The following is a 115,343-nucleotide window of genomic DNA, read 5'->3' on the forward strand; positions in this document are numbered from 1 at the left end:
ACAGGCAGGTTGGGAATCTTACTAAGCTGGTCACGGACTTGTTAGATCTTTCAAAAATAAAAAGCAATGATCTCTATATATTAAAAGATAATTTTGATATAAGTGAAATGGTTCAGGAGATCATTGAAAATACTCAGCAAATAAACCCCGCTTATAGTATTACATTTTCAAGATCGGTGAAAGTCATAGTACATGGCGACAGAGACCGCTTAGGACAGGTATTGATAAATTTTCTTACAAATGCAATTAAATACTCTCCTTCTTCCAAAATTATAAATGTAGAAATTGGATTGCTTGGATCCAATGTTGTTGTTTCCGTACAGGATTCGGGAATCGGGATAAATCAGAAAGACCAGGAAAAAATATTCGAGCGTTTTTACAGGGTAGAAGGTAAAAATGAAAAAACCTTTCCCGGCTTTGGGATTGGCTTATTTATAGCCGCGGAAATTATAAAGAAACATAACGGCACTATTGGCGTTACCAGCGAGATCAATAAAGGATCTACTTTTTATTTTTTACTTCCAACGATAAGCGGATAATGATAAAATAGGGTTGGCATTATGGAAATGTTTTCTGCCAAATCATAAAGAGTAGTAATTTGTACAAAATTGCTATCATGAACAGACGATTGCTTTTGCTTACTGCCTTTATTTTATTGTTTACTACTGTCTTTTCTCAATCTAAAAAGATAACCGTTAACTCCGGAACATGGACATTAACCCAGTATGCCTCCAACATTATTAAAGTAAGCTTTCTGCCTAAAGGATATATTACGAACGAAAACATAAGCGATGCTGTTATCAAAAAACCACAGGCAGCCATTACCATTCCTTATAAAGTGCAGAGAGATGGCGCTTTTGTAGGGAATGAATATTTCATTAAAATAGCTGCCCCTGAAAAGGATAATGAATTTTACAGCTTTGCCTTCAGGTTGCACGATTCAGAAAAAATATTCGGTGGGGGTGAACGTGCTTTGCCGCTGAACAGAAGAGGCTATCAATTTAATTTATACAATGGCCCGCATTATGGTTATGGTGAAGGTGCAGATAATTTGAATTACTCTGTTCCGTTCTTTACTTCATCGATGGGGTATGGTTTGTTCTTTGATAATCCATCAAAAGGATATGTAGATATAGGAAAGACAGATGCCAATATATTTAAAGCAGGATTTGTAAGTGGTGAATTAAATGTGTATGTGATATTGGGAAATGATTATAAAGCCATTCTTTCTTCCTATTATCAACTAACCGGTACACAACCGTTGCCGCCGCGTTGGGCTTTCGGTAATTTAATGAGTCGCTTTGGTTATACAAGTGAAGCGCAGGTAAAAAGTATTATCGATAGTATGCATCAGCAAGATATTCCTGTGGATGCCGTGATCTTCGACCTATTTTGGTTTGGAGATAGTATCAAGCAAACCATGGGCAATCTTGCCTGGGTTAATAAAGATAAATGGCCCAACCCAACACAAATGCTGAAAGATTTCAGGAAACAAAACATCAATCCTATATTAATTACAGAGCCGTATGTTGTAAAGTCGTCTTTAAATTATGATGCATCTAAACAATATCATGCGGTAGACAGTGCCGGCAATCCTTTTGTATTAACTGATTTTTATTTTGGCAATGGCGGCTTGATAGATATTTTCCGCAAAGATGCCCGTGCATGGTTCTGGAGCAAATACAAAGAGCAAATGAATAATGGCGTAGAAGCATGGTGGGGAGATTTGGGAGAACCTGAACGGCATCCGCAACAGGTATATCATAATTTAAAAGATCTTGGCTTTAACAGGTTATTTAAAGCAGATGAAGTGCATAACGCTTACGGCAATCAATGGACGAAAATGTTGTACGAGTATTATGCAAAAGAATATCCTGCCAAAAGATTGTTTAGCTTAAACCGCAGTGGCTTTGCGGGTACGCAACGTTATGGCATCTTTCCATGGACGGGTGATGTAAGCCGTAGCTGGAGCGGATTAAGAGCGCAACTACCGGTGCTCTTAGGCATGAGCATGAGCGGCGTTCCTTATGTGCACAGTGATGCCGGCGGTTTTGCAGGCGGCGAAGGCGATAATGAATTGTATGTTCGCTGGTTGCAGTTTGCTGCGTTCACACCGATCTTTCGCCCGCATGGTACAGACCTTGGAGATATAGATAAAAACTCTTTTAGTTTTCCAAGCGAAGCAGCGTTGATTGCAGAGCCTTACCGGATGTACGCTTCGTTTGCTATCAACCTGCGTTATTCATTGTTGCCATACAATTATACATTAGCGTACAGTCAGGCAAAATATGGCGAGCCGCTGATGGCACCTTTGTATTATTATTTCCCGAAAGACACGACAGCTACAACTATTGCAGATGAATTTATGTGGGGTAAAAGTATTTTAGTAGCGCCGGTATTGCATAAAGGTGATGCTGTAAGAAATATTTATTTGCCTGAAGGTAAATGGTATCGTTTTAATGATACAGGTATTGTAGAAGGTAATAAATGGACAACGGAATCTTTATCAATGGATAAAATTCCTGTATATGCAAAAGAAGGTAGTATTATTCCAATGTGGGCATCAAAAAATATAATTCAATCAACGCATGATTATGATTCCAAAAAAGACATCAAGATATTTTATTATCCTTCTCAAAAAAAATCATCAGCAATCTTATACGATGATGATGGCACAACAAAAAATGTAACAGGAGAAGTTATTTCTTTTAACGCTGTAACAACAGGAAATAAATTAAGCTTTACAATTACTACTAATAAAAAAAGTGTCTATCAAAAAGGGCTGGTACGAAAGTTCAGAATTAGTGTGCCCTGCAGCTTTGCATATCCTATGAATGTTTCTGTTAACGGAGTAAAATTGAATGAGCAATCCTGGATAAAAACTGCTTATCAATTCAATCAACATACCATGTTCAACTCTATTGAAGTGCAATTTAAAGGTGATGCAGTAACAATGCAGGCAGAAATAGATGTAAAATAAAACCTCCTCGATTTTTAATAGTATGAAGCGTATCCTGTTATATGTGGTTTTAATTTTTTGGCAGTATTCCTGTTCTCCATTTATAAAACTGGAAGGAAGGTATTTTTCAGATCGGTTGGATGGCATTGAAATAATTCCTGTCGAAAAACGGAAAATAGAGATTGGTCGTATTGATTTTCAAAAAGCGGGTCTTATAATTGAAGCAAATTATATTAAGCAAACAAGGCATAAATTAAAGATCAGACAGATCAGGCATTCAGGTAATTTACGGCCGCCATATAAAAAATTTGTTGACAAGTATGATTTCAGGTTTATCTATACTACAGATGATAGCTTTATGGTTTCGCCGATCAGCAAACAATCCAAAGCTTATCTAGATAACAGAGACTCTATTGTATTCAAAACAAAATATTTAACACCTGATAGAGCAATTGACCTGCAAAAAATAATTTACCATTCGGGCTTCTGCGGTAACGGATATTGTGATGCATACGATATGCAGGTAGATAAAAATGGAGAAGTAAAAGTTACTGTTCATCATAATCGTCCCAATACTTCCATAACTACTGAAAGCTTTAAAGGAAAAATGACTGTAGATGATTCTGACAAATTACAGCGTGCTTTACGATATGCTCAATTAAATATATTGGCTTGGCCTCCAAGAATGTGTTGTGATCTACCAATGCAAACAATTATTATTTATTATAACAATCAATGTCTTTATTTAAAAGCCATGTATTTGCCAATGGTTAGTGAGGAATTGGACGGTGTTTTAGGTAGAATCGCAGCTGGTTATGGAAATTATAAAAAAGTAGATGAAATATTTGAATTTGAAGAGTAGGTTTGTATCGCTTCATTTTGCTGCCTGTTGACTAACAACAGTATTAATTACATAAGATAATTTTCTGCTGTAAATTAGCTCTTAAATTTACCCCTTGAGTTATTCCATTTCACAGATAGCTACTATTATAAAAGCAAAGCAGTTGCAACAACAGCAGGATGCAACGGTTGAACATATATTATTAGACAGCCGTAAGCTTTTATTTCCATCCGGCACTTTATTCTTCGCATTAGCCGGACCAAGACGCACGGGCAATACCTTTATCACAGAATTGTACGGAAAAGGAGTTCGCAATTTTGTAGTAGATGAAAGTTTTTCAATAGAAGCTATTGCGCAATATCCCGAAGCAACTATTTTACAGGTTGTCAATACGCTTACAGCGTTGCAATCATTGGTAGCATATCATCGGCATCAATTTAAATATCCTGTTATAGGCATTACCGGCAGTAATGGCAAAACCATTGTAAAAGATTGGTTGTATCAATTATTGCAGGATGATTATAATGTAGTACGAAATCCAAAAAGTTATAACTCTCAAATTGGTGTACCGTTAAGCGTATGGCAAATGAATGAGCAACATACACTTGGTATTTTTGAAGCAGGTATATCGCAGCCGGATGAAATGCAACGGTTGGAAAAAATGATCCAGCCAACCATCGGTGCGTTTACCAATATTGGTGAAGCGCATAGCGAGGGGTTCTTAAATATCCGCCAGAAGATAAATGAAAAGTTGAAGCTTTTTGTTCATTGTCCGCAATTGGTATATAATGTAGATGATGCCGATATGAATGAAGCGGTAGCAGCATTTGCATCTACTGTAAAACAAAATAATCCTATCCAGCTTTTTTCGTGGAGTAAAAGAGTCGTAGCAACTTTACAAATAATCAATATTGAAAGCAATGCGAACGCTACTATCATTATTGCATTATATAAAGAAGATAAAATAAAAATCACCATACCATTTACCGATGCGGCTTCTATTGATAATGCAACTACCTGTTGGTGTGTATTGTTGCAGTTAGGCATTAAGCAGGAATTGATTGCAGAAAAAATGTTGCGCTTGCGTGCAGTGGAAATGCGGCTGGAATTAAAAGAAGGCATCAACAATTGTTCCATCATCAATGACAGTTATAGCGCCGATATCAATTCATTAACCATTGCATTGGATTTTTTACAACAGCAACAGCAGCATCCCAAACGTACGTTGATATTGAGTGATATTTTGCAATCAGGAAAAAGCAGTGCAGAGTTGTATCCTGCTATCGCGGCTATCTTGCAACAGAAAAAGATCAACCGCTTTATTGGAATTGGACTGGATATATCCAAACAAAAAGAAGCGTTCAGCAATATTCCCGAAACAAATTTCTTTACATCAACCGAAGCATTTCGACAGCAGTTTCATTCGCTCCATTTTTATAATGAGACCATCTTATTAAAAGGTGCAAGAGCTTTTGAATTTGAACAGATCAGTCATTTGCTCGAACAGCAGATTCATCAAACGGTATTGGAAATAGATCTATCTGCTATCACACATAACTTAAAACAATACCAGCAATTATTAAATCCCGGTGTTAAGCTAATGGCAATGGTAAAAGCATTTAGCTATGGCAGCGGAAGCTTTGAGATCGCTAATTTGTTGCAGTTTCATAAAGTAGATTATCTCGCAGTTGCATATGCAGATGAAGGAGTGGAGTTGCGTAAATCGGGGATTACACTGCCTATAATGGTGATGAATGCAGAAGAAACAACTTTTGATGTATTACTTCAATATAATCTGGAACCGGAATTGTATTCCTTCAATATCTTATATGCGTTTCAAAATTATTTGCAGCAATCCGGTATCAATAGTTACCCGGTGCATTTAAAGTTAGATACAGGCATGCATCGCCTTGGTTTTGAACCACAGGATATTGACACATTAGCTGAAGTATTACAATCATCAACTGTGTTTAAAGTGCAATCCGTATTTAGTCATTTAGCTGCCAGCGATGCTGCAGAACATGATGGTTTTACAGAAGCACAATCCATATCATTTTTAAAGAGTTCTAAAATTTTGCAGGATAAGCTGAGTTATACATTTATCCGCCACATCGGTAATACGTCTGCTATTCATCGCCATAAAAATTTACAGTTGGATATGGTGCGTCTCGGAATCGGCTTATACGGAGTTGACAGTACGCCATCGATGCAGCAACATTTAAAGAATGTCACCACATTAAAAACTACCATCTCTCAAATCAAAAAAGTAAAGAAGGGTGAAAGTGTGGGTTATAGCCGAAAAGGAATTGCAACAAAAGATTCTGTTATTGCAACGGTGCGTATTGGTTACGCCGATGGCTACCCGAGGATTTTGAGTAATGGTACAGGTAAAATGTGGGTGAAGGGAAAACTGGCGCCCATCATTGGGAATGTTTGCATGGATATGATCATGTTGGACATTACCGGCATTGATGCCAACGAAGGCGACGAAGTAATTGTTTTTGGAAAAGAGCTACCTGTTAGTGATGTGGCCGCTTGGGCGCAAACGATTGCGTACGAAATCCTCACAGGAATTTCTCAGCGGGTAAAGCGTATTTATTACGAAGAATAGTGTTTATCAATACTTTCATTCAATTTAAGCCACATTATTTTATAACAAATTTCTGAAATCCGACTTCCGAACTCTCAACTAAGAACATATCTTTGCGGCTCTTATGAAGGGTAGAAATATTGCATTCATTATTGTACTTATCGTGCTGGCAGACCAGGCACTGAAGTTTTACATTAAAACGCATTTTGTTTTAAATGAATTTCACAATGTTGCGGGCAATTGGTTCAAGCTATTGTTTATAGAAAACGAAGGCATGGCGTATGGCTGGAAATTCGGCGGTGGCTGGGGTAAAATGATCTTAACATTATTTCGCTTGTTTGCCGTAATATTTGGCGTATGGTATATTAAAGACATCATTAAAAAGAAACAACATCCCGGCTTTATAATTTGTGTAGGGTTGATCTTTGCCGGCGCTTTAGGCAATCTTATTGATAGTATGTTCTACGGATTGATCTTTGAAGAAAGTTCTCCGCTTCACGTGGCAGCGCTTTTTCCCAAAGAAGGTTATGCTGGTTTTATGCATGGCAGGGTGGTGGATATGCTTTATTTTCCGATCATAAGGACACACTTACCAACCTGGGTGCCAATTTGGGGCGATACCGACTTTGAATTTTTTCAACCAATATTTAACCTGGCAGACGCCTCCATTTCAACCGGCGTAATTGCATTGTTAGTTTTTCAAAAGAAATTTTTCAGGCAGCAAAATCCGGTTCAAAACCATCCTACGGAAGAATCCCCAATACCTGCCGGAGAAAATCAACCTATTATATAAAAATATATCTTTACACGCCTTACAAAAAAATAAAATCTGTTTATGAAGTTTTTAAAATTTTTATTGGTTGCATGTTGTATTGCAACGGTTTTTTATTCATGCAGTAAAACAGATGGTACTACTCCGCCCTCTATTGGAACCTTAAGCGCCAGTGATACAACCGGCGATTGTTTCCCGGTTACTGTACATGGAAAATATGTAGCAGGTATCCCTCTTACCGATGATAACTATTTTGACCTTGAAGTAAACATTACAGCAGTTGGAACATTTACTATGAGCACCGACAGTGTGAATGGTATGTATTTTAGTTCAATGGGAGAGCAACGTTTTGGATATACAGGAAAAAATACGGTTCATTTATATGGTCATGGTAAACCAATCTCATCAGGCGTAACAACTTTTACGGTATCGTATAACGGCACTACCTGTACCATTTCATTAATAGTAGATGCGCATGCTGCAGGTTCCTATGTATTTGATACAACGGGTCATGTCATTACAGCTGCAGTAAGCGGTTCATATACTACAGGAGTTCCGTTAACCAATTCAGATTCTGTATTGGTGACGTTATCGGTTCTTCACCCGGGTTCTTTACATCTTACTTCTGATACAGTAAATGGAATGTTCTTTAGCGGCACTTCTATATTTAATGATAGCGGTATTCATATCTTAACATTATACGGAAACGGCGTTCCGCAAACTTCGGGTAAATACACGTTTGCATTGCTTGATTCTTTAGGGGATAGTTGCAAATTTGAGATCCCGGTAGCTCCTTACGGAGGCGTATCTTCTTCTTTTAAACTGGCAGGAGATGGCGGCACTTGCTTTGGTTACAGTACATATGGCACTTACATAGCTGGTGTTAAGCTTATGGTAGGCGATTCAGTGGTTACACAAGTAACAGCAGCAAAAGCAGGACCTTATTCTATTGTAACAGAACCTATAAATGGTGTGACCTTTAGCGGTACGGGAAATTTCGATTCTGCAGGAATCTATAATATTGCATTGCATGGATATGGAACACCTGTATCACCGGGAACGTATAATTATACTGCTAAATCGGATTCAAGCAGCTGTACGTTCAGCGTAAGCTATGGACAAGGGAATGCTATTTATACCTTAGGCGGAGAACCAAATGGTTGTACAGGTTTTGTTTTAACAGGCGATTATAAAACAGATGTTCCTTTAACTTTTAGCAACACGGTTTCGTTTGATGTGAATGTAACCACTACCGGCACATATAATTTTTCTGTTCCAACTACCAACGGCATTACTTTTTCAGGAAGCGGAACATTTGTAACTCCGGGACCACAACAGGTTACCCTGATCGCATCGGGAACACCTCAAACACCGGGTATTACTAATTTCACTATTCCTTCCCGTGCAGGTAATTGCAAGTTTACTATTAATGTAATATCATCTGTCGCTGTATATGAGGTTTCTGCATCCGGCTACGGACTATGTGTAGGATTTAAATTGAACGGCGCTTATAAAGCAGGCACAGCACTTACTCCAAGCAATACATTGGTAACACAGGTAAATGTTAAATACCCCGGACCATATTCTATTTCTACTGATTCTATCGATGGGTTTATATTTAGCGCAGAAGATACTTTTCATGCAGCAGGAATACAAACGGTTACATTAAGAGGTTCAGGTACTCCTAAAGCTAATGGCACATTTAGCGGTGTAGTGGCTGATCTTCCCAATGCTTGTACGTTTAACATAAATGTTACAGGCACAGGTTCATCAGGGGGGTCTGCAGCATTTACATTAGGTGGCGCTCCAAGTTCTTGTACAGGTTTTGTGTTAGGAGGCACCTATACTGCAGGTACAGCCTTAAGCGGCTCCAATACAGTTAAATTGAATGTGAACGTAACTACGGCGGGGACCTATACAGTCAGTACGCCTTCTGTTGATGGAATGGTATTTAGCGCTTCGGGAACTTTTGGTTCAACCGGTGCTCAAACTATAACTCTAACAGGAACGGGTACCCCAACAGCAGGAGGAACCTTTACGATCAATCCTGTTGCGGGAGCAAGCACTTGTAGCTTTAGTGTAAATGTAACCGGCGGAGTTGCGGCACCGGGTAGCATAACTGCCAGTGTAAACGGTACTCCTAAAACATTCAATACAGGTGTAACAGGGCAGAATACAGGCACGGCTATACAAATTGACGGCGCCAGCAGTGGGGGAGAAACTATGGGGATTGTTTTAGCAAGTAGTAACCTTCAACCCGGTACTTATACACAAACCTCTGTTGATCCGGCTATAACAGCTATGTACACCAGTGGTTCAACGGTATATAATGCCGGCTATCAATTCAGTAATATAACAGTGGTGGTAACAAATGTTTCAGCGGATCGTGTTACGGGTACTTTCTCAGGAACCTTTAAGGAAACAATAGGCTCCGGCAGCGTAACAATAACCAACGGTACTTTTGATGTACCTATTCAATAATTGAGATAAGTTCTTAAAATAAAAATGTTCCTGTTTTTGCAGGAACATTTTTATTTATACTAAGCCGTTAGTTAATCAACTTTAATTAATTTCTTTTGTGCTGTTTGATGATCGTATTCTACCAATAAAGTATAAATACCTTTACTTAAATTATCAAGATTGCCGATCGTAGCAGTGTTTAAGCCACGGAACATCTTTTGCTGTTTCTTTTGTATCAGTCTTCCATAAGTATCGTGCAAATACAATGTAACTTCTCCGTCGGCCGGCATGATCACATCTGCCGATATCAGATCTTTAAAAGGATTTTTTAATGAGCGCACTTCAAAATTTAAGAACTTGCTTACGATAATTATGTTGCTGTATTTATACAATCCTTTAGTATCAACTATTTTAAGGCGATAATAGATATTTCCGTTTACAGGTTCTTCGTCATTAAAAGAATAGGCTGTTAGTTTGTTGGAATTATAAGAAGACACTTCTCCTATTTTCACAAATGTTCTGCCATCACCGCTTCTTTCAATTTCGTATTTGCTTAAATTATCTTCCGAAGTAACATTCCAGTTAAGTGTTGTTCTATTATCCGAATTTAATTGTCCTTTAAATGATAGCAGATCTGATTTAACGATACCGCCGCAGTCAATTATTTTAAGCATGATGGTATTGCCATCGGTAAACGAACACGAATTGCTGAGAAGATTACTATCGCTGCTTGCTACTAATACCCTGTAGTAAGTTCCGCTATCTGCACCATACGCCATAAAAGAAGGATAGTTGGTTGTATATTGATAATAGCCACTTGACATGGTAGGGGTCATAGTACCCTTGGTAGCAGTGTTTGTCCAGGTAGTACCCCCATTGGTACTTTTCTGCCAAACGTAATAAGAGTAATTGGGATTGTAGGTGTATTTTATTGTAGCACTTAAATTGGCCAATGTACCGCTGCTGCAACCTAATAAGAAAGGAGTATAATTCATTGTAGCGGTAGGTCCGCAGGTACCAATAGAAATGTCATCCAATACCCAGTCGTTACCACCGCCGCCGGAAGCATTGTTTCTTATAGAAATAACGGCAGATGTTTGTGAAGCACTTGTTTGAAATACAAATCCTTTTTTCTGCCAGCCAATAGTATCCAATTGCCCTGATGCATAAATATCAATACCATTGATGCTAAAAGAAAGATTTGGTAAAACACCGGGCTTATATGTTTGATTACTGGCAGAATCAATACCACAATATTTACATACATTTCTTACCCATCCGGAGAACTCATAATAAGTACTTGGGCATAAACCGGTAACAGTTTGGTTATATGCCTCACTTGTAACTACATCGGAATTTACAGAAAGCATATAGCCTCCCTTTGTACCGGAAGCAACCGGGCCATTGCCTATTGAATTATTGGTTCCTGTATGATCTCCGATAATGTCCCAAAAACCTGTAAACATTCTATTGCTGCAACTTAAACCTGCCGGGGCTCCGGAACAACTGGTAGGACTTGTTGCATATCTTGAATTGGTTGCCGTACTTGCGATTGGACTTAAATTATTTACGATAGCATAGCTACCATCTCCCGTAGAAACAGAAGCACTCGGAAATACATAACTATAATTTGGGATGGAAAAACTTAATCCATACGACCTGTTTGTTACAGTGCCGCTGTCAAAAGTTCCTTTCTTTTCTGCCGCCAGGTTATTACTTAATGCATTGCCGCAAAGTGTAGAAGCTGTAGTGCCACTGATCAATATTTTATAAGGCGTAGCATTTATAGTAGTATCTGAACCGCTTGAAGTTTTCTTGTAAAGAAGCTTACCTATTCCTAAAACAATCGTGTCGCCAGGACTGCCGGTAACTACTACTTTAAAAGAGGTAGTTATCAATAAACCACTAAAAAGGCGAGGATAGGTAGTTCCGATCTTTGCTGTTCTTGAACCAATAGTATCTGTAAGACTTCCGGGAGACGTGGATTTTAATGCATTTGTTCCCATGTTGATCCTGATCTGGTATTGTCCTGCACCGGGAGATGCGGTATATGTTCCTGCATCATCACCGCCTGCATAAGTATATCTCCGGGAGGTTAAACCTTCATTGGTGATCAAGCGCAATGAATCGTTGGTGAGAATAGTTGTTTTTAACGGAATACTGTCATAATATCTTATGTTATAAAGATTGCCTGAATTACCACTGTTATAAGAAGAACCGAAAAAGTAATTGGTTCTTATCTCCAATGTATCGCCTACCTGTATAAAGCCACCGGTTGTTTTTTTGCTGAGATTAACATAACTATTGCCTGAACCAATTAAGGGATTGTGCTGTGCATATGCACAAGCAAAAGCGAAGTGAAAAAATAGAAAGAAGAAAACAACTTTCGTAATAAGCCGCAGGCGTTTCTTCATAACAGGTGTTTTACAGGTATTGGTTAAGGTTTAAAAAGACACTATTTCTCTATAATTATAAACGCTGATTGTTAGGAATTATTTTGTTATTTATAACACCAAATAAATAATTTTGAAGGAGTTTCTTCGTTTAAGTGTATTTTCACCGTAACTATAGAAGATTACCTACGTAGTCCTACCTTATATTTTCAACCATTATTCCCCATACTAATGAGAAAAATTTTATACTTCTTTTTAATAATCTGTCTTTTTGATAATTGTCAAGTCTTCGCACAGGGAGAAATATTTTCGACAAAAACATTGATTAATGCAAATACTTCTTCAGGGCGTTTTCGCCATCCGTTTGCAATGGTAATGGGACCTGATGATTCGCTGTGGGTAACAGAAAAAAGAGGATATGTGATCCGGATAAACAGGACCAATGGAGGCAAAACCGAATTACTGGATATTCATAGTAAAGTAAGATTTACTACCACCGTTTCAGGGGGAAAGGTTACTGGCATCGGGCAGGATGGTTTGCTGGGAATTGCACTACATCCCGAATTAAATAAAGGCACCGGAAATGATTACGTTTATCTTTCTTATTGTTATGATTCATCAGGGATACGAAGAATGAAAATTGTTCGATATACGTACAATCGCTCGGTACCGTCATTAACCAACGAATTAACTTTATTAAAAGGGCTTCCGGGAAGTAATGATCATAACTCCGGAAGATTGGTAATTGGAAACGTGGGTACTTATGGAACTCCCGATTATAAATTATTTTATACAATAGGCGATCAAGGTGCCAATCAATTTGATAACTCTTGTGATACTATCAAAGCACAATACACACCAACTGCATTGCAATTATCTTCGGGTGACCTTTCCCGTTATGTTGGTAAAGTTTTAAGAATGAATTTAGACGGCTCTATACCGGCTGATAATCCCGTGTTTAACGGAGTACGTTCTCATATCTATACAATAGGTCATCGAAACCCACAAGGGCTGGCCTTTGAAAAAGACATCACAGGACAATTAGTGCCGCAAGGAAAACTGTATGGTTCAGAACAAGGTCCTGCGACCGACGATGAAATTAATTTGATCGAAAGCGGTAAAAATTATGGCTGGCCAAGAGTTGCAGGAAAGCTGGATAACGGATGGTATCGTTATTTCAGCTGGGGCGCTTCTGGTAGTTGCAATTCTTATAGTGGCGAATGTTCCAGCCAGCAAGTTACAACGGGAATACAGGAGTCAACGTTTTCTGACCCTAATTATAAAGACCCCATCTTTGATATGTACCCTAATACACCTGCGGGAGGTGTTAATTGTAATTGGTTAGCGAATCCTACGGTAGCACCAAGCAGCATTGCGTATTATTATTTTCCTAATAAAATTCCTAACTGGGGCAACAGCTTACTTATTCCTACTTTAAAAACAAGTGCTTTATTACGATTGAAGTTGGATGCAGCCGGAACGGGTATTGTTACAGGAACGGATACGATAGAGTATTTTAAAAATTCATCTGCATTAAACCGCTTAAGAGATATTGTTATTGCCAATGACGGTATTACGTTTTATTTACTGACGGATAGTGTTGGTTCTACATCCGGTCCCAGCAGTGGTTCGGACGGTGGTGTTACCGATAGAGGAGGAATTATTATGTACAAATATACCGGTACTGTATTGGCATTGAATAATGATGTTCCCGAGTATGTTCGGGAAGCTCGTTTGAATTTTAAATTTTACCCGATACCAACTTCTAAAATTTTAAATGTAGAATGTAAGCAAAACACTGCTAAGCCGCTTCGTTACAACATTTATGATGCAGCGGGTAAATTGGTATTACAAGGAACCAATACACACGATAAGTTTGAAATAAATGTAGAAGGATTGTTTAAAGGTATTTATATCATTAAGCTATTTGATGGATATAACAGGAATGTTATTACCGATAAGATCGTAGTGAATTAGAAATATAAAATTGACTAAGTCTATTTAATAGCTTTTTCACAAAAGGTCGCTAAGGAACAAGGATGCAAAGTTTCTTAGCGACTTATTTATTTTGTATCTCTGCATGAAACAAAATAATACAACATAAAATTCAGTGCATAAAACTACTTGCTTACAACCTTCAATGTTCTTTTAATAAGATTGGCTTTATGTATCAGCTCTTGTTTTTCGTTGCTTAAAATGGTGACATGTCCCATCTTTCTTCCGGGCTTGGTAGTTCGTTTGCCGTAAAGATGTACAAACACATTGTCCATTTTTAAAACTTCAGGTAAGCCTTCATAATAAGCATTTCCGCTCTGTCCGTCGGAGCCTACAATATTTACAATGGCAGCCGGTAAAATATGTTTTGTATTTCCTAAAGGATAATCCAGCATTACCCGCCACAACATATCAAACTGTGATGAATAATTAGCCTCAATGCTATGATGCCCGCTATTATGAACTCTTGGAGCTGTTTCATTCACCAATACTTCATCATTTATGTCAATAAACAATTCTACGGCAAACAAGCCGGCGCTTTGTAATCCTTTTACAACTTTCAACGCAATAGCCTCAGCTTTCCACAGCGTTTTTTCAGGGATATCGGCAGGACTGATCTGGTAATCCAATAAGTTCAGCATCGGATCAAATACCATATCAACCGGGGGATATAAAACAGTTTGTCCGCTATTACTAACGGCAACGATGATAGCAATTTCTTTTTTTATGCTCACCATTTTTTCCAATACACCCGGCGCATCAAACCCTTTTTCAATATCTGCTGATGTTTTTATTACCTGTACGCCTTTTCCGTCATAACCACCCATACCTATTTTGTTTACAGCAGGAAGGAAAGATGCATTGGAGCGAATGTCTTCTATATTTTGTGTAACAATAAAATTGCTGGTAGGGATCCCGTTCTCTTTATAAAATTGTTTCTGAAGAATTTTATTTTTAATAACACGCAAAGCACCCGGACTTGGATAAACTTTTATGCCTTCCTTCTCCAGTTTTTCCAATGCCTCTTCATTTACACTTTCAATTTCAATAGTCAATACATCCAGGTCTTTACCAAAATTATAAACGTCATCAAAATTGCTAATATCCCCTTTGGTAAAATGATGACATAAATGCGCTGCAGGGCATTGTGCATCATTTTCCATTACAAAAGTTTCAACGGGATAATTGGCTGCAGCTTGTAATAACATTCTGCCTAATTGACCACCACCAAGGATGCCTGCTTTTTTCATGCTGCAAATATAAATGCTGCTGCATGTATGGAGTAGTATTTCTATTGAAATGTAAAATTTTCCCCAAATTCACATAATTAGTAAATTGACTTAATTATTTATTGTACTTTGCAGTATCAAGTGCTGTAACCCCCATTTATTTTTTGATGAAAAAACTGTTGGCAAGATTTATCTTTCTTTTTATTGTTGCTATTGCAACAACTCGTCTTGCTGCATCTGCACAAAACGCTGTAACAGCCATCAGCGCCCCGTCTTTTAGTAGCGACAATAATCTCGACCGCATCCAGGACACTTTAAAAAAACAATTTGAAACAAAGAAACTGGCGTTTCCTCCAAAAGAAATATATGTTCGCTCTTTCAAGTACGACAAGACATTGGAGATCTGGGTAAAGAGTGATCTGAAAGAAAATTTTAAGTTATTTAAGACCTACCATGTTTGCATGCAAAGCGGTACCATGGGACCAAAACGTATGGAAGGAGATTTCCAGGTGCCGGAAGGATTTTATTATATTAATGAGTTCAATCCAAACAGCAATTATCATTTGGCTTTGGGGTTAAATTATCCGAATGCTTCCGACAGAATTTTAAGTGATTCTATGCACTTGCGCCCGGGTGGCGGCATTTATATTCATGGAAATTGTGTTTCTACCGGTTGTATCGCTATTTCGGATGCACCTGTAGAAGAGGTTTATTTGCTGGCAACATATGCAAAAGCGCAGGGACAGGATTTTATTCCTGTGCATGTTTTTCCTGTTAAGTATAATGTAAAAAAATCGATGGAGTACCTGGCTCAAACTACTAAAGACAATCAGCCCTTACAACATTTTGCTGTTACTCTTAAAGAAGCATTTGACTATTTTGAAGAAAAGAAAGAATTGCCGATCATTATGATCGATAAGAAAGGTGATTACGTTATCCAGTAATAATTTATTTTCTGTACAAGCTATCTGCGTTTACTCGTCATTGTTGCGTCACTCACTTATACAGCATATCATCATTGAACATTTTCTCCAAACGAATGAGCTGCTCACTCTAATAAGCATTTAACAATTCAACTTATTTCTCGATCTTTCCTTGTGCTTCCAACATCCGCATTTCCTTGGCATCCTGCAAAAATTCTGAAGCAAAAATAAATTCGTTAAGGCGTTGATTTTTTGAGAAGATGATCTCTTTATTGGTACCGCTCCATTCTTTTTGCCCCTGGTACATGTACAAAATATTTTCCCCAATTTCCATTACGCTGTTCATATCATGCGTGTTAATAATGGTGGTCATGTTAAACTCTTTTGTAATTGCATGGATCAGCTTATCAATCACCATGGATGTTTGAGGATCAAGCCCCGAATTGGGTTCATCGCAAAACAAATATTTTGGATTTAGTACGATAGCTCTTGCAATACCCACTCTTTTTTTCATGCCGCCACTTACTTCTGCAGGATATTTTTTATTGGCATCTTTCAGGTTCACTCTTTCCAAAACCTCATTTACTCGTTTTATCTTTTCGGAAGAGTTTAATTTAGAGAACATATCTAAAGGAAACATTACATTCTGTTCTACCGTCATGCTATCAAACAAGGCAGAGCCCTGGAACAGCATCCCGATTTGCTGACGTAATTCTTTACGTTGCTCGGATTCCATATGAGTAAAGCTCACCCCATCGTAAATAATTTCACCATGATCCGGCTCAAACAACCCTACCAGGCATTTTTGTAAAACGGTTTTGCCGCTTCCACTGGTACCAATGATAAGATTGCATTTGCCTGTCTCCATCACATGACTTACATCATTGAGCACCACTTTTTCTCCGAAGCTTTTCTTTAAGTTTTTAAATTCGATCATAAACTGCTATAAAATTTCACACAAAGTGCGTAATGAAAACAAAGTAACAATCTATTTCTTAGTGTACTTCGTATTCTTAGTTTCGTTGTGTGAAATAGATTAAAAGAGATCTATAATAAAATTGCTGCCAACACATAATCGGCAAACAGTATCATAATACAGCTTACTACCACGCTCTTTGTACTGCTGCGACCAATTTCTAATGCACCGCCATTTACATTGTATCCAAAATAAGCAGGAATGCTGCTGATGATAAATGCAAACGTGTATGCTTTGATCAATGCAAACCAAATATTATAAGGAACAAAATTCTGTATCAACCCTTTGTCATAAGTATCGGTTGAAAGAATATGGGTTGCAGCACCGGCAAAACGGCCACCCCAAATTCCCAATACCATTGAAAGAACTACCAGCATTGGAATTGTAATGAGCGCAGCAATAATTTTAGGCATTATTAAATATGCTTTGGTATTAATGCCCATAATTTCCAAGGCATCTATTTGTTCGCTTACCCGCATGTTACCTAATTCGCTTGCAATTTTGCTGCCAACCACACCTGCCAGCACAATACAAACCAGCGTGGGCGAAAATTCCAATATAACAGTATCTCGTACAATCTGTGCAATAGTAGCAGCAGGTATAATAGGGCTTACCAATTGATATGCGGTTTGTAAAGTACTTACCGCACCCATAAAAATTGAAATAATAGAAACAATTCCTAATGAGCCAATACCGATCTCTGAACATTGATGCATGAACTCTTTCCAATACATTTTCATGTTTTCCGGCTTGGAAAACATTCCTCTTATCATCAGTATATATCTTCCAAAATGTGTAAAGAAATTCATTTTCTGTTTATTGATTTACTCGTTTATTAGTTTATGGTACAAATTAATCCAATTCCTGGTTATTAATCATCGTCTTATCATTTGCTCTTCCACCATCTGCTTTTCTTTACCTCTTCTTGCGCATTGTTCATGCATTTCATTTGTGCATCTACTACAGCAATTAAAGCCATATTGTAGATGGAACGAACGGAGCTGCCTAATTGCAATACATGCACGGGTTTCTTTAATCCTAATAAGATGGGACCAATACTATCAGCGCCTCCTAACTCCTGTAATAAATTATAAGCAATATTACCTGCAGCAAGATTAGGAAATATTAATGTATTTACTTCACCATTTAATATTTCTGCAAAGGGATAATTTTCTTTCAGAATATCTTTATTAAATGCAAAAATACCTTGCACCTCGCCATCGCAGATTAAATTAGGATCTTTTGCTTTCACTATTTCTCTTGCATTGCGAACTAAATTAGCTTCGGGAGAATTGCTGCTTCCAAAATTAGAGTATGACAGCATTGCAATACGTGGTGTAATGTTGAATTGTTTCACTTCCTTCGCTACTAATAAAGTTATCTCAGCTAACTCTTCCGCAGTTGGATTAAAATTAATGGTTGTATCAGCCAGGAACATTGGTCCACGTTTAGTGAACATGATGTACATACCTGCTATCTTTTTTACGCCTTCTTCCGTGCCGATGGTTTGTATGGCAGGACGAATAGTATCAGGATAATTTCTTGTTAATCCGCTGATCATACAATCGACTTCGCCTGTTTCAACCAGCATGCATCCAAAATAGTTGCGGTCTTTCATCAACTTATAAGCTTCGTGCCTGTTGATGCCTTTGCGCTGGCGGTTTTCAAAAAAACGGTCACCAAATTGTTGACGCATTTCTGTATGCGCCTCATCTTTTGGATTGATGATTGGAATACCATCCAAGTCAATTTTATTTTCAGCCGCAATCTTTTTAATGTTGAACTCGTCACCTAGCAGTACCGGGTATCCTACGCCTTCTTCCAATGTCATTTGCGCTGCACGTAATACACGTATGTTCTCTGCATCAGCAAAAACAATACGTTTAGGCGCTTGCCTGGCTTTATTTCCTATTGCACGGCTTAATTGGTTGTCTAATCCCAACCGTTTATTTAATTCTAATTCATACGTATCCCAATCGGCAATGGGCTGCTTGGCAACACCGCTTTCCATAGCTGCTTTTGCAACAGCAGGTGCCACCGCTGCTAATAAACGAGGATCAACAGGCTTTGGAATAATATAAGCAGGGCCAAAAGAAATATTTTTATCGTTATAGGCCAGGTTCACCAATTCGGGAACAGGAGATTTGGCTAGTTCTGCTAAAGCCTTTACTGCAGCCAATTTCATCGCTTCATTGATCGTAGTTGCCCTAACGTCTAAAGCACCCCGGAATATATATGGAAAGCCCAGTACATTGTTTACCTGGTTCGGATAGTCGCTTCTTCCGGTTGCCATGATAACGTCTTTGCGTGCAGCAACTGCAACATCATACATTATCTCAGGCTCAGGGTTTGCCATGGCAAAAACGATAGGGTTTTTTGCCATGCTTTTGATCATTTCTTCATTAATAATATTACCAACACTTAAGCCGATAAATACGTCTGCATCTTTTAATGCTTTTGCCAGATCGTAGTCTTTGTATTTTTCTTCGGTAGCATAATGTTGTTTTCTTTCATCAAGATCAATTCTTCCTTTATGAATAATTCCTTTTCTGTCAAACACCATAAAGTTACTGTGGTCGGCGCCCAACGATTCATACAGTTGCATGCAAGCGATTGCTGCAGCGCCGGCGCCATTTACTACAAAACGAACCTTATCTATTTTCTTTTTCTGAATTTCCAATGCATTTAATAATGCAGCAGATGAAATAATAGCGGTGCCATGCTGATCATCGTGCATAACGGGAATGCGTAACTGCTCTTTTAATTTTTGTTCGATATAAAAACATTCAGGCGCTTTAATGTCTTCTAAGTTGATGCCTCCAAACGTGGGCTCCAATGCTTTTACGATCTGAACAAACTTTTCGGGATCGGTTTCATTTATTTCAATATCAAATACATCGATATCTGCAAATATTTTAAATAATACACCTTTTCCTTCCATTACCGGTTTGCCTGCTTCCGGCCCAATATCGCCCAAACCTAATACTGCGGTACCATTGCTGATAACACCTACTAAGTTACCTTTTGCTGTGTATTTATAAACATCTTCCGGATGAGCTGCAATTTCCAGGCATGGTTCTGCCACACCGGGAGAATACGCTAATGATAGATCTCGCTGTGTTTTTGCTTCTTTGGTAGGAACAACTTCGATCTTTCCGGGCCTTCCTTTGGAATGATATTCCAATGCCTGTTGCTTTTTTGATTCTGTTGTCATAATTAATTTTCGTTACACGAACTTTAATTCACGAATATGGCTGTCAACTTTAATTATCCTTCTGCACCTAATAACGCCATCATTCCCATGCCAATTTCAATAGCGCTTTCATCTATATTAAAAGTAGGAGTGTGCACGCCACTTGTAATTCCTTTTGCTTTGTTGCCGGCGCCTAACCTGAAAAAACAACCGGGAATCTGGTGTGTATAATAAGCAAAATCTTCTGCACCCATCCGCAATTCTGTTTCTTCTACATTATTGCTGCCAACATAGGCTTCTGCTTTTTTTCTTGAAGCACTGCTAAGGGCTGCATCATTTAATACAAATGGATAACCTACATCAATAGTGATGTCAATCTCGCCACCCATACTCTGCACTAGTTCTGTAGCTTGTTTTGTAATAAGCTCATGCGCTTTAAAACGCCATTCTTCGTTCATTGCTCTGAAAGTCCCCATCAGCTTCACTTCTGAAGGAATTACATTGGTAGTAAAGCCTCCATTAACAGCGGTGATGGATAATACGGAAGGATTGAATGGGTTATTATTTCTACTTACAATTTGTTGTAATGCAATAATTAAATGTGATGCAATTAATATGGGATCAATGGCAGATTGTGGCGCAGCTGCATGTCCGCCTTTACCCTTTACCGTTATGTACAGTTCATCGGCACTTGCCATTACCATACCACCTCTGAAACTTAATTTACCTACTTCTAATGTTGGGTGAACATGTAGAGCGAAAATTCCCTGCGGAGCAGGATCTTTTAAAACATTTTCTTTAATAAGCAAGCTGGCACCTCCGGGATTTTTTTCTTCACCCGGCTGAAAAATTAATTTAACCGTTCCTTCCCAACTGTCTTTTAATTCATTTAAGATTTTTGCGGCGCCTAATAAGCAGGTAGTGTGTACATCATGCCCACATGCGTGCATGATGCCATTATTTACTGATTTGTAATCTATATTATTTTCTTCTGTGATCGGTAATGCATCCATATCTGCCCGTAGAGCCACAACGCGTTTGCTCGGGTTTTTACCTTTGATCAATCCGATTACACCTGTGGTTGCTTTTATTTCAAAAGGGATATTAAGCTCTTTTAATTTTTTTTGAATGAAAGCAGATGTTTCAAATTCTTTATAGCTTAATTCGGGATGCGCATGCAAATGATGACGAACAGCGATAAATTCTGCTGCATATTTTTTTGCAAGATCTTTTATTGATGCAAGTAATAAGTCGCTCACTAATTATTTATTGTGTGGTTGTTTCTTTTGAAGGTTTGTTTTCTACCAGTTCCGACACTACATAAATATTGCCGGTTATGATCTTTGAATCTTCCAGTTCACTTTTATATTTCTCGGCTTCATCCTTGTCTAAAAAATCTCCAAACTTTAGTTTAATATTTGGTGCCTGAAAGGTCATGTAAATTTTCTCATCAGGGAATGACTGCAATAGCTGTGCCCTTATTTTTAGAGCCTGCGCTCTATCTGTAGTATTTAATACTAATAGACGATAGCCCTTTGTATATTTTCCGGTTAATGCACCATCTGCTTCATTAAACTCTGCTTCTTTTTTTGCCAAAATATCAAGTCTTGAATCTTTTGTAACGAAAACATTTTTTGCAGCAGCAGAATCCTGCGCTAACAGCGAAGTGTAAACGAAACTGGTGATTGCTATTAAAACTATTTTCTTCATTAATATCCTCCGTTTGATTCTGCTGATTGAGTTACAATTGCTATACTGCTGCTGCATCCTAAACGGGTTGCGCCGGCGTCAATCAGTTCTTTAGCAAAATTATAGGTTTTTATGCCGCCGCTGGCTTTAATTTGAATACTGTCGGGCAAATGCTTACGCATTAAAGCTACTGCTTCTAGAGTTGCCCCTTTTTCGGCATACCCAGTAGATGTTTTCATAAAATCAACACCGGCTGCACCATAAATGTCGCAACATTTAATGATTTCATCGTTGGTCAGTATACCGCTTTCAATAATAACCTTGATGGTCTTGTTCTTGTTTTTAATGATAGGTATGATATTGTTTATCTCATTTGCTAAAAATTGCCAGTCATTATTTTTTATTGCAGATATATTGATGACAACATCTAATTCATCCACGCCGTCTACCATAGCTAAAATGATCTCTGCAATTTTTGCTTCCACTGCAGAATAGCCAAACGGAAAACCGATCACAGTTGCCGTTTTTACATTGCTGTCTTTTGTTAGCCCTTTAGCTTGCTTTATAAATAAAGGCGGAACGCAGACTGCAGCAAAACCGTATTCTTTTGCTTCGTTGCAAATGCGCTCAATATCACTTATTAAAGTGGTAGGCTTTAATATAGTATGATCTATATAAGGGGCTATATTCATTAAGTAAAATTACAAAAGCCAAACTGAATAAGTTTGGCTTTTGTAATAATGTTGAGTAATGATATTATTTCGATCAAATAAGGATTCTATGCTTCTTTACCGTGACAGTTCTTATACTTCTTACCACTGCCGCAAGGACAAAGGTCATTTCTTCCCGGAGTTTTTTCTACTCTTATCGGTTCTTGCTTGATAGGAGCAGATGGATCGATATAATCATTTTCCTGCGATAAATATTCAGGACCGCTACCGGATGCTGCACCTGCAAATTCTTCTTTACGTTGGCGCATTTTACTCATGTCGGTCTTTTGTTCTCTGCCTTCTTTTATTTGTGCAGGCTGGTTAGTTTCAACAGGAATGCTGCAATGACAAAGAAAGCTTACAATGTCTTTATTCACCTGGTCATTCATTTGTCGGAATGCTTCAAATGCTTCAATCTTATAAATAACCAAGGGGTCTTTTTGTTCGTAACCTGCCGTTTGTACACTGTGACGCAGGTCATCCATTGTACGTAAATGTTCTTTCCATGCGTCATCGATCAAAGCCAGTGTGATGCTGCGTTCCAATGCATTGCTTAGTTCAGCGCCTTCAGTAGCAATGGTTTTATCCAAATTAGCCAAAGCCTGGATTCCTTTTTTACCATCTGTAAAAGGAATGGCGACATTTTCAATATGCGCACCTTGCTCTTTGCGGATATTTTTAATTACAGGAAAAGTTTGTTCGCTTAATGCTTTTACTTTTCTATTGTAATTTGTTTTTGCTTCAACATATAATTTTTCAGCAATAGCATTCACATCAACTTTATCCAATTCCTCAGCGGTTACTGCGGTTTCAATTCCAAAGTTCATGATCACTGCCATTTTGAAACCTTCATGATCTCCTGTTTCTCTGAAAGAATTGATCAAGCTTTCTGCAACGGAGTAAAAAGCATTATCGAGATCCAATGCCAAACGTTCACCAAACAAGGCATGATTACGTTTTCCGTAAACAACATTCCGTTGCTTATTCATTACATCATCGTATTCGAGCAAACGCTTACGAATACCGAAGTTGTTTTCTTCTACTTTCTTTTGCGCACGCTCAATCGATTTTGAGATCATGCTGTGTTGAATTACTTCTCCTTCTTTATAACCCATTCTGTCCATCAAGGATGCAATACGTTCGCTACCGAACATACGCATCAAATCATCTTCCAATGAAACAAAAAATTGAGAAGTTCCGGGATCTCCTTGACGACCGGCACGACCACGCAACTGCCTGTCTACGCGACGGCTTTCGTGACGCTCGGTACCAACAATTGCTAAACCACCCGCTTCTTTTACACCCGGCCCTAATTTAATATCCGTACCACGACCAGCCATGTTAGTAGCGATGGTAACAGCACCGGCTAAGCCTGCTTCTGCAACTACCTGTGCTTCTTTAGCATGTTGTTTTGCGTTCAATACATTGTGTGGAATGCCTTTTTGTTTTAACATCCTGCTTAATAATTCACTTACTTCAACGGATGTTGTACCAACAAGGGAAGGTCTACCGGCAGTGCGTAAGCGCTCTACTTCATCAATAACTGCATTGAATTTTTCACGTCTTGTTTTATAAACCAGATCCTGTTCATCTTTACGCGTAACAGGAATATTTGTTGGGATGCTTACCACATCTAATTTATAGATATCCCATAATTCTGCTGCTTCTGTTTCTGCAGTACCCGTCATACCACACAATTTGTGATACATACGGAAATAATTTTGTAACGTAACAGTAGCATAGGTTTGCGTAGAAGCTTCAATCTTCACATTTTCTTTTGCTTCAATTGCCTGGTGCAAGCCATCGCTGTAACGGCGACCATCTAAAATACGCCCGGTTTGTTCATCCACGATCTTTACTTCACCTTCCATTACCACATACTCCACGTCTTTATCAAATAAGGTATATGCTTTTAATAGTTGATTAACGGTGTGTATGCGATCTGCTTTTACAGAATAATCATTGATCAGAATTTCTTTTTGATGCAGCTTCTCGTCGGCGGGTAGATCACTTTTATCCAGCTCACCCAATTTTGTAGCAATATCCGGTAAGATGAAGAATTCAGGATCTTCGCCGCTTCTTGTAATTAAGTTAATACCTTGGTCTGTTAGATCAACCTGGTTATTTTTTTCATCTATATGAAAAAATAATTCGGTATCAACCTTTGGCATTTCCTTTTGCTGATCGGCCAGATAATAGTTCTCGCTTTTTTGCAATTTTACTCTAATACCCGGCTCACTTAAAAACTTAATTAAAGCGCTGTTCTTTGGTAAGCCACGATGCGCTCTCATCAAGGCCAATCCACCATCTTTCGGATCATCGTTGCCTTCGGCGATCTTCTTTTTAGCTTCAATTAAAAACTGATTGACTGCTTTCTTTTGCGCTTCTACAATTTTTTCTATTCTTGGTTTAAGATCAAAGAATTGTTGCGTGTTATCACTGTGTCCAACCGGTCCGCTGATAATTAACGGCGTTCTTGCATCATCGATCAATACGCTATCCACCTCATCCACCATTGCAAAATGATGCTTGCGTTGCACCATTTCATCCGGGTTGTGCACCATGTTATCACGCAGGTAATCAAACCCGAATTCATTATTAGTTCCATAAGTGATATCTGCATTATATGCATTACGACGGGCATCACTGTTAGGTTGATGTTTATCGATGCAATCAACTATTAATCCTAACCATTCATAGATCGGTCCGTTCCATTCACTATCACGACGAGCGAGGTAATCATTCACCGTTACAATATGAACGCCTTCTCCGGCCAATGCATTTAAATATGCAGGCAATGTACTCACCAGCGTTTTACCTTCACCGGTAGCCATTTCGGCAATTTTACCGGAGTGTAAAACAGCGCCACCGATCAATTGAACATCGTAATGTACCATGTTCCAGGTTACCTTACCACCACCGGCCGTCCATGTATTATTAAAAACAGATTTATCACCGTTGATAGTGATATGCTCTTTTTTTGCAGCTAATGTTTTATCCAGTTCCGTAGCTGTACTTTCTAGAGTAGCATTCGTTGAAAAACGACGAGCTGTTTCTTTTACCACAGCAAATGCTTCGGGTAAAATTTCTTTTAATATTTCTTCGATCTGTTTATCACGATCCTTCTTCAGCTCATCTACCTCACGATACAATGCATCTTTTCCGGTAATATCATCTACAGACAAAGCTTCTGCTTCTTGTTTTTTGTTATCGATCTGCGCATCAATTTCAGCCAAATGCTCTTTAATGCGTTGGCGGAATTCAACAGTTTTATTTCTTAATTCATCATTGGAAAGAGATTGATAAGAAGCAAAAAATTGATTTATTTTTTCAACCTGCGGAGAAATTAGCTTGACGTCTTTTTCACTTTTATTGCCGCCAAAAATTTTTGATAAAAAACCTATCATATAATTGGGTATATCTTTAAAATTATAATTGTTGTCAAATTTGATGCTTAAAACCGGTTAAAGCCAAATTGACAGGCGGCAAAGGTAACGATTTTGAGAGTTTAACGACAGATAAACAGTACGGTTTAACAGGTTGTTGTTTTTAGCTGTAATAACAGCATGATTTTCTTCCCATAATTTTATTTTCTATTCAAAAATTAGGTAAGATTTTAAAAATCTTTGTTCAATATTTTCTACTTAATTTAGAATAACGATTGTATAATTAATAATTGCACATTCCCGATAAACCACATCTTGTCATAATAAACTTATAGAATGAAAATAGCATTTCACGGCGCAGCACGTACCGTAACAGGAAGCAAACACCTATTAACTTTGAAGAATGGACGCAAAATTTTATTGGATTGCGGAATGTACCAGGGACTTGGAGAAGAAACTGATATTTTAAACAGGGATTGGGGTTTTGATCCTTTGGAAATTAATTATCTTATTTTATCGCATGCCCACGTGGATCATTGCGGATTAATTCCCAAGCTGGTTAAAGAAGGATATCGGGGAAAGATATTTGCAACACCTGCAACAGCAGATCTGGCGGGTATTTTGATGGAAGATTCTGCCGATATACAAGAGAGCGGGTTGGAATTTGCCAACAAACAAAGAGCCAAGCAAGGCTTGCCTTATTTAGAGCCATTATATACGCTTGAAGATGCTAAAATGGCAAGAGACCTTTTTGTGAATGTGGATTATGATACCTGGTATAAGATTGAAGACGGCATTGAATTTTGTTATACAGATGCCGGGCATATTATCGGCAGTGCTGTTGTTAATTTAAAGATCACAGAAAATGGTAGTACCAAACGATTGACCTTTAGCGGTGACGTAGGACGCTACAGAGATGTTATTTTAAAATCGCCGAAGGTTTTTCCGCAGGCAGATTATATAATTATTGAATCCACTTATGGTAATAGCCTGCATGATGATGCAAATCCTACGCCTGACAGCCTTTTGCAATGGATAGAAAAAACCTGCCTGCAGAAAAAAGGCAAACTGATCATTCCTGCATTTAGCGTTGGTAGAACACAGGAACTGTTATATGCACTAAATCAACTGGAAATGGAAAACCGGTTGCCCAACCTTGACTATTTTGTAGATAGTCCTTTAAGTATGAAAGCCACTGCGATCGTAAAAAATTATCCGCAATACTTTAATGCTAAAATTCAAAAAGTATTACAAACCGACGATGATCCTTTTGATTTTAAACGCTTACGTTTTATTAAAAGCGTGGATGAATCCAAGGCTTTGAATTTTCATAAAGAACCATGTGTTATTATTTCAGCAAGTGGAATGGCAGAGGCAGGAAGAGTAAAGCACCATATCAGTAATAATATAGAAAACAGCCGCAATACTATTTTGCTTTGTGGTTATTGTGAGCCTCATTCCTTAGGTGGAAGGTTAAAGCTGCATCCAAAGGAAGTAAGCATCTTTGGGCAGGAGCACGAAGTAAATGCGGAGATAGGAGAGATAAGAAGTTTAAGTGCTCATGGAGATTACAATGACCTTAGCCAATTTTTGGCATGTCAAAATCCTGCAGAGGTAAAAAAACTTTTCCTGGTGCATGGAGAATATCCTGTACAACTGGAGTTTAAAAACCGGCTGGTTAAAAAAGGATTTACAGATGTGGAAATTCCTGAAAGACACTATGAGATTGGGTTGACATAAGTCTTTAAAATAAATTCGGGTAATCAGTTATAATACCATCTACGCCTAAATTTTTTAAGCGTTTTATTTCGTTCTTATCATTTACAGTCCAGGGAATTACTTTGATATTTTGCTGATGACATTGTTGTAGTAAATTCTCATTTACCAAGGAATAATCTGGGCTATAGATAGTGGGATTAAAACCTAACTGTTTCAATTGTTCATTTAAACTTCTTTTATCATAATCTTCAACAAGCAATGCTGTTTTTATTTTGGGATATTGTTGATGAATAAGTTGTATGGTTCTTGGATCGAAAGATTGAATGATCACATAGGGTTCGATTTTTTCAGCAATGATAACATTCATTAGTAAACGTACAAACACATCAGGTTTTGGATGGTAAATATTATCTGTCTCAGGTAAGCATTTTGTTTCAATATTTAAAAAAGGCAGCGCCCTATCATGCAATTGGCAATAGCGCTTTACACTATCAATCAACTCACCTAATAAAGGTTTATAAGCAGCTATCTTTTGTTGTTGCAAAAAACGGGGATGGGGTTTTAAACCCACATCAAATTTTTTTATTTCTGCATAGGGCATATTATAAAGTATATAGTTCTTTTCTTCTTCTTGTGTAAAATAAGTTCCATCGGGTTTTGTTGTGATTTCATGGTTAAAATACGCGTCATGTGAAAGAACAACCAAGCTGTCTTTAGTTATATGCGTATCCATTTCCAACGTGGTAACTCCCAGGTCGAGTGCTTTCAGCATTGCAGGGATGGTGTTTTCAGGCATTAACCCTCTGCAACCGCGATGACCTTCTTTATCAAAAATAGGTAACATTACAATGCTGTTTGTTTTTAAAGTTTTGCAAGATGATACTAATAGTAATAAAGAAATTATTTTTTTCATACGCCGACAAATTCAGAAAAAGATTTTGAATAAAGATCGTTGAATAAAGTTATGCCAAACTAAAACCTTTTTGAGCAAAAAGAAAGCGTCTCACGGATAAACGGGACGCTTTTGTTTAATGCTAACAATTATTAAAAATGATATCGGATACTTTGGGTGCGGCGTTAAGAATTTCTTCAGTTACGCCATCTGCATATTTTTTAAAGTTGTCGATAAATTGTTGTGCCAATTTTTTTGCTGCAGTAGTATAAGCTGTTTTATCTGCCCAGGTATTGATCGGATTTAAAATCTCAGATGGCACGCCTTCACATTGCGTTGGCATTAATATTTCAAATACAGGATGCTTTTCAAAATTAGCAGTGTTATTTAATTTATTAAGAAGTATAGCTTTTATTATAGCACGGGTATAGTGTAATGAAATTCGTTTACCCGTTCCGTAAGGTCCACCGCTCCAGCCGGTATTGATCAGCCAAACGTTTGCACTATGCTCACGAATTTTTTTACCCAACATAGCTGCATAAAAACCGGGGTGTAAAGGTATAAAAGGGGCTCCAAAACATGCGCTGAATGTAGCTTTTGGCTCTGTAATTCCTGTTTCGGTCCCTGCAATTTTTGCTGTATAGCCACTGATATATTGGTACATTGCCTGCGGAATGGTTAGCTTACTAACGGGAGGAAGTACTCCGGAAGCATCGCATGTAAGGAAAAAAATATCATCCGGATGATTTCCTAACGATGGGTAATTGCTATTGCTTATAAAATGCAGCGGGTAACTTACTCTTGTGTTTTCGGTAATTTTTCTGCTGTAAAAATCTATTGTATTGGTGCCTTCATAAAAGCTTACATTTTCTACCAATGCGCCAGTGCGAACTGCCCTGTATATATCGGGCTCTTTTTCTTCGTTTAAATCAATCGCCTTTGCATAACAACCTCCTTCAAAATTAAAAATGCCATGTTCATCCCAGCCATGTTCATCATCCCCAATTAATTGTCGTTCGGGGTCGGCGCTTAGTGTTGTTTTACCGGTGCCGCTTAATCCAAAAAAAATAGCGGTATCGCCATGCCGTCCCATGTTTGCAGCACAATGCATACTTAATACACCTTCATCATGCGGTAATAAATAATTTAAGATCGAAAAAATTCCTTTTTTGATCTCACCGGTATAAGCCGTACCGCCAATTAAGATCATTCGACGGGTAAAGTTCACAATTATAAAATGAGAATGATTGGTGCCGTCGGTAGCAGGATCAGCCTTAAATTCAGGAGCTTGTATAATATGCCAGTCTGCTTTAAAAAATTCCAGCTCATATTCATCGGGTCGTAGAAATAAATTATGCGCAAATAAATTACTGGCAGGCTCTTCATTAATAACGCGGATGCTTACCCTATAACTCGGATCGGCACAAGCATAGCAATCACGAACCCATATCTCACGTTCATTTAAATAATCGATCATTTTATTGTACAACCGTTCAAAGTAAACAGGATCAATTGGAATATTGAACTCATTCCAGTTGATGGTGTTTTCTGTAGTTGCATCTAAAACGGTAAATTTTTCTTTGGGAGAGCGTCCTGTAAATTCCCCGGTGTTGATCACCAAAGCGCCGGTATCGCTTAAAACTCCCGCATTCCTTTGTAATATCTCTTCTGTAAGTTCTTCGGGAGATAATTGGTAATGCACAGGTTCGGTCATTTCTAATCCTAATTCATAAATTGCCCGGCGAGGTATAGCGTGAATGGTTTGAAATAGCATAGTCAAGCGTTTCGTTATTAATAGCTCAAACAAAATTATAGCTGCCAATTTGATACCATTCTAAAAATGAGCGTAAAAAAATTCAATCTGTGAACTGTTTTCTAAGAAATGGTTCCAATAAATTAATTTTTGAGCTGTTTATCAATTTGTTTTATAATTTTTTTTCAAGAAGATTAAATACCGTGAATATTTTGAAACGGATAGTTGTTCATTACTGCCAGCATAAAAATTCTTAAATTGCTTATTCAACACCACAAGAGAATTATTAATTTTTAATTACTAATTATTATTGCATATGAAATACCTTCCACTTAATTCCGAAATATTTAGTCAGAACAGGAAACGTTTTATTGAAAAGCTGGATAAAAACTCCATAGCCATTTTTAACAGTAATGATGAATTTCCTTCTAACGGAGATGCTTTGTTAAAATTTAAACAAAATGCTGATCTGTTTTGGCTTACCGGTATTGAACAGGAAGACACCATGTTGATTTTATTCCCCGATAACCCCGATGAACGGTTAAGAGAAGTGTTGGTATTGGTTCGTCCAAACGAAATGAAGGAAAAATGGGATGGGCATCGGTTGCGGGTACACGAAGCAACAGCTATTTCAGGAATTACAACGATTGTATGGTTGGATACTTTAGACGCATTATTACAATCGTGGATAAATTTATCAGACACCATTTATTTGAACAGCAATGAAAATGATCGCAAAGCCAGTTCAATTGAAACAAGAGATTATCGGTTTGCAGAAAAAATGAGAAAGCATTATCCCTTGCATCACTATAAACGCAGCGCAAAAATTTTAAAAGAATTGCGGGCTATTAAAACGCCGTTAGAGGTAGAAGTGATTCAAAAAGCTATTGATATAACAGAGAATACATTTAGAAGGGTCTTAAAATTTATTAGGCCAGGTATAATGGAATATGAGATTGAAGCGGAGATACAACATTCTTTTTTATCGCAACGAGCAACGGGTCCGGCATACAGTTCTATTATTGCAAGCGGCGATAGGGCAAGGATATTACATTATGTAGATAATAGTAAAGAATGTACGGATGGAGAACTTATATTAATGGATTTTGGCGCTGAATATGGTTATTACAATGCAGATCTGACACGAACCATTCCTGTAAACGGAAAGTTTACCCGCAGGCAGAAAACGGTTTACAATGCATGTTTGCATTTGCATCAATATGCTGCAAGCATTTTAAAGCCGGGCATTACATTAATAGATTACACTGGTAAAGTAGGAGATGAGGCAACAATTATATTTCAAAAGATCGGGTTATTGAAAAAGAGTGATATTAAAAATGAAGATAGCAGGAACAGGGCATACCAAAAATATTTGTATCATGGGATATCTCATCATTTAGGAATTGATGTTCATGATCTGGGTTCAAGAACAGCGCCTGTAAAAGCAGGAAATGTATTCACTATTGAGCCCGGAATTTATATCGAAGAAGAAAAGATGGGGATAAGAATTGAGAATAATTATTTATTGACGCGTAATGGTAATAAAGATCTGATGAAAAATATTCCTATTACTGTAGAAGAGATTGAGGCATTAATGAAAAAATGATTTTATTCAAAATGAACTCTTACTGTTTGATAAAATAGCTGCTTGCTTTGATATTGATTTTGTTGCTGTTTTTCAGAAAAACCTTGTAGTCCAAAAAGTCCGGCAGCATTGCCTTTATTGATGGCAATTTCCAGGTAGCCTGCAGAATTAAATAATGCCAGCTTTTCTCCTTCAACCACATCGGCATAAGTGTCGCTTATTCTGTCAATCACTTCATCACGTTTAAAAACAATTTTAAAGCTTCTTCCTTTGCGTTGCTCTTCAAATTCTTCTTTGGTAATATTTACAATAACGTTTTCAAAATTATCAATAAAAATTATTTGACCTTCTATAGAGTTACTGCTAAGCAGTGGACGCAAATGATTTTTTACCTGTATCGAAACAGGCTCACCTATTGTTTCCAACGTTTTACCACCGGCATGCTCGGCAAATGCTTTTGCAAATACAGATGTGCAATACAATGTATTCTTAGGTTGATTTCTTTCTAATGATAGTGCAACAACTTTTTGCGGCATTCCTTCCAGCATCATGGTAAGCAGCCCATTGTCGGCACAACCAATAATTTGTCCATTATGTTCAGCTAATAAAAGATGCTCAGGCTTTCGGTCAAATAAGTTCACCAATATCAAATGATAAGAGCCAGGAGGGAAATTATTAATGGCATTGCGACAAACATAAGCCGCCTGCGGGTAATTAAAAGGAGAAAGCTGATGCGCTATATCAATAATAGTAAAATCTTTTGCAGATTGCAGTATTTTTCCTTTAACTGCACCGGCAATGAAATCCTGCTGACCAATATCTGATGTGAACGTTAGTAAAGGCATTGGGTTAATTGATAATTAAGAATCAGTAATTATTAAATTTTCTTATTATCATTTAATCAGTTCGTTATTTTTATAAAAGAAATTTCGTACAAGCTTGTCCGTTAGCGAAGGAAATAGCTTATTAAGCCACACAGTTCGTTTATCAGCAATTGTATATATTAATGTTCGCTTACGTTTTTCAATAGCTTTTAATGTAATAGCGGCACATTCTTCAGCAGTCATTAAAGAATGTTCATCCAAAGGAGTTTGGCCTTGTTGGGAGCCGTCTTTGGTGAGTGCTGCATTGCGGATGTTTGATGCAGTAAAACCCGGGCAAACCCACATTACATTTACTCCTGTATCTAATAATTCTGTTCTTAGCGATTCTAAAAAACCGTTTACAGCAAATTTGGATGCTGAGTATCCTGTTCTTCCCGGTAAACCTCTGTAGCCCGCAATAGAGGAAACGCCAACAATGGTGCCTTTACGTTCTATAATTGAATGGAGTGCCAACTTGGTACAGTAAACAGTGCCATTAAAGTTAATATCCATTACTTTGGTGATTACACTTGCATCAGCATCCTTTAATAAAGCCCTCATCGAAATGCCGGCGTTGTTAATTAGTACGTCAATGCCACCAAATTTTTGCAAAGTGGAATTGATGAAATTTTTACAATCATCAAAGTTGCTAATGTCTGCGATAAAAGTATGCAGGTTATTTGTGTTGACTTCTTGCTGAAGCGATTGCAACTTGTCGGCATTTCGTCCGCAGGTAGAAATTTTTGCTCCTAATGGTAATAAAGCTTTGATCAAAGCTTTGCCAATTCCCTCGCTTCCCCCGGTAATAACTACTACTTTATTAGAAAAAAAATTGCTCATAATTAGTGTTTGCAAAAGTAAAGTAGTTAAACGGCTGTTTATCAACAAAGTTTTAAATAATATGTGTAAAGGAAAACTTTGATAAAAAGTTTGGCTCAATATGTTTTTACCTTATTTTTGCACTCCCATTTAAAAACGGTGGAACGATTTCGTAGCTCAGTTGGTAGAGCAATACACTTTTAATGTATGGGTCCTGGGTTCGAGTCCCAGCGAGATCACAAAAGGAGTTCATATTGAACTCCTTTTTGTTTTTATAAGCATTATATTAATTTATGCTCATATGCGTATTTGATCAAGCCAATTACGCTACCGGTTTTTGTTTTGCGGAAAATGTTTTTTCGGTGGGTTTCTACGGTTCGCTCACTTAAAAATAAAGTATCAGCGATCTGCTTATTGTTATATTCTTTTTCAATTAAGCGAATAATCTCAATTTCTCTTGCTGTAAGATTGATCTCTTGCTTATCTTTTTTAGATTCACTGGCACGAGCCATTTCATTCAATACTTCCTGGCTAAAATAAATACTACCATTGGCAATTTTTTCCAAAGCTTCCAGCAATTCTTTTTTCCCGATATTTTTTAAAATGTAGCCTGATATATCCGCATCTTCGATCATTTTATTTACAATATCGCCTTGCCCGCTCATTGATAATGCCAATATCTTTATATGGGGATATTTTTTGTGTATTTCTTTTGCCAGTTCATCACCGTTCATGGCAGGCATCATAATATCTGTTAATAAAATATCTACTTGTGTTTGCTCTAAGCTTTTTAACAGCTGAAAAGGATCGGTAGATTCTATTACCACTTTAAATCGGGGGTGATCTTGCAATAGAGAATTAAGCCCATCAATTACAATACGGTGGTCATCTATAATAGCTAATGTAGTGGAGTCTTTTTTCATCTGTGCTTGCTAAGCCATTATAATCCTAAAACATCTTTCATGCTGTAAAGCCCTGTTTTGCCATTCATAAATTCTGCGGCTTGAACAGCGCCGGCAGCAAAACCTTTGCGATTATGAGCTGTATGAATTATTTCGATCTCATCAATGTCAGAAAAATATTTTATGATATGTGTACCGGGGGCTGGATCAATGCGTTTACTGATGATTGTTAGATCGTCGCTTTCAACACTTTCACGATTTACCCAATGTTTTTTGCGGGGAATGTTTTCCAGTATTTGTTCTGCTAACGTAATGGATGTACCGCTGGGAGCATCTTTTTTTTCTGTATGATGTATTTCTGTTGTTTTTATTTCGTAAGAATCTTGCCTGCTCATAAGTTGAGCTAACTTTTTATTTACTTCAAAGAAAATATTTACACCAATGCTGAAGTTGCTGGCATATAAGAAACCTGCATTTTTTTCAACAGCCTTTCTCTTTACATCGTCTAATTTTTCCAGCCAGCCGGTAGAGCCACAAACCAAAGGGATGCCTGCTTCAAAACAGGTAAAAATATTTTGAACGGCGGTATGTGGACCTGTAAACTCAATAGCAACATCAGCTTGCTGTAGATTTTTAGGAGTTAATTCATCGGCATTGGTCACATCAATTTTTAAAACTACTTCATGCCCTTTTTGCAAAGCGATCTCTTCAATTGCTTTACCCATTTTTCCATACCCGATTAATGCTATTTTCATAATGCTGTTTGCTAATTAATAGGTGGCAAAGGTAACTAAATTGAGGTTTCTAGGTAAGATGTTTCACGCAAAGATGCAAAGTAAATAAGACGCTAAGTAAAACTTTGCTGCTTTCCTCATTGGCACCTTTGCGTGAAATAAGCCGCTTTAATAAAAGCTTAATAATGAGTAATGATGATAAAAGAAATGCTTGTACCAAAAAATTACATGTGTCTTCTATCTAAGTTTAACACTAAACTAATTCCGTTGGTACGTGCAAGCGGGCTGTAACCTGCCTTTATCTGCAAGCTTAGATCGCTGCTTACATCAAATGCTTTGAGATGAGCATCAACAGTAGCATCTACTACGTTTAATCCCCAAAAAAGAAGAAAGAATAAAACAGAATAATCAATATTTTGACGAAAGAGATTGCGATAACTTCGTATAGCCTCCGGCGATAGGTTGCGTAATTTTGGATCTATTTTATTGAAATTAGCCGAATCGTTATTCACTAATATAACATACGCATCTTTTAACTCGTTGTAAGTGCTGAGATTATAAAAGAAAATGCCCGCAGTAGTTCCTAAAGCTCCATATACCAATGGAAGTTTCCAGTATTTTCTATTGTATATCTGTCCCCAACCGGGAATTATTGCAGAACGAATAGTAGCGATACGTGGATTGAATTTTTTAAGTGTATCAGGAATTGTTTTAATCTCTGCAAATTTGGGCACGTCTTTTTTCTGTTCAACCGTCTGCTCCATTTTTTGCATTATTAATTGCGCACTATCCTGCGCAAAAGAAAATAAACAAGATGAAGACAATAAAACAAATAGAACTATGAAGCGTAGTGTTTGCATCAGCTTACGGTGATATTCAGTTTTTCTAACAAAGCGTTCAATTCTTCCAGCGAATAATATTCAAAGGTGATAGAGCCGTTCCCTTTTTTACTGTGTGAAAGATTTACTTTGGTATTATAGTGAGATGCTAAGTTATCTTCTATCTTTTTAAATGCAGGTGGTAACTGGGTTTTTACCGAATCTTTAACAGCGGCACCTGTATAAATATTGCGTACCAGTTCTTCTGTTTGACGAACGGATAAGCCTTTCTTTTTTATTTCGTTATAGATGAACAATTGTTTTTCAATGGCATCTACATTTATTAAAGCACGTGCATGCCCCATGCTGATAGAACCGGTGCGAACGGCAACCTGTATATCGGGAGGCAACTTTAATAAACGGATATAATTGGTGACAGTACTGCGTTCTTTGCCCATGCGTTCAGCCACTTGTTCCTGTGTGTAATCCAATTCGTCCATCAAACGTTTATAGCTTAATGCAATTTCAATAGCATTTAAGTTTTCACGTTGCAGGTTTTCTAATAATGCCAACTCTAAAAGTTCGGCATCATTTGCCTGGCGAACGTAAACAGGCACATCTTTTAACCCGGCAACCTTTGATGCTCTGAAGCGACGCTCGCCGGCTATCAGCCTATATTTTCCGGAAGCTGTTTTAGAAACAGTCAGCGGTTGTATAATATCATGAATTTTTATAGAGGCTGCCAATTCGCTCAATGCTACTTCGTCAAAATCTCTGCGTGGCTGCTTGGGATTTACTTCTATCTGGTCTAAAGGAATACGACTGGTGTGTGTAGTTTTTTCAACTACGTCCGTTTTTAAACTGCCGGCAGTATTTTTTAGATCAGAATCAATGTTTTGTAACAGGCTTCTAATTCCTTTTCCTAATGCGTCTTTTTTATTGGGTTGTGTCATGTTAATTTATGATGTACGATGTGCGAAGTACGACTTTATTGGTAACGATCATCAAGAACAGTCTGCTGTTTTATAAAAATCGTGAATCGTATATCTAAAATCGTATTTATTCAATAATTCTATCTTCTTGTTTAATTTTAGTAAGATTATTCTTTTGTAAGATCTCTTTTGCCAGATTTAAATAGTTTACAGCACCCTTACTATCAGAATCGTACAATATTACGGGTTTTCCAAAGCTGGGAGCTTCGCTTAATTTAGTATTGCGATGGATAATGCTGCTGAAAACGATCTCATCAAAATGCCTGCGGACTTCACTTACAACCTGGTTACACAAACGCAAACGACCGTCATACATGGTCATTAAAATGCCTTCGATCTGTAGCTCAGGATTTAGCCTGTTTTGAACGATCTTGATGGTATTCAATAATTTCCCCAAACCTTCTAATGCAAAAAATTCTGTTTGTACAGGCACAGCTACACTGTCCGCCGCTACCAAGGCATTCACCGTGATCAATCCCAATGACGGAGAACAGTCTATCACTATGAAATCATAATCATTTCGGATAGGATCTAAGATCTTTTTCAAAACACCTTCACGATTAGGATAATTGATCATTTCAATTTCTGCGCCTACCAGGTCAATATGCGAAGGGATCAGATCCAGGTTTGGAATATCTGTTTTTAAAAGAACATCTTTTGCAGCAGCTTCATTCACCATGCAATCGTACAGGCTTTGTGTAATATTGTGCAGGTCAAAACCAACGCCCGTAGTACTGTTGGCCTGCGGGTCGGCATCTACCAATAATGTTTTGTATTCCAATACTGCAAAGCTTGCCGCCAGGTTAATGGCAGTAGTTGTTTTTCCTACACCACCTTTTTGATTCGCTATCCCAATTATTCTTGCCATAATTTATAACTCAATTGATTCTCCAATTGATAAAAGCTTTATATCTATTCCGTGTGCTTTAAAATTTTCTATTGTTTTTTGATGATCGATCTTAATGTTGCCCCATGTATCGTAATGTACCCCTACAACAACATTTGTTTGTACCATTTTGGCAGCTTGTACAGCGTCATCGGCGCCCATTGTTAAGCAGTCGCCGATAGGTAATATTGCAAAATCAATTTCTGCAAACGTAGGAATCAACTGCATGTCTAATGTCAATGCTGTATCACCACTGTAATAAAAATTTATTTCATCGCTGGTAACTACAAACCCCATGGGATTACTGCCATAGCTCCCGTCGGGTAACATAGATGAATGTACGGCGCTTACACATTTTACAGAACCAAAATCAAAATGCCATTTTCCGCCGGTATTCATATGTATACATTTCTCAACACCTTTTTTTATATACCATTCGGCAATTTCATACGCAGCTACAATAATGGCATTATTTGCTTTTGCAATAGCTTCTGCATCGGCACAATGATCCCCATGGCCATGACTCAACAAAATATAATCGGCTTCAATCGTGTTGATATCAATATTTTTAGCCAATTCATTGCCTGTAATAAAAGGGTCAAATAAAATTTTTTTACCTTTTATCTCCACGCTAAAACATGAATGCCCGTAATACGTCAATGTCATATATAAGTGTTGTGAAATGTAAAAAGTTTATAAACTATACATCTAACTTTGCTTAAATTTTATGCCATAAGCTAAAAACTTGCGGCAAATTTAACCATTCGGCTTAAATTGAGAACAATGCCTTTCTTGATGCGTTAAATTAAGGCATTTATATAGCAAACTTTGGAAAAAATGTACACAATTATTTCAGGAACCAACAGGGCGGACAGTCATACACTGAGGATGGCAAAAAAATACAGGGAAATCTTTCAGCAAAAAGGGATTCATGCCGGCTTGCTTTCTTTGGAAGGAATGAATCTTTTGAAAAGAGATGCCGCATTTGAAAAAATAGAAAAGGAAATAATTATTCCTACTACTGATTTTATTATTCTTTCTCCGGAATATAATGGCAGTTTCCCGGGTGTGTTAAAGTTATTATTCGATACTTCGGAATCGCACAAAATATGGTGGAATAAAAGAGCGTTGCTTACGGGCATCTCATCCGGCAGAGCGGGTAATTTACGTGGAATGGATCATTTAACAGGGGTGCTGAATTATTTAAAAATAACGGTTCATCCTAATAAATTACCCATTTCACAGATATATAAAATATGCGATGGCGAAGGAAACTTGACGGATGAAGAAACTATTCATGCTATTCATCAACAAATAGATGAATATATTGAATGGAGTAAGAAGATGTAAACGTGAAAGATAAAGCGTGCGAGGGATAAAAATCCCGCTTTTTATCTTTCACATCTCACGATATAAATTAATTAAAAAAGAATTTTTCTCATGCGTTCTCCTCTCGGTGCTCTTATTTTTACTGTATTAATGTTGCTCATAGATACTTATGTATTCCAGGGTGTAAAGGCAGTTTGTTTTTCTGCATCTCCCAAAACAAGAAGTATCGTATATCTGGCTTATTGGGTATTGACCGCGTTGACCATCTCGGGGTTTTTATTATTTGTTTTTACATCGCCTGATTTTTTGCCCCGTAAATTCAGAACTTATTTGTTTGCTACTATACTTGGTTTGTTTTTTGCAAAATTAATTGCTGTTATTTTCTTTTTGATTGATGATATACGCAGGCTAATTCAATGGGGCGCCGGAAAATTATTTTATGGAAATACAGAAGGGGAGATTGTTAGCGAAGAAGGGATCAGTCGTTCTGTATTCCTAAGTTGGATAGGTTTAGTTGCAGGAGGGAGTTTGTTTTCCAGCCTGATCTATGGATTTGGTAATAAATATAACTATACTATTAAAAGAGTAAAGCTTTCTTTTGAGAATTTGCCGGCTGCTTTTAAAGGATTAAAAATTATTCATATCAGCGATATACATAGCGGAAGCTTTACTAATAAACAAGCAGTTGAACATGGTGTGCAAATGATACTGAAAGAAAATGCAGACCTCATTTTATTTACCGGTGACCTGGTGAATGATCGTGCTACAGAGATGAAGGATTACATGGATGTATTCAATAAATTAAAAGCGTCGATGGGTGTTTACAGCACATTAGGTAATCATGATTACGGAGATTATATAAAATGGCCGGATAATGGCATTACTCAAGAACAAAATCTGAATAATTTAAAGAAAGTACATGCAGAACTGGGTTGGAGATTATTAATGAATGAACATGTTGCCTTGGAAAAAGGTGGCGAAAAAATTGCTTTGATCGGAATTGAAAACTGGAGTGCCAAAGCAAATTTTCCAAAACATGGCAGGATGGATCTGGCTTATCCCGGTGCAGAAAAATATCCGTTTAAAATTTTAATGAGCCACGATCCCAGTCATTGGGATGCCCAGGTACGCCCGGAATATTCGGATATTGATCTAACCTTAAGCGGACATACGCACGGAATGCAGTTTGGTGTTGAATTACCCGGCTTTCGCTGGAGTCCTGTTCAATATGTTTATAAAGAGTGGGCAGGTTTGTACGAAGAAGCAAAACAAAAATTATATGTGAACCGTGGTTACGGCTTTATTGGTTACCCCGGAAGGGTAGGGATATTGCCGGAGATAACCGTAATAGAGTTGGACTGATAAATATTTCTACAATGAAAGTAATTATGACCGGCGCTACGGGTATGGTAGGCGAAGGAGTTTTACTCGAATGTTTGCAGAATACAAAAGTTACAGAAGTGCTTATTGTAAATCGCAGGCATTATGATCTGCAACATCCTAAACTAAAGGAATTGATCGTTCCCGATTTTTTAAAGTTGGAAGATTTTGGTAACGAACTAAAAAGTTATGAAGCCTGTTTTTATTGTGCAGGTATAAGTTCGATCGGCATGAAAGAGAAAGACTATTCTTATATAACGTACGATACCACTTTGCATTTTGCAAAAATAGTGTCAACATTAAATCCCGGTATGGTGTTTACGTTTGTTTCGGGAGCACATACAGATACTACTGAAAAAGGAAGATCAATGTGGGCAAGAGTAAAAGGAAAAACAGAAAATGATCTGATGAAGTTATCGTTTAAAGGTGAATACAATTTTCGCCCGGGCTTTATGAAACCATTTCCAGGACAAAAAAATGTAAAATCTATTTTTAAATTCTTTGGACTGTTTTTCCCAAAATTATTTCCCAAACAATCTCTTACGTTACAGCAAGTAGGTAAGGCAATGATAAATGTTGTTGAAAGAGGTTATGCAACATCTGTTCTTGAGATTGCAGATATCAAAATGTTAGCTAACTGATTATTGGTTTAATATTTTAAGATACTCAACCCAAGGACCTACTGCTTCTTTGTATTGTTTTCCCATAACACGAACAATTTGTACAATATGATCCAGGTCATGCACCGTCCATGTAGATAATAACTGCGATAATGTAACTCTTCTCCAAACACGGGATGGATGCCGGTTTTAGTTAAATCATCCTCAGTTATGGTAAATTGCTTAAGCTGTATAATACTGCGCTTTCTCACCTCATTGAACTCCGATAAGAGTTGTTGAAGAGTTTTGCCTTTACTATTTTCAAATTGAGCAAAACGATCAAAGGATTCAAATTTTCTTTCAGTTGAATTTGATAAGATGATCTCAATTTTGGGTAACCAATTGGTTTTATCTGCATGTATCAGGTGCCCGATTACATCATAAGAACTCCAGGTTTCACCGCCTTCATTATTAGTTGTCCAATCATTGGACAGATTACCCAATAAATGGGTAAGTGTTTGAGGCGTTTGCTGTAGTATTTCTAGTGTCTTACCTAAAGAAAAGTTCATTGTAGTAGAAAAAGATCAGTCTAAAATAGTTTCATTTTATGCAAAAACAAAATTTGCTGCATCTGGTAAGAATATTTTTCATTTAAATACTACGCTTATGTTTTATTCTGCCACCTACACAAAAAATAATTTTTCATTTTTTGTATATGCAATTTTTGCAACAGTAATATTCTTCTTTTTAGTAGGTATGTCTCCATCTCAAAAAATAATTATAAACGGAAAAGTAATAGACGAAAAAGGAAAGCCTATCAATGCTGCTACCGTAACTCTTGAAAAAACCAAAATAGCAATAAGTACAAACAAGGAGGGAGAATTTGAATTGATCTCGGAGTATGAGAACCCGAAATTAGTAGTAACAGCAATAGGTTTTGAATCTGCGAAAAAAAGCATTACCAAAGACGATATTAAAGATTCTGTTGCAACGATAACAATCACATTAAAGGAAGAAGTAACTGTTGCAGAAGAAGTAATACTGACGGGCTATACTACTAAGCGTAAAGAGATGAAAAGGTCTGTTACATCTGTATCATCCAAGTTAGAAGGTAGATTAAGCGGCGTATCTGTAACAAGCGCTACATCGGAAACAAAAATAAGAGGAGCAGCATCAATTTCTGATAAAACTATTTCAGAAGATAAGTCTTTTTCTAAAGAAGATGATGTTAAAACAGAAAACAATTCAGAAAAACAAACCCGTTTGCTGACAGCGGGCGAAGTAAACGATTTCAAAAAATGGAAGATGTGGGAAGATTATAATGAATCTGATTTTAAGATGCATAGTGAAAAGTGGCAATTGTTTGCAACAGGTCGTTATAGTGTTCAATTGCAAAACAAAGAATTGAAAGCAGTAGTCGGACAAAAAATCTATCTTATTTCAGAAAGCGGAGATACTTTATGGAGAGCTGTTTCGGATAATACAGGAAAAGCAGAATTATGGAATGGCTTTTCTGCATCTATAAAAAAGACGAATCTATTTATTGCTGTTGATAAAGAAAAGCAAACTTTTGCTGCCATACCTTTTCCCCAGGGAATTAATCATATTGTTATCGATCACCCATGTACTGTATCCAATAAAGTAGAGATCGCTTTTTTAGTAGATGCCACAGGAAGTATGCAAGATGAAATATCATATTTAAAAGAAGAATTGGAAGATATATTGTCAAAAGTATCCAGCAAAGACAAATCGCTTGATCTGCATACAGGCGCTGTGTTTTACAGAGATAAGGGAGACGATTATGTTACAAAAAAACAAGCATTTACGCAAGGTATTGCTACTACAGTTGATTTTATAAGTCATCAATTTGCAGCAGGCGGAGGAGATTACCCGGAAGCTTTAAAAGATGGATTGCAGGAGGCTGTTGAAGCTCTTCAATGGAGCTTCGATGCAAGAACAAGAATTATCTTTTTATTAATGGACGCACCACCACATGACAATGCAAAGCTTGAAATGGTGAAACTTATTAGTGAGGCGGCAGCAAAAGGTATTCGTATTGTGCCGGTAGCCTGTAGTGGTACAGATAAAGAAACTGAATTTATTATGCGTTCAATAGCATTGGCTACGGATGGCACTTATTTATTTTTGACAGATGATAGTGGTATCGGCGATAGTCATATAAAGCCGACTACGGATGAGTTTACAGTTGAGCTACTTAACGATCTTTTGCAACGGATCATTGAACAAATGTGTTATGTAAACAGTTGCGAAACAAAAACCGGCTTGCCTGAACCTGTTTCAACTTTTCCCAATCCAGAAAAAATAAAAGTATTTCCCAATCCAACAAAGGGCAATGTTTCATTGGAAACTAATAAAGAATTAAAAGAAATAGCTGTTGCCGATTTTACAGGCAAGATATTATTACATAGAGATGCACAAACAGCAAAAGGCAGTTACAGTTTTGATCTTTCACAGTTTCCGGCCGGTACTTATTTTATTAAATATGTTACCAATGAAAATAGATCAGGGGCTGAAAAAGTGTTGTTGATACGATAGCGCCAATATAAAATACATCCCTTTTGAAAAAACAAAAAGCCTCCACCCAAAGGTGGAGACTTTTGTTTTAAGACCTCTCTTTTGTTCTTGGTTATTGCTTTGTTACCTTCTTGATCATACTTCCTTGCGATGAAATTAATTGTATTGCATAATTTCCACGAGGCAATGATGATAATTCGTCTATTGAAATATAATTTGTTCCTTTTGATAATTGAATGTTTCTTGAGCTAAGCACTCTGCCTGTAACATCCAATACTTTTGCTGTTGCTATCTCACTCTTTGTAGTAGAAAGACTGATGTTAACATAGCTTGTAAATGGATTTGGAGAAACTGCAAAACCACTTGATACATTATTCAATTTAACTGCTATAATTCTTGAGTAGTTTACTTTTCCATCAGCATCAACCTGTGCCAGGCGATAATACACTACAGCATCTTTTGCATCAGCAACATCATCGGTTGCAGTATAAGTATGTTGTATAGCAGTTGTTCCGTTTCCTGCAATGGTAGCAACGGTTCCAAATGTTTTACCATCTTCACTTCTTTGTACAAAATATTGTTTACAATTATTTTCCAAAGATGTTGTCCAATCAATGATTGTTTTGTCTCCTGACAATGAAACCATAAAGTTGGTTAAGCTAACCGGTAACGGACCTCCTTGTGGATCAATGATCGCAGTACCATCATCTATCGATTGTACGTTGGCATCAGAATAAGCTACTACTCTTGCTACGTTCACAATGGGAGGAACAGAAGCTCCGCCTGAAGGAATATTTACTCTTACTTTGAATTGAACATTGAAAGAATCGTTATCGGCTAAAGTACCACCAACAGATTTGGTAGCGCCGCTCCCTACTCTAAAACGAACAATTTTGTAAGATCCGCTCACAATATATTCAGCCTGGTCATCACCCGATGCATCTGTTAACGCACCTGCTGAAAGCCCCGGAGAAAAATTCATTTGTAGTGTACCGGGAATATAAGTAACTGTGCTAGGCAAAGTGTCTGTGATCACAGTAAGATTTGCGTTACCTACACCGGTGTTTTTACCTTTTAAAGTATACGTAAGTGCTTCACCCGCCTGAGCAATGTGATTGTTGTTTGAATCAGATACTGTTTTATCTAAGTATGGGTTAGGATCTTTTGTTTTAATTACAAAAGTGAACATACCGGGATAATATTGATCAGATTCTGTTCTGAAAGCCAATGTTACACTTTGGTCGTTTGGATGGATGTCAAAACCTGTGCCTACATAAAACTGGTCAATATCCAACGCCATTTGATTAAAATAATCAGGATTTTTTGTGTGTACAAAAGCTCCGTTATCAGTTATGCTGCCATTAAAAATATTGTTAGAAGGATTGAATGTATTTGAAATATAATGTTGGTTAACACGTAAAGAATCACCTGTTAAATTAGCATCACCTTCCCACGATAATACACCCATTTTAGCATCTGTTAAGCTAAGAGAGCCGGAGGGAACGTTTAATCCTGATAATGTTACAGATGTAGAAGTAGGAGAACCACCGTTGAATACCTGCATAAAACCATCGTATACACGAACACTGTTGTAGTAGGTATATGCAGTTGTATTTTCATAAGCCACTACAACACACCAGCCACCGTATGCACCACCTGATACATTATCTCCCTGGCTAAGAGGAATATTACCTACTGTATAGGTACCGCTACCGTTAGTTTGTACTAAAGCAGTGATATCTACGTAAGCCTGGTAGGTATACAAAGGGTTGCTTCCTGAACCGGCAACATAATCCATATGATCTGCTTTGTATTGGTAGTAACCGGCATTGGTAGCATATTTTATTTTTATTTTTTGATTCGCTGTATCTGTTATATCGGCTGTGTTTTGAGTAACACGACCGCCCCAGTACAAACGGGCAAATTTTATATTATTGGTACCTGCAGGTAAAGATAGATCTGCAGAAGATGAATTGGTAGTAGCTGAACCTGCGCCGCTGTTTCCATCAACATCAATTACCAGCATATTAGAGTTGTCGTTACCTGAATTACTTCCGCCATTGGAACGGGTTGCGTTCATTTTGGCAGTATCAACGGTAGTATTATCACTTTTGTAAATTGCCATTAAGGTATTACCGAACATGGCTGCGGAGCCTTTTATATTGTCGGAATAAGCAATGGTGTAATTGCGCTGCGCTATAGATGAAACAGACAACAGCAAAGTGAGTGCGGTTAAAATTTTAATTTGCTTAGAGCAAACTAAGTGGGTAAAACTTTTCATGATTAAAGAGGTTTAAAATGATTAAGTAAAAAGCAATGATAACCGGCTAATCACGAGGTTTTATTGGAGCCTTAGTTGCTCAAAAGATATAAGATGAGATTACAAAAAAAGAGAGAAAATCAAAAGTTATTGGAGATGTTTCAGAGTTGGAACTAATGTTCCGGGTTCAGGTAGTAGTTGATTGTAAGTACAGCAAAGATAGATATTTTTTGATAAATCGCAACCTTTTTTTTGAAAATTTGTAAAATTTGACAACCAATATTCCCAAAAAAGTTTAATTATATGATTGATAATGAGAAAAATAGGGTATGCCTGGACGTTATAAAAAATGTAGTAAAAAAAATCTTTTAAAATGGAATGTTATGTTGCAATGAAGAAAATAAAAATAAAAAAACATAGACAGTTAAGCCTATGTTTATTATTATATGAGAATAAAAATTAAAATCTTCTTTCTCTTGATGCAGATGGTCTGCTTCGGTTGCCACGTTCATCAGATGGTTTTCTAAAACCGCCATCCGCTTCATTCATTCTTACCGCTCGACCATTATATCTTTTTCCATCAAGACTTTTGATCATCTTACTGGCAACAGATTTATCTACTTCTACCCAGCTATTCATTTCCTTCATATCAATTCTGCCCAACACTTCTTTTTTCAAATTACTTTCATCTAAAATAAATTGTAAAAAGCTTGCTTTGTAAAAACCATCTTTAGTGCCTACATTAATAAATAAGCGGGTATAGCCGGAATCGCCACGTTGACCATAATTGCCTCTATCTCTTCTGCCATTGCTCGGACCCGCTTCTCTGAAATTATTTTGACGCTTATCTCTGAAATCACTACGTACATTCAGATCTTCTGCATTTTCATAATATTTTAGAAAATGATCAAATTCTAAAGCGGCTACACGTTGTAATACTTCTTCTTTGCTGACACTAGCAAACTTTTCCTGCAGATCGCCCAGGTAAGTTTCATAATCGCCATGCGAAGTATCGGCTTGCATTAATTTATCCATGAAATGGAAAAACTGCCTGCGGCAAACTTCTTTACCTGTTGGAATATCCAGCTTATGAAAAATTGAATTTATCATTCGCTCCAACTGCTTTATCTTAAAGGTCTCTTTAACATGGCAGATGGAAATACAGATACCGCTTTTACCTGCACGGGCAGTACGACCGCTACGGTGCGTATAAACTTCTATATCATCGGGTAATTCGTAATTGATGACATGTGTTATCCCATCTACGTCAATACCTCTTGCCGCTACATCGGTAGCAATTAGTAGTTGTAAACTTTTTTGACGGAAACGAGACATCACCTTATCCCGTTGTTGTTGGGTAAGATCTCCATGCAACGCTTCAATTTCATATCCTTCACGTACTAATTTTTCTGCAATTTCCTGTGCATCGGCTTTGGTACGGGTAAATATTATTCCGTACATACCGGGATTAAAATCGATCAAACGTTTTAATGTTTCATAACGGTGATGTGCAGACGTAACAAAATATTGATGATCGATATTCACATTACCGCTGTTCTTTTTACCAACCGTAACTTCTTTTGGATTCTCCATGAAGTTTTTAGAGATCGCTCTCACTTCCGGCGGCATGGTAGCGCTGAACAACCAAATGCTTTCACGATTGATCGTATTCTTCAATACAAAATCAATATCATCTCTAAAGCCCATATTCAGCATTTCATCGGCTTCGTCCAATACAACGTATTTAACTTTTTGCAGATCGATCGCTTTTCTTTCTATAAGATCGATCAATCTTCCGGGGGTAGCTACTACCACCTGTACACCTTTACGCAAATTTCTGATCTGCATGGTAATGGAGGCGCCTCCGTATACGGCTTCGGTAAAAAGTCCTTTTTTATGTTTGGTAAAGGAAGCAAGGTCGTTCGTTATTTGTAAACATAACTCTCTTGTGGGGCATACAATCAACGCCTGGGGATGTTTTTCAGCAACATTCATTAATTGTAATAATGGCAGGCCGAAAGCAGCGGTTTTACCGGTACCTGTTTGCGCCAACCCTACAAAATCCATTGTACCTGATAATAAAATAGGTATAGCCTGTTCCTGTATAGGAGTGGGATTTTCAAAACCAAGATCGGAGATTGCTTGTACTAATTGTTCGTTTAAGCCTAAGGCTTCAAATGCATTCATGTAATTTTTTTTAGTTTAAATACATGATATATGCCGCTTGCCTGTTGTTTAACTGCTTAAACCTGAAATCAAATGGGATAATAAGAACCCTGATTCAACAGCCCTATCGGGCACTTTCATGTAACTCTCTTAATGTAAAAGAGCCGCGAAGGTAGTCAATAAAGCCTATATAACCCGAATTAATCTTTTGTAAACTGCTTTCTGTTAACTATATTTTCGTTTAGCCACGACTGTTAATCGTATGAAAATCATTGGTTAAACTTTAAATTAATAAGCATTGGTAACAAAAAAAATATGATCTTGTAATAAACTGGTACATGAGTTGAAGTAGTATAAGAGTGCATTTTATTTTTAACTAACACTAGTATTATGAAAACAAAAATTTTTATAGCGTCTGTATTGATCACTTTATCATCTATAACCGCCGGTGCACAAAGTGTACATGTAGGAGGAAAGTTTGGAGCGAATATCAGTAAGATAGACGGACAATCATTTAATGATGGATTCAACTTTGGTTATCATGCAGGGGTATTTGCCGAAATAGGATTTAACAAGGACTGGGGTATTGATCCTGAGATATTATTCAGCCAGATTACAGCAAAGCCCGCTGCTAATATTGGAGGAACTGTTCCTCAATTCAATGATATTACTCATTTACACTTGAGTTATCTTACTATACCTGTTTTGTTTGAATATAAATTAAGCAAATTCGTTGCAGTACAGTTAGGTCCGCAGTTTGGGATTTTAATTGATCATGATGAGAATCTTTCACAAAATGCTTCCAATGCTTTTTCGCAAGGAGATATAAGCGCTTTAGGCGGATTGCAGTTTAGTATTTCCAGCTTTAGATTTTACGGACGATATGTATTGGGAATAAACAACATCAACAATAATACAGGTGATGGCAGTGCATGGAGAAAACAAGGATTTCAAATAGGAATCGGCTATGCATTCTTTTAAGCACTGACCTGGAATTTGTTATTTTAAGGACGTATCACAACATAGGAACCGTCAACATTCCATTTTATAATGGCAGAAGGTGCAGCCTTGGTTAGATCATCCTGGCGGTATTCTACCACATAATCTACATTCTCTTTTATGGCCATATCAATATCCCTGAAAACTAACGGAGAGGGATAATCTGAAAAGTTAGCTGAAGTAGAGACGATAGGTTTTCTGAAACGCTTGATCAATGCTTTGCAAAATGGTTCTTTTACAATTCTTATTGCAACAGTTCCATCACTGTTGATCAGGTTATCTGCAATGCCGATACCGCCTTCATAAATTACAGTAGTTGGTTTTTGTATCTCTTTGATGTAATCAAAAATTCTCAGGTCAGGTTGTGTAACATACGTCAGCAGATCTTTTTCATCTGCCAGCAGGATGATCATCTTCTTTTTATCAGGACGTTTTTTTATACGATAGATCTTTTCTACAGCCGCTTCATTGGTAGCATCGCAACCGATTCCCCAAATAGTATCTGTGGGATATAAAATAGTGCCTCCGTTTTGCAGCACTTCCAAACATCTTTCTATGTCAATAGAAAACTCCATTATTGATTGAGAAACTTTTTTACTTCGGTTACAATTTTATTTTCGTCCAGCAATAATAAACATTTTGGAACTCCGTACAGCTCACATTTGTTTTTTAAACAAGGTTCACAGGATAATTGCCCCAAACGAATGATTTGGCAATTTACTTTATTATAAGGAGCTGTATTATTTTCATTGCCTGCACCAAATAAAACAAGCGTGTTGGAGCCCACGGCATTGGCTACGTGTGCAGGACCGCTATCCGTTGTAAGAACCAATTTGCAACTCCCCATTAAAGCAGCTAACTGTTGAAGATCGGTCTGAGCTGATAAGTTAGCAATATTGTTCTTGTCTGTTAGTGCAGCATATACTTCATCAACAAACGGTTTTTCTTTATCGCTGCCGATCAAAATAATTTCTTCCTGAATATTCTTTCTTATGGTATCAATGATACTTACTGCTTTTTCTTTTGGCAGCCGACGGGAAGATGCTTCTGAATTTATATTAACGATGATAGCATTTCGTTTGTCGGAAGCATGCTTATTTAATGTAACAGTGATATTACCGATAGCCTTATTTGTGAATTGTTGCAACAGGTCAATATATTCTTCAACACGATGAATACCTTTTTTCTTTTGGTAGGAATGGGTTAAGAATAAAGAACGCAATTCCTTTTTATAACCTATCCTTTGTTTGGCATTAACGGCTTTTGCCATTACTGCCGATGACAATGAATCGGGCAGGCAAAAGAAAAGATCATATTGCTCCTGTGCCGCAATTTCTTTTCCGAATTTCCATGCGCCTCTTAAGCCTTTATAGTGTTGTTTCGAAAAAATATATTTCTTTCGGTATGAAGGAAATTGTTCTGTTAGTACGTCGATCCCTTTTTTTACAATTATGTCTATGATAGCATCGGGGTATATTTCTTTTACAGCTTGTACAAAAGCGGTACTCATTACCAGGTCACCCAGCCAGTTAGGAAGTCGTATTAAGATTTTTGTTTGCTGCATGAAATATTGAAAGGGCAAATTGAATGTTCCGTCAATAAAGATGTGCCGTACAAAGGAGTGATACTCTGTTCCTCAGTACAGGCTACACGATGTTGATTAAAGAACAAATGATTGTTACAAAATTGCCTTTTTTTATTCATTACATTTGCAAAAAATTTTTAAAAATGGAATTAAAAGATTTGATATTGGAAGCATGGAGTAATCGGGAATTACTTAAAGATGTAAAATATGCAGATGCTGTACGTGCGGTAATTGAAGAAGTTGATAAAGGCAGGCTGCGTACTGCAGAACCTGTAACAGAGGGATGGCAGGTGAACGAATGGGTGAAGCAAGCGATATTAATGTACTTTGGTATTCAGCAGATGCAAACGTTTGAATTGCCTCCATTTGAATTTTATGATAAAATGAAATTGAAAAGCGGCTATGCATCGCTGGGGGTAAGAGCTGTGCCACATGCAGTAGCACGTTATGGCGCTTATTTAGCTAAAAATGTGGTATTGATGCCAAGTTATGTAAACATTGGCGCTTATGTAGATGAAGGTACGATGGTAGATACATGGGCAACTGTTGGCAGCTGTGCGCAAATTGGCAAAGGTGTGCATTTAAGCGGCGGTGTTGGTATTGGCGGTGTGCTGGAGCCTTTACAAGCCAGTCCTGTAATTGTAGAAGACGGATGTTTTGTGGGCAGTCGTTGTATTGTGGTAGAAGGCGTGCGGGTGGAGAAAGAAGCAGTGTTGGGTGCAAATGTAGTATTGACACAATCAACCAAGATCATTGATGTTAGTGGAAGCGAACCGATCGAATATAAAGGAAGAGTGCCTGCACGTAGTGTAGTGATCCCTGGTAGTTACACTAAAAAATTTGCGGCAGGTGAATACGGAGTGGGTTGTGCGTTGATCATTGGTCAGCGTAAGCCATCAACAGATCTGAAAACAAGTTTGAATGATGCACTGAGAGATTTTAATGTAGCGGTATAAAGTATTAATAAGTTTATTTGCCGGTAAGTCGGTAAGACGGGAATTGTATAATGCTTGCCGTCTTATTATCTTACCGGCAATTTTATTTTTAATGAAAACTGAGCAACGAAATAAAGGATTTGCAGGCGGCTTTATCATTGCATTTATAGGAGCCTTGTTGTTCTCTACAAAAGCAATATTGGTAAAGCTGGCATTTGCGCATACAGGTGCCGATGCTGTTACCTTACTGGCATTGCGAATGTTGTTTGCATTGCCCTTTTATATTTTGACGGCCGTATTTGTAAAGCCCCGATCATCTGCAAAAAAAATAACAACCAAACAGTTGGTGTATGTTATAGCATTAGGATTGGCTGGATATTATTTAAGCAGCTTGTTTGATTTTATCGGCTTGCAATATGTATCTGCAGGCATGGAGCGATTGATCCTTTTTTTATACCCGACATTTGCAGTGTTGTTAAATGCCCGGCTTTTTAAACAATCGATATCACGCAATCAGAAGCTGGCATTGATGCTTACGTATGCCGGCATATTAATAGCGTATGTTGGCGAGCTGAAAAATACTGTTGTAGGAGAACATTTTTACTGGGGAAGCTTTTTGATCTTTATATGTGCGGTAACTTTTTCTGTTTATATAGCAGGCAGTGGCAGACTGATACCGCAAATGGGTGCTACCCGGTTTACTTCTTACGCAATGATCGCTGCAGCAGTTGGCGTGATCGCTCATTATTTTATTACAGGCAATAAGGTACACGCTATTTCACAAACGCTGTTATGGTATAGTATTGCACTGGCAATTGTTGCAACAGTGATCCCTTCTTTCTTTTATTCGTTAGGTATAAAAAGGATAGGCGCTAACAATGTAGCTATTGTTACCAGCATTGGTCCGATATCTACCATTTTGCAAGCCGATCTTATTCTGGGAGAAAAGGTTTTTATCGGGCAGATCATTGGTACTGCCCTGGTGGTAATTGGTGTGTTGCTGATAGGGTGGAAGAAGAGTGATACTGTAGATGAATAATCTTTACATTTGCAATCCTGAATTTATAGATCACCTGCCCGGGTGGCGAAATTGGTAGACGCACTGTGTTCAGGTCGCAGCGTTCGCAAGGATGTGCTGGTTCGAATCCAGTCCCGGGCACAAAATTAGATTTTAGGCAATTCATACTCGAATTGCCTTTTTTATTTTCCTCCAAAATCGTCTTCAGTGGCTCAATTGCTGCAAATAAGCTATTGATCTTTGGAGTTCGAACTATACATTTATCCTTATTATACACAATTCCTTCAGGATAGACTAATTTTTGTAATCTTTGTTTATTTTCAAATGAGGCAGAAAGCCACGTAGAGCTTAAATTCTGTGCTATAAATAAGCATTTCTCAACTGCGTTATCAAGGTTCGAACTGTCAATATCATGATGGTTCAAATTCTCACTCAAAATCTTCAATTCATCCGCATACTTTAAAGCATACTTATCATATAGCTCTTTAGAAATTTCTCCCAAAACATATCTTTCTTCCATTTTATTCAACTGTGCTTGTTTTTCAGTTATATTTTTTTTGAGGAGTTTACTATCTTCTATGGATTGATGGATTGTGTTTTTTAATTTTTGAAGCAATAATTTTTTTAATGATTTTTTTTGCTTCTTATCATATTCGATTTGTTCAAGATTATTTATAAATAGTGAATTCAATTTTTTAGCAGATATATTTACAGGAGTTTCAGCATTTTTAGTCTTATAATACCAATTCCCTTTGGTTTTATATCCTGTAAAAGGAAGTTTACTCAGTTCATCTTTTGCAAATATTTTTAAAGGGACTTCTTCATGTTTACTTTGCTTTGGAATACCGGCGCATGGAGTTAGCTGCAATATCTTATTAGCATTTAAAAATATTTTTAAATCCACTAATGCCGGGTGTTTGCCTTTTATAAGTTTACCTTCTACCAATTTCCCAGTTACATAACCGGCATAAAAAGGGTTAGATATAATCCAACGGAAATTCTTCTCATTAATTCTCACTCCCTTCGCATTCAAACGTTTTATAATTTCTTTATTGCTTAATTTCCCTTCTGCTTTTAAAATGAATGCCTTTTTTAGTTCTCTGCCTTCATCGGTAATTATATATTCATGAAAACAAGCCCGTTGTTTTTTCTTTAAGTTATTATATCCAACAGGAGTAGGATAAGGCCAATAGCCTTTTAGCATTACTTCACGAGTATTGATGCTTGTACGATCACTTTTCGCACGATTATCAAAATGATTCAGCAAATGAAAAAAATTCTCCTGTAACCTTCCTGAAGCGGTAGAAGTATCAATATCCTGCGTTACAGATTTCACGACAATGCCTTCTTTCCTTAGGTCTTCGCTTAATTTAGCGGCAGCTGCTCCTGTTCGGGAAAATCGATCATAATTAAATACTATGATACTGGTAATATCTTTTTGTTTTCTGACATACGCAAGCATTCTTTGAAATTCTTTTCTGCCATCTGTTTGAGCACTTTCATACCGGCCTCCAAAATATTCCTGCACCAAATATTTATTCCGACCCGCATATTCGTCACACAATTTTTTTTGAACTTCAAGGCTTCCATTGTTTTCAGCTTGCTCCTGTGTGCTGACTCTGGTATAAATAACGCAGTAATTTCCTTTTCTTTTTGGTAAACTAACGTGTTGTTTAATCGTCTGCTGTTCCAGCAAAGATTCAAGAGCGTTGATTGAATTTTTGTTTTTCATTTTTTGATTCAATGTAAATATCAATGAGAATATCTGTAAATACTTCCAGTTGTTCTTCAAGAGAAGGCTCTTTTACAAATTTATTTATAGTGTCATTTTCTAATTTACTTTTTACATAAGCTGCATTTTTATTTTTCATTTTTCACCCTTAAGGCGCACTTGGTCAAAAACAAAATACGCCGGGGTTCTACCATAGGCCTGAGGTAATCAGAACCATTATATTTTTTTCCTCGTCATTTTAAAAGACAATGTTTTTTCATCCATAGTGTCAATAGTAATTCTTTCATAATTCTTCAATCCAAGAATCTCTTTTAACTGCAGTGTTTTTTCTTTAGATAAAATACCTTCTTTGGAGCTTTGGATTTGAAAGTTTTTTTTATCATTTATTCTGTAAATAGTAATTTCTTTGATGTTATTACGCCGCATCTCCCTAAGCACTTTGATTTCATCTTCATTTAAAAGCTGTGGCATTAATAAACTAGAAATATCTTCATCTCTAATAAATTCTTTTAAATAATGACTTATGGAAAGCTGGATATGAGGTTCAGTAAGATCCGGCGTAAAATCTTTGTGTCCTACATTTTCATGTCCAATAAATTCAGCAACTCTTCCATCGAAAAAAATATAGATAAATCCATCATTCTCACTTGCAATAACAGATGCAATCAGGTTAACAAGATAATTTATGCTGAATTTAAAAATATAAAGAATAGGGGGCTCTGATAGGTAATATTTTAAGAGTTCAAAATATTCTTCATCCTCTTGTGTTTGAGTTCCTGCTATTATTTTCTTTTCTATCTCTTCTTTATTCTTTCTTATATTTCTTTCCGGCAAGTTATTATCATACGCATCTTTAAAAAAATAGTTGCATATCAATTTCATTTTATCAACCGGAAAACTGATCTCCCGAAGATCATCTAATATTCTTAACCAGAATAATTGAGCAAAACTCATTTTGGCCCATTTGCCATCAGCGATAAAAGGAAGTAATTCATTTCTTCTCCAAAAGGCCAATATTTTTTCTAATGGTTTACCTTTTTTATCAGTCAATTCTTTAATTGGGACGGTTGTTTCAAACATGAATTTTCTAAATTCAGCAAATGAAAATAATTCTTCTGCTTCATCATTTAGGCTTTTTGGCTTTTTGTTCATAGTTCAAATATAATAAAATATGTCTTTAACTCATACTTTTTCATTATTTTTATGTTTTAAAGTCAATATTAGTAAAAAATTACACGATGAAAAAGGAATTTTTAAACAAAAACACGAGATTTTCTTATTACCAAAATAGAGAGTGCAAGTTTTGTAAAGCTCCTATTCCAGATCAAGAACATGGTACTCGCGAATTTTGCCCTATAACATATGATCAGGACCGAAATGTTAGAGATTGTAAAACTTCTTTTCATCGAAAAAAAGATAAGCCAGAAAGAGATACTTATTCTGCATTGATTATGAAACATAAAGCAATTACAACCAGAATAGATTTTTTAATAAAGAAAACTGGATACTCTGTGACTACAAAGGATTTGGATAATTATGAAATTTTATTAACAGAAGCTTTAAACTATTCAATCAGTAAGGACGGCATATTGACTTCTTTTTATTTAAAACATTCTATTATATCTAATCCTATTTCTAATATTCATAAAATTTTATACAATGACTAATTGTGAACTTATGGACATCCTTAAAAATGTTAAAATAAATCATACTCAAAGAAATATACTAATTATAGCAGGAATTTTAATGGCAGGTTGTGGTCTTGGTATTTATATTAAAAGCAAGAATTACTATGAACAAAAGTCTATTAATGAACTCTTGAAAGCAGAAATCGTTTTACTTCGATCTGAGATAAATATGCAAGCGTTGTCAAATAGAGAAAAAGATTTAGTGATAAACCATCTTAAGAATCAACTTAAGACCTTATATAAAATTGACAATAACAATGTCTATCAAAAAAGATAAATTTTTCATTAATCCTCGTGTAATTCTAATTTTCACGGATTATATCACAGAAAATTATTTTTCTCGTGAATTCACTTTATAATATTAAAAATAAGAGTGAATTAATACTAATTGCAGTTCAATCAATAGAAATGCATTCTAAAAAACAAATAATTGCACAATTAAAAGGAGATTGGACTGCGGGAAGAATAAAAGTTAGATATATAGTAAAGTAACGAGTTCAAAACCCATAATAACACTAACCGATACTTATAAAATAATTCTAGGTTGCCGGTATAAAGAGATAATTAATTTACAGAAACATTTAATGGCTTTATTTTTAAACAGGGAAAACAAATTAATTGGATATAGGCTATTTGTTCCGCTACTTCATCATTATCTAATTAATGTAAAATTAATAGCTTTCTATTTTATCATTTCACGCTATAATTATTTAATGAAGATATCTCAGTAAAATTATTATTTTATGAATTTAGTATTCTAGCCTTATCTTTTTTAAGTTTAGTAAATAAACTACCTGTAGACCACAATGCACAAAATATTAAAATGGGTTGAAAAAATAACCTTATAAATCGTTTTTGATCTGTATTTAAACCAAAGGCATTTATTTTGTTGGTGTATTGAGATATGTTTCCAGGAAATACAAATACATAAAAAATTGCTAACGCAATTCCTACTTTCATTTGGTGTTTTACAAAAAAAAGCATTGATAACCCAAGTATGATTTCTACTAGTCCTGAGGACATTACTATAAAATCTATAAAGGAAGTATCAGTTGATAACCATTTGGGTACTTGAGTCTGAAATTCCTGTCGTTGGCATGTTAAATGACTAACTCCGGCAAAAATCATAAACAAACCAAGCGCTATTCTAAGTAAATTCTGAAATGAATTTGTTTTCACTTTACATTGTCTAAGTTGAAATTTGTTTTACAATAAAATTAGTAACAGAATTGTATAGAATAAGAGTTGCACTTGTTCCATCCATCAAACTAACTTTATTACTTTATATCTCTTTCCTTCTATTTTTGGCATTCTAATCAAGTTCTATTTAAATCAGAATATCTCTAAGGGATATTATGTTTTATTTGACAATCACTTCATTCCATTCTATACTTAAATACTTATTTTCTCCAAGCCTTGCCTTTATGAAAAACCATATTTTGAATAAACAACCTTCACTTGCATTATCACCTTCAAAATTTGTATACTTATAAGAAGGGTTAAAGAAGTTTCTTTAAGTGGTTAAAATATACAATTCTTCCAAATCAAGTTCCAACATTTTAATTGCTTTTTTATCAAATCACTATGTTCAGTAACTCTTTTAGCAGGAGCATTTTTTCTCTTCATTTCGTTTTCTTTATTGATTATATACCACACCTCTTTATTAAGAGTGAGGCTAATCTTTTCGCAGGTAACCGATAAAATTTGCTTTTCCTTATTATCGAATGAGTCATTTTTTTTATTATTAATTTCTTCCAGAATTTCTTTCGCTATTGTAACAAATGAATAATAAGCAAACCGCTCATCACTTAATTGATAAAGGTTTTTTATTCTTTGTTTTATATTGTAACAGCCATCCATTACTCAAATTATTATATGAAATTAATCTTGTTTGATTTATTCCGAATTCCGTTTTAGCTGTGATATTACATAACTATTAATCATGTAACGTTTTCGAGTAATTATGTACAGATAAGGAAATAAAAAAATGTAAATATTACAAATAGCAACTCTTACTATAGCACTACATTCTCAACTCGTTATAGTAGCAACACTTGTTCTCTTCTTTCCACTTAATCTGCTACATCCGTTAAAAATACTTTGCAAACTCTGGAATCTGCGAGTAAAAAACTAGATGATGATCTTGAAGCGGTACAACATAATTTTCTACTGAGAGGATTTTTTAAGAAAAAAGCAAAAGCAGCAGCAGCTTCACAATAAGATTTAATAAATCAAGCTCAGGTGTAAAATAAACTTGTAAAAGCTATTGTAATTTGATTTTGTTGAGCCTAATAAATTAATATCGAGTCAATTAATTCAGATTCTATTCCAAAACTTATCGCTTTTAAGCACTTCTATAGAAGTCTATAGTCTTCTTTATACAGTTTATGTTTATTAAGATAAATTCTCAATACACCACACTTATAATTCTGTTCTTATTATCAGGTTTAAGAATCTCTAAATGATAAACACCTTTAGCAAAAGCATTTTTAAAAGCTATATTTTGAATAACTGTACCTCCGGAATGACTTACAATAGTTCTTTCCATTTCCTGACCTGCAGTATTTATTAATCTTACAAAATAGTCGCCTTTTGGCATATTAGTAAATTGTAAGCTGATGGTTTTATTAATTATGGTTGTAGAATAAGCAGTTATTGCTGACACTTTATTGTTAACAGAAATTTTTACCGTTGCGCTGTATGTAACTTGTCCGTTATTATCTATACTACGAATACGGTAATAATTTATTTCGCTGGTAACATTATTATCTATTGTATTGTACGACTGGCTATTTTGAGCAACATTTGTTGAAATTGTTATGAACGTCTTGCCATCAGTTGACTTTTCTACTTCATAAGCTTTAATATTAGCTTCGTTAGAAACATTCCATTCTATTGCAACAGCAGTATTTTTTTGTTGCGCTTTTATACTAGTAAAGGTAACCGGTAAAGGTGATGATAATGGTCCAAATATTACGCTAAAACGCTTGTTCGATTGCGAAGCTACATTTGCATCAACACTAAAATCAACAATTGTACTACCATTTAAATTGATCTCTTTTGATATGCCGGTATAATTATCCACAAACCAACCTACAAGATTAGGATGATCAAGATTAATTGCTGTAAATTCAAAACGATATTTTCTTTGTGTTGAATTTGTAAATTTCAGGAACAGTGTATCATTGATACGAATAATAGGTCTTCTTTCAATTGCTAGTGAAGAGCCACTTCTCAAAATACTGATGTTTTCATTTGTATTGCTGAGCTTCATCGCATCCAATACATCTATGGCTGCACTATAATTATTATTAAATTGTACAAGATTTCCGTCTGCTAGAACAGTAGAGCTATCTTCATTTAATAAATAAAGACTTGTTCTAAAAGACTCAGGGTTATCAACCGGACGGAAAACATATTTATTTGTTTTTGACGATTTATCACTTTCATTAACAGTAAGAATACAAGGATTTGCCGCTGCAAGATTTTCTACAATAAATGCTTGTCCTGATTGAATGTTTTTATCTTGCTTTGTTGTTCCTTTTCCAGAAGTGGATACTATATATGATCCTAAATTAGCAGCATCATCTACTACTACGTATGCTCCCACTGTATTTAATGTAGGATCCCATGTATAGAATCTGTTCACTATATTAGTCCTTTCTACGTTAGTAAAATCAATAGGCGAAGCATACGGATTACCAATAAGCATATACTTACGAGTGGTATTAAAAGCAGGTATTATAAATGATTGTGGGCCGGTTTGGAGTTTGCCCTTACTGCTTAATACTGTATTACTAAGAGGTAATGGACCAAAGTTTGGATTACCAACAGTAGCAGGATTTCTATCGCCACGAATAAATATAAAATATCCTGTATTATCAGCATTATTGGCATTTCCTTGAGAAATAGGCACATGTGTATTTGTTACTGCCGTTAATGATTGTGTAGCAATATTAAAGGTTTTTAAAGAAGCTGAGCTATTCGCATCCATGCCTGTTCCAGTTAGATCACCAGTATTAGTTATTAAAGTACCCTTATAAAAAGTTGAAGCATCAGATTGGCTATAAGCAATTCCATTGTTTTGCCATGATTCATAAATACTATTTGAATTTGTAACAGGTGCTGTTAATAGTCTCCATGCTCTTTTAGCAGGAATATAAGTTTGGACATTTACGTTTCCATTAATAACACCCAATACAGGATTAACGATTGCCGTATTATTGGCATCAGATACCAATGTTAATCCATCTGCAGTATTTAATACAGCACTTAAACCTACTGTTAAGGATGCTGGCGTAACATTGTCTGGTGCAGCAAGCTTTAATGTACTACCAATAGTTGCAGTAGCATTCGTATTTAATGTCAAACTAAATAAAGTATCATGTCCTGTAGTAAAATTAAGTGTTGGATTATATCCATTAGTTCCATTTCCTAATATCAAACTTGAATATGAAGAGCCACCAAAAGTTCCGTAATTATTAATAGATCCAGTAACAGTTAAGGCATTCGCTCCTATTGTTAAAGTAGATGGATATAGGTTATTAGAAGAGAAACTAAGATTATTTATGGAAATTGCGGATGACAAAACCGGATAGTTATTTAAATTACCTGGTATGATTATATCAAACCCTGCTGTAGGAACAGATCCGCAAGACCAATTACTTCCTTGAGCCCAATCAGTAGAATTATTACCTATCCATGTACTTGTCTTAATACTTATATTGGTAAGAGCATTCAAATTAGAACATCCGCCTGCTGCCTCAACAGAATATGCTACGGTATAATTACCGCCCTTACTTAAGGCAAGGTTAATATCTCCAGTAGAAGAATCAATCACAAGTCCTGTAGTTGAACTAAATGTTCCACCTGTGTTTCCTGTTTGCATCACTGCTATTGTACCCGAAGCTGTACACTGATCAATAGCATAACTAATAGATGCATTCGGAGCTTGTGTAATAGTTATTTGAACATTTGATGAAGATGCATTACAAACCCCATTACTAATTGTCCAGGAAAGTATGTATGTTCCTGACGCCGTAGGAGCAAATACTGCATTACTTTCTGTAGTGTTGCTAAATTGTGAAGCAGAAGTATTTGGGCCACTGACAACTGCCCACATCCCTGTCCCGGTTACAGCAGTATTTGCAGTAAGTACTGCAGTGCTGTTACTGCAGATAACCTGATTGTTTCCCGCATTAGAAGTTGTTGGAATATCATATACAGTTATTGAAGCTGAACCTGTTGTACTACTAGTACAATTATGTGAATCAGATACAATAACATTTGAAGAATTATATGTGGTAGTACTTATCGGTGATACAGTAATTGTAAAAGGGCCTGCGCCTGTTTGTTGTGTTCCATTAATATAATAAGGCGCTGTGCCTCCTGTTACAGCAATTGTAATAGTAGATGATTGTCCTGCACATATCGTAGCCACAGTATTAGAAATAGATGCCGTTAATTGTGTTGGCTCAGCAATTGTTATTATTTGGCATGAATTATCTACTACTTGTGTTTTTGATGCAGTAACTGAACCACAAGGACCAGTGCCCATTGTTGTCAACGTTAAAGTAGCTGTACCAACAAAGCTTGCTGGTGGTGTCCATGTTGCATTTAAGCTAGTTGCATTTGGAGTAAATGTTCCACCAACCCCGCCATCATCCCATGTTGCACTTGTTGCAGCACCACTTATTGAACCTCCTAATGGTGCAGATACACTTCCAACGCATATATAACTTAGTGCAGAACCTACGCTTACTATTTGAGATTGGTTAACTGTAAATGTTCCATTAGTATAAGTAATAGTATAGTTTCCTAATCCTGTTCCCGTTGCAGCACTTGGAACAATGTTGTAAGATCCGGCAGATGCGCCTGTGGCAGATCCCGAACTCGTTAGAGTAACGCTAGATACAGCATCACTGAATAATAAGCCTGAAGATGTAAATTCAGTTCCAATAAAAATAAATGCTATGCCCGAACATTTGGTTTGATTATTTGCTTTAATAGTTAAAGGAATCTTATTTACCGCTAACGCTCCATTAGTATAAGTAACCGTATAATTGTTTATGTTAAATGTTCCGCCAATTGCTTCTGACGGCACAATGCCATACGGACCTCCTGTAACTGTGGCAGTACTTATTGCGCCTGAGCTTGTTAATGTTATGCTTCCAATTGTTTCTCCATTTTGTAACCCTGAAGTCGAGAATTCTAATCCTGTAAAATTAAAAGGCTGCCCGTATGATTTTGATTGATCATTTGCAGTGATACTTAGCGATGCCTTGACTACTGTTAAAGTTCCTGAATTAGCACTATAACTAATAGAATAGTTATTTGCGTTGAATGTACCGCCTGTTGCTGCAGATGGTGTGATTGTTGATGTGCTGCCGGCAGGTGCAGTTGCAGTTAAAGCTCCTGTTCCGTAATTTAGTGTTACACTTCCAATTGTTTCACTGTTAGCTAATCCTGTTGAGCTAAATGCAGTACTACCACTTACAGATGAGGTTTGTATACTGCCATACGCTTTTGTAGAATTATTAGCAGTAATTGTTAATGAAGCAGTATTTACAGTTAATATACCTGTACTATATGTAATAGTATAATTGGAAGAAGAGCCGGTTGAGAACGTTGCTGCAGATGGTGTGATCGTATAGCTTCCTACTGAGGCAGTTGTAAGATTGCCTGCAGGGCTTCCATTATAACCCAATGTAGCACCATTAACAGCATCACTATTTTGCAAACCGCTAACTGTAAATGTTGTGCTTAATACACCGGTTGTTGAAACCGTAGCTCCATATGTTTTACTTTGCGCACTAGCTGTAATAGTTAAACCTGCTTTATTTACCGTTAACGTTCCTGTATTGTAAGTAATAGTATAATTAGAAGACAGTCCGGTTGAGAATGTTGCTGCAGATGGTGTTATCGTATAACTTGCTACTGCAGCAGTAGCAAGATTACCTGCCGGGCTACCACTATAACCAAGTGTTGCTCCATTAACTACATCACTATTCTGCAAACCGCTTACAGTAAATGTTGTGCTTAATACTCCTGCTGTTGAAACAGTAGCGCCATATAGTTTACTTTGTGTACTAGCCGTAATCGTTAGTCCCGCTTTATTTATTGTTAAAGCTCCTGTATTATAAATAATGGTATAGTTAGATGATGTACCAGTTGAGAATGTTACTGCAGATGGTGTTATTGTATAACTACCTACTGCTGCTGTAGCAAGATTACCTGCAGGACTGCCACTATAACCTAATGTAGCGCCGTTAACGGCATCACTGTTTTGCAAGCCATTAACAGTAAACGTAGTATTTAATACTCCGGTTGTTGCAATAGCAACTCCGTATGTTTTACTTTGCGCACTAGCGACAACAGTTAATGCAGTTGTATTTACAGTCAATGTTCCTGTATTATATAAAATAGTATAATTAGATGCTATCCCTGTTGAAAAACTCGCAGATGAAGGTGTTATAGTATAACTACCTACTGCTGCTGTAGCAAGGTTACCAGTTGGGCTACCACTATAGCTAAGCGTTTCTCCGTTAATGGCATCGCTATTCTTTAATCCGGTAACAGTATATGTTGTATTTAATACGCCAGATGTTGAAACAGTTCCTCCATATGTTTTACTTTGTGCAACAGCAGTTATTGACAATGATGCTGCGCTTACTGTATTTCCGGTTGAAGTACTTGTTACATTCACATTGGTTGCTCCAGTAGTAGATAATACTACGCTTTGTGAATTATAAGTTCCTGAAACGTTAGCAGTAGCTGCTAATCGAACACTAAGTGTACCACTAACAGTTCCACCAGATTGAGTAAAGATTGCAGTAGTTCCGAATGTTGTTCCATCACTTGATATTTCAAAACCTGTTGGCGCTGTTGCTGTAATATTTGCTACTAATCTTGAACCTGATATGCTAACTATCGTAGCTGTTGATGCTGCACCATATGTAGTTGACATCGCAGTTAATGATCCTGAAGTGTTAACGGTTGGTGCAGTAGATGTTGTAACATTTAAAATACCCGAAGTTGTTGTTCCAAAATAAGTACTGTTTTTAAAGGTAGCTGAAGATGCTGAGCCTCCGTAGGATCCATTTAGCTGGCCAGTTCCACTTAACGTAAGCGTCCCTGCTGTATAGGTATTGCTGGACGGGAATAATGCTATTACTCCAGAAGATACTGATAAATTATTTGTAATTGCCTTGGTAGTTGCACTAAATGTTTTTGTTCCGGAACCTGCAAGCACAATATTCCCATATACCTGTGAGCTATTTAAATTTGCTATGGTTTGATTTGCTCCATAATAATTAATTGTACTCGTTGCTCCAATTGAATGGGTAGAATAATTAGATGGCAACGTATTAGTGCCCGCCATCATTAGTGTTGCTCCATTGCTAAGTGTAAGCGAACCACCGGATGCAGTTCTGTTTGCTGTAAAAGTACTTGCATCAAATACCCCGGAAGAAATGGCTAAATTACCTGTTATGGAAGTATTGAAAGATAATTGCAATGTTCCGCTACCGCTCATATTAAGGTTATTAAAAGTAGAACTTACACTTCCGCCAATTGTTTGAGTACCCGTTCCGTTAAAATTAACAGTACTTGTACCTGCAGAAAATGCTCCATTATTCGTCCAGCTACCGGAAATATTTATTGCAGGAGAATTTGTACAGGTATAAGAACTCGATGCATTGATTGTAACACTTCCTGTTACATTAGCTGTACCGCCTAATTGAGCAAACGTACCTGTAGGTGTAGCTCCTGTACCGATGGTAATTCCATCCGTATTCAATGTACCTGAACTCATTGTCACAGCTCCATTCGTAGTACTTGTACCTACTGAAAAGCCTCCAGTTATATTTAATGTACCTCCATTAATATTAATTGTTCCACCAGCATTTAATAACCCGCTATTGGCATTTACAGTTTGTCCGTTTGTGCTAAAGGTTCCACCTGTGGTATTAAAAGATGCCCAAAAATTATCATTAACATTCAGTAATCCACTAGCGCTGATAGTTCCACTTGTATGTGTAAACGTGAGTATTGAAAAGGCAGAGCCGGAAGTGTTTCCGGTTCTCACAGATTTTCCTCCAGTGATCATTTGTACATGAGAACGTGCTGTATAAGCAAATGTTCCATCAATTGCTATGTTACCTCCCACTTTTAATAATTTACCTGCAACATCCCAGTTTACACTATGCGTTAATGTAGCACCCGATGAAACTATCAGGTCATTTGTTATTCCATAATCTACATTGGTAGCAGAAAGAATTAAATTTCCTGCCGATACCGTAACAAAGCCTGCTGTAAAAGCAACGCCTGAACTTGTTGTTGTTCCACCATTTATAATTAAGTTATTGAATGTTGTAAATATTGTTGAAGGCAGTGTGTTGGTAGCATTCAGTTGTAAGGTTCCGGTTCCCGGTGTCCACGTGCCGGCATCACTGCCAATCGTTATTCCACCATTTAAAATTAATGTACCACCGGATGTCATTGTTATAATCCCCGTATTACCTCCATTAGAACCTCCTACCTGTAAACTACCGGCAGTTAAAGTAGCCCCGCTTTTAAATGTAACAGTTCCGGTACTACCGTTAGTACTGGAAGTACCTCCTAATATTAGCGCTCCCGAAATTGTTAAAGAAGGACTACCAGTAGTGGCAAAGCTTAAAGAACCTGCCTGGGCACTCGATCCTCCAACTTTTCCTAATTGAAGCGATCCACAAACTGCATTAGTTATATTGATAGTAACAGTAGTACTGCTCGCAATTGTAACTGCATCTGAAGATCCGGGTACACCATTTGGACTCCAGTTGTTTGCATCTCCCCAGTTACTTGTTCCTGCACCACCATCCCAAGTTTTTTGAGCAAGAGCATGACTTGTAAGAAACAGGCTCGCAATTACAAACATAATAGCGAATCTTGCGGTTGTGTGTCTAATTTTTTTCATAAAAAAATTCTTAATGGTGTATGTATTATCATTTACAACTTTTTTTTCTGTAGTACCTGGTTTATCAATAGTGATGTTAGAATTTATAAAAAAGAAACTTTCATTAAATCTTTCTTTAGCTGAATATTTATAATGCGTTTTCATGTTGTTTCTTTTTAATTCAAAATTTCATTTCTTCGAATTATATAATTACTGTACGGATCTTGATTCACATCCGTTGGTATCCTTTACTCTTACTTTGTAAGAACCAACAGAGAGATTATTAAATGTATTTCCAGTTTGATAAGTCGATCCATTATTAACCGAGTAGGAAGAGAATGTTCCACTTCCGCCACTTCCTGTAATTACTATTGTTCCATTATTAGCGCCAAAACAACTGATATCTGTTTTTGTAGCAGCAGCAGCTGGTAATGTGAGATAATTTACCAATACAGAAGCGCTGCTTGAACATCCTCCATTGGTGATTGTCCATGTATAATTATAAGTGCCAGATAAACTGGCAGTAGCTGTTGAAGAACCTGTACTGCCTCCACTGAATGTTGTTGTGCCTGGGCCGCCTGTTTGACTCCATAAGGCTGTACCTGTTGTTGGCGTGTTTCCACCCAATGACAACGTAGTTAAGTTTCCACATATATTTTGCGTACCTCCGACTGTAGCAGTTGTTCCAGGAGCACTGATGGTTTGACTAGAAGAAGTAAATACTGAATTGCCGGGGCCTGTGCCTCCGCCATTGCCGGCAAACCAGGAAATTAATTCATCCACTACATCAAATGTTAGATTATTTGTACCTGCTGATAATGGTGTTGTATAAGTAGGTCCCCCTGTTGCATTACTGGCTTGTATAGTAAATGAAAAAGTTCCTGTAGCGCCGGGTGCAAGATTGTTAGCACTTGTGCGTACATGGTAGTCATCCCAGATAGTATTATTAGTGTTCCATTTTACTCCTAAATTAATTTGTGGCCATCCGGTGGTCCAAGTAAGAGTACCGTTATTTTTAACTGTAATAGAAACAGTTCTTGTTTCACCCTGGCACCATGCAGATGAACCTGCATCCATTGAAATGAATTGTGATTTATAAGTACCCGAATAGGTTACAGCAATTGTCATATAATCAACAGAAGCAGTTCTGTTACTGCTGCTGTTGGTTTTTACTGATAGTGCAACGCCAAAGTTGGAAGAATTTATATCCGCCGGTGTTAACGTATTTCCCCATAAATTAGTTGCGCCACCATAAGTAGCGACAGCTTCCGAAGTGCTCCATGTTGATGTACTTGCTAAACTACTCCCCACAATAGAACCAGCTTTTATTAATTTTATTGAGTTATCTATTATTCCACTTGAAGAAGAACTTCCAAAGCGTCCAACCGTAACTGTTATACCTTTAATAGTTGCTTCGGTTGGAATGGTAAACCCATAATTTGTTGCCTGTAAATAATGAGATGCAGACGAACTGGTAACAGTAGCTGTTGCATAACTATTATCATTACTTATAACATTTCCAGGGTTGCTCCAACTAACAGATCCTATACCACTCCCATCAGCTCCAGTGTTAGAAAATCCTTCACCGGGTCCAACACTTGTTACTCCTGTTGTTATTTGTGCAAAAGAGGTTTGAACAAAAAATAAATTTGCGATCAGTATTGTAATTGCAAACAATACTGCCTTATTATTTAATTGCTTCATATACGAAAACTTATTTTTACGTTGATGGATGATTGAAGGTGCTAAACGAAACTGTGTTGAAGTATTTACTGAGCTGAATTGTTTAAGAGAAGATAGCTTCTCCTTTAGATGCTTAACAGTAGCTGATCTATTAGTATTTAAAATTTTTAAAAAAATCATAACCAAAGATTTAAATGGCAGGTTAAGCATGTAACCTATACCGTTAACTAATAAGAAATACTTTGGCTAATTACAGGATTCAGAGATTGAAATATTTTTGTAAGAATCGTAGTGGTAAATACAAAAGGATACTATTATTCATCCAGTTAACAACAAATGTCAAGTGCAATGAATTATTATTATTGAAGGTTATAATAAAAATTTACAGTGTAATTGGGGCGTTGATTATTAAAAAGGAATCGGATGAGTAAGTGTAAGGGTTGATAAATGTAACAACAAAAATATAAACTTTTTTTAGATATCCAAATGTTTTATAAAAATAAATCGTATCGAATAACAATTTATTTTTTAGGAATAGCGTAATTCAAAATATTTAATATAAATACGCCTTATTTTAATTAATTAAAATAAATGCATTATTGTCGCGTTATGTGAATGGTATTTATCAAAGTTTTGGGCCTGGTATTTCTATACTGGGCATTTTATTTTAAAAGACGATAAGACAGCAGTGTCTCTTTTTTAAAAAGGTGCGTATCTTTCTTACTTCTTCTTACCGCTCATTTTTTTTACTAAGAAATGTTTTGATCTCAGAGACATCGTCGATCATTCTATTGTCAGTTATTCCAAAAAGAAAAAAGCTTAATCCCTAATACACCGAACGCTATAACCAACAGTCATGTTTGTACTTTGCCTGTATACATTGGTTTCATTATTGTATATCATTCTATACCAGGCAAATTGCAGTGAAGGATCAGATAGACTGTACGGTCCGGCACTCCACCATGTGATGGAATTTAAGCAATAATCCTATAGAATATATACATAGTCCAGCTAAGGAGTGTATCCGATTTCTAACTTTACTGAAATAGAAGATATGGATTTAAGTAAATCGTTACAGAAATAGTTATAGGAAAGCAACGTTCCTAAAGGAAACGTTGCTCGGAAAAAGACAAGAAGTAACATATATCAGAATCCCTTAAAATTTTCTTTGAATCTAATAAATACTTTTTATAAGTCGTCCTCCACTATAATATTCTTTTCTAATAAGCTGCCCTTTTTCATTGTAATAATTCCATTCCCCAATTTTGACGCTTATGACTGAAGGATATGAATTAGAAAATATAGATGCCTTATAGTCTTTTGAGCTATCAATATCCAACTTATTTACTCCATTATATATAACTAGTCCTTTAAGACTGTCAATAGTCCGTTGATTATAATTTAAATAAACAGTATCTAGCGGATTTAATTCGTCAATCATCAATATCTTATTTTGGTTAAGAACCGTATCTGCCCTAAGAAGGAAAAATAAAGTTTTACATTGTCCTTCGCTTAATAAATATCCATTAGGATAATATTCTTGCCAAACTCCTGATGGGCTATTCATAACATAAGTTGCTCCTTCTATTATTTTAAAATAACCATTAAGCTTAATGCAGCCAAAATGATCATCCCAATATTCAAAATATACGCCATTTTCATACACCAGCTTATTTAATATTTTATATTTCGTTGAATATTGCCCCCTTATTGATTTTTTATTACAAGTATCTATTTTAAATTGTACAATTCTATTATTGCTTATTTTTCTTTCGGTAATTTTATAGCAGTCTTGAATATACGTAGTGTCATTTTGAGCTTTAACTACAAAAGAAGTAATAAACAATGGCAGGAAAAAAATATTTTTTTTCATATCATAATTATGGGGTTACTTGAATGTTATTGGTTGTAGTTGGATTATTTACTTGATTTAATTCAAATGAAAATTTATCCGTCGAAGAAGTTTTGCTTCCTGCAGGCACATTACCAGTGACGCTAATGGTTACTGTTGTTCCAGGTGTAAGCTGAATTTGAGGTTCTTGACCAGGTATAGAATTTCCAGTAAAGGTTTGAATTACATTTCCTCCACCTGGTTGTGGGATAGTTAATGTAAAAGTATTTATTTCTGACCCTATACTTTGATATGTAAATGCATATGCAGTAGTAGCATTAGGGTTAACTGGTGTAGGCGCTCCTGTTGGCACTCCTCCAGCAGAAGGGATAGTTGAGCCGCTTGGATTTGCATTTGGCACTCCTACTGAAAAAACATTTGTTGTCGACGTTTTGTCACTTGTAAGTAATTTGCCGCCAGCACCAATAAAATTCCCCATACTTCCCTGAACTGCTACATTTCTAACTGGAAGCGCTGGGGTATTATCAAATTCTTGAGATGCCCATAATTGTTGCGTACTCGAGTTTTGCTCACCTTCTCCAGGTGTAGATGCATCCATTATTATTGTAGGGTTTCTAATCATGGCAGGATATAGCCTCAAATATACTTCAAATGCCATTGGATTTTCCCCGTAAAGATTATCCAATTTATTACTAGGTTTATATAATGTAAACTGACTGTCTTCCGATATTTTTATTGAACTCAGATTAAATAAATCATTGTTGAGATCGAGGGTAAAAGCATTTAGTAGTGAGATATACCTTTGTACCCTCTCTCTTATCACATTTTAGTTTTACATCGATCAAGCAAGTCGTTAGTTAAGAGGCTAAGTTTCTTCAGCTACTTGTTTATTTTATTCTGATGAATACATGCAACCTTTTTTGTTATTTTTATATAAACCTATTACCATGATTAAGTTTATACAAACCTTACCAACCATTCTTTTGTTGATAATTGCAACTTCTTTAGAAGTGAGCGGAGACGCCATAATAAGAAAGTGCATTTATGAGCATACAGGAGTAGCAAGAATAGTTTTTGCATTATCAGGTATGGTATTACTCTTTGGATATGGATTCTTTCTAAATCTATCTCCTGTAGAATTTGGCAGGATTGTAGGCTTATATATTGCAACCTTATTTATCGTATGGCAAGTTATCAGTTACCTAACGTTTAAATCAATTCCAAGCCTACCTGTTATTGTAGGAGGCACTTTAATTGTAGTTGGAGGGCTAATAGTTACATTTTGGCAAACGAAATAATCTTTCTCCCAATGGTCTAATAGTTATAAATATGCTGCTAGTAACACTTCGCAGCTATAATAAAAAAGCTCGGCTTACGACCCCCGAGCTTAATATCAAAATATCTATCCCTTAAATAAATATCTAACAGTATATATACGCTGTTCTTTAATTATTAGTTTCAGATAAACCTTACATCTTTATATATATAACTTGCACAATTACCTTCATAGCAAACTATATCACTTTTAGACTACGGAGATAAAAATAAAAAACTATTTCTGTTGCATGTGATTATGTAAGGCAATTACTAAGTCAGAGATATTAAATGGCTTTTCTATGATGCCGTCTGCGTGAAGGGTTTTGTAATCTCTTAAAGTGGCTGGGCTGGCAGACATTAAGATAGTAGGAATATCCTTAGTGGAATCATTGGTTTTTAATTCATAACATATTTCTCTTCCATCTCCTTCAGATAGCATAACATCGAGTAAGACAATATTAGGACGTTCAATATTTAATTCTTTTAAGAAAGAATCTTTTGTAGAAGTACAACGTACCTTGTATCCACGCATGGTAAATACAACCTCTAGTACGTCTAATAATTCTCTAGAGTCATCTAATACAAGTATCGCAGCCATTTGCCTTACATAATAGAAAAAGTTATTAATGGCTAACGGGTTAGTAGTGCAAAGCTAAAAAAAGTGATAAAAAAAATCAATATATCTCCATTATTTTTTTGCTTTAGGAGTGTCAAACCCTGGACAAGGAGGTATTCATTTTATTTCGGGCAATGAATAAAATTCTCTTTTTTTCCCATCCACCCATGCTTGCATATCGGTAGCAGATTTCATATTTTTTGTCATTTCCGCCATAGATTTAATATGCGGTTTGTCTCCCTTTTCAAACATATCCATTGCGTGCCTTTTGCTTAATTCCGCTATCTTTTCAAATGTATCTGCCTTAAACTCCATATCACACGCACCACCCAATTGTTTGCAAGTCATTTTTTTCATAAACTATTTTTTGCCGCAAACTTCTTTGCAATTTTTTTATCTACGAATTTCTTTTAGGTTGGAACGCTCTCTGTTTTTCAATAACAAAATCAAGAAATGATCGTGCAGCTTTTATTGGATCTGTATGTACTTTTGCTTTAGCTTATTTCCAACAAAAATAACCCTTAATTTCTGTTACCTTTAATCCGTTAAAAAATTTAACATCTCAAAGTGAGACACTACCCGCATTTTCCACCTTTGGGTTTAATTCAAAGATAAAAATGCTATCTATTTTGTACTTAAAGGATAGGTGTGTTTTATTATTCTTTTATAAACCTATTAGTAAACAATTGTTTTCCATTCGTAAGCTGTATAAAATAAGAACCACTTTTAATCCCTGCAATATTTATTAATTGACCTTCTTGCCAAAGTTGTTGCCCAACTGTAGCACCATTTTCGTTATAGATAATGATTTTTCCTGAAGACAACGGTGATTGAAGCGCAATATTTGAGCTACTAGTTATAAAATTAGGAAAAACTTTTAGGTTTTCATTTTTATTAGCTTTATCAGTAATGCTTATAATACTACTTAAAGAAGTATTGCCATTTAAGTCAATTGTTTTAATTCGATAGTAATTAGTCTCATTCTCCTTAATTATATCCGTAAACGAATAGGTATTGTTGCCTGTACCAACAGCAGGTATAGACGCAATTGAAATAAAATTGATACCATCTATTGATTTCTCTACTTGCATTTCTTTAGTATTTACTTCATTAGAAGTTGTCCATTTAAGTAATGAAGTATGATCTTGTATTGTTCCAGCAAATGAAATAAAACGTAAAGGAAGTATCGTATTAGTCTTTATATTTTGTACAACTAAATTATCCGTTTCAAACCACGCTCCTTCAGATGGAGTGATGGTAAATGATGTAACGCCTTTAAAATAATTAGAATCAGGACTGTCCGCCATATCCACAAATTTTAATTTTCCTGTAGTGTCACCAGTAACAAATGAAAGCGTATGAGAACCCTTCGAGCTGGTAATTGTATAGGTCACATTCCCTGAAGTCTGATTCGTAAGATAAAAAGAAGTGAGATCGAAGATATTGTTCCCTTGTATTTTATAGGTCGCTTTTGTTTCGCCATTCATGCCGAAATACAGAGCTTCACTGCCGATTTTATCGGTTTGACCTGAAACGTTTGCACTGGCACGAAACACTCCATCAGTAGCAGTAATAACTTGCATGGCACTGGAAGTAGCAGTGTTGGTAGCAGTCATGGTATCAGTATTAAATCCTGTATAGGTGCCGGAGGCAGATTCAAAATCATATATTCCTCCTACGCCTTGCAGAGATTTTGTGGTAAACGAAATAGGAGCAGGTCCGTAGTAAATTCCATTAGGATAGTAATTTATATAGCCTCTCATATAAATTACTGTGCCAGGAGGAAATGGTCCAGCATTTGCTAAATATCCTCTACCATTACCCGATCCTAGTATTATCTTATTATCCGCAACTGTAGGATTAGTGTTAGTGGTGCTCCATACCACCCCTCTCTCTAAAATACTTCCTGAATTAGAACTGCATTGTACCCCTACAGTGGCAGTCGTATATGATATGTCAGTAGGTGGTAGTGGAGTAACAACTATAACACCTCCACGAACAGTTAGTACAAATACTGCTGAGATTATAAGTAATACTAGTGTTTTCATACAAAAGATAATAGTTATATGTTGTTTTAAAACGTATTATTAAAGTCTTTATTGCATTAATTAGATGTATTGGCATTACATAATTGGGTAAAAATCTTACATAATTTATTGTCAGGCAACACCAGAAAGTCTTATTGCATCTACGCAGCGGTTTTTCATAGGATATTGGATTTAAAACAAGGGTGCATTTCTATGCTGCCCTTTTTTTAAAAGTTAACTTTTAAGGCATATCTTTATACGTATTACTTCTTTATAACAACTACCTTATTTTAGAAACCTATCAGCCCTGTTTAAGCTACTGTATTTTAGTATTACATAAGCCCAAAATTGTAAATGCCAAAGATTTTAATTGTAGAAGATTCTGATGATTTACTGGATATGTATAAGATTGTATTCAGCAAATTCAAGTTTGAAATGACACCTATTTCAACGAAGGAAACGTTAGTAAGGCAACTTGTCCTTAATCGACCTGATATTATTTTACTGGATATCCACTTGAATGGTGAAGATGGACGAGAAATTTGCAAAGGGATAAAACAAAATAAGGAGTTTTCTAGCATTCCTATAATCATAACTTCGGGCAGCACTGAAAAATTAGCAGCTTGTGCAGAATATTTTGCAGATGATGCACTTCAGAAACCATTTGATGTCACAGTACTTATAGAGAAAATCAACACACTATTGCTAACCAACAAGGATGCTGCAAGTACCACAATAAAGTAAATAACAAGTACCTTTTTTTTGTATATTTTAAATTATCATTAAAAGCAATTTGAAAGTGATAGACAAAGAATCTCTCGAAATTCAAGACGATATTATTGCAATCAATAGTATCGAGGGAGTTAATACAATCCTTCAAGTAGTGTGTTTAACGACAGGCATGGGCTTTTCTACTATTGCACGAGTGACCAAGAAAAAGTGGGTTGCATGTGTCATAAGAGATGAAATCAATTTTGGATTAAAGGCAGGAGGTGAACTCGTATTGGAATCAACCATCTGCCATGAAATTGAACAATCACACCAAGCCGTTATTATTGAGCATGTTGCAACTGATCCGGTATTTGCGAATCATCATACGCCACTACAATATGGGTTTCAAAGCTATATCTCAATGCCCATCGTATTAAAGAACGGCGATTTTTTTGGAACATTGTGCGCTATTGATCCGCAGCCAAATGATTTAAAAAATCCTAAGATCATTGGCATGTTTCAGCTCTTTGCAAAACTAATCTCCATGAATTTAGACAGTGTTAGAGAATTAGCAAATGCAGAGGCAAAACTTTTGGAAGAACAACAACTGTCAGAGTTGCGAGAGCAGTTTATTGCTATATTAAGTCATGATCTCCGTAACCCTGTTGGCGCAACGTTGAATAGTGCTCAAATGATACATTTGTTTTCTAAAGATGAACAGGTTTTAAAGCTTAGCGAAGTAATACTAAGGGCATCACACCGAATAAAAGTACTTGTTGATAATGTGAATGATTTTGCTAAAGCCAGACTAGGTGCTGGCATTAATCTAAATTACGATGAAGGGGACATTGAGAAAACTCTAAAAGAAATTATCAATGAGCATAAGATGATTTCAAAGCATGCAAAATTCGATACGCAGTTCAATATAACAAAGCCCATTTCCTACGATGCAAACAGAATAGGGCAACTTTTTTCTAATTTGCTGAGTAATGCCATTGCATATAGCAAAGATGAAAAGCCCATTAAAATAAAAGCAGACATCGACGCTGATAAATTTATTTTATCAGTAAGTAATGCCAGTGATAAAATACCGGATGCTATCCGTGCTCGATTATTCCAGCCTTTCTTTAGAGGTGAAGCAAAACCTAATAGCGAAGGGTTAGGACTTGGACTCTATATTTGCTCTCAAATTGCAAAAGCTCACAAAGGTTCGCTTGTAGTGGAATCAGATAACGATCAGACATGTTTTACGCTGAAAATTCCAACCGTTTTGAATTAATGATTCATTTTACCTTTATTGGCTGAATTGTTGTTTAATTATAGGTAAATAAGATATATGAATGAAAAGTGCGCTGTACTCCTAGTTGATGATGATGAAGATTTGCTTCTTCTTATGAGCATACGATTACGTACGGAAAGATATAAGGTCGAAATTTCCCCAAACTGCGAAAATATCATTGACGTTATGAAAAAATTCCAACCTGATATTATTCTACTAGATATACGCATGAATGGCATTGACGGAGCTTCCGTATGCAAACTTTTAAAAGGAAATCAGAGTACTCATGGTATTTTGATTTATATGCTTTCAGGAAATGATGATATAAAAGAAGTGAGCGAAAAATGTGGTTCAGACGGGTATATTTCAAAACCGTTTAGCATTGAGAAGATCAACTCTATTTTTGAGAAAATACAATAAGCATATGCTAGGTTCGTTATAGGCAAGAGAATTTAATGGACTTAAAATCTCTGAAAGACTAACCTATAATTTATTTTACGGTAGCTCATCGCTACCGTATTTTAGTTTACGTACTATTACAACGTAGTTTTCCTCTTGTACATAAAAGCAATATGCAGTATCTTAGGATATTCTTAGCTGTTATAATAGAGATTCGCCTCTATGTAAAAAACAAACACACCCTACCGAACTTCTTTTCAGTCATAGTACGTTAAGTAATGCTTCATGGCAAGAAGCTGTAACAATAATAAACCGAGCCCTCTATAGTCCCGTTTTTAAGTTCAGTATCTTTTGCAGGTTTTTCCGTTTAGCCCCCATTATTTGAAATGCCTGCTCTAGTTCAATCAAAGCACCAAAGTCATTGCTCTATGCAATGACTTTGTAGTTAAAGTAAGGGAGTAATTCTAGGAACGGCTTAAATAATGCCTTTGCTGCAAAACAAAAAGGCAGTTGAGTACTGCCTTTAAATTATAATATAATAATAAGTTTCCTATAATACCACTACTCCTTGCGGTCTAACAGTTGAAGCAACAGGTAATGACAATGGTTCTGTTGGTTCCGATACCGTACCATCTGCTGCAACTTTTAATACATGCAAAAGGTTATAGCTTCCTAACCCAAAGGTTGGATTAGTATATTGACTAACGACGTACAACATTTTTTCTGAAGGTGAAAAACTTAATGAAAATGTTTCGCTCGTGGTAAACGACAATCCCATTGCCATATACAGTGGGCCGGAATTCTTTAAGGTTAATTTTTGCAGCGCAGCAGGGGCTGCTGCAGCCGACGTATTAAAGACTGAAACCGTATTTTCTGCTGAGTTTAATGTATATAAGCGTGTACCGGCTTTATTCGTGCGGAGCCAACACACGGCTGGACCGGATGCGATTGAAGTCTCAAAGGATAATGCGCCTGTTGTATTATTGATGGAATATACACCTACCTTTCCGGCAAGTGGAAATCCAACATATAAAACATCATTCGTAGGATGTTGCCATAGTCCCAATGCGCCACCCATATCGGGAATGGTTTGTGGTGTTCCTGCTGCTGGTGATAATTTACCCGTTGTTGGTGAAATAGTAAATGAGCGCAATGTTCCAACCGGAGGGGTATTCATAAATCCTAAAAAGTCCGCTCCAAATAAAAAGCGACCATTCGTAGATACTAATGCCTGCGAAGGTGAAACTCCAGCTGTTGTCTCAAATGTTGAATTTGCTACATGGCTAAGCGACCCATTGTTGTCAAGTGTAAAAACCGTATAATTCGGATTCGATGGATTAGTCATTTTACTCACATTCGCTGATTGATTAACAACATAAATATATTTCCCTTTTTGTCCGATACTTACCGGATTGTCCCCATGCGAATCAAATGGTGAGCCGGTAACCGGAGTTAATGTACCGTATTGGGATATTTTAAATACTGAAATTGTATTGCTTCCTACATTTACGGCGAGCAGAAATTTTTTATCCGTTGTAAGGATGACTTGTTGATCATTGTCATCAGGTCCTAAAACTTGCGTAGGATTTGCAATGCCTTTTCCTCCTGTTGCAAACGGACTTCCCGGCAAAGGAACTAAGGCGGTATCATTCCAATAATAAGCAAGTATTGCATTATTATCGTTATCGTTAGTTTCTAAATACACAATATCAACATTGCGATTACTAGGATTACTTCCCTTTTGACAAGCTGCTAACAGTAACCCTACAACAGCAACTGCGTACAAATATCGTTTCATGCTTTTAAAGTTTAAGTGATAAATAAATATATTTTATTCATTATTTGTCACAGACCATGCCACGTATTTTTACACGTTAATATGTAAAAAGGTAAATAATAGGGGGGAATATTTTGCTCATGATGCGATTAAAAGCGATTTAAGAAATCACTGTGTTATTATTATACCTAAGCAATACTTCATATATTATATTAAAGGGTAGATAATTAGGTTACTGCCTTATTTATTTTAGATTCGGTATTTCTACTTTGTTTCTTTTCGGAGTTTTGTTATCTCTAAGCTTCCAGATTGTTTAATAATTTCTCATAATACGAGACAATGCTATTTTAATTTGAAGTTTACAATAAAACTCATTCAAATAGATTCATGGCAAGTTATTTGGCTGAGGTATGTAATGAGTAAAGTACTAATTATAGAAGACCAACAAGATATTTGTTTTCTATTGACAACTCTTGCCAAACAAAGGAAGATATATCCTGATTGTGTTCAGACTATCACAGAAGCCTTACCCTTACTAAGAACAACAGATTACAATGTAATCTTTTTAGATAGCAACTCGCCATATGGATTAAACACTGAATACATTGACAAATTGAAACGCTATAGTAATTCAAAGTTATTTGTCTTTACCGCCTTTGGCAATGACGAAATAGAAACTTTAGGCTTACAAAAAGGCGCCTATGCCTTTATTCATAAACCGTTTAGTTATTATGATATTCAACAAATTTTTCAATCACTGTAACTCTGGTTAGTTCTGTATAGCTTACTGCCTTAATCCAGCAATGAGATTAATCGTAAGCGCAACCACAAAAGTATTGAGTGCAAAGGATAATATGCCATGAGCTAGTACTGTTCTACGTATATGTGGATCCGACACTTGAACATCAGAAACTTGAAAAGTCATTCCAATAACAAAAGAAAAATAAGCAAAATCAAGGTAGTCGGGTTTTAGTTCATTCGGAAATTCAAGTACTTTAGTAGATTGTGCATTCTTTGATTTAAAGTAATACATGTGTGCATAGTGAAACGTAAATAACGTATGCACAAGTATCCAACTCGACATCATTCCAATTACTGATATTACTTCAACTAGGGTTTTATGTGATTGCATTTTATTTGAAAGCATCAGTAATAATACGGTAAACATAGCGGCACAAGAGCTACAAAGTACACTCAACAATACAAACAGACGACTACCATCTTCTTTATTGGCCTTTTTAATAATTTCTGAAACTGGCAGGTTAAAGAATACAAATGCACTTGTAGAAATAAAAGCTATTGCAAATCCAGTCCAAAGAATTAAAATCATCAACAACACGTCAAAATGAAATCTATAAATACAACAATAGATTAGAAGAGATACGATAAGACTTAGCAAGATTCTTTGTAACGGATGCAGATGTAAAAACATAGTAAATGTTATTATAAAGAAAGGTAACAAATCTTTACATAGAAATACATTTTACTACTCATGTTTCATGAGTAGTTTTTGCTCTGCGTCTATTTCTTTTTGATCTTCAATGGTATTCATTTTCTTTGTGACGTCTTTTTTAAGATTTCAAATTGCTCCTCGCTAGATTAATTAATATGGTAATTTTTAAGGAAATTCGACATAATCGATAGAGCGAGTAAGTACAGCATCAAATTATTTTATAGATAAGAATATTTGGAAGTATTTAGAGAGTTTTTCAAAGAATTAACTCCCGATCGCAGAATTGTTTTAACGGTTCCTAACGGTTTTCCAATTTCTTTAGAAACTTGTTGATGTGTGTATCCTTCAAAGTAAAATTTATGCAAAACTGTACTATGCAATGGTTTTAATTTAACTACATGCTTTCTTAAAAACATTATATCAAAATTTGTCAGTTCCTTATATGGAATATTCATAACAATACTATTATATTGCCCTGTTCGATACTGCTTTTGATGGTGCTTGCTTTTAATATAATCAATGGTTGTGTTTCGTGCTATTATCGCCATCCAGGTAAATAGCCTCCCTTTAAAAGAGTCATAACTTGAAAAGTTATTCCATATTTTAATAAAGACTTCCTGCAAAATATCCTCAGAAATAGTTTTATCCATAGCTACCTTTATTATTATGCCATTTAGTGCAGGGGCATAATTGTCATATAAATAAGAGAAGGCATATTTATCGTTTTGTTGTAGGCAAGCAATTAATTCTTCTTCAGTATATGTTCTCATGCAGCGTTTTGTTCGTTATTATTTTTATTTATACAGACAATACAAGTTTATAACCAGTTTTAAAATACTGGTTTTTAATATAGTTTAAATATTATCTGAGGCATAACTTCCACAAAGAGCTAAATATTATCTCCAATTTGAATTAATTATTTAGTTTTTTAAGCTTAATAAACTCTTGTATTACGGTTTTCATTTACACCGTTGCTTTATTGCCCGTAGAAGATTGGATGATTAATTTGCATATAACAAGATAATATTGAACGACTTTCTTATTATGATGCCAAACTATGGCTGAATTATTGTTTTATTAAGGACATTCTAATTGAAATAGCCTGCTTAGTCGCAATTACTTTAAGTTATTTTCTAAGCAAGGACTTTAAACAAAGGAATAAATTCCACACAAACTGGAAAGAAAAACATTTTAAAAACAATTACACAAAAAACATTCATCGTATGAACTTTAAGTTTTCCATTCTAGTAAGAGTAATAGTTGCAGTTATTATTATAGGTTTTTCTTCCTGCAATACCGGTAGTAATTCAACCCCAGAAAAAGAGGTTAAGGACAGTGTTGTAAAGGAAAATAAAAAAATAGAATTAAAACCTGTTGGTGCGACACCAGCGTGGGGTCCATCTATTAAACCTGAAATGGCAGTCGTCATTGAGAAATTAGTAAGTCTTGGAGGTAACCCAATTGAAACATTGTCTGCACAAGAAGCACGAATGCAACCAACACCAACTGATGCAGTAATGGGCGTTATGAAGGATAACAAAATGGAAGTGCCGCCTACTCTTTGTGATACAATGGGTAAAGATATACCAGTAACATCCGGAACTGTACATGCCAGGATTTATACACCAAAAACAGGTAAAGGACCGTTTCCAATAATTGTATATTATCATGGTGGTGGTTGGGTAATTGCAGATAATAATGTGTACAGTGCTAGCGCACAATCTTTATGTGAAATGACCAGTGCGATAGTTGTATCCATTGAATATCCAAAGGGTCCTGAGCATAAATTTCCTGCAGCTCATGTTGCTTCTTTTGATGCTTATAAATGGGTTCTATCAAATGCCACATCTATGAATGGCGATTCTTCTAAAATTGCTGTTGTTGGTGAAAGCGCTGGTGGAAACCTTGCTGCGAATATTTCTATTATGTCACGTGACAATAAAATTAAAATGCCTGTATATGAAGTATTGATCTATCCCGTTGCAAATAACGATATGATGAGTGAAAGCTATAGTAAATATGCAGATGCCAAACCATTGAATAAAGCAATGATGATGTGGTTTGTTAAAAACGAATTAAGTTCAAGTGCACAAGCTGCAGATCCACGTATTAGTTTAGTTAAAGCTAATCTTGCAGGATTACCTCCAACGCTAATTATTGGAGCTGAAATTGATCCATTGCAAACAGAAGGCAAACTCCTCAGTGATAAATTAAAAGAAGCAAAAGTTGAAACCGATTACGAGTTATATAACGGTGTTACTCATGAGTTTTTTGGAATGGCAGCAGTTGTTCCCCAAGCACGGGATGCACAATCTTTGGTGGCAAAAAAACTTAAATCTGCTTTTGGAAACTAATAAATCATAGGATTAAACTTACTTACAAACAAATACTACCTATGAAAGGAAAAATTTTAATTATAGAAGATGAATTTGAGCTATGCTTATTATTAAAGCTTCATTTGATTTCACGAGAATATCAAGTTGAGATGGCATACAACTTACAAGATGGTTTAAAAAAACTTGAAGATTATTCTCCGGATGTAGTTTTTTTAGACAATAACCTCCCTGATGGCAATGGTTGGGACTCGATAACAAAAATTGCTGAAAAATACCCACAAGTTCAAATAAATCTAATTACAGGAGCAAAGCATGAATACTTTAAGTATGCTGACATTAAAAATCTTTTTATGATGGAGAAACCTTTATCCAAGAAAGAAATAGATGAATATTTAAACTTGTTCGAGGATAATAAATTTCTTCTTAATAAATAAATACTATAGATTATCATGAAATGAACAAAATAAAATTACATGACACAAAATGGTAGAAGGTCTAAGTTTAGGATTAGCTACTATGACAATATCTCCAGTTTTTGCAATATCTAACAAAAGTAACATGGAATTAAAATCAATTATTTTGGAAGACCCTACAACTAAATATCCTCGACCTCCTTTTAAAGAACAGTCACAACCTTGGCCAGGACTGGCAAGCAAAATGGACCCAAAGCCTGATCATGGAGAAACGAGTTATAAAGGCTCTAATCGATTAGTAGGACGTAAAGCATTAATAACTGGCGGCGATTCGGGAATGGGTAGAGCTGCTGCTATTGCTTATGCCAGAGAAGGTGCTGATGTTGCTATTAATTATTTACCTGCAGAAGAAACAGATGCGAAAGAAGTAATTGCTTTGATTAAAAAAGAAGGCAGAAAAGGAATAGCTATTCCAGGTGATTTACGAGAAGAAAGCTTTTGCCAGAAATTAGTTGCTGACGCTGTTAATGGCTTAGGGGGATTAGACATTCTAGTGAATAATGCAGGTAGACAACAAACTAATGCTTCTATACTAGATATATCCACAGAACAATTTGATTGGACAATGAAAACTAATATCTATGCACCATTTTGGATAATTAAAGCTGCGCTATCATATTTAAAACCCGGTTCTGTAATTATCGGTACATCTTCTGAACAAGCTTATGATCCTTCGGCCGATTTATATGATTATGCACAAACAAAAGCCGCTACTACTAATTATATTAAATCATTAGCCAAGCAATTAGCATCTAAAGGAATACGTGTAAATGGCGTTGCGCCTGGTCCAATATGGACTGCTGTACAAATTAGTGGAGGTGCCACACAAGAAAAATTAAAACACTTTGGAGAACAGACGCCGTTTGGAAGGCCAGGTCAGCCAGCAGAGTTAGCATCTATTTATGTGCAATTAGCGGCTGCTGATGCGAGTTATGCCACAGGGCAAATATATGGTTCGTCTGGAGGTGCTGGTCAGCCTTAATTTATGATTAATCATGGCAATCTATATTCAAATCTTTTGGTTAGTTGTATTAGCAATACCTATTGCCTGTGTAGCATGGACTATTACAAATGAAGAAATATTCCAAGAGCCAAGAAAATATTGTATTGAAAAAAGCCTCCATTGTAAAAATTTTATTCAGAGAAAATTCTTTTATCTTTTTACATGTGAATATTGTTTTAGTCATTACATAACTATTATATTTCTGTTTTTACCAATTTCAAACTTTACTTAATGATTGGAGAGGCTATATCATTGCAGGTAATGAGGATAATATACGCGCGCCATAAAAGTATACCTACCTTTGCAAAATGGGAATTTTCTCACCTTTAAAAATATTGTTTAATCGAATATTTGCAAGAATACAAAACGACAGAGTAAAATTGAGCATACAACAAGCTATACCTTTTTGGGTAGCTTCTATTGTTGTTGGATTATTGACTGTTTTATATACCAGACTTTTTTCATTAGCCGAAAACGCAATGCATTCTATTTATGGTTGGCATAATTGGATGATTTTTATTCAAACTCCTGTATTTATGCTGACAGCATGGTGGCTGGTGCAAAAATTCTCACCTTATTCCGGCGGTAGCGGTATTCCTCAAGTAATGGCTGCTATAGAATTGGTAGAACATAAACCAAGTACTAAAATTGAGAAATTGCTTAGTATTAAAGTCGCGATCGTAAAAATTATATCCTCTTTGTTTATGGCTGTTGGAGGAGCAGCAATTGGGAGAGAAGGTCCGACCATACAGATTTCTGCTTCTATATTTAGTTATGTGAACAAACTCATTCCTAAAACGTGGGCTAAATTAAACCGTAGCAATATGATTATTGCAGGAGCAGCGGCTGGATTGGCAGCAGCTTTTAATACGCCATTGGGAGGAATTGTTTTTGCGGTAGAGGAGTTATCAAGAACGCATGTAAGATTTTACCGAACAGTATTGTTTTCCGCGGTTATTATTTCAGGACTAACTGCACAGGGAATGTTAGGACCTTATCTTTATCTGGGGTATCCGGATGTGAGCAACACTTCTTGGCATATTTTATTCTCGGTTATGCTAGTGGCTATTATTGGTGGTTTATCGGGAAGTTATCTCGGAAAAGCTATCCTTAAAATTATCCGGTGGAAGGCAAAAGTATTTACAAAAAAATCACAGCATGTAGTTTTTATATTGGGCGCTGCATTATCACTTGCTACTATTACTTATTTTATTAGTGAAGCTGTTACTAGCTCAGGCAAGGATATGATGTTGCATTTATTATTTGTAAATGACAAACAATTGCCTTGGTATAATTTTCCCTTACGTTGTGCGGGTCCGCTGATTTGCTTTACTACTGGTGGTGCAGGCGGTGTATTTGCTCCAGGATTAGCTGCTGGGGCATCTTTGGGCGCTATTATCGGCAACTTATTTAATTTTCAATCTGCTGATATAAACTTATTGATACTAGCCGGTATGGTAGCTTTTCTTACAGGGATAACACGTACGCCTTTTACTTCTGCTATATTGGTTTTGGAAATGACAGACAGACACTCTGTAATTTTTTATCTTATAATGGCAGGTATGATTGCAAGTATCGCATCATTACTAATTGATGAACATTCTTTTTATGACCATCTTAAAAATGATTTTCTGTTTGATTTTAAAGAAAATATTTCCAAAGAAGATATCTTAATTGTGGATACGTAATAGTAATTATTAACGCATAAAATTAATTTTCATAAAAAGCCAGCTTATTGTTAAGCTCTAAAATTTGTTGTTGCATTTTGGTAATGCGTTGCAATAAATAAGTAATGGTTTCAATACCTTCTATATTTATATCCATTTCCTGTTTTAAACGGATCAGTAATTCTAAGTGTTTGAGCTGCTCCGCCGGAACAAATATTTGTTCTTCAATGCTGATAATGTCAATCAAGCCGGATTCTTTTAGCAAATAGATAAATGAGAGCTCGATATTGTGATAAACACAAAATTCATTTGCCGGTATCATTTTTTCCTTATCCATAAAAAATTTATTTCAGCTTAGATAATTCGGTGAATAATTTCTTTTGTTCTTCGGTAAGGTTGACAGGTAATTTTATTTCATATGTAACATACAGATCGCCGATCTCTCCTTCTTTTTTATAAACAGGAAAGCCTTTTCCTTTCAACCGTATCTTAGTGCCGTACTGCGTTTCGGGATTTACTTTTAGTTTTACTTTTCCTTTCAATGTATTAATAGTAGTCTCACCACCCAGCAAAGCAGTGTACAGGTCAATGGTTGCCTTTGTATATAGATCATTGCCAAGCCGTTTAAAATCAGGGTGCGGTGTAATGATAAATGTTATATACAGATCTCCGGCAGGCCCACCATTTACACCGGGAGCGCCATAACCTTTTAATTTTATTACCTGCCTGTTCTCAATACCGGCAGGAATCGTAATGCGGATGTTTTTACCATTGACCGTAAGCGTTTGCTGATGTGTTTCCATAGCAGCCAGTAAGCTAAGTGTAAGCTCTGCATTATAGTCCTGCCCTCTGTATTTTGCCTGCCTGTATTGGCTGTCGCCAAACATGGATTCGAAAAAGCTGGAAAAATCTTTCTCATCATTGCCGGAAAATTGTTGCCTGCCCTGGCTGGCATTGTGTTGCTGCGCACGCTGTTGTTCAAACTGTTCAGCATGTTGCCAGTCCTTTCCATATAGATCATATTTTTTTCGTTTTTCAGGATCGCTCAGTACTTCATTTGCTTCATTTATTGCCTGGAACTTTTTGTGCGCCTCTTTATCATTTGGGTTAAGGTCGGGATGAAGCTTTCTTGCTAATTTCCTGTATGCTTTTTTAATGTCAGCCTCTGTTGCTGTTTTATCGAGCTCTAAAATTTTATAGTAATCTATAAATTCCATGCAGCTTTTATTTTTTATTAGTGATATCCACTTATTTAGAATTATTGAATCTTAGTGTCTCGTTTTTACGAATCTAATGATTTCAATAAATGTGCCTTAAATTTTGGTTGCTCAAAACTCGAGGCGATAAAGAAAATACCGACAAACAATAATTGCCTAAGAAAAATGAATCGTAAGACTCTGCAACTTAATCGGAACGCGTTTATAAGATTTTAAGGTATACTACTTTATTTACTGTAAAGGTATCAGCTATTTAATATACCTTACATATTACAGTTCTAAATTTATTGTATGCCAGACTTTTTTAGTTGTGATCTTACTGGTCACTCATTACCATTTCCGCATTTTTGGGAACACACAATTGGAAGCGGACATGCTACTTTAGCATTAAGAGCCGATTGGCAAAGGCAATTACTTCGCTGTCATAATGAATTAGGTTTTAAGCACGTACGTTTTCACGGGATACTTTCAGATGATATGGGTACTTTGATGTGCGAAATGGATAAACTAGTCTATTCATTTTTTAACGCTGATCAGATATTTGATTTTCTGCTGTCGATAGGAATGAAGCCTTTTGTGGAACTTTCATTCATGCCATCAACCTTAGCGTCGGGTCCGGAAACGGTCTTTCATTATAAAGGGAATATTACACCACCACGTAATTATATTGCCTGGGAAGAGTTGATCCGGAAAATCGTTCAGCATTGGGTTGACAGGTATGGAACTGAAAATGTTGCAGAATGGTTTTTCGAAATTTGGAATGAACCTAATCTTTCTGCATTCTGGAAAGGAACACAACAGGATTATTTTTTATTGTACGAACACGCAGCAAAAGCGATCAAAGGCATTAATAAAAATTTAAAGGTGGGCGGACCAGCTACAGCAGGTAATGCTTGGGTAAAAGACTTTCGGAATTTTTGTGAAAAGGAAAAATTGACTTTTGATTTTATCAGTACACATCATTATCCCACAGATGCATTTGGACAACCAGGCGATGATACAGTTACCCAGCTTGCTGATAGCCGACGAAGTGTATTAAGAGAACAGGTAATAAAAACAAGAAAGGAGGCCGGATCAACATCTGTTTATTATACCGAATGGAGTACCTCCTCCAATCCCTTCGATGAATTACATGATCTTCCTTATGCGGCAGCATTTATTACCAAGACTATTATGGAAGCGAGAAATCTGGTTCAAGGATATAGCTATTGGACCTTCTCCGATATTTTTGAAGAGAATTTTTTTAGTTCTGCGCCGTTTCATGGCGGCTTTGGATTATTAAACATATACGGAATACCAAAACCAGCTTACCGGGCATATCAATTATTAAATAGTCTTGGTACTGAAATTATTTCAGTAAATGGCTCGCATACTACAGTTGATGTATGGGTAATAAGAAAGGGAAATATTAGTCATGTTCTTATTACAAATTCTGCGCTTCCACGACATCCTGTAAAAACTGAATCAATAAAGATTCATATCAATATACCAAAATTGCAAAAAGCATTTATTGAAAGAATCGATGATAAACATGCTAATGCTAAAGCTAAATGGATTGAAATGGGAAGTCCGGCAAGCCTTAGCCCTCTTCAAGTGCAAACATTGGAATTGGCATCTTCATTAATAAAAGAACCTTTATCATTTTCACTTGAAAATAATGTTGTTCTACTAGCAGTCGAAATGCCTCCCCAAGGCACTGCACTCATAACTTTGGAGACAGCATGAAAGATAAAAAGAAAAAAGATCTTCCCGTAACAGATCCACAAGGGACAGATAACGAAATGCTTGAAAAATTGCAAAGAGAGACCTTTGATTACTTTTTAAATGCAGTGGATCCTGTTACCGGCTTAATTGCAGATAAAACACAACCCAATTTCCCTTCAAGCATTGCTGTTATAGGGATGAGCTTTTCCACTTATATCATTGGGGTTGAAAAAAAATTCTTATCACGAAAAGATGCAGTTGCAAGAGTCCTGAAAATTTTAAGATTCTTTTATAATAGCCGCCAAAGTAAGGAGATGAATGCAACAGGTTACAAAGGATTCTATTATCACTTTTTGAAAATGAATACTGGTGAAAGAGCATGGAAATGCGAATTATCAACGATCGATACAGCACTTTTCATTGCCGGTGCTTTGTCAGTAGCCATTTATTTTTCAGGAGATGATGAAGAAGAAAAACAAATAAGCGAAGTTGCTGATAAATTGTACAGGAGAATTGATTGGCAATGGGCTTTGAATGGCGGGGATACTATCAGTCATGGATGGAAACCCCGATCTGGGTTTCTTCCTTATAGGTGGGATAACAATTTTAGTGAAGCGATCATAATGTATGTGTTGGCACTCGGATCTCCAACCTATCCAATAAAACCTAGAGGGTATCAAAAATGGATCAACACTTTTGGGCTAACAAAGGCATACGATATTGAATATCTCTATGCAGGTCCACTATTCATACATCAGTTTTCCCACATGTGGATCGATTTTAGAGGAATACACGATGCATTTAATAAAAAAGCAGGATTCGATTATTTTCAAAATAGTAAACGGGCAACATATGTGCACCAGCAATACGCAATTGAAAATAAGCAAGGATTTGAGCATTATGGAGAATTTTGCTGGGGACTAACTGCAAGTGATGGGCCAGGAAGAATGATATTAAAAATAAATGGGGAACGCAGAAAATTTTACGATTATATTGCTCGTGGCGCACCCTTTGGTCCTGATGATGGCACTGTATCTCCATGGGCAGTAGTAGCTTCGCTTCCATTTGCTCCGGAGATAGTAATTAATACGATTCGTCATGCTATCGAAAAACTTAATTTAAAACCGCATAGGTTATATGGATTTGATGCAAGCTTCAATCCAACTTTTCCTGAAAAAACAACTAACTCTCACGGATGGGTCTCTCCGTGGAGGTTCGGATTAAATCAAGGTCCTATTGTAATTATGATTGAAAATTATTGTAGTGAAATGATCTGGAATATTATGAAGGAATGCCCATACATCATCAAAGGACTGAAAAGGGCAGGCTTTACAGATGGATGGTTGGAGAAAGAGTAATTTGGTTTAGAGAATAACAATTTGCTTTCACTATCATTTAACATATTTCTGATATTTAAGTGCCCTAATTATTTAGATCTAACTCAATTTGTTTTAGTTGTTATAGACCATATGTAAACGCCAAAAATTCCAATTACAAAATTTATAAGTATTGTGCTTAAAGGAAGCATATAATAAAGTCCAAGTACATTAGCAGGCTGATGTTTTAAAATATTTCCATCTTTATAAATAAAACCTAACAATAATATTATTAAACATGAAATGAGAATTGAACCAATTTCAATTTTTATAGCTAGGGACATGATCGATTGAATTGTTGGTAACCCCTCTTTTTTATTTTTTAAAAAGATAGTACAGGCAAGTAATAAAATAGCAAAACAAATATTGCCTAAATATAATAGCCACACATTAGAATATGTATCGTTTCTAAAAAGAAAAAATACAGGTAAACAATATGCAATAGAACATATTAGACTTGGTTTAACATGTGAAAATAGTTTTTTCATAATTTAAAATTATTTAAGTAAAAATACATTTATCTATTCGTTAGGATATTGTCAATAAACTCTGCACTAAATAATTGAAATGCTCTCTCATCTGTTTAACTATACTCAGCATTTGTAGCTTTACTATGCAATGTTATATTCAACTAATTACCAAGCCTCATCACCTCATATAACATTCCTTGTCTACATTCTCGGTAAGGTAGTCCTAATTTGATTAATCTGTTGGTAAGTTCTGTTTTTTAGTCTTAAGTAATATGATCAACAAGAATACAATTTCTTACATCTTCTGCTGAATTCCCTACTTTCCTGATAATTGATAAAAGCTTTTCAAAGCCAATTCCAAAATGTGTTGACCACCAAATAAATTCGCCCATATCATTACTGTCTATTCTATCCATATTGGATGGCAATTTCATTTTCAGATCTTTGCTCATAACTTAATATGTATTTGGAACCTTGAATTGTAACCGAACTTAAACTGCAAAGCTCCCATTATTGGATCCATTAAGGGAGAGATAAGCATTGCACCAATAATAACTGCCGGAGAATTTACATTTAATCTTAAAGATGCAACAAATATAGCGAAGATGAGAACCCCATAAATTAGTACCAAGGAAAATGATAGCATTTTCAATATTCATCAAAACTGTTCCAAGGCTTCTTTCTAAACTTATCGAAAAAGTTTACACTCATAATAACAGTTTAATTAAATAAATTTTTCCACCGGATTATAAATTTACAAATCATTCCTATATCATAAGTAATATATGACGCTTATAAAAACATAAATTAATGCATTAATTGGGCATTTTTACTTTTAGGCAATAAATTCCCCTCTTGGCAAAAACTATAAAGTAAGATTAAATGGCTCAATTTTGCTTTCATCACTGCCATGAGCAAAGTATTAATTATTGATGATCAGGAGGATATCTGCTTTTTATTATCAAATATCCTAAAACGAAATGGCGTTTCATGTGATACAGCGCATACTTTAGCACAAGGTTATTCATTACTTGAAACACACCAATATGACTGCATCTTTTTAGACAACAATTTACCAGACGGTTTTGGTATTGATAATATTGAAAAGATAAAAAAGCAAAGTATTACAAAAGTAATTATGATAACGGCATTTGCTAATGAAGTAATAGAAACTTCTGCGAGGCTAAAGGGAGTAGACGATTTTATACATAAGCCTTTTAAAATTCTTTCTATTCAAAATATTGTTGAAGCATTATTGCGTGCTTGACTTCATTTAATTATATTCATTTTTTAAAAAGACGTAAAAAACTCGAATGATTGTGGACTCATTTAAATTAATATTGGCATCTTAGTTGATTTATAATATATGCATCAAAACTATAACGGGAATTAGAGGCTTGAAGTAAAGTTAGGTAATAAATAGTGTCCCCAGGTATCTAAGATATTCTCTATGAATGCGGTGGCATGTTATTTGAGCCTTTTCTGTAGACGTTTTTCGGAAATAAGCAATAACAATAATTCTTCACAATAAATATCCTTCTATGAATTATAGAACTTTTCTAGTTATGCTAATAATTTCTTTCGTAGTTATGTATTCGGTGATGTTTTTGAATGTAGATGATATAAGTCATATTTATTTAAGTCTTACTAGGTTTTATATGGCAATACTTATGACAGCTCCAATGGCTGTAATAATGATTTTAATGATGGATAAAATGTATACAAACAAAAAGTTGAATTAAATAATTATAATATCAGGAATAGTTATTTTTATTACAACATTTTTCCTGCTTAGAACACAAACTCCTATTGGCGACAAAAATTATATGGAAGCGATGATTCCTCATCATTCCTCGGCAATAATGACAAGTAAAAACGCAAACATTAAAGATCCTGAAGTAAAAAAATTATCGGAACAAATTATTCAATCACAGGAAAAAGAGATTGAACAAATGAAAAGTATGCTTGCAAGATTGAATAATAAAGAACCCTAAATTACTTATTAGGAAATATACAAACTGTATAGAGAAGTATAAAAAACAACAAGATTATATAATCCTGCTGTTCTTTCAAAAAGCGTTTACTAATATCCATTAATCGAGATGAATCAATTCCATCCAGGAGTACCAATTATCTTTAAGAACATCGTAAGAACTATCGTTTAATTGCTTTTTAATTACTGTGAAGTTAAATTTCGCTAACCTTGACCTAAAAGTTCACATAAATCTTGTTCTTAGTGTTGCTAATATGGCTTAAAAAAGAAATGGCCTATATAGCTCTTATAGAATTTCTTCTAAGTAATAAGAGGACTGGATGATGTAATTAATTTATTAACCTTAGAAGAAAAGGCGTTTGCTTGGGATGTGTTTCCTCTAATCCTATGAATTAAGAATCTTGGAAAAACTAATTCTTACCGGTAATATTCACGATTATACTCATAATTTAAGTTCAAAATCAGCTAACTCGTAATTTTCATTCATCTCTTTCAATAATGAGATATTTCCCGTAATCGGGCAGATTTTTTGAACTTCTATAAATAATTACTTAACTAAATTTAACAGCCATGAAGACAAAGTTTAAGCCCCTTAGTCAATTTATTGCTGATTATAGATTGAATAAGTTCGATAATGATATTATCTGTTTTGAAGCAATGATTTATTTTATGAGTGATATGAATTCAATACAATTTCCAACGGAGGTTCAAATTATTACCATTGGTAAAACAGGAATTGATATTGTTTATTTATTGCAAAATACAACTCAAACCTACAAAATACCCAATACTTTTATCGCAGGAAAGGAACAAATAAGTTACACACCTGATGAATGTCTGATAATAAAAGGAACAAATCTTCGATATGGTAATTATTATTTATCAATAAAGCCTCAAAAGGATTGTAGTGAAGAAACAATTAATAAAATCAATCAAAGGATAAAAAATTAAGATGAAGACAATAAACCAGCCATTGAAAGAATTTATCAACGATTATAAATTAAAACCTGAAGACCATTCTATTTGTTTTGATGCCACCATTTATTTTTCTACGGAAACAGATTTCATATCACTTCCAACAGAAGTTGAAATAATATCAATAGGAGAAACAATAATGGATGTTATAAACCTCTTACATCCCGATGTATTGGTCCACAGGATACCTGACACCTATCTGGTTAATGAACATGAAATTGCATATTTGAAAAACAGTGCGTTGATCATCAAAGGACAAGCACCGGAACATGGCTGGTTTGTATTATCAATTCATGCCGAGGGAGATTGTGATGAATATACATTAATGGAATTGCATGGGAAGACTTTAATTAACTTTTTACTTAATCACTATCATTGTCACTATAAAATATCTTTTCGATTAAACTAAAATTTTTGAATATTTCTTTAGTAATTATTTTGCAGTTATCACCCATTTCGTTTAACGTACATTGCAAGACCTTAATATTTACCGGTAAGTTGTTTTTCCACTCAATAAAATCTAATTGTAAAATAGCCTTTTCACTTACTTCATCAGAGCCCTTTAACTTTTCAAAAATTGCATTTGCTACTAACCGATTATTTCCAATAAAGAATTTCCCAAAGCTTTGAAAATCATTGGGTGTTTTTATTGTGAACTGTATGTAGTAAGTGGTTTGCATAAAATAATAGCAACAAAGGGATGATTAACATCCCTTTGTTGTGATTTCAGTTAATACACTAAAAAAGGATCATCTTTATCATTATTGAATTTCAATAAGGCGAGATACTTTTTTAGCTTGCTCATTTTTTGGAATAGAAATTTTAAGAATACCGTTTTCATAATTTGCTACAATTTTTTCAGTGTTAACAGTTTTGTCTAATGCGAATGTTCTGGTGAATTCCTGTTGCCTGTATTGCTGGGTTATCCATTTTTTATTTTCCTGTTTGTTTTCTTCGCTATGCTTAAAGCCAATAGTTAAGATATCATTGTTGATACTGATATTGAAATCCTTTTTCTGCAGTCCCGGAGCTACCAGTTCCACTTCATAAGAATTATCAGTTTCTTCAATGTTAACAGGAACATTACTTTGAGAATTTAATCCGCTAAATCCCCAAAAATCATCACTGAAAACCGGTTAAGATTATTTTGGAAGATATCATTAATAACATTTCCAAAATTTGCCGGCTGATTGTCTTGTTTTCTTTTGATTAGGTTGTTCATAATTACCTCCTTTTTTTAAAAAGTACATAGCAACCCCAATACCATTTCAATAAAAAGGTCATTTTTTCAATTTGTAAGAAAAAATTTCATGAAATTTTTTCATGCGCTAAATATTTTAGCAAAACAAATAAACGCAGTAACTTTAATAAAAAAATTAGATGCTTACGCTTTTTGATGATTTGCAGGTTTTTGATGACGGCAAAAAACGCATTATTCATTTTGATATTCCTGATGCCGATCTTACATTAAGACAACAATTTTTTGATAAAGAAAAGTCTGATAATTTTTATGAGATATTGTTGCATACTATACCATGGCAACAAAATCAAAGAAAGATGTATGATAAGGTAGTAGATGATCCCAGGCTTACTGCCTGGTATGGTAAGAAAGCGTTTAATCAATGGACAGATGAACTCTTGGAAATTAAGGAAGAGGTAGAAATTGTTAGCGGCAGCAGATTCAATAATGTTTTACTTAATTATTATAGGGATGGCAACGATTCTGTAAGCTGGCATAGTGATAAAAAACCAGAAGGTGGTACAAATACTCCTATAGCCTCTGTCAGTTTTGGAGAGACAAGGGCTTTTCAAATAAGACATAAGTTTAATAAAGATCTAAAGCCAATGTCTATCCCGTTGACTCATGGCTCCTTTTTATTAATGGCTGTCCTATGCAAGATTATTGGGAACATCATATTGCCAAAACCAAAAAGGAAATCGCTCCTCGAATTAATCTTACTTTTAGAATCACCTGATTGACTATTTCAGAATGAATTTATAGCTTAGTAAATAATTAACTTGTAAGCTATAAAGCAGAATGAAATAGGAATCTTCATTGAACTTTCATAAAGAAAAGATAGTTTTGAAATTCATTTTTTAATCAATCATTTAGTTCGATCAAAAAGATAGAAAGTCATTGCATCTGCGATGGCTTTTTATTTAGAAGAAGGTTTTTAATAATTTTAAGAAAAGAAATAGATGAACTTGAAATTTATTTATAGCCCTAGAAACTTCATTAGAAAAATAAATTCTTTATAATTTTATTGATAAGATAAGCCGCGCTGTTTGCTCATAGCATAGGTAAAGGGTTTAAAATTCGTATCCTTTGTTTCACACTTCACGTTCATCAAGGTACAAATAGTTTTACCAAATGTACTTGCAACCGGAGCATCTGCAGCATCTCTTCCATTGGCAATTTTTACTAATCCATTGACTGGAACCAGTTTAGTCGGATCAAAAAATATCCATTCTCCACCTATATAAGCTTCAAAGCATGCATGAAAATCAGGAGGTGTAAGATCATATGCATAAGCTGTAAAATATCTTGCAGGAATAGACAGTGCCCTACATAGCGTAATTCCTAAATGAGCAAAATCCCTGCATACGCCTGCTCTTTCAGTTAATGTATCATGTGCTGAAGTACTGGAATTAGTACTGCCACTAACGTACTCTACATTGTTATATATCCATTCAGTAATTGCTAGCACCTTTGCATAGGTATTTTCGATATCACCAAACTCTTTAAATGCGAGTTTTTGAAGTTTATCTGATTGACAATATCGGCTTGGAAAAAGATATGGTATCACTTCAGCATCTAACTTGAATACAGGAACCGTTTGTAATAATTGATCTCGATTTACAATCTTATAATTCAAATCTATGGTAGCATCGTACCTAATTTTAAAATTAATTCCTTTATTAACTTGTAATCTTAAAAACCTTGCATCAATGCTTGGAGAATGAAATTCTTCAAATTTTAAGACTGGGTCTGTTACCAGGGTTTCTTTTATAACAGATTGACTACTGGTAGTAGGAACCTGTAAATTAAAAATAAAGGTAGTCGGCATTAGCACTTTATACTGTAATTCACTATGTACTTCAAATTCCATGAAAGTTTTATTTAATTATTTTTTAAACGCTTTATCTATCCATTCTTCAGGTATCTCATTAAGCGCTTCAGTCAATTTTTTATTCCATGCAGAAGTAATAGGCTCCAGGTCATTAAATTCGTATCTATTTTCAGAAATATGAAAACTGTCTTTTTCATACGTTACTACATCAATCGGAAAGGCAACATTATTAGAACTTACGCGGGTGGAATCAAAAGAAACATAACCTGCTTTTAAAGCCTGACGAAGAGAAATATTTTCATGTATTACACGGTTTAAAATTGCTTTTCCCTGTCCATCATTTCCAATAATAGCAAAGGGACTACCCTCATCCAGTTCTACCCAATTGCCCTCAGAATATAAGAGAAACAATTTATGCTCTTCATCACCTCGCAATTGTCCACCAACAATTGCATTCAGATTAAATCTATATCCTCCCTTAGTTAAGGCTGCGAGATCTTCATCTGCTACTCGTTTTATTTGTTGTCCAAATGCATTTACTGCCATGTACAACTTATCATACACAATTCCTTTTTCAATTAATTCAGTGAAATAATGAACTGCTTTATCTCTTACAGATCGCAAGCCACTTGTCATAATAAAAAAACTGTTGTGGGCATCTTGCACCACAAATACTTTTTTCTTTATTGTAGTTGTAGTACCGGCAGATATCCGTGTATCAGCAATGCCGACAATTCCTTGCTTGACTTTTATACCTAAGCAATACGTCATATACTTTATATTAAAAGGGATAAAACACCTAGGTTAAAGCCTCATTTATTTTCGATTCGGCATTTTCTACTTTGTTTGTAATTTGGTCTGCTACTGCATCAACTTCGCTATGTACCTCTTGGCGTATAGCATTTATCTTATCTTCAATAAAATCGGCTATATCATTAACTGACCCTGCAATTTTTTTTCTTGTTTCAGATCCTTTACGAGGTGCTATGAGAATACCGATTGCAGTGCCAATTACTATTCCTGCAATAATTTTTTTAGAGTTCATGTATATAAATTTTAGAAATTGAGAATGAAAGAGTCCATTATTTTTTCATAATAGTGACTCCTAATGTAACCATCACTAAAACGATCACAATAAATATAAAAAACAAGGTTTTAGCAATTGAAGCTGCTCCTGCTGCTATTCCAGTAAATTCGAAAATAGCTGCGACAATAGCAATCACAAAAAATATAGCTGCCTATTTTAACATAGAAAAAGTTTTAGTGAGTAAAAAATAAGAAGGATCATTATTTTATTCTTGTAGAATCATGCCATTTATTTTGACCTTTAAACACTAAAGCAGTAAAATATTTTTGGGGAACTTTTTACACACTTTAATTCGTCATTAGTGTTTTGTTACCCTGAGAGTAAAAATTTTTGCCTAATACTTTTACTTATTACTAGACAAATGCTATTTTAATTTGAAGTTTTCATTTAAACTTGTGCAGCTTGATTCATGGCAAGTTATTTGGGTTGAAGTAAGTCCTGAGTAAAGTATTAATTATAGAAGACCAACAAGATATTTGTTTTCTCTTGACAACTTTTGCCAAACAAAAGAAGATACACACTGATTGTGTTCAGACTGTTACAGATGCTTTACCTTATTACGAACAACAGATTACAATGTAATCTTTTTAGATAGCAACTCGCCATATGGATTAAACACTGACTATATTGATAAATTGAGACGCTATAGCAATTCAAAATTATTTGTTGTTACTGCCTTTGGCAATGAAGAAACAGAAGCCTTGGGCTTACAAAAGGGTGCCCATGCTTTTTATTCATAAACCTTTTAGCTATTACGATATTCAACAAATTTTTCAATCACTGTAATTCTGATCAGTTGGCTATATGGCTTAGTGCCGTAATCCTGCAATGAGATTAATTGTAAGGGCAACCACAAAGGTATTGAGAGCAAAAGATAATATGCCATGTGCTAACACTGTTCTGCGTATATGGCGATCCGACACTTGGACATCAGAAACTTGAAAAGTCATTCCAATAACAAAAGAAAAATAAGCAAAATTAAGGTAGTCAGGCTTAGGTTCATTCGGAAAAAAGTACACTCAATAATACAAACAGTCGACTCCCATCTTCTTTATTCGCCTTTTTAATAATTTCTCAAACAGGCAGGTTAAAGAATACAAATGCACTTGTAGAAATAAAAGCTATTGCAAATCCAGTCCAAAGAATTAAAATTATCAGCAACACATCTAAATGCAATCTATAAATGCAACAATAGATTAGAACAGATACAATAAGACTTAGTAGAATTCTTTGTAATGGATGCAGATGTAAAAACATAGTAAATGTTATTATAGGAAGATAGCAAATCTTTACTTAGAAATACTTTAATTATTTCATGATCCAGTTTATAAAAGATTATTTGGTTTAACTAAGTAGTAATCTGAACAACTTCCAAATCCAAGTCAGCCGGACCTGTTAGCACTTTTCCATTAATATCATATCGTGCCCCATGACAAGGGCAGTCCCAAGATTTTTCTACAGCGTTCCATTCTACATTACATTTCATGTGTGTGCATATAGGATTTAACGCATATAGTTTTCCTTGTTCATCTTTATATAAAGCAATAGACTCATCATGATATTTTATGATCTTCCCTTCACCTTTTGCTATTTCTGATAATTCCTGTACTTCTGCAGAAGAAAAAAACTTCCCTGCAAACTTCTTAATTACATCTACATTTTCTTTTATAAAATTGGAAAATCCTGCAATGGGTTTTATCCTATTTGGGTTAAAAAGAGCAATAGCATCATTTTGCTTATTCAAAACAATGTCATGCAGTAACTGTGCGGCAACATGGCTGTATACCATCCCGTTTCCACCAAAACCTGTTGCTACTAATATATTACCTGGATTACCAGGCATGTTGCCAATATATGACAAGCCATCATTAGGCTCAAAATATTGAGACGACCATTTAAAAGCAATTTCCTTTACATCAAAATACTTGCGAATATGGCTTTCTAACTTTAAGAAACAATGTTCTGTATTTTCTTCATGAGCTGTTTTATGATCTTCACCACCGGCTATTAAAAACTTTTGTCCATTTACTTCCTGGGTACGATAATAATGATACGGATCATACATATCATAACATAGGTTTTGAGGGTAGTTTTTATTGAGTAGTACTGCCATTGCATAACTGCGATAGGGCGCACAGCGCATATTAAAAAAAGTAATGCCCGGAGGAATATGTGTAGCATAAATAAAATAGGTTGACTTAAAATCTTTTGTGCTAGTTTTTATATCAACAACTTCATTTTGTTCTACACTATGTACACAACAATTTTCAATGATTACGCCTCCGGCTTTTTCAAACTCATTTGCCAACGCAAAAACATAATGAACCGGATTAAACTTTGCCTGTCCTTTTACCTCAATTGCTTTTTCAAAAGGTATATGAACAGGTATTTTATCTGCGTATGCCACTTCAATATCTACCTCTTTTGCTGCTTTGTAAATGGTTTTTAGTTCTTCTGTTTGTTTTTCAGATTGAGAAAATAAAAACGCAGAAGCATCTTTAAAATCACAGTCAATGCTATATTGTTTAATATTATTTTTAATTAAGGCTATAGCTTTTTTAACTTCATCGGCAACCAGTTTGGCATTTTCTTTTCCAAAATTGGAAGCAATTTGTTCATAGGTAGTATCAAGCAACGTATTTAAGTGAGCTGTCGTTCCTCCGGTAGTTCCAAAACAAAGTGAATTGGATTCAAGTATAGCACACTGCAATCCACTTTTTTGTAACAGTAAGGCGGTAGTTACGCCTGTTATTCCGCCTCCGGCAATAATTACATCAAATTCTTCTTTATTTTTTGAAGCATGAGGCTTGTATGCAGGTTGGTCATATTGCCATAAACTTTCTGCGGCTCCATCTCTTTTCAAATTTAATTTCTTCATTTTATTAATTTTAAGAATGCTAATCAGTTTATTTTTTTAAATTCATAATATCCTTTTATATACTTGTTTAGAAAGCTACCTTTTGAAATAGCTTTCCGCATCGCAGTAAAAACTTTTTCGGGAACGTTTAGATAATCATATACAGCACCAGATAGATATATTATACGCAACGTAGCGGTTGATGAATCATAATAAGTTGTTGATATAACAGATGACGGCATGTTTACCCTAAAACATAAAATGTACCATTTCTGTTACAGTCGCTCAAAAGAGAAGATAGGCGCTGATTTACTTTTCTTTCCTAAAAAAATATCCTGCAAGATTTCTGCTGCTATTAAACTGAAAACAATACCATTGCCACCAAAACCCAGTGCAAAAAAGCTGTTAGGTAATTTTTTATACTGCCCTATAAAAGGTAGACCATCTTTTGTAACACCGAAAGTTCCTGTCCAACTAAACTCCGGTTTAAAGGGTATGGCAGGAAATAACTCTTTAAAATCCTTTGCCAGTTGCTTTGTCTTTCGTTTTAACAACTTGTCTCTTTTATTGGGATCATAAAATTTTTCATCTCTGCCTCCGATAATAATGCGTTTATCATTAGTGCTGCGCAGGTATAAATAAGGATCGGCAGTATTCCATAACAAAACGTCGTCTTTCCAAAGTTTTGTTTGATTGTTTTGCTGTTCGCTTGCACACGCATATGTAGAATTAAAGGTTACTATTTTCTTATCAATAAGATGCATAACCTCGTAGCCTGTTGCATAAACTATTTTCTTTGCTTTTATTATACACCCATTTTCAGCCACTGCAGCTATTGATCTTTTACCATGGTCAATTTTAACTATTGACGTATTATCGTAAACTTTCAACCCTTTCTTAATAGCGGACTGGTGTAAAGAATGCGTGAGCATATAACAATCAGTTTGCCCTGCTGTAGCAGAAAGAATAGCACCAGGAGCAGTAAAGCCAAATTTTGAATTAATATCTGAGCCATTAAGATAGCTAACATCTAATCCGTTTTCTTTACGGACGGCAAATTCATTTTTTAAAAAAGAAACATCTTTTTTGGTTGCAGCATAATATAGGCTTTGTTTGAACTCAAAATCTCTATTACCTATTTTGTCGGAGAGCTTACCCAACTTATTTATTGCCTCTACACATAATTGATACGCATTTACAGCATTTGCTTTACCGACCTTGTTTATCAATGTTACAAGAGAAGTATCCAATTCATATTGCAATAAAGACGTACTGGCAGCAGAACTTCCTAATCCAATGCCTCTGGAATCTATCACTACGCAATTTATTCCTGCGCTCGTTAAATAATAAGCAGTTAAAGCACCAGATATACCGCCGCCTAATATCAATACGTCTGTTTTTAGAGATGCTTCCAGCTTTTGATAATTAAAAGGCAATCCGGTTTTAATCAGGAAATAGGGATAACCTGAACTTAAATCCATTCAAAATTTTATTATCATTACTCAATAAACAGTCCAAATAAAAGCCCTTACTATTATTTGAATAATGCATTTGTATTGTGTAAGAATATCTACAGTTTGCTATAGTGGCGTATAATTTGATTTATAAAAATAAATTTCACGCCATGGAACTTATATATGAAATATTCGGCAGAGGAAGAGATTTAAACATTCTTCAAATGAGTTGCAGAGTAATTGTAATTTTTATTTATGCACTTGTACTCATAAGAATATCAGGGCGGCGCTCCTTTGGAATACGTACAGCTTTGGATAATATCATTGTTATCTTGTTAGGTACTATTTTAGGAAGAGCAGTAGTCGGCGTGTCACCATTTATCCCGGTAATAACAGCATGCCTGGTCATTGTAATTGTTCATCGCGTTTTGGGATGGGCAATTGTCAATTCTAAATTTCTCAGTAGAATAATTGAAGGCGAAAAAATAACCTTGTATAAAGATGGAAATTTTATTCAAAAGAATTTTGACAGCGCATTGGTATGCAAAGAAGATATCTTACAGGGAGTACGCAAATCTGCATTAACAGAAGACCTAACCAAAATAGATAAAATTTATATTGAAAGAAATGGAGAGATAAGTGCTATAAAAAAATAGCCTATTTAACCTTATGCCCTTCTTTCTTATTATGCGTTATATCATCTCCTTTAAGATTGTACTCTTTATTTTTTCTGCTGTCTAAATTATTTTTATTTTCAGGAGTTTGTTTTGACTGGGATGAATTTTTTGTTGTCTGCTGTCTGGTTGATTTTGTTTGATCTGTTTTCATATACTGCTTTTTATTGATTATTCTGATCTGCCCTTGCATTGCCGGATCTATCAGGAGTTGTAAATTGTGGTGTGTCGGTTTCTTTTTTGGTTCGGGTTACCGTATTTACTTTGACACTCTTAACTTTCTTCTTTTCCTTTTTTGAATCTTTGGTGAACATAATTTCAGTTTATATCTATCAAATCAAATATTACTCCAATTGTAGATATTCTCCTTCTCGATTTAATGTGTGTATACAAATAAACAATGTCAAATAAGTGGGGAATAATTGAAACAATTTAAAATTTCAATTACTGATAATAGTATAAGAATCTTAAAAAAGATGTAATAGCATTGGTCTATATGTTTCGTAAATTTAAGTTATGATACGTTCGGGTGCGGCTAATCTTCCTCTTCACTATGGTTATGTACCAAAATGGCTGGCTGATAGAATGGCTAAATTAGGTTTAGCAATTACAGAGGCCATACTTACTGAATATGGACAGGATGAAATGTTGCGCAAGTTGTCTGATCCCTTTTGGTTTCAAAGTCTGGGTGCAGTAATGGGTATGGACTGGCATTCTTCCGGTATCACCACTTCAGTAATGGGAGCATTAAAAAGAGCTGTAAATCCACATTCAAAACAATTAGGCCTTTATATCTGTGGTGGTAAAGGCAAATTTTCAAAAGAAACTCCCAACGAATTGATGAGATTAGCTGACACTATAAGTTTGAACGGAAATGAGTTAGTACGGTGTAGTAAATTAAGCGCTAAAGTAGACAATACAGCTATCCAAGATGGCTTCCAATTATATACGCATAATTTCATTGTAAGTAATTCGGGAGACTGGACTGTTGTGCAACAGGGAATGCGTACAGGAGATAAACAGCCAGACGTTATCATTGGCATTCCAACAATATTATTTCTTTTGTTGAAGAGCCTCACACAGGAATATGCGGTATAAATCAAGGAGCGATATTAAATCTTACTGCATCTGATGCAAAACAGACACGCGAAGGAATTATAAACATAGCAGGACAAAAACCACAAGAATTATTAAAAGAGTTACCTCAATTAATTATGCCTGCCCATCATAACGTACAAGCAGAAGATATTAATCTTAAGCGATTAGGGACTGTGTTATGGCTCGCACATGAACAAAATCTCACAAATTTCGAAGACCTTTTATTATTACAGGGCATAGGACCAAGAACTTTGCAGTCATTAACTCTCGTAAGTGAAGTAATACATGGAACGCCGTCTCGATTTAAAGATCCTGCACGATTTTCATTTGCACATGGAGGCAAGGATGGTCATCCTTTTCCTGTTCCTACGAAAGTATATGATGAAACCATTGCCACCCTTCAAACTGCTGTACAAAAAGCCAAGTTGGGTAATAGTGAAAAGAATGATGCTATTAAAAAATTGCATGAATTAGCGGCTGCTTCAGAACAGAACTTTATTCCAAATAATAGTTTTGATGAACTAATCAAAAAAGAAAGAGAAGATTCGTGGAAATATGGAGGTAAGACAGTTTTTGGAAATGCTAAACCACCCAAAAAAGAATATAAAGAAATTCAATTAAAATTGTTTTAGCTATTAGAAACTCATTCTACACTACTCGTTTCGGCAAATATTTTGTATTAATATCTATAAAAAAGTATGAAAACAGTGGATATTATTATTGAAACTCCAAAAGGAAGTACAGAAAAATATGACTACGATCCAAAGAATAAACTTTTCAAACTTCATAAGTTTTTGCCTGCAGGTATGGTTTTCCCTTATGATTTTGGATTCATCCCATCCACTAAAGGGGAAGATGGCGATCCTTTGTACTTAATTGAAGTACACCTTTTTAGTTTACTACGTAGAAAAAATAGTTATGAAATAAACTTCTGATAGTAACTAAATTTAAATTATATGCCAACTAAACATCACGACGAAGCAGCAAAACATAATGAAGAAGCTGCAAAACATCATCGCAAAGCTTCTGAGCATTCACAAAAAGGGGAACATGAAAAAGCAGGTTATCATGCACAAGCAGCTTCAGCTCATCATAGCAAGGCTGGTCAGCATTCTGCAAAAGCATCCAACCAATATGCTAAAAAAGCAGGAACAATGAAGGATGAAGAAGATGAAGAATAATTTCTTGAAAATGTTAGTATGATAAAAAAGGAAGCTTTGCTTCCTTTTTTATTTTGATTAATAAACAGAGCAGAATCTATAAAATCATTCTTAAACTACAGGATAATTTTTATCGTATATGCTTTGCCCGATGTTATTTAAGGGGAATAAAATAAGATGTGGGTAAGCTCGGGGATATTTCCCGGGCTTTTTAATATTCAATTTCTACCAATTGCTAATCTAGCTTTGGTAAATATAAATTTTCTTTTCGGCAGTTTTTGATTGTTTATATTTTTAAAGCCAGATTATAGTTATGTATAATGAAACAAATCTTAAAGCCATTTCACAATATTTATTTAAATCAAAAAAAAACTTAGCCGTAGCAGAAAGCGTGACTTCAGGAAAGGTAATTAAAGGAAAAGATCTGGTTCAATTTGCAAAGGAATTACTTGATCGAGTTATAGAGATAACTGAAAAAGATTCTCACGTTCCTAAAGTATCATCTACAAAGTCAACCAAGAAAAAATCTACAGCTAAAAAGTAGTGCCTGTTTGTAATCCAAAAAAATGGGTGGCAATTAAGCCTCTCTTTATGGTAAACTATATCGCTCTTAGACCACCGGTAGGAAATAAAAAAGCTTGTATGATAACAAGCCTATAAATAAACTATATTAAAAGTCACACTTCATTTAATCCAATAATTTCTTTACCATCTGCATCCTTATAGAGTATTAGCTTAAATTCTTTTTTATTGCCTACAATAATATAGGAATATCCCTGTTTAATTTTGTTGACTATTGATGTTGTAGATTCAGGGTGATTGCCATCAGATAACTGCCGGAAATCCTCTAAACTCATTCTGATTGTCTCCATTAATACAATATACACTATATTTTCATTTAAAGAAAGTCTTTGACATCCATTTTAAAAAAATCTGCAATAGCCTTTAAGAAGAGTAAATGAGGATTGGTTTTACCGCTTCTATGAGCCAAATACTAGTTAATATATGCCTGTTGCTTCACCTATGTTACATATATATTGTTTTTTTTATCATTTTTAGTAGTTTTGCATTACTAACCCGTTAGCCATTAATAACTCTTTTCTATTATCTAAGGAAGATGGCTGCGATACTTATATTAGATGACTCTAAGGAATTATTAGACGTACTGGAGGTTGTATTACTATGCGTGGATACACTGTACGTTACACTTCTACAAAAGATTCTTTTTTCAAAGAATTAAATATCGAACGACCTAATATTGTCTTACTCGATGTTATGCTGTCCGAAGCAGATGGAAGAGAAATATGTTATGAATTAAAAACAAACGATTCCACTAAGGACATTCCTACTATCTTAATGTCTGCCAGCCCATCCACTTTAAGAGATTACAAAACTCTTCACGCAGACGGAATCATAGAAAAGCCATTTAATATCTCTGACTTAGTGATCGCCTTACATAATCACATGCAACGGTAATAAATTTTTTAGTTTTATCCCTTAGTTAACAGCGATATAGTTTCCTAAGAAGGTAATTGTGCAAGTTATATATATAAAGATGTAAGGTTTATCTGAAGCTAAGAATTAAAGAATAGCGTATATAATCTGTTAGATATTTATTTAAGTGTAGATATTTTGATATTAAGCTCGGGTGTCGTAAGCTTTTTTATTTGGATGTGCCGTAACTTTATACCTGTTAAACTACGGACAGAGTTGGTTAATCATCACATCCAATAGTATAAACAATCACACTGTCTCCTCTTTTGAACATTACTGTATTGGAATTTGCATTTTTTATTATGGAATCTCCTTTTTCAAACATATACTGGTCGAAACCCTTTTTTAAAATCTCTTTTGATGTATTCATCCCTACCTCATCCTTGATATTGTTTACAAGTATAACCGTATATGAATTTTTGCCCGCTGACCCTAAAATTACCCCTTGTATCGGCATTTTTACAGTTTTACAATTTCTTATAGTAATAGCTTTATCAACCTTCCAATCTTTATATTCAACAAATACTAAAATAGAAATAGTTGCTATTATCACATAAAGAGGTTTGAAATTTTTAGTCATATTTCAAATGTAATAAAAAAGGGTGCATCTATTCATCAGGATAAAATAAGCAAGGGGTTGAAGAAACTCAGCCCCTTAACTAACGACTTGCTTGATCGGTGTAAAACTAAAACGTGATCAGAGAGAGGGCACAAAGATATATCTCCACACTATCGGATGAAATGAAGGAATTGTTATAAAAAGAATCAACTAAAAAGAGCCTCCAAAATTTTCCTTAAACTTTTTGTTTGAATTGGTATCTTAGCCACTAATAAAATATTAGCGTTTTTTGTTTTTCTCATAGCCGGAACTTCGACACTTCCAAAATAATACAGGAGAAAAAGCATTTAAAACGCTCACGCCTTAGCGTGGGCAATTGCTTTCTGTATTAGGCTCGTCGAAGTGCCTTGGCTATAGAAGCAAATTTGTTCCACGCTTTTTACCTTCAAAAACTAGGGTTCTAAGGAACATAGAACTGCCAAAAAACTTCGAAAAATGAATCTCAAAAACACTCTTGCAGTTTTGCTGCTTAATGCAGCTTTATTTAGCTGTTCAAAAGAAAGTACAAACAATGGTGGAGGTGGCATACCAGTTTACGGATGTAAGGATCCAACCTCAATTAATTACAACCCATTAGCAACCGTAGATAATGGAACCTGCCAGTATCAAGGTAATGCCATATTTTGGTATAATTCAGGAGGCACAAATGCCACCGTCACCATTCACACAACTACCGGTGATGTGAAAGGTACAATAAACGGAAGCTATTATTATAATTCCACGCCTGCTTGTGGCTCCAATTATTGTGCAAATTTTACATTGCCAATCGGTACTTATACTTTTACTGCCTCATCTTTGGTTCACAATTGGAGTGGTACTATCATTATAACCGCTAATGGATGTTCTAATAGGCTGCTTAATTAGCAACTAAAACATGATTGCATATTTTAAGGCTGCAAAATGCAGCCTTTTTAATTACATTTAGTTATGAAAATTCTACCTAAGCAAATAGTATCAAATGTTACACAGTTTATTGATATTCCTGATTTCAGAGAAGATAAAGCGTATGTAGCAAAATTGCATTATGTTATAACAATCGGAAAGACTCTGGTGTATTAAAATTTGAGAATGCAATTAAAAGTTTAGCAAACAAAATGCTTGCTTATAAAGGTGCTAACAGGGAATGTACGAATGAAGTAAAATTTGTAACTTTATAGAAACAAAACTCATTATGAAATTTTATAGTTTTACTTACGTTGACATATATGGACAAGAAATATTAAATTCTGGTGAAGCATACTATTATACAACAGCAGAAAAAAATATTGATGAGATGAAAAATGCAGCAAGAGAAATTTTAAAAATGCCTTCTGCGGTTATTACAATACATAAAGTACAAGAAATTTCGAAAGAACTATATGAAACAAGAATCGGAAAAAATATGCTTGTTTAATTAATCATTATTAAAGGCTGCATTTTTAGCAGCCTTTCTTTTTATTTAGTTTCGCCCTTTTGCGCTATGGTTACCTAAATTTAAGATGTATTTCAAGGTATAGTTTTTGGATTAAAAAATACAAACCTGTTAATAACAAATTGACTTTTGAATATTTGATAATGAGTTCAACTAAAATACTTCTAAAGTAGACAAATAAGTTATATTTGTTTTATAAAGCATTAATTATGAAGTCAATTTTATTTTCCATTATAATAGTATCTGTTCTTTTAACTTCATGTTCAAAAAGTAATCCTGTGAATACAGGTGGCGGTGGTACTTCATCTACACTATCTGCAGATATTGATGGTAAACCAACGGACTTCAGCATTTATGCTGTAGCAACACATCAAAATACCAGTGGAAGTTATAGCATTGGAATTGCAGGCTATAATGGAAGTGTTAGCGGAAGTCTTATTTCATTTGGTGTAGGTGGTTCTACACCTGTTGTAGCAGGAACTTTTGATAATAGTTACAGCGCTGCAACTTACAAGACTTCTATGAGCTTATTTGAACAACCAGGTAATATTATTTATCTTTCAAATGGTATAAGTCCCAATATTGGAACAGTTACTATTAGCTCTATTAATGCTGAATCTGTAAGTGGTACATTTAGTGGCGGTATTATACATAGTGGGGATAACGCTACTCACACGATTACTAATGGAAAGTTCAATGTGAAATTTTCTAATTAAGAATCACCTGATAATATTTTAGCGATAAGATTAGTTATTCTTCTATTCATTATGTTCTTTAATTAACCTGTCAACTTCTTGTTTAATTTCTTCTGGTAAATAATTAAAAAAGTTACCATCAATAGTAATAATATTTTCAGGTTCAATATATGAAAGTACAGGTGTTTGCCCAACATACTGATGAAGATAAGGTTCGATTAATTTTTTGATTTGATCAATATAAGTATCCTTCCTGTTTTGCATAGTTTTTATTGTACTTCTACAAATAAAGAGCCAATTAAGTTTAATATATCTTTAGTAGAAAGCCGGATCAGATAGTATTTGCAACTAATAGTATATTAACTTTTCAACTTTAATATACAAAGCAGTATCTTCTTAAATGTTGCCTTTATCTTAATACACATTATTGTATATAATCAGTAAGTCTAAAATAATTCTATTTTAAAGTTTATCTTTTAAGAGCTTTTCATACAAAAGTTATATAATAAATGCTTAAATCATGTAATAGATAGGATTTTCTTATCATCTGTTGCAATAACGATCAGTTTTTGACGTTAGCTTACACGAAAAACAATAATTTCTACGCTTTAAAAGAGAAATGCATTGTGAAAATCCCACGAAGAAGGGCCCATATCTCAGTTGGTTAGAGCACATGACTCACTCCAAAATAATTCTAATTTCTTTTCCAATGCCTTTTAATGAAAAAAGGCTTCAACAAAATCTGCTGAAACCTTTACTGCTATTATTGTGGGCCCACCAGGGCACGATCCTGGGACCCCCTGATTATGAGTCAGGTGCTTAAATTTTCTATTTGATACAGTAAAATATTTTTTACATCTTCAATAGAAAAGTTCGAACTTGAGATAGTTATGGGCACTAAATAAATCAGACTCTCCAGATAAAAGCAGAGAAGCACGCTATTTCTCTGCTTTTTGTTTTTAGCGATTTTGCCGTTTGGTAAATATATTGGTACCTCCAGGAATAAGACTACTTAAAATAGCTAAAGCGTAACATATAGGTAATATTATATTAATATAACTAAGATAAACTTGCAATACGTAAAATAGTGCCATATGTTAGAACAGCTATTTAATGTAAAATTTACCATCCCTTTAGATATAAAGAATTTCCTTTTGAAAAAGAAGGAGAGAATATTTACAATGTATGTTGAAGAGTATAGACATCCGGATAAGGATAGAGCTTTTAGTATTTTTAAAGTTTATAAGGATAAAGACGACAAGCAAATAAAATGCGAAGGAATGAATTTTGACGATGAAGGAAAAGCTACTTATTGTTGGTATACGTTGGCATCAAAATTTGAAAATAATATTCTTACCTATTCCTACATAAGTTTTCCATATCATGGCAACGAGGAAATTGCTCCTACTGTTGGCCAAGGTTCGTTAAAGGTTTTTCCATCAACAAAATCATTTATAGTGGGTGATTTTACCGATGATAGATCGAGCAGGTCTATTGCATTTACTGTTAAAAGATTGACCAGCTATTGTAATGAAAATAAAAGCTCACAGCTTTCTCCTGAAGATTGGCAATCTATCGGCAAAAAGGTAATGCAAAAAATCAAACTATCTTGATAGATCTTAAGGTTGAAGTTTATTATGATGGTACTAATTAAATGTTTTTTAAAGCATTCAACCTTTTTTCTATATATTCGCCTCCTCGCTATCAAACTCACCTGCTTTTAGATCCCTTTATTCTATCCTCTGTAATGCAAGAGCATTAATTAATTATCTATCTACACAATAATGAAAAAGCTTTTACTATCTGTTGCATTTATTTTTGCATTTAGCAACTTGCATGCACAAAACTGTACCGTTTATACTACTGTTGATACCACTGTTGAATGTTACAATTTGAGTAGCTTCGGGGAGAGGTACTGGGGTACTTACACTTTAAACTTGATCAGCAGCAAAGGATGCGATTCTATTGTTACATTAAATCTTAATGCGCCTGTTTATCCTTCTGATACTACTTATGAAACTCTTAGCGAGTGTGCGCTGCCTATTAGCTGGGGTTTGAACATTGATATATTTCAACCGGGGATATACGAAAACGTTATCGAGCATGGGTGTAATCCTGAACTTCGTGAAGACGAAATACATTATTTAAAGCTTACTGTAATTTCTGCTGATACTGTCAGGAGTTCTCAAACAATATGCTATGATCAATTGCCTTATGAGTGGAATGGACAAATAATTTATGAACCGGGCTCCTATTATAATGTATCTTCTTCAGTTACTCCCTGTTCTGTTCAGGAGGTAGATATAACTATATTACCGCAAAAGGAAAGTTATACGGATACGGTTATTTGTGCCAATAAGCTCCCTTTTCATTGGAACGGGCAAGATTATACTGCTTCGGGTAATTATTATGCTACTATTCCCGGGCAACCATGCGATTCGGTTGCGACATTGAATTTAACCGTAGTGAGTAATAGCACCAGCACTACCAATGTTGCCATTTGTGGCGATAAGGTACCTTATATATGGAATGGGAAAAATTATTCCGCAAGTGGAACATATACTGCCACTTTTCCACTTGGCAAAGGAAAATGTGATTCAATAGCTCAGCTGAACTTAACCGTAAATCCTTTACCGGTAATTTCTTCTTTTACTCCAACTACTGCCACACAAGGGCAGGCTGTTGTAATCAACGGAAGTAATCTTGCCAATGTTACAGCCGTTAACATTGGCGGTGTGCCTGCGGCATCTTTTAATATAATATCATCCAATGCTATTGTTGCATCGGTGGGTGCTGCTTCTGCAGGAGCTGTTACAGTAACCAATGCATGTGGTAACGGAACCTTAGCCGGCTTCAGTTTTAATCCTATGATGGGTGGTTTGGGCATCGGTACCGTTACGCCCACTTCCAAACTAACGGTAACGGGTGGAGATATACAGGTAACAGATGCCGGCTCCGGCATCATCTTAAAATCTCCCGATGGTAAATGCTGGAAATTATTCATGGGGTTAAGCGGGGGCTTTAATCACTTACAGGTGGTGGAAATACCTTGCCCGTAATAGATTAAAATGATTCTCCGGATATAGGGAAGTAATATAATTTAATCGTTGTATTTTGATATGACCTGCCACGTTTCGACAAGCTCAACATAACAGATCATATCAAAAAGCTGTCAGTCTGAGCTTGGCGAAGACGACCTTTTTTAAAAAACTTTCTACCATCTTTTACAGCAATCATTCACACAATATAAAAGGGTAGCCTTACATTGGCTACCCTTTCTTTTTCACGATTCACTCTTTTATATGGATTGAAAGAAAATTGCAGCTACAAAATAAGAACGCCAATATTAACCCCGGGTATCCTTGCTTGTTATTTAAAGATTTGGTAAAGCTGCCTTTCTTAACACTATCATAATACAAGCATAACCTTAAAGATTGTTTTAAGTAACATCTCCTTGCAATATTTGTAGTGATCCTGTCCCGCCCACATTTTCCATTTTTAATTATTTATATGAGATCATTTTCTACTTCTATAGTATTTACTGTAAAAATGTTTGTGCTGGTTGTTTTACTAAACGGCGTTTGTTCTTTTTCATATGGGCAGTTTGCAGTATGGAATGCAAGTAATCAATCAAGCTTTGGAGTAAGTCCTTTTGATGCTACCACGCTTCACGCCAACTTAGTATCGGCGCAGCTTAGCAGGGGTACAGGTGTTGGTGTATCCGGTTCTGCAGCCGCTACCGCATGGGGTGGTAATAACTGGGCAACAACTTCTAACGATGGTATTAGCGGTGACCAGGTTGTGTATGCTACCATTACACCTACCAACGGGTATCAATTATCATTGTATAATTTCAGTCTGCATTACAGGCGTTCAACTACAGGTCCTTCGTCGGCATTGCTGGAGTACTCTGTAAATGGCGGACCTTATATCTTATTTACTAGCATCAGCCTTAGCAGCAATTCATCTTCGGGTGCGGATATTACACCTGTAAACTTACAAGGCGTTGCAGCTTTACAAAATGTAGCAGGCGCTATCAACTTAAAGATAGTACCTTATGGCGGCAGCAGTGCAGCAGGTACGTTTTATGTTTATAAAACAGGACTTTCCATTGATGGAGATGTTTCACCTATCTCCAGCGGAGCACCGATAGATACCAGCGGTTGTCAAACCATCAGCTTTAGAAATGATGTTAACTATTCTGCTGTAGGATTTAACAGTAGTTATCCTGATTCACCGGCAGCAGCAGACTCTACAGAGATAGCTGCAATGGGATGGACCTGCAATGCAGCAGGAATACCTATTTGTAACAGCCGTACCATTATTAAGATGGATGTAAGTACCATTGCGCCGGGCACTGTTATAAAAAGTGCCAAGCTTAAATTATTTGCTAAAACAAATTATCCATGGGCTATTCCTGGTTCACCAACTTATGGAACAGCAAATGCATGTTTGTTCCAAAAAATAACTACTGATTGGATCATTGATACTTTAACGTGGAATGTTGAACCTCCTGTTGATGCAGTTACACCAGTAACCTTGCCACAAAGTAGCAGCACTACACAGAATTGCGAAATAGATATCACCGATTTTGTACAGCATTGGATAAATTATCCTGACAGCAACTTCGGAATGTTGTTCCGCCTGCAGACAGAGAACTATTATAACTCGCAGATATTTTATGCAGCTGATTATGCTACATCGCCTAATCTTCGTCCGCAGTTAACAATATGTGCCAACACAACTGTTCCTTTACGTTTGGTGAGCTTTAACGGGTATCACACCGGTAAGGATATTACGGTTACCTGGCGTTCGGATAATGAATATGATATGAGTGGTTTTGAATTACAACGTAGTGATGATGGTATTCATTTTACTACCATTACTACTATAGCGGCGCAAAATAATACAGGCACTAATAATTATGCTTACGATGATAGTAAGACAAGCAACGGTACTGTTTATTATCGTTTAAAGATGATAGAAAAAGATGGCGGTTATAAATACAGCACGATATTATCCTTCAACAGTGCAGATAAAGAAGAATCAATATTCACGGTGTTGCCAAACCCTGCGAGCCAATACACGCAATTGCAGACAAATGCTGTTGCCAATGAAAATGCAACAGTTAAAATAACCGATGCTACGGGAAGAACAGTGTTGCAAAAAACAGTGTTATTGAACAAAGGATTCAACACGATCAACCTGAATGAAATAGGACATTTTACAAAGGGCATCTACTTTATAAATCTTTCTAAGACGAACAGCACGCAAACTAAAAAGCTGCTGGTTAATTAACCGGCAGCTTTATTATAATAACCGAACCCTTTCTCTCTTTTATTGATTAGTAGTTGAAGTTTCCGGCGCTGTATTGTCTGTTGTTCCGGCTTTTCTTCCTGCAATAAGCGTATTGTATTGATCTATTAACGCATTGCATTCCTGTGTTACTTTATCAAAAGGGGCAGCACCTTTGTTGATGGTGTACCATGCATCGATAACATCTCTAAGAGCATAGTACAATTGCACCGCTTCCAGTCTTTTTATTTTTATTGTGTCAGGATTTACGGCAGCAAGCTCTTTGGTACGATCGATATACAATTCGTTAAACGCTTTATTGGCTGCACTCAATTCATCAGCCCATTCATTTAATTTCAAGGTATTGATGGCAGCAGCTAGGTCGGGCTTAGTGCTCCAGTCGGCAGTAATGTTATCAATGATAGCTGTTTCACTCTGGTAATTCTCCTTTGCAATGCCGGCACCATAATTTTTTAAATGAAACGCCAGCAGGTTGGCAGCTGCCGCTTTATCGGAATTAAAATGATAGCTGAGCGCCTGGATAACTGTATTGATGCCGGTGATCGCATTGTCTCTGCGTATATCAAGGTCTGTAATATCCTGCGTAAGTGCACTGCCGGTAGGGGTTTTAAAAAGCCCGTCTATTTCGGTGGTAATGTTGTTGAAACTGTTGTATTGCTCAGTAACTTTTAAAGTGGCAGGATCATTTTGTTTTATGATTTCCAGCAAGTCTTTGCTGAACTGTAAAAACTCGCTGTTGCGAAGCTTTGTTATATCGATGCTTATGATTGACATGTGTATGAATTAAAAAGTGATTACGATTGATTATAATTATTTTCCCGAAAGTCTTCTGCCGTTGTCGGCAAGGTTGCGGGAGTGCCCGAAAGCTTATTGCCGTTTGTGGCGAGGTTTCGGAAGCACCCGAAATGTTCCTGCCATGGGCGACAAGCTTGCGGAAGTATCCGAAAGTTCCCTGCTGTTGTCGGCAAGGTTTCGGGAATATCCGAAAGCTTCCTGCCGTTAGCGGCAACGTTTCGGGTAAATAAATAAGGTGGAGAACGGGGGGATGATAACATACGAATTATTTAAAAGAAAAGTTAGGATAAGTAGCTTAAGAAAATGTTGTTACAGGTGTATGTAGAGGTTGATATTTGATAAGAAAAATAAAGGAGATGATGTATATCAACTATTGGGGAGGGAGAGATGTGATTGAAGATAATTTTTGGAAAAGGAGAATGTTAAGGCTTGATGTGATTAGTGTTATAAACAATGTGAAATGTACACTATTAAAAGGCGGGGGTGAGGGAAGTGCTTTTTTTGTAGCTAATGCCGAATATCATAAATTTATATGTAAGCGGCAACTCTTATGACAGCAAATAATGATAACTTACCATTCTCAAAACGTTATGGTTACGAACCAGTAGAACTTCCATTTCAAGTTGACAATATTAACGACGCATTGCGAATTGACTTATGGAATTCGTTTTATCTGTTTATTCATAGCCCACTAGAAGAATATGGATATGGCAAAAGTCAACACAGAAGAATTTATCAATTAGCTTGGCTTTACTTTTTCAGGAAACCATTTGACGATTTTCCCAATCAAGACTATGAATTAGCAGACTTAGTAAGAAAGCATATTGAAAAAGGGCTTTGGTATAAAGTGTATGAATTTTTTGAATTCGTCTTTAATCATGTAGAGAGAAGCGATATTTATAATATAGAAGGATTCATTAAATATGTTGACGACACATTACAAATTAATCATTCAGGATTTAGACTTGTAGACAAAAAATTTATTCCGGTGACTAATGAAACTGAGATTACCGAAATTGAACAAGTAAAAGATTCTGCAACCGAA

General features: G+C 35.7%; 105 protein-coding genes, 2 tRNA genes and 2 pseudogenes (2 of these 109 running past the window's edge). 50 read left to right on the top strand and 59 right to left on the bottom strand.

The features are described 5' to 3' along the window. The 6 genes from K9M53_RS03655 to K9M53_RS03680 all read left to right on the top strand — a co-directional run. Positions 1-539 carry the 3' portion of a PAS domain-containing sensor histidine kinase gene (locus K9M53_RS03655; protein ID WP_224018099.1) on the top strand. Its footprint begins 1,432 nt before the window's first position, so 539 of the gene's 1,971 nt are visible here — the last part of the coding sequence; its start codon lies beyond the left edge, outside the window; the stop codon is at positions 537-539. 77 nt (positions 540-616) lie between these two features. Continuing rightward, on the top strand, positions 617-2,980 hold the full coding sequence (locus tag K9M53_RS03660; protein ID WP_224018100.1) for a TIM-barrel domain-containing protein: 2,364 nt from the start codon (positions 617-619) through the stop codon (positions 2,978-2,980). 22 nt (positions 2,981-3,002) lie between these two features. Next, on the top strand, positions 3,003-3,821 hold the full coding sequence (locus K9M53_RS03665) for a hypothetical protein (protein ID WP_224018102.1): 819 nt from the start codon (positions 3,003-3,005) through the stop codon (positions 3,819-3,821). A 94-nt stretch (positions 3,822-3,915) separates the two neighbouring features. Continuing rightward, entirely contained in the window at positions 3,916-6,411 is a 2,496-nt protein-coding gene (locus K9M53_RS03670) for a bifunctional UDP-N-acetylmuramoyl-tripeptide:D-alanyl-D-alanine ligase/alanine racemase (protein WP_224018104.1), read from the top strand. Between the two features lie 103 nt (positions 6,412-6,514). After that, positions 6,515-7,183: a lipoprotein signal peptidase gene (locus tag K9M53_RS03675; RefSeq protein ID WP_224018105.1), complete on the top strand. Its 669-nt coding sequence runs from the start codon at positions 6,515-6,517 to the stop codon at positions 7,181-7,183. Positions 7,184-7,225: 42 nt separating this feature from the next. Next, the gene (locus K9M53_RS03680; RefSeq protein ID WP_224018107.1) at positions 7,226-9,643 is read left to right on the top strand and encodes a hypothetical protein; all 2,418 of its coding nucleotides are present in this window, start codon (positions 7,226-7,228) and stop codon (positions 9,641-9,643) included. A gap of 71 nt (positions 9,644-9,714) precedes the next feature. Here the strand turns inward: K9M53_RS03680 and K9M53_RS03685 are convergent, their stop codons facing one another. Continuing rightward, positions 9,715-12,036: a T9SS type A sorting domain-containing protein gene (locus K9M53_RS03685; protein WP_224018109.1), complete on the bottom strand. Its 2,322-nt coding sequence runs from the start codon at positions 12,034-12,036 to the stop codon at positions 9,715-9,717. A gap of 210 nt (positions 12,037-12,246) precedes the next feature. On the opposite strand from K9M53_RS03685, the gene K9M53_RS03690 reads away from it, so the two are divergent. Beyond that, positions 12,247-13,992 (top strand): PQQ-dependent sugar dehydrogenase, encoded by a 1,746-nt coding sequence (locus K9M53_RS03690; protein WP_224018112.1) that lies wholly within the window; start codon positions 12,247-12,249, stop codon positions 13,990-13,992. Between the two features lie 143 nt (positions 13,993-14,135). On the opposite strand, the gene K9M53_RS03695 is transcribed toward K9M53_RS03690, so the two are convergent. Further along, the gene (locus tag K9M53_RS03695; RefSeq protein ID WP_224018114.1) at positions 14,136-15,260 is read right to left on the bottom strand and encodes a 5-(carboxyamino)imidazole ribonucleotide synthase; all 1,125 of its coding nucleotides are present in this window, start codon (positions 15,258-15,260) and stop codon (positions 14,136-14,138) included. A gap of 146 nt (positions 15,261-15,406) precedes the next feature. Here K9M53_RS03695 and K9M53_RS03700 point away from each other — a divergent pair, with 146 nt between their 5' ends. Further along, on the top strand, positions 15,407-16,183 hold the full coding sequence (locus K9M53_RS03700) for a L,D-transpeptidase family protein (protein WP_224018116.1): 777 nt from the start codon (positions 15,407-15,409) through the stop codon (positions 16,181-16,183). A gap of 133 nt (positions 16,184-16,316) precedes the next feature. Here K9M53_RS03700 and K9M53_RS03705 read toward each other — a convergent pair whose 3' ends face one another. From K9M53_RS03705 to secA, 7 genes are all read right to left on the bottom strand, one after another. Then, entirely contained in the window at positions 16,317-17,099 is a 783-nt protein-coding gene (locus K9M53_RS03705) for an ABC transporter ATP-binding protein (RefSeq protein WP_224018118.1), read from the bottom strand. Between the two features lie 110 nt (positions 17,100-17,209). Next, on the bottom strand, positions 17,210-17,947 hold the full coding sequence (locus tag K9M53_RS03710) for an MlaE family ABC transporter permease (RefSeq protein WP_224018120.1): 738 nt from the start codon (positions 17,945-17,947) through the stop codon (positions 17,210-17,212). 77 nt (positions 17,948-18,024) lie between these two features. Further along, a complete protein-coding gene (locus K9M53_RS03715) occupies positions 18,025-20,352 on the bottom strand; it encodes an NADP-dependent malic enzyme (RefSeq protein ID WP_224018123.1) in 2,328 nt (775 codons plus the stop codon). A 53-nt stretch (positions 20,353-20,405) separates the two neighbouring features. Continuing rightward, positions 20,406-21,590: a M20 metallopeptidase family protein gene (locus K9M53_RS03720; RefSeq protein WP_224018125.1), complete on the bottom strand. Its 1,185-nt coding sequence runs from the start codon at positions 21,588-21,590 to the stop codon at positions 20,406-20,408. Between the two features lie 7 nt (positions 21,591-21,597). Continuing rightward, complete coding sequence (locus tag K9M53_RS03725) at positions 21,598-22,041, bottom strand: SPOR domain-containing protein (RefSeq protein ID WP_224018126.1); 444 nt, start codon at positions 22,039-22,041, stop codon at positions 21,598-21,600. Continuing rightward, the gene (gene deoC, locus K9M53_RS03730) at positions 22,041-22,712 is read right to left on the bottom strand and encodes a deoxyribose-phosphate aldolase (protein ID WP_224018128.1); all 672 of its coding nucleotides are present in this window, start codon (positions 22,710-22,712) and stop codon (positions 22,041-22,043) included. The genes K9M53_RS03725 and deoC overlap by 1 nt, the downstream gene beginning before the upstream one ends. An 86-nt stretch (positions 22,713-22,798) precedes the next feature. Continuing rightward, positions 22,799-26,137 carry a preprotein translocase subunit SecA gene (gene secA / locus K9M53_RS03735; RefSeq protein ID WP_224018130.1) on the bottom strand — a complete coding sequence of 1,113 codons (3,339 nt, stop codon included), beginning with the start codon at positions 26,135-26,137 and terminating at the stop codon, positions 22,799-22,801. A gap of 315 nt (positions 26,138-26,452) precedes the next feature. On the opposite strand from secA, the gene K9M53_RS03740 reads away from it, so the two are divergent. Continuing rightward, on the top strand, positions 26,453-27,856 hold the full coding sequence (locus K9M53_RS03740; protein ID WP_224018132.1) for an MBL fold metallo-hydrolase RNA specificity domain-containing protein: 1,404 nt from the start codon (positions 26,453-26,455) through the stop codon (positions 27,854-27,856). A 4-nt stretch (positions 27,857-27,860) separates the two neighbouring features. Here the strand turns inward: K9M53_RS03740 and K9M53_RS03745 are convergent, their stop codons facing one another. Then, on the bottom strand, positions 27,861-28,748 hold the full coding sequence (locus K9M53_RS03745; RefSeq protein WP_224018134.1) for a glycerophosphodiester phosphodiesterase family protein: 888 nt from the start codon (positions 28,746-28,748) through the stop codon (positions 27,861-27,863). A 121-nt stretch (positions 28,749-28,869) separates the two neighbouring features. After that, the gene (gene pckA, locus K9M53_RS03750) at positions 28,870-30,501 is read right to left on the bottom strand and encodes a phosphoenolpyruvate carboxykinase (ATP) (RefSeq protein WP_224018135.1); all 1,632 of its coding nucleotides are present in this window, start codon (positions 30,499-30,501) and stop codon (positions 28,870-28,872) included. Between the two features lie 295 nt (positions 30,502-30,796). On the opposite strand from pckA, the gene K9M53_RS03755 reads away from it, so the two are divergent. Continuing rightward, the gene (locus K9M53_RS03755; protein WP_224018137.1) at positions 30,797-32,086 is read left to right on the top strand and encodes an aminopeptidase P family protein; all 1,290 of its coding nucleotides are present in this window, start codon (positions 30,797-30,799) and stop codon (positions 32,084-32,086) included. 2 nt (positions 32,087-32,088) lie between these two features. On the opposite strand, the gene K9M53_RS03760 is transcribed toward K9M53_RS03755, so the two are convergent. Then, on the bottom strand, positions 32,089-32,910 hold the full coding sequence (locus K9M53_RS03760; RefSeq protein ID WP_224018139.1) for an SAM hydrolase/SAM-dependent halogenase family protein: 822 nt from the start codon (positions 32,908-32,910) through the stop codon (positions 32,089-32,091). A 48-nt stretch (positions 32,911-32,958) separates the two neighbouring features. Further along, on the bottom strand, positions 32,959-33,768 hold the full coding sequence (locus K9M53_RS03765) for an SDR family oxidoreductase (protein WP_224018141.1): 810 nt from the start codon (positions 33,766-33,768) through the stop codon (positions 32,959-32,961). A gap of 145 nt (positions 33,769-33,913) precedes the next feature. Here K9M53_RS03765 and K9M53_RS03770 point away from each other — a divergent pair. Further along, positions 33,914-33,986 (top strand) — tRNA-Lys (locus K9M53_RS03770). 42 nt (positions 33,987-34,028) lie between these two features. Here K9M53_RS03770 and K9M53_RS03775 read toward each other — a convergent pair. The 6 genes from K9M53_RS03775 to K9M53_RS03800 all read right to left on the bottom strand — a co-directional run bounded on the left by K9M53_RS03775 (position 34,029) and on the right by K9M53_RS03800 (position 38,745). After that, positions 34,029-34,670, bottom strand: coding sequence for a response regulator (locus tag K9M53_RS03775; RefSeq protein WP_224018143.1), 642 nt, complete (start codon positions 34,668-34,670; stop codon positions 34,029-34,031). 17 nt (positions 34,671-34,687) lie between these two features. Continuing rightward, complete coding sequence (gene dapB, locus K9M53_RS03780) at positions 34,688-35,404, bottom strand: 4-hydroxy-tetrahydrodipicolinate reductase (protein ID WP_224018145.1); 717 nt, start codon at positions 35,402-35,404, stop codon at positions 34,688-34,690. A gap of 203 nt (positions 35,405-35,607) precedes the next feature. Next, a complete protein-coding gene (locus K9M53_RS03785) occupies positions 35,608-36,243 on the bottom strand; it encodes a DUF5683 domain-containing protein (protein ID WP_224018147.1) in 636 nt (211 codons plus the stop codon). Beyond that, positions 36,243-37,154, bottom strand: a complete 912-nt coding sequence (locus K9M53_RS03790; protein ID WP_224018148.1) for a ParB/RepB/Spo0J family partition protein — start codon at positions 37,152-37,154, stop codon at positions 36,243-36,245. Before K9M53_RS03790 ends, K9M53_RS03785 begins: the two co-directional genes overlap by 1 nt. A 106-nt stretch (positions 37,155-37,260) precedes the next feature. Beyond that, the gene (locus K9M53_RS03795; protein ID WP_224018150.1) at positions 37,261-38,061 is read right to left on the bottom strand and encodes a ParA family protein; all 801 of its coding nucleotides are present in this window, start codon (positions 38,059-38,061) and stop codon (positions 37,261-37,263) included. 3 nt (positions 38,062-38,064) lie between these two features. Beyond that, positions 38,065-38,745 (bottom strand): metal-dependent hydrolase, encoded by a 681-nt coding sequence (locus K9M53_RS03800; RefSeq protein WP_224018152.1) that lies wholly within the window; start codon positions 38,743-38,745, stop codon positions 38,065-38,067. Positions 38,746-38,916: 171 nt separating this feature from the next. Between K9M53_RS03800 and K9M53_RS03805 the strand changes: the two genes are divergently transcribed. The 3 genes from K9M53_RS03805 (at position 38,917) to K9M53_RS03815 (ending at position 41,429) form a co-directional block, all read left to right on the top strand. Next, positions 38,917-39,429 carry an NADPH-dependent FMN reductase gene (locus K9M53_RS03805; protein WP_224018154.1) on the top strand — a complete coding sequence of 171 codons (513 nt, stop codon included), beginning with the start codon at positions 38,917-38,919 and terminating at the stop codon, positions 39,427-39,429. 90 nt (positions 39,430-39,519) lie between these two features. After that, a complete protein-coding gene (locus K9M53_RS03810) occupies positions 39,520-40,770 on the top strand; it encodes a metallophosphoesterase (protein WP_224018156.1) in 1,251 nt (416 codons plus the stop codon). A gap of 14 nt (positions 40,771-40,784) precedes the next feature. After that, a complete protein-coding gene (locus tag K9M53_RS03815; RefSeq protein ID WP_224018158.1) occupies positions 40,785-41,429 on the top strand; it encodes an NAD-dependent epimerase/dehydratase family protein in 645 nt (214 codons plus the stop codon). A gap of 38 nt (positions 41,430-41,467) precedes the next feature. Here K9M53_RS03815 and K9M53_RS03820 read toward each other — a convergent pair whose 3' ends face one another. Next, positions 41,468-41,956 carry a DinB family protein gene (locus K9M53_RS03820; protein WP_224018160.1) on the bottom strand — a complete coding sequence of 163 codons (489 nt, stop codon included), beginning with the start codon at positions 41,954-41,956 and terminating at the stop codon, positions 41,468-41,470. A gap of 97 nt (positions 41,957-42,053) precedes the next feature. On the opposite strand from K9M53_RS03820, the gene K9M53_RS03825 reads away from it, so the two are divergent. Next, positions 42,054-43,943 carry a carboxypeptidase-like regulatory domain-containing protein gene (locus K9M53_RS03825; RefSeq protein WP_224018162.1) on the top strand — a complete coding sequence of 630 codons (1,890 nt, stop codon included), beginning with the start codon at positions 42,054-42,056 and terminating at the stop codon, positions 43,941-43,943. A gap of 91 nt (positions 43,944-44,034) precedes the next feature. Here K9M53_RS03825 and K9M53_RS03830 read toward each other — a convergent pair whose 3' ends face one another. Next, positions 44,035-46,203: a T9SS type A sorting domain-containing protein gene (locus tag K9M53_RS03830; RefSeq protein WP_224018164.1), complete on the bottom strand. Its 2,169-nt coding sequence runs from the start codon at positions 46,201-46,203 to the stop codon at positions 44,035-44,037. A gap of 438 nt (positions 46,204-46,641) precedes the next feature. Then, positions 46,642-48,369 carry a DEAD/DEAH box helicase gene (locus K9M53_RS03835; RefSeq protein WP_224018166.1) on the bottom strand — a complete coding sequence of 576 codons (1,728 nt, stop codon included), beginning with the start codon at positions 48,367-48,369 and terminating at the stop codon, positions 46,642-46,644. A gap of 369 nt (positions 48,370-48,738) precedes the next feature. On the opposite strand from K9M53_RS03835, the gene K9M53_RS03840 reads away from it, so the two are divergent. Then, complete coding sequence (locus K9M53_RS03840; RefSeq protein ID WP_224018167.1) at positions 48,739-49,329, top strand: porin family protein; 591 nt, start codon at positions 48,739-48,741, stop codon at positions 49,327-49,329. A 23-nt stretch (positions 49,330-49,352) separates the two neighbouring features. Here the strand turns inward: K9M53_RS03840 and K9M53_RS03845 are convergent, their stop codons facing one another. Together K9M53_RS03845 and K9M53_RS03850 are read right to left on the bottom strand one after the other, a co-directional pair. Continuing rightward, positions 49,353-49,922 carry an L-threonylcarbamoyladenylate synthase gene (locus K9M53_RS03845; RefSeq protein ID WP_224018169.1) on the bottom strand — a complete coding sequence of 190 codons (570 nt, stop codon included), beginning with the start codon at positions 49,920-49,922 and terminating at the stop codon, positions 49,353-49,355. Beyond that, a complete protein-coding gene (locus K9M53_RS03850; RefSeq protein ID WP_224018171.1) occupies positions 49,922-50,911 on the bottom strand; it encodes a glycosyltransferase family 9 protein in 990 nt (329 codons plus the stop codon). The genes K9M53_RS03845 and K9M53_RS03850 overlap by 1 nt, the downstream gene beginning before the upstream one ends. Before the next feature lie 164 nt (positions 50,912-51,075). Here K9M53_RS03850 and K9M53_RS03855 point away from each other — a divergent pair, with 164 nt between their 5' ends. From K9M53_RS03855 to K9M53_RS03865, 3 genes are all read left to right on the top strand, one after another. Then, a complete protein-coding gene (locus K9M53_RS03855; RefSeq protein WP_224018173.1) occupies positions 51,076-51,888 on the top strand; it encodes a 2,3,4,5-tetrahydropyridine-2,6-dicarboxylate N-succinyltransferase in 813 nt (270 codons plus the stop codon). A gap of 91 nt (positions 51,889-51,979) precedes the next feature. Continuing rightward, positions 51,980-52,906, top strand: coding sequence for a DMT family transporter (locus tag K9M53_RS03860; RefSeq protein WP_224018175.1), 927 nt, complete (start codon positions 51,980-51,982; stop codon positions 52,904-52,906). A 36-nt stretch (positions 52,907-52,942) separates the two neighbouring features. After that, positions 52,943-53,026, top strand: a tRNA-Leu gene (locus tag K9M53_RS03865). A gap of 733 nt (positions 53,027-53,759) precedes the next feature. Here K9M53_RS03865 and K9M53_RS16165 read toward each other — a convergent pair. From K9M53_RS16165 to K9M53_RS03880, 3 genes and pseudogenes are all read right to left on the bottom strand, one after another. After that, positions 53,760-54,617 (bottom strand): annotated as a pseudogene (locus tag K9M53_RS16165) (recombinase family protein); the annotation flags it as partial. Then, positions 54,586-54,756: a hypothetical protein gene (locus K9M53_RS03875; RefSeq protein ID WP_224018177.1), complete on the bottom strand. Its 171-nt coding sequence runs from the start codon at positions 54,754-54,756 to the stop codon at positions 54,586-54,588. The pseudogene K9M53_RS16165 and the gene K9M53_RS03875, both read right to left, overlap by 32 nt. Before the next feature lie 77 nt (positions 54,757-54,833). Further along, entirely contained in the window at positions 54,834-55,769 is a 936-nt protein-coding gene (locus K9M53_RS03880; RefSeq protein ID WP_224018179.1) for a hypothetical protein, read from the bottom strand. 86 nt (positions 55,770-55,855) lie between these two features. Here K9M53_RS03880 and K9M53_RS03885 point away from each other — a divergent pair, with 86 nt between their 5' ends. Together K9M53_RS03885 and K9M53_RS03890 are read left to right on the top strand one after the other, a co-directional pair. Then, positions 55,856-56,284, top strand: a complete 429-nt coding sequence (locus K9M53_RS03885; protein WP_224018181.1) for a hypothetical protein — start codon at positions 55,856-55,858, stop codon at positions 56,282-56,284. 10 nt (positions 56,285-56,294) lie between these two features. Continuing rightward, positions 56,295-56,582 (top strand): hypothetical protein, encoded by a 288-nt coding sequence (locus K9M53_RS03890; protein WP_224018183.1) that lies wholly within the window; start codon positions 56,295-56,297, stop codon positions 56,580-56,582. Positions 56,583-57,046: 464 nt separating this feature from the next. On the opposite strand, the gene K9M53_RS03895 is transcribed toward K9M53_RS03890, so the two are convergent. The 6 genes from K9M53_RS03895 to K9M53_RS03920 form a co-directional block, all read right to left on the bottom strand. After that, complete coding sequence (locus K9M53_RS03895) at positions 57,047-57,484, bottom strand: DoxX family protein (protein WP_224018185.1); 438 nt, start codon at positions 57,482-57,484, stop codon at positions 57,047-57,049. A gap of 342 nt (positions 57,485-57,826) precedes the next feature. Next, positions 57,827-58,165: a hypothetical protein gene (locus K9M53_RS03900; protein ID WP_224018187.1), complete on the bottom strand. Its 339-nt coding sequence runs from the start codon at positions 58,163-58,165 to the stop codon at positions 57,827-57,829. 547 nt (positions 58,166-58,712) lie between these two features. After that, a complete protein-coding gene (locus K9M53_RS03905; protein ID WP_224018189.1) occupies positions 58,713-66,404 on the bottom strand; it encodes an MBG domain-containing protein in 7,692 nt (2,563 codons plus the stop codon). Positions 66,405-66,449: 45 nt separating this feature from the next. Then, positions 66,450-68,102, bottom strand: a complete 1,653-nt coding sequence (locus tag K9M53_RS03910; protein ID WP_224018191.1) for a hypothetical protein — start codon at positions 68,100-68,102, stop codon at positions 66,450-66,452. A gap of 994 nt (positions 68,103-69,096) precedes the next feature. Beyond that, entirely contained in the window at positions 69,097-69,795 is a 699-nt protein-coding gene (locus tag K9M53_RS03915; RefSeq protein ID WP_224018194.1) for a hypothetical protein, read from the bottom strand. 7 nt (positions 69,796-69,802) lie between these two features. Then, positions 69,803-70,396 carry a hypothetical protein gene (locus K9M53_RS03920; protein ID WP_224018196.1) on the bottom strand — a complete coding sequence of 198 codons (594 nt, stop codon included), beginning with the start codon at positions 70,394-70,396 and terminating at the stop codon, positions 69,803-69,805. A gap of 325 nt (positions 70,397-70,721) precedes the next feature. On the opposite strand from K9M53_RS03920, the gene K9M53_RS03925 reads away from it, so the two are divergent. After that, a complete protein-coding gene (locus K9M53_RS03925; RefSeq protein WP_224018198.1) occupies positions 70,722-71,072 on the top strand; it encodes a hypothetical protein in 351 nt (116 codons plus the stop codon). A gap of 254 nt (positions 71,073-71,326) precedes the next feature. Here the strand turns inward: K9M53_RS03925 and K9M53_RS03930 are convergent, their stop codons facing one another. From K9M53_RS03930 to K9M53_RS03940, 3 genes are all read right to left on the bottom strand, one after another. Then, positions 71,327-71,689, bottom strand: a complete 363-nt coding sequence (locus K9M53_RS03930) for a response regulator (protein ID WP_224018200.1) — start codon at positions 71,687-71,689, stop codon at positions 71,327-71,329. Positions 71,690-71,824: 135 nt separating this feature from the next. Beyond that, positions 71,825-72,064 (bottom strand): hypothetical protein, encoded by a 240-nt coding sequence (locus K9M53_RS03935; protein WP_224018201.1) that lies wholly within the window; start codon positions 72,062-72,064, stop codon positions 71,825-71,827. 299 nt (positions 72,065-72,363) lie between these two features. Beyond that, on the bottom strand, positions 72,364-73,755 hold the full coding sequence (locus K9M53_RS03940) for a T9SS type A sorting domain-containing protein (protein ID WP_224018203.1): 1,392 nt from the start codon (positions 73,753-73,755) through the stop codon (positions 72,364-72,366). A gap of 333 nt (positions 73,756-74,088) precedes the next feature. Here K9M53_RS03940 and K9M53_RS03945 point away from each other — a divergent pair, with 333 nt between their 5' ends. Genes K9M53_RS03945 through K9M53_RS03955 form a run of 3 tightly spaced genes read left to right on the top strand, consistent with a single transcriptional unit; the run spans position 74,089 to position 76,144 of the window. Then, positions 74,089-74,478: a response regulator transcription factor gene (locus K9M53_RS03945; RefSeq protein WP_224018205.1), complete on the top strand. Its 390-nt coding sequence runs from the start codon at positions 74,089-74,091 to the stop codon at positions 74,476-74,478. 55 nt (positions 74,479-74,533) lie between these two features. Then, complete coding sequence (locus K9M53_RS03950) at positions 74,534-75,724, top strand: GAF domain-containing sensor histidine kinase (RefSeq protein WP_224018207.1); 1,191 nt, start codon at positions 74,534-74,536, stop codon at positions 75,722-75,724. Between the two features lie 57 nt (positions 75,725-75,781). Then, complete coding sequence (locus tag K9M53_RS03955) at positions 75,782-76,144, top strand: response regulator (protein ID WP_224018209.1); 363 nt, start codon at positions 75,782-75,784, stop codon at positions 76,142-76,144. A 529-nt stretch (positions 76,145-76,673) separates the two neighbouring features. Here K9M53_RS03955 and K9M53_RS03960 read toward each other — a convergent pair. After that, complete coding sequence (locus K9M53_RS03960) at positions 76,674-77,921, bottom strand: lactonase family protein (RefSeq protein WP_224018211.1); 1,248 nt, start codon at positions 77,919-77,921, stop codon at positions 76,674-76,676. A 331-nt stretch (positions 77,922-78,252) separates the two neighbouring features. Between K9M53_RS03960 and K9M53_RS03965 the strand changes: the two genes are divergently transcribed. After that, on the top strand, positions 78,253-78,663 hold the full coding sequence (locus tag K9M53_RS03965; protein ID WP_224018213.1) for a response regulator: 411 nt from the start codon (positions 78,253-78,255) through the stop codon (positions 78,661-78,663). 21 nt (positions 78,664-78,684) lie between these two features. Here the strand turns inward: K9M53_RS03965 and K9M53_RS03970 are convergent, their stop codons facing one another. Together K9M53_RS03970 and K9M53_RS03975 are read right to left on the bottom strand one after the other, a co-directional pair. Beyond that, positions 78,685-79,230 (bottom strand): DUF1345 domain-containing protein, encoded by a 546-nt coding sequence (locus tag K9M53_RS03970; RefSeq protein WP_224018215.1) that lies wholly within the window; start codon positions 79,228-79,230, stop codon positions 78,685-78,687. A 341-nt stretch (positions 79,231-79,571) separates the two neighbouring features. Beyond that, positions 79,572-80,123 carry an RNA polymerase sigma factor gene (locus K9M53_RS03975; RefSeq protein ID WP_224018216.1) on the bottom strand — a complete coding sequence of 184 codons (552 nt, stop codon included), beginning with the start codon at positions 80,121-80,123 and terminating at the stop codon, positions 79,572-79,574. A 453-nt stretch (positions 80,124-80,576) separates the two neighbouring features. On the opposite strand from K9M53_RS03975, the gene K9M53_RS03980 reads away from it, so the two are divergent. The 4 genes from K9M53_RS03980 (at position 80,577) to K9M53_RS03995 (ending at position 84,853) form a co-directional block, all read left to right on the top strand. Then, positions 80,577-81,707, top strand: coding sequence for an alpha/beta hydrolase (locus tag K9M53_RS03980; RefSeq protein WP_224018218.1), 1,131 nt, complete (start codon positions 80,577-80,579; stop codon positions 81,705-81,707). Between the two features lie 41 nt (positions 81,708-81,748). After that, on the top strand, positions 81,749-82,123 hold the full coding sequence (locus K9M53_RS03985; protein ID WP_224018220.1) for a response regulator: 375 nt from the start codon (positions 81,749-81,751) through the stop codon (positions 82,121-82,123). A 124-nt stretch (positions 82,124-82,247) separates the two neighbouring features. Then, positions 82,248-83,144, top strand: a complete 897-nt coding sequence (locus K9M53_RS03990; protein WP_224018222.1) for an SDR family oxidoreductase — start codon at positions 82,248-82,250, stop codon at positions 83,142-83,144. 329 nt (positions 83,145-83,473) lie between these two features. After that, positions 83,474-84,853 (top strand): chloride channel protein, encoded by a 1,380-nt coding sequence (locus K9M53_RS03995; RefSeq protein ID WP_224018224.1) that lies wholly within the window; start codon positions 83,474-83,476, stop codon positions 84,851-84,853. A gap of 22 nt (positions 84,854-84,875) precedes the next feature. On the opposite strand, the gene K9M53_RS04000 is transcribed toward K9M53_RS03995, so the two are convergent. Beyond that, a complete protein-coding gene (locus tag K9M53_RS04000; protein WP_224018226.1) occupies positions 84,876-85,169 on the bottom strand; it encodes a chaperone modulator CbpM in 294 nt (97 codons plus the stop codon). A 7-nt stretch (positions 85,170-85,176) separates the two neighbouring features. Continuing rightward, positions 85,177-86,049: a DnaJ C-terminal domain-containing protein gene (locus tag K9M53_RS04005; protein WP_224018228.1), complete on the bottom strand. Its 873-nt coding sequence runs from the start codon at positions 86,047-86,049 to the stop codon at positions 85,177-85,179. A 291-nt stretch (positions 86,050-86,340) separates the two neighbouring features. Here K9M53_RS04005 and K9M53_RS04010 point away from each other — a divergent pair, with 291 nt between their 5' ends. After that, a complete protein-coding gene (locus tag K9M53_RS04010) occupies positions 86,341-87,774 on the top strand; it encodes a GH39 family glycosyl hydrolase (RefSeq protein WP_224018230.1) in 1,434 nt (477 codons plus the stop codon). Further along, on the top strand, positions 87,771-89,111 hold the full coding sequence (locus K9M53_RS04015) for a glucoamylase family protein (protein ID WP_224018231.1): 1,341 nt from the start codon (positions 87,771-87,773) through the stop codon (positions 89,109-89,111). The genes K9M53_RS04010 and K9M53_RS04015 overlap by 4 nt, the downstream gene beginning before the upstream one ends. A gap of 83 nt (positions 89,112-89,194) precedes the next feature. On the opposite strand, the gene K9M53_RS04020 is transcribed toward K9M53_RS04015, so the two are convergent. Both K9M53_RS04020 and K9M53_RS04025 read right to left on the bottom strand, forming a co-directional pair. Further along, a complete protein-coding gene (locus K9M53_RS04020) occupies positions 89,195-89,617 on the bottom strand; it encodes a hypothetical protein (protein ID WP_224018233.1) in 423 nt (140 codons plus the stop codon). Positions 89,618-89,862: 245 nt separating this feature from the next. Beyond that, positions 89,863-90,051, bottom strand: a complete 189-nt coding sequence (locus K9M53_RS04025) for a DUF3606 domain-containing protein (RefSeq protein WP_224018235.1) — start codon at positions 90,049-90,051, stop codon at positions 89,863-89,865. 458 nt (positions 90,052-90,509) lie between these two features. Between K9M53_RS04025 and K9M53_RS04030 the strand changes: the two genes are divergently transcribed. The 4 genes from K9M53_RS04030 (at position 90,510) to K9M53_RS04045 (ending at position 92,976) form a co-directional block, all read left to right on the top strand. After that, a complete protein-coding gene (locus tag K9M53_RS04030) occupies positions 90,510-90,866 on the top strand; it encodes a response regulator (protein WP_224018237.1) in 357 nt (118 codons plus the stop codon). Positions 90,867-91,425: 559 nt separating this feature from the next. After that, positions 91,426-91,593, top strand: a complete 168-nt coding sequence (locus tag K9M53_RS04035) for a DUF305 domain-containing protein (RefSeq protein ID WP_224018239.1) — start codon at positions 91,426-91,428, stop codon at positions 91,591-91,593. Between the two features lie 569 nt (positions 91,594-92,162). Further along, the gene (locus K9M53_RS04040; RefSeq protein ID WP_224018241.1) at positions 92,163-92,543 is read left to right on the top strand and encodes a hypothetical protein; all 381 of its coding nucleotides are present in this window, start codon (positions 92,163-92,165) and stop codon (positions 92,541-92,543) included. Between the two features lies 1 nt (position 92,544). Then, on the top strand, positions 92,545-92,976 hold the full coding sequence (locus K9M53_RS04045; protein ID WP_224018243.1) for a hypothetical protein: 432 nt from the start codon (positions 92,545-92,547) through the stop codon (positions 92,974-92,976). A 352-nt stretch (positions 92,977-93,328) separates the two neighbouring features. Here the strand turns inward: K9M53_RS04045 and K9M53_RS04050 are convergent, their stop codons facing one another. After that, on the bottom strand, positions 93,329-93,637 hold the full coding sequence (locus tag K9M53_RS04050; protein WP_224019172.1) for an Hsp20/alpha crystallin family protein: 309 nt from the start codon (positions 93,635-93,637) through the stop codon (positions 93,329-93,331). Between the two features lie 310 nt (positions 93,638-93,947). Between K9M53_RS04050 and K9M53_RS04055 the strand changes: the two genes are divergently transcribed. Then, complete coding sequence (locus tag K9M53_RS04055) at positions 93,948-94,547, top strand: alpha-ketoglutarate-dependent dioxygenase AlkB family protein (RefSeq protein WP_224018245.1); 600 nt, start codon at positions 93,948-93,950, stop codon at positions 94,545-94,547. A 281-nt stretch (positions 94,548-94,828) separates the two neighbouring features. Here the strand turns inward: K9M53_RS04055 and K9M53_RS04060 are convergent, their stop codons facing one another. The 8 genes from K9M53_RS04060 to K9M53_RS04095 all read right to left on the bottom strand — a co-directional run bounded on the left by K9M53_RS04060 (position 94,829) and on the right by K9M53_RS04095 (position 101,063). Beyond that, entirely contained in the window at positions 94,829-95,677 is an 849-nt protein-coding gene (locus tag K9M53_RS04060) for a transglutaminase-like domain-containing protein (protein ID WP_224018247.1), read from the bottom strand. A gap of 15 nt (positions 95,678-95,692) precedes the next feature. Beyond that, positions 95,693-96,409: a hypothetical protein gene (locus tag K9M53_RS04065; RefSeq protein WP_224018248.1), complete on the bottom strand. Its 717-nt coding sequence runs from the start codon at positions 96,407-96,409 to the stop codon at positions 95,693-95,695. Positions 96,410-96,437: 28 nt separating this feature from the next. After that, on the bottom strand, positions 96,438-96,683 hold the full coding sequence (locus K9M53_RS04070; RefSeq protein WP_224018250.1) for a YtxH domain-containing protein: 246 nt from the start codon (positions 96,681-96,683) through the stop codon (positions 96,438-96,440). Between the two features lie 37 nt (positions 96,684-96,720). After that, the gene (locus K9M53_RS04075) at positions 96,721-96,861 is read right to left on the bottom strand and encodes a DUF1328 family protein (RefSeq protein WP_224018252.1); all 141 of its coding nucleotides are present in this window, start codon (positions 96,859-96,861) and stop codon (positions 96,721-96,723) included. Positions 96,862-97,534: 673 nt separating this feature from the next. Continuing rightward, positions 97,535-97,744 (bottom strand): DUF1345 domain-containing protein, encoded by a 210-nt coding sequence (locus tag K9M53_RS04080; protein ID WP_224018253.1) that lies wholly within the window; start codon positions 97,742-97,744, stop codon positions 97,535-97,537. A 329-nt stretch (positions 97,745-98,073) separates the two neighbouring features. Further along, positions 98,074-99,603, bottom strand: coding sequence for an FAD-dependent oxidoreductase (locus K9M53_RS04085; RefSeq protein WP_224018254.1), 1,530 nt, complete (start codon positions 99,601-99,603; stop codon positions 98,074-98,076). Positions 99,604-99,626: 23 nt separating this feature from the next. After that, positions 99,627-99,824, bottom strand: coding sequence for a KTSC domain-containing protein (locus tag K9M53_RS04090; protein WP_224018255.1), 198 nt, complete (start codon positions 99,822-99,824; stop codon positions 99,627-99,629). Positions 99,825-99,857: 33 nt separating this feature from the next. Continuing rightward, positions 99,858-101,063, bottom strand: a complete 1,206-nt coding sequence (locus K9M53_RS04095) for an NAD(P)/FAD-dependent oxidoreductase (RefSeq protein ID WP_224018256.1) — start codon at positions 101,061-101,063, stop codon at positions 99,858-99,860. Between the two features lie 143 nt (positions 101,064-101,206). On the opposite strand from K9M53_RS04095, the gene K9M53_RS04100 reads away from it, so the two are divergent. Next, positions 101,207-101,692, top strand: a complete 486-nt coding sequence (locus K9M53_RS04100; RefSeq protein ID WP_224018257.1) for a DUF421 domain-containing protein — start codon at positions 101,207-101,209, stop codon at positions 101,690-101,692. Position 101,693: 1 nt separating this feature from the next. Here K9M53_RS04100 and K9M53_RS04105 read toward each other — a convergent pair whose 3' ends face one another. Beyond that, positions 101,694-101,864 carry a hypothetical protein gene (locus K9M53_RS04105; RefSeq protein ID WP_224018258.1) on the bottom strand — a complete coding sequence of 57 codons (171 nt, stop codon included), beginning with the start codon at positions 101,862-101,864 and terminating at the stop codon, positions 101,694-101,696. Between the two features lie 10 nt (positions 101,865-101,874). After that, positions 101,875-102,024 carry a hypothetical protein gene (locus K9M53_RS04110; RefSeq protein WP_224018259.1) on the bottom strand — a complete coding sequence of 50 codons (150 nt, stop codon included), beginning with the start codon at positions 102,022-102,024 and terminating at the stop codon, positions 101,875-101,877. A gap of 271 nt (positions 102,025-102,295) precedes the next feature. On the opposite strand from K9M53_RS04110, the pseudogene K9M53_RS16170 reads away from it, so the two are divergent. From K9M53_RS16170 to K9M53_RS04130, 4 genes and pseudogenes are all read left to right on the top strand, one after another. Further along, positions 102,296-103,440 (top strand): annotated as a pseudogene (locus tag K9M53_RS16170) (DUF763 domain-containing protein). Between the two features lie 66 nt (positions 103,441-103,506). Then, positions 103,507-103,743 carry an inorganic diphosphatase gene (locus tag K9M53_RS04120; protein ID WP_224018261.1) on the top strand — a complete coding sequence of 79 codons (237 nt, stop codon included), beginning with the start codon at positions 103,507-103,509 and terminating at the stop codon, positions 103,741-103,743. Positions 103,744-103,764: 21 nt separating this feature from the next. Next, entirely contained in the window at positions 103,765-103,989 is a 225-nt protein-coding gene (locus tag K9M53_RS04125; RefSeq protein WP_224018263.1) for a hypothetical protein, read from the top strand. Between the two features lie 292 nt (positions 103,990-104,281). After that, positions 104,282-104,512, top strand: coding sequence for a hypothetical protein (locus K9M53_RS04130; RefSeq protein ID WP_224018265.1), 231 nt, complete (start codon positions 104,282-104,284; stop codon positions 104,510-104,512). Positions 104,513-104,645: 133 nt separating this feature from the next. Here the strand turns inward: K9M53_RS04130 and K9M53_RS04135 are convergent, their stop codons facing one another. Continuing rightward, positions 104,646-104,840 carry a hypothetical protein gene (locus K9M53_RS04135; RefSeq protein WP_224018268.1) on the bottom strand — a complete coding sequence of 65 codons (195 nt, stop codon included), beginning with the start codon at positions 104,838-104,840 and terminating at the stop codon, positions 104,646-104,648. 310 nt (positions 104,841-105,150) lie between these two features. On the opposite strand from K9M53_RS04135, the gene K9M53_RS04140 reads away from it, so the two are divergent. After that, on the top strand, positions 105,151-105,444 hold the full coding sequence (locus K9M53_RS04140; protein ID WP_224018270.1) for a response regulator: 294 nt from the start codon (positions 105,151-105,153) through the stop codon (positions 105,442-105,444). Positions 105,445-105,682: 238 nt separating this feature from the next. Here K9M53_RS04140 and K9M53_RS04145 read toward each other — a convergent pair whose 3' ends face one another. Continuing rightward, positions 105,683-106,042 (bottom strand): hypothetical protein, encoded by a 360-nt coding sequence (locus K9M53_RS04145; RefSeq protein ID WP_224018272.1) that lies wholly within the window; start codon positions 106,040-106,042, stop codon positions 105,683-105,685. Positions 106,043-106,516: 474 nt separating this feature from the next. Here K9M53_RS04145 and K9M53_RS04150 point away from each other — a divergent pair, with 474 nt between their 5' ends. The 3 genes from K9M53_RS04150 (at position 106,517) to K9M53_RS04160 (ending at position 108,208) form a co-directional block, all read left to right on the top strand. After that, positions 106,517-106,945: a hypothetical protein gene (locus K9M53_RS04150; RefSeq protein WP_224018274.1), complete on the top strand. Its 429-nt coding sequence runs from the start codon at positions 106,517-106,519 to the stop codon at positions 106,943-106,945. 307 nt (positions 106,946-107,252) lie between these two features. Further along, positions 107,253-107,474, top strand: a complete 222-nt coding sequence (locus K9M53_RS04155; protein WP_224018277.1) for a hypothetical protein — start codon at positions 107,253-107,255, stop codon at positions 107,472-107,474. 227 nt (positions 107,475-107,701) lie between these two features. After that, entirely contained in the window at positions 107,702-108,208 is a 507-nt protein-coding gene (locus K9M53_RS04160; RefSeq protein ID WP_224018280.1) for a hypothetical protein, read from the top strand. 42 nt (positions 108,209-108,250) lie between these two features. On the opposite strand, the gene K9M53_RS04165 is transcribed toward K9M53_RS04160, so the two are convergent. Beyond that, positions 108,251-108,451, bottom strand: a complete 201-nt coding sequence (locus K9M53_RS04165; RefSeq protein WP_224018282.1) for a hypothetical protein — start codon at positions 108,449-108,451, stop codon at positions 108,251-108,253. Positions 108,452-109,281: 830 nt separating this feature from the next. On the opposite strand from K9M53_RS04165, the gene K9M53_RS04170 reads away from it, so the two are divergent. The 3 genes from K9M53_RS04170 (at position 109,282) to K9M53_RS04180 (ending at position 113,485) form a co-directional block, all read left to right on the top strand. Beyond that, positions 109,282-109,800: a hypothetical protein gene (locus tag K9M53_RS04170; RefSeq protein ID WP_224018284.1), complete on the top strand. Its 519-nt coding sequence runs from the start codon at positions 109,282-109,284 to the stop codon at positions 109,798-109,800. A 171-nt stretch (positions 109,801-109,971) separates the two neighbouring features. Continuing rightward, positions 109,972-111,246, top strand: coding sequence for an IPT/TIG domain-containing protein (locus K9M53_RS04175; protein ID WP_224018286.1), 1,275 nt, complete (start codon positions 109,972-109,974; stop codon positions 111,244-111,246). 451 nt (positions 111,247-111,697) lie between these two features. Continuing rightward, complete coding sequence (locus tag K9M53_RS04180; protein WP_224018288.1) at positions 111,698-113,485, top strand: T9SS type A sorting domain-containing protein; 1,788 nt, start codon at positions 111,698-111,700, stop codon at positions 113,483-113,485. A 39-nt stretch (positions 113,486-113,524) separates the two neighbouring features. On the opposite strand, the gene K9M53_RS04185 is transcribed toward K9M53_RS04180, so the two are convergent. Together K9M53_RS04185 and K9M53_RS04190 are read right to left on the bottom strand one after the other, a co-directional pair. Next, positions 113,525-114,277, bottom strand: coding sequence for a DUF6261 family protein (locus K9M53_RS04185; RefSeq protein ID WP_224018290.1), 753 nt, complete (start codon positions 114,275-114,277; stop codon positions 113,525-113,527). 20 nt (positions 114,278-114,297) lie between these two features. Continuing rightward, positions 114,298-114,558 carry a hypothetical protein gene (locus K9M53_RS04190; protein WP_224018292.1) on the bottom strand — a complete coding sequence of 87 codons (261 nt, stop codon included), beginning with the start codon at positions 114,556-114,558 and terminating at the stop codon, positions 114,298-114,300. Positions 114,559-114,848: 290 nt separating this feature from the next. Between K9M53_RS04190 and K9M53_RS04195 the strand changes: the two genes are divergently transcribed. Continuing rightward, a protein-coding gene (locus K9M53_RS04195; protein WP_224018294.1) for an AbiJ-NTD4 domain-containing protein crosses the window boundary here: on the top strand, positions 114,849-115,343 show its 5' portion. 381 nt of this gene lie beyond the right edge of the window; 495 of the gene's 876 nt are visible here — the first part of the coding sequence; the start codon lies at positions 114,849-114,851; its stop codon lies beyond the right edge, outside the window.

Source organism: Ferruginibacter albus, assembly GCF_020042285.1.
In the GTDB taxonomy this organism is placed as follows: domain Bacteria; phylum Bacteroidota; class Bacteroidia; order Chitinophagales; family Chitinophagaceae; genus Ferruginibacter; species Ferruginibacter albus.

Bases quoted from the DNA above. Each gene is read 5' to 3' on its own strand.
- K9M53_RS04190 (WP_224018292.1), bottom strand. From the start codon at position 114,558: ATGTTATCATCCCCCCGTTCTCCACCTTATTTATTTACCCGAAACGTT.
- K9M53_RS03815 (WP_224018158.1), top strand. From the start codon at position 40,785: ATGAAAGTAATTATGACCGGCGCTACGGGTATGGTAGGCGAAGGAGTT.
- K9M53_RS03680 (WP_224018107.1), top strand. From the start codon at position 7,226: ATGAAGTTTTTAAAATTTTTATTGGTTGCATGTTGTATTGCAACGGTT.
- K9M53_RS04165 (WP_224018282.1), bottom strand. From the start codon at position 108,451: ATGCAAAACAGGAAGGATACTTATATTGATCAAATCAAAAAATTAATC.
- K9M53_RS03995 (WP_224018224.1), top strand. From the start codon at position 83,474: ATGGGAATTTTCTCACCTTTAAAAATATTGTTTAATCGAATATTTGCA.
- K9M53_RS03675 (WP_224018105.1), top strand. From the start codon at position 6,515: ATGAAGGGTAGAAATATTGCATTCATTATTGTACTTATCGTGCTGGCA.
- K9M53_RS04185 (WP_224018290.1), bottom strand. From the start codon at position 114,277: ATGTCAATCATAAGCATCGATATAACAAAGCTTCGCAACAGCGAGTTT.
- K9M53_RS03915 (WP_224018194.1), bottom strand. From the start codon at position 69,795: ATGAAAAAAAATATTTTTTTCCTGCCATTGTTTATTACTTCTTTTGTA.
- K9M53_RS04095 (WP_224018256.1), bottom strand. From the start codon at position 101,063: ATGGATTTAAGTTCAGGTTATCCCTATTTCCTGATTAAAACCGGATTG.
- K9M53_RS03835 (WP_224018166.1), bottom strand. From the start codon at position 48,369: ATGAATGCATTTGAAGCCTTAGGCTTAAACGAACAATTAGTACAAGCA.
- K9M53_RS04065 (WP_224018248.1), bottom strand. From the start codon at position 96,409: ATGACGTATTGCTTAGGTATAAAAGTCAAGCAAGGAATTGTCGGCATT.
- K9M53_RS03685 (WP_224018109.1), bottom strand. From the start codon at position 12,036: ATGAAGAAACGCCTGCGGCTTATTACGAAAGTTGTTTTCTTCTTTCTA.
- K9M53_RS04070 (WP_224018250.1), bottom strand. From the start codon at position 96,683: ATGAACTCTAAAAAAATTATTGCAGGAATAGTAATTGGCACTGCAATC.
- K9M53_RS03765 (WP_224018141.1), bottom strand. From the start codon at position 33,768: ATGAGCAATTTTTTTTCTAATAAAGTAGTAGTTATTACCGGGGGAAGC.
- K9M53_RS04135 (WP_224018268.1), bottom strand. From the start codon at position 104,840: ATGGAGACAATCAGAATGAGTTTAGAGGATTTCCGGCAGTTATCTGAT.
- pckA (WP_224018135.1), bottom strand. From the start codon at position 30,501: ATGCTATTTCAAACCATTCACGCTATACCTCGCCGGGCAATTTATGAA.
- K9M53_RS03705 (WP_224018118.1), bottom strand. From the start codon at position 17,099: ATGATCGAATTTAAAAACTTAAAGAAAAGCTTCGGAGAAAAAGTGGTG.
- K9M53_RS04100 (WP_224018257.1), top strand. From the start codon at position 101,207: ATGGAACTTATATATGAAATATTCGGCAGAGGAAGAGATTTAAACATT.
- K9M53_RS03760 (WP_224018139.1), bottom strand. From the start codon at position 32,910: ATGCCTTTACTAACGTTCACATCAGATATTGGTCAGCAGGATTTCATT.
- K9M53_RS03790 (WP_224018148.1), bottom strand. From the start codon at position 37,154: ATGACACAACCCAATAAAAAAGACGCATTAGGAAAAGGAATTAGAAGC.
- K9M53_RS04125 (WP_224018263.1), top strand. From the start codon at position 103,765: ATGCCAACTAAACATCACGACGAAGCAGCAAAACATAATGAAGAAGCT.
- K9M53_RS04145 (WP_224018272.1), bottom strand. From the start codon at position 106,042: ATGACTAAAAATTTCAAACCTCTTTATGTGATAATAGCAACTATTTCT.
- K9M53_RS04010 (WP_224018230.1), top strand. From the start codon at position 86,341: ATGCCAGACTTTTTTAGTTGTGATCTTACTGGTCACTCATTACCATTT.
- K9M53_RS03875 (WP_224018177.1), bottom strand. From the start codon at position 54,756: ATGAAAAATAAAAATGCAGCTTATGTAAAAAGTAAATTAGAAAATGAC.
- K9M53_RS03985 (WP_224018220.1), top strand. From the start codon at position 81,749: ATGAAAGGAAAAATTTTAATTATAGAAGATGAATTTGAGCTATGCTTA.
- K9M53_RS03890 (WP_224018183.1), top strand. From the start codon at position 56,295: ATGGACATCCTTAAAAATGTTAAAATAAATCATACTCAAAGAAATATA.
- K9M53_RS03940 (WP_224018203.1), bottom strand. From the start codon at position 73,755: ATGAAAACACTAGTATTACTTATAATCTCAGCAGTATTTGTACTAACT.
- K9M53_RS03775 (WP_224018143.1), bottom strand. From the start codon at position 34,670: ATGAAAAAAGACTCCACTACATTAGCTATTATAGATGACCACCGTATT.
- K9M53_RS03860 (WP_224018175.1), top strand. From the start codon at position 51,980: ATGAAAACTGAGCAACGAAATAAAGGATTTGCAGGCGGCTTTATCATT.
- K9M53_RS03945 (WP_224018205.1), top strand. From the start codon at position 74,089: ATGCCAAAGATTTTAATTGTAGAAGATTCTGATGATTTACTGGATATG.
- K9M53_RS03710 (WP_224018120.1), bottom strand. From the start codon at position 17,947: ATGAATTTCTTTACACATTTTGGAAGATATATACTGATGATAAGAGGA.
- K9M53_RS03700 (WP_224018116.1), top strand. From the start codon at position 15,407: ATGAAAAAACTGTTGGCAAGATTTATCTTTCTTTTTATTGTTGCTATT.
- K9M53_RS03660 (WP_224018100.1), top strand. From the start codon at position 617: ATGAACAGACGATTGCTTTTGCTTACTGCCTTTATTTTATTGTTTACT.
- K9M53_RS03795 (WP_224018150.1), bottom strand. From the start codon at position 38,061: ATGGCAAGAATAATTGGGATAGCGAATCAAAAAGGTGGTGTAGGAAAA.
- K9M53_RS03880 (WP_224018179.1), bottom strand. From the start codon at position 55,769: ATGAACAAAAAGCCAAAAAGCCTAAATGATGAAGCAGAAGAATTATTT.
- K9M53_RS03715 (WP_224018123.1), bottom strand. From the start codon at position 20,352: ATGACAACAGAATCAAAAAAGCAACAGGCATTGGAATATCATTCCAAA.
- K9M53_RS03800 (WP_224018152.1), bottom strand. From the start codon at position 38,745: ATGACATTGACGTATTACGGGCATTCATGTTTTAGCGTGGAGATAAAA.
- K9M53_RS04055 (WP_224018245.1), top strand. From the start codon at position 93,948: ATGCTTACGCTTTTTGATGATTTGCAGGTTTTTGATGACGGCAAAAAA.
- K9M53_RS04140 (WP_224018270.1), top strand. From the start codon at position 105,151: ATGCGTGGATACACTGTACGTTACACTTCTACAAAAGATTCTTTTTTC.
- K9M53_RS03725 (WP_224018126.1), bottom strand. From the start codon at position 22,041: ATGAAGAAAATAGTTTTAATAGCAATCACCAGTTTCGTTTACACTTCG.
- secA (WP_224018130.1), bottom strand. From the start codon at position 26,137: ATGATAGGTTTTTTATCAAAAATTTTTGGCGGCAATAAAAGTGAAAAA.
- K9M53_RS03805 (WP_224018154.1), top strand. From the start codon at position 38,917: ATGTACACAATTATTTCAGGAACCAACAGGGCGGACAGTCATACACTG.
- K9M53_RS04015 (WP_224018231.1), top strand. From the start codon at position 87,771: ATGAAAGATAAAAAGAAAAAAGATCTTCCCGTAACAGATCCACAAGGG.
- K9M53_RS04000 (WP_224018226.1), bottom strand. From the start codon at position 85,169: ATGGATAAGGAAAAAATGATACCGGCAAATGAATTTTGTGTTTATCAC.
- K9M53_RS04110 (WP_224018259.1), bottom strand. From the start codon at position 102,024: ATGTTCACCAAAGATTCAAAAAAGGAAAAGAAGAAAGTTAAGAGTGTC.
- K9M53_RS03690 (WP_224018112.1), top strand. From the start codon at position 12,247: ATGAGAAAAATTTTATACTTCTTTTTAATAATCTGTCTTTTTGATAAT.
- K9M53_RS03695 (WP_224018114.1), bottom strand. From the start codon at position 15,260: ATGAAAAAAGCAGGCATCCTTGGTGGTGGTCAATTAGGCAGAATGTTA.
- K9M53_RS03850 (WP_224018171.1), bottom strand. From the start codon at position 50,911: ATGCAGCAAACAAAAATCTTAATACGACTTCCTAACTGGCTGGGTGAC.
- K9M53_RS04085 (WP_224018254.1), bottom strand. From the start codon at position 99,603: ATGAAGAAATTAAATTTGAAAAGAGATGGAGCCGCAGAAAGTTTATGG.
- K9M53_RS03925 (WP_224018198.1), top strand. From the start codon at position 70,722: ATGATTAAGTTTATACAAACCTTACCAACCATTCTTTTGTTGATAATT.
- deoC (WP_224018128.1), bottom strand. From the start codon at position 22,712: ATGAATATAGCCCCTTATATAGATCATACTATATTAAAGCCTACCACT.
- K9M53_RS03935 (WP_224018201.1), bottom strand. From the start codon at position 72,064: ATGAAAAAAATGACTTGCAAACAATTGGGTGGTGCGTGTGATATGGAG.
- K9M53_RS04130 (WP_224018265.1), top strand. From the start codon at position 104,282: ATGTATAATGAAACAAATCTTAAAGCCATTTCACAATATTTATTTAAA.
- K9M53_RS04120 (WP_224018261.1), top strand. From the start codon at position 103,507: ATGAAAACAGTGGATATTATTATTGAAACTCCAAAAGGAAGTACAGAA.
- K9M53_RS03855 (WP_224018173.1), top strand. From the start codon at position 51,076: ATGGAATTAAAAGATTTGATATTGGAAGCATGGAGTAATCGGGAATTA.
- K9M53_RS03825 (WP_224018162.1), top strand. From the start codon at position 42,054: ATGTTTTATTCTGCCACCTACACAAAAAATAATTTTTCATTTTTTGTA.
- K9M53_RS03900 (WP_224018187.1), bottom strand. From the start codon at position 58,165: ATGGATGGCTGTTACAATATAAAACAAAGAATAAAAAACCTTTATCAA.
- K9M53_RS03970 (WP_224018215.1), bottom strand. From the start codon at position 79,230: ATGATTTTAATTCTTTGGACTGGATTTGCAATAGCTTTTATTTCTACA.
- K9M53_RS03930 (WP_224018200.1), bottom strand. From the start codon at position 71,689: ATGGCTGCGATACTTGTATTAGATGACTCTAGAGAATTATTAGACGTA.
- K9M53_RS03845 (WP_224018169.1), bottom strand. From the start codon at position 49,922: ATGGAGTTTTCTATTGACATAGAAAGATGTTTGGAAGTGCTGCAAAAC.
- K9M53_RS03975 (WP_224018216.1), bottom strand. From the start codon at position 80,123: ATGAGAACATATACTGAAGAAGAATTAATTGCTTGCCTACAACAAAAC.
- K9M53_RS04040 (WP_224018241.1), top strand. From the start codon at position 92,163: ATGAAGACAAAGTTTAAGCCCCTTAGTCAATTTATTGCTGATTATAGA.
- K9M53_RS04155 (WP_224018277.1), top strand. From the start codon at position 107,253: ATGAAATTTTATAGTTTTACTTACGTTGACATATATGGACAAGAAATA.
- K9M53_RS03980 (WP_224018218.1), top strand. From the start codon at position 80,577: ATGAACTTTAAGTTTTCCATTCTAGTAAGAGTAATAGTTGCAGTTATT.
- K9M53_RS04030 (WP_224018237.1), top strand. From the start codon at position 90,510: ATGAGCAAAGTATTAATTATTGATGATCAGGAGGATATCTGCTTTTTA.
- K9M53_RS04150 (WP_224018274.1), top strand. From the start codon at position 106,517: ATGAATCTCAAAAACACTCTTGCAGTTTTGCTGCTTAATGCAGCTTTA.
- K9M53_RS04175 (WP_224018286.1), top strand. From the start codon at position 109,972: ATGAAAAAGCTTTTACTATCTGTTGCATTTATTTTTGCATTTAGCAAC.
- K9M53_RS04045 (WP_224018243.1), top strand. From the start codon at position 92,545: ATGAAGACAATAAACCAGCCATTGAAAGAATTTATCAACGATTATAAA.
- K9M53_RS03820 (WP_224018160.1), bottom strand. From the start codon at position 41,956: ATGAACTTTTCTTTAGGTAAGACACTAGAAATACTACAGCAAACGCCT.
- K9M53_RS03830 (WP_224018164.1), bottom strand. From the start codon at position 46,203: ATGAAAAGTTTTACCCACTTAGTTTGCTCTAAGCAAATTAAAATTTTA.
- K9M53_RS04005 (WP_224018228.1), bottom strand. From the start codon at position 86,049: ATGGAATTTATAGATTACTATAAAATTTTAGAGCTCGATAAAACAGCA.
- K9M53_RS04060 (WP_224018247.1), bottom strand. From the start codon at position 95,677: ATGGAATTTGAAGTACATAGTGAATTACAGTATAAAGTGCTAATGCCG.
- K9M53_RS04160 (WP_224018280.1), top strand. From the start codon at position 107,702: ATGAAGTCAATTTTATTTTCCATTATAATAGTATCTGTTCTTTTAACT.
- K9M53_RS03955 (WP_224018209.1), top strand. From the start codon at position 75,782: ATGAATGAAAAGTGCGCTGTACTCCTAGTTGATGATGATGAAGATTTG.
- K9M53_RS04090 (WP_224018255.1), bottom strand. From the start codon at position 99,824: ATGCCGTCATCTGTTATATCAACAACTTATTATGATTCATCAACCGCT.
- K9M53_RS03810 (WP_224018156.1), top strand. From the start codon at position 39,520: ATGCGTTCTCCTCTCGGTGCTCTTATTTTTACTGTATTAATGTTGCTC.
- K9M53_RS03910 (WP_224018191.1), bottom strand. From the start codon at position 68,102: ATGATTTTTTTAAAAATTTTAAATACTAATAGATCAGCTACTGTTAAG.
- K9M53_RS03785 (WP_224018147.1), bottom strand. From the start codon at position 36,243: ATGCAAACACTACGCTTCATAGTTCTATTTGTTTTATTGTCTTCATCT.
- K9M53_RS03990 (WP_224018222.1), top strand. From the start codon at position 82,248: ATGGAATTAAAATCAATTATTTTGGAAGACCCTACAACTAAATATCCT.
- K9M53_RS03905 (WP_224018189.1), bottom strand. From the start codon at position 66,404: ATGAAAACGCATTATAAATATTCAGCTAAAGAAAGATTTAATGAAAGT.
- K9M53_RS03960 (WP_224018211.1), bottom strand. From the start codon at position 77,921: ATGAAACGATATTTGTACGCAGTTGCTGTTGTAGGGTTACTGTTAGCA.
- K9M53_RS03740 (WP_224018132.1), top strand. From the start codon at position 26,453: ATGAAAATAGCATTTCACGGCGCAGCACGTACCGTAACAGGAAGCAAA.
- K9M53_RS04020 (WP_224018233.1), bottom strand. From the start codon at position 89,617: ATGAAAAAACTATTTTCACATGTTAAACCAAGTCTAATATGTTCTATT.
- K9M53_RS04035 (WP_224018239.1), top strand. From the start codon at position 91,426: ATGGAAGCGATGATTCCTCATCATTCCTCGGCAATAATGACAAGTAAA.
- K9M53_RS04180 (WP_224018288.1), top strand. From the start codon at position 111,698: ATGAGATCATTTTCTACTTCTATAGTATTTACTGTAAAAATGTTTGTG.
- K9M53_RS03840 (WP_224018167.1), top strand. From the start codon at position 48,739: ATGAAAACAAAAATTTTTATAGCGTCTGTATTGATCACTTTATCATCT.
- K9M53_RS03885 (WP_224018181.1), top strand. From the start codon at position 55,856: ATGAAAAAGGAATTTTTAAACAAAAACACGAGATTTTCTTATTACCAA.
- dapB (WP_224018145.1), bottom strand. From the start codon at position 35,404: ATGAAAATAGCATTAATCGGGTATGGAAAAATGGGTAAAGCAATTGAA.
- K9M53_RS03755 (WP_224018137.1), top strand. From the start codon at position 30,797: ATGAAATACCTTCCACTTAATTCCGAAATATTTAGTCAGAACAGGAAA.
- K9M53_RS03665 (WP_224018102.1), top strand. From the start codon at position 3,003: ATGAAGCGTATCCTGTTATATGTGGTTTTAATTTTTTGGCAGTATTCC.
- K9M53_RS04025 (WP_224018235.1), bottom strand. From the start codon at position 90,051: ATGAGCAAAGATCTGAAAATGAAATTGCCATCCAATATGGATAGAATA.
- K9M53_RS04170 (WP_224018284.1), top strand. From the start codon at position 109,282: ATGTTAGAACAGCTATTTAATGTAAAATTTACCATCCCTTTAGATATA.
- K9M53_RS04105 (WP_224018258.1), bottom strand. From the start codon at position 101,864: ATGAAAACAGATCAAACAAAATCAACCAGACAGCAGACAACAAAAAAT.
- K9M53_RS03745 (WP_224018134.1), bottom strand. From the start codon at position 28,748: ATGAAAAAAATAATTTCTTTATTACTATTAGTATCATCTTGCAAAACT.
- K9M53_RS03920 (WP_224018196.1), bottom strand. From the start codon at position 70,396: ATGATTAGAAACCCTACAATAATAATGGATGCATCTACACCTGGAGAA.